Source organism: Salmonella sp. SAL04213 (assembly GCF_046550535.1).
Classification (GTDB): domain Bacteria; phylum Pseudomonadota; class Gammaproteobacteria; order Enterobacterales; family Enterobacteriaceae; genus Salmonella; species Salmonella enterica.
Genome location: NZ_JBGDXS010000010.1, coordinates 1 through 100,520 on the forward strand (window position 1 = coordinate 1; position 100,520 = coordinate 100,520).

General features: G+C 51.7%; 95 protein-coding genes, 1 tRNA gene, 2 pseudogenes and 1 riboswitch. Of the genes and pseudogenes, 44 read left to right on the forward strand and 54 right to left on the reverse strand.

Annotated features, from left to right (window positions below; genetic code table 11):
* Window positions 1-2 precede the first annotated feature (2 nt).
* The 3 genes from ACLJPQ_RS19145 (at window position 3) to ACLJPQ_RS19155 (ending at window position 2,777) form a co-directional block, all read left to right on the forward strand.
* Complete coding sequence (locus ACLJPQ_RS19145) at window positions 3-59, forward strand: IS1 family transposase (RefSeq protein ID WP_003032489.1); 57 nt, start codon at window positions 3-5, stop codon at window positions 57-59.
* A gap of 95 nt (window positions 60-154) precedes the next feature.
* On the forward strand, window positions 155-661 hold the full coding sequence (locus tag ACLJPQ_RS19150) for a hypothetical protein (protein WP_193627517.1): 507 nt from the start codon (window positions 155-157) through the stop codon (window positions 659-661).
* Window positions 662-2,093: 1,432 nt separating this feature from the next.
* On the forward strand, window positions 2,094-2,777 hold the full coding sequence (locus ACLJPQ_RS19155) for a helix-turn-helix transcriptional regulator (protein ID WP_023138738.1): 684 nt from the start codon (window positions 2,094-2,096) through the stop codon (window positions 2,775-2,777).
* 103 nt (window positions 2,778-2,880) lie between these two features.
* Here the strand turns inward: ACLJPQ_RS19155 and ACLJPQ_RS19160 are convergent, their stop codons facing one another.
* The 4 genes from ACLJPQ_RS19160 to ACLJPQ_RS19175 all read right to left on the reverse strand — a co-directional run bounded on the left by ACLJPQ_RS19160 (window position 2,881) and on the right by ACLJPQ_RS19175 (window position 6,814).
* On the reverse strand, window positions 2,881-3,438 hold the full coding sequence (locus ACLJPQ_RS19160) for a DUF3156 family protein (RefSeq protein ID WP_000100099.1): 558 nt from the start codon (window positions 3,436-3,438) through the stop codon (window positions 2,881-2,883).
* Window positions 3,416-4,915: an APC family permease gene (locus ACLJPQ_RS19165; protein WP_000475953.1), complete on the reverse strand. Its 1,500-nt coding sequence runs from the start codon at window positions 4,913-4,915 to the stop codon at window positions 3,416-3,418. Before ACLJPQ_RS19165 ends, ACLJPQ_RS19160 begins: the two co-directional genes overlap by 23 nt.
* 208 nt (window positions 4,916-5,123) lie before the next feature.
* Window positions 5,124-5,498, reverse strand: a complete 375-nt coding sequence (locus tag ACLJPQ_RS19170; protein ID WP_000542980.1) for a cupin domain-containing protein — start codon at window positions 5,496-5,498, stop codon at window positions 5,124-5,126.
* Window positions 5,499-5,512: 14 nt separating this feature from the next.
* Window positions 5,513-6,814, reverse strand: coding sequence for an NAD(P)/FAD-dependent oxidoreductase (locus tag ACLJPQ_RS19175; RefSeq protein ID WP_001093168.1), 1,302 nt, complete (start codon window positions 6,812-6,814; stop codon window positions 5,513-5,515).
* Between the two features lie 161 nt (window positions 6,815-6,975).
* Between ACLJPQ_RS19175 and ACLJPQ_RS19180 the strand changes: the two genes are divergently transcribed.
* Window positions 6,976-8,460, forward strand: coding sequence for an NAD-dependent phenylacetaldehyde dehydrogenase (locus ACLJPQ_RS19180; RefSeq protein ID WP_080184794.1), 1,485 nt, complete (start codon window positions 6,976-6,978; stop codon window positions 8,458-8,460).
* 134 nt (window positions 8,461-8,594) lie between these two features.
* Here the strand turns inward: ACLJPQ_RS19180 and iraD are convergent, their stop codons facing one another.
* The 5 genes from iraD to ACLJPQ_RS19205 form a co-directional block, all read right to left on the reverse strand.
* Window positions 8,595-8,975, reverse strand: coding sequence for an anti-adapter protein IraD (iraD, locus tag ACLJPQ_RS19185; protein WP_058215575.1), 381 nt, complete (start codon window positions 8,973-8,975; stop codon window positions 8,595-8,597).
* Window positions 8,975-9,460, reverse strand: coding sequence for an Hcp family type VI secretion system effector (locus tag ACLJPQ_RS19190; protein ID WP_080184795.1), 486 nt, complete (start codon window positions 9,458-9,460; stop codon window positions 8,975-8,977). Before ACLJPQ_RS19190 ends, iraD begins: the two co-directional genes overlap by 1 nt.
* A gap of 725 nt (window positions 9,461-10,185) precedes the next feature.
* Window positions 10,186-11,109: a polysaccharide deacetylase family protein gene (locus ACLJPQ_RS19195; protein WP_000540892.1), complete on the reverse strand. Its 924-nt coding sequence runs from the start codon at window positions 11,107-11,109 to the stop codon at window positions 10,186-10,188.
* A gap of 38 nt (window positions 11,110-11,147) precedes the next feature.
* On the reverse strand, window positions 11,148-12,026 hold the full coding sequence (locus ACLJPQ_RS19200; RefSeq protein ID WP_000089254.1) for a carbon-nitrogen hydrolase family protein: 879 nt from the start codon (window positions 12,024-12,026) through the stop codon (window positions 11,148-11,150).
* Window positions 12,027-12,421: 395 nt separating this feature from the next.
* Entirely contained in the window at window positions 12,422-13,726 is a 1,305-nt protein-coding gene (locus ACLJPQ_RS19205; protein WP_000784371.1) for an MFS transporter, read from the reverse strand.
* Window positions 13,727-14,129: 403 nt separating this feature from the next.
* Between ACLJPQ_RS19205 and uxuA the strand changes: the two genes are divergently transcribed.
* The 3 genes from uxuA to uxaC all read left to right on the forward strand — a co-directional run bounded on the left by uxuA (window position 14,130) and on the right by uxaC (window position 18,321).
* A complete protein-coding gene (gene uxuA, locus ACLJPQ_RS19210; RefSeq protein WP_000815487.1) occupies window positions 14,130-15,314 on the forward strand; it encodes a mannonate dehydratase in 1,185 nt (394 codons plus the stop codon).
* A gap of 110 nt (window positions 15,315-15,424) precedes the next feature.
* Entirely contained in the window at window positions 15,425-16,897 is a 1,473-nt protein-coding gene (locus tag ACLJPQ_RS19215) for a fructuronate reductase (RefSeq protein ID WP_000437132.1), read from the forward strand.
* Window positions 16,898-16,908: 11 nt separating this feature from the next.
* Window positions 16,909-18,321, forward strand: a complete 1,413-nt coding sequence (gene uxaC / locus ACLJPQ_RS19220; RefSeq protein WP_080184796.1) for a glucuronate isomerase — start codon at window positions 16,909-16,911, stop codon at window positions 18,319-18,321.
* 299 nt (window positions 18,322-18,620) lie between these two features.
* Here uxaC and ACLJPQ_RS19225 read toward each other — a convergent pair whose 3' ends face one another.
* Both ACLJPQ_RS19225 and gss read right to left on the reverse strand, forming a co-directional pair.
* Window positions 18,621-19,679, reverse strand: a complete 1,059-nt coding sequence (locus ACLJPQ_RS19225) for a methyl-accepting chemotaxis protein (RefSeq protein ID WP_000475247.1) — start codon at window positions 19,677-19,679, stop codon at window positions 18,621-18,623.
* Window positions 19,680-20,348: 669 nt separating this feature from the next.
* Window positions 20,349-22,205: a bifunctional glutathionylspermidine amidase/synthase gene (gene gss / locus ACLJPQ_RS19230; RefSeq protein WP_000033690.1), complete on the reverse strand. Its 1,857-nt coding sequence runs from the start codon at window positions 22,203-22,205 to the stop codon at window positions 20,349-20,351.
* Window positions 22,206-22,431: 226 nt separating this feature from the next.
* Between gss and yghU the strand changes: the two genes are divergently transcribed.
* The gene (gene yghU, locus ACLJPQ_RS19235) at window positions 22,432-23,298 is read left to right on the forward strand and encodes a glutathione-dependent disulfide-bond oxidoreductase (RefSeq protein ID WP_080184797.1); all 867 of its coding nucleotides are present in this window, start codon (window positions 22,432-22,434) and stop codon (window positions 23,296-23,298) included.
* A 67-nt stretch (window positions 23,299-23,365) separates the two neighbouring features.
* On the opposite strand, the gene ACLJPQ_RS19240 is transcribed toward yghU, so the two are convergent.
* The 14 genes from ACLJPQ_RS19240 to ACLJPQ_RS19305 all read right to left on the reverse strand — a co-directional run bounded on the left by ACLJPQ_RS19240 (window position 23,366) and on the right by ACLJPQ_RS19305 (window position 35,553).
* On the reverse strand, window positions 23,366-24,076 hold the full coding sequence (locus ACLJPQ_RS19240; protein ID WP_001220941.1) for a molybdate ABC transporter substrate-binding protein: 711 nt from the start codon (window positions 24,074-24,076) through the stop codon (window positions 23,366-23,368).
* Entirely contained in the window at window positions 24,076-25,128 is a 1,053-nt protein-coding gene (locus tag ACLJPQ_RS19245; protein ID WP_080184798.1) for an ABC transporter substrate-binding protein, read from the reverse strand. The genes ACLJPQ_RS19240 and ACLJPQ_RS19245 overlap by 1 nt, the downstream gene beginning before the upstream one ends.
* 75 nt (window positions 25,129-25,203) lie before the next feature.
* Window positions 25,204-25,452 (reverse strand): hydrogenase maturation factor HybG, encoded by a 249-nt coding sequence (gene hybG, locus ACLJPQ_RS19250; protein ID WP_000334887.1) that lies wholly within the window; start codon window positions 25,450-25,452, stop codon window positions 25,204-25,206.
* 27 nt (window positions 25,453-25,479) lie between these two features.
* Window positions 25,480-25,821, reverse strand: a complete 342-nt coding sequence (gene hypA, locus ACLJPQ_RS19255; protein ID WP_000544945.1) for a hydrogenase maturation nickel metallochaperone HypA — start codon at window positions 25,819-25,821, stop codon at window positions 25,480-25,482.
* Entirely contained in the window at window positions 25,814-26,302 is a 489-nt protein-coding gene (gene hybE / locus ACLJPQ_RS19260; RefSeq protein ID WP_000004951.1) for a hydrogenase-2 assembly chaperone, read from the reverse strand. Before hybE ends, hypA begins: the two co-directional genes overlap by 8 nt.
* Window positions 26,295-26,789, reverse strand: a complete 495-nt coding sequence (locus ACLJPQ_RS19265; RefSeq protein ID WP_001221960.1) for a HyaD/HybD family hydrogenase maturation endopeptidase — start codon at window positions 26,787-26,789, stop codon at window positions 26,295-26,297. Before ACLJPQ_RS19265 ends, hybE begins: the two co-directional genes overlap by 8 nt.
* Window positions 26,789-28,492, reverse strand: a complete 1,704-nt coding sequence (gene hybC, locus ACLJPQ_RS19270) for a hydrogenase 2 large subunit (RefSeq protein ID WP_000083043.1) — start codon at window positions 28,490-28,492, stop codon at window positions 26,789-26,791. Before hybC ends, ACLJPQ_RS19265 begins: the two co-directional genes overlap by 1 nt.
* The gene (gene hybB, locus ACLJPQ_RS19275; protein WP_000017678.1) at window positions 28,489-29,667 is read right to left on the reverse strand and encodes a Ni/Fe-hydrogenase cytochrome b subunit; all 1,179 of its coding nucleotides are present in this window, start codon (window positions 29,665-29,667) and stop codon (window positions 28,489-28,491) included. The genes hybC and hybB overlap by 4 nt, the downstream gene beginning before the upstream one ends.
* The gene (hybA, locus tag ACLJPQ_RS19280; RefSeq protein WP_001081721.1) at window positions 29,657-30,643 is read right to left on the reverse strand and encodes a hydrogenase 2 operon protein HybA; all 987 of its coding nucleotides are present in this window, start codon (window positions 30,641-30,643) and stop codon (window positions 29,657-29,659) included. The genes hybB and hybA overlap by 11 nt, the downstream gene beginning before the upstream one ends.
* 2 nt (window positions 30,644-30,645) lie before the next feature.
* Window positions 30,646-31,764, reverse strand: coding sequence for a hydrogenase 2 small subunit (gene hybO / locus ACLJPQ_RS19285; RefSeq protein WP_000145429.1), 1,119 nt, complete (start codon window positions 31,762-31,764; stop codon window positions 30,646-30,648).
* A 189-nt stretch (window positions 31,765-31,953) separates the two neighbouring features.
* Window positions 31,954-32,241, reverse strand: coding sequence for a DUF2623 family protein (locus ACLJPQ_RS19290; RefSeq protein WP_080184799.1), 288 nt, complete (start codon window positions 32,239-32,241; stop codon window positions 31,954-31,956).
* Between the two features lie 84 nt (window positions 32,242-32,325).
* Window positions 32,326-33,969: a methyl-accepting chemotaxis protein gene (locus ACLJPQ_RS19295; protein ID WP_080184800.1), complete on the reverse strand. Its 1,644-nt coding sequence runs from the start codon at window positions 33,967-33,969 to the stop codon at window positions 32,326-32,328.
* A gap of 306 nt (window positions 33,970-34,275) precedes the next feature.
* On the reverse strand, window positions 34,276-34,770 hold the full coding sequence (locus ACLJPQ_RS19300; protein ID WP_000439335.1) for a TIGR00645 family protein: 495 nt from the start codon (window positions 34,768-34,770) through the stop codon (window positions 34,276-34,278).
* 279 nt (window positions 34,771-35,049) lie between these two features.
* Window positions 35,050-35,553 carry an ESA_00282 family adhesion-associated protein gene (locus ACLJPQ_RS19305; RefSeq protein ID WP_001650708.1) on the reverse strand — a complete coding sequence of 168 codons (504 nt, stop codon included), beginning with the start codon at window positions 35,551-35,553 and terminating at the stop codon, window positions 35,050-35,052.
* Window positions 35,554-35,656: 103 nt separating this feature from the next.
* Between ACLJPQ_RS19305 and ACLJPQ_RS19310 the strand changes: the two genes are divergently transcribed.
* From ACLJPQ_RS19310 to ACLJPQ_RS19320, 3 genes are all read left to right on the forward strand, one after another.
* Window positions 35,657-36,067, forward strand: a complete 411-nt coding sequence (locus tag ACLJPQ_RS19310) for a hypothetical protein (protein ID WP_000936441.1) — start codon at window positions 35,657-35,659, stop codon at window positions 36,065-36,067.
* Window positions 36,054-36,458, forward strand: coding sequence for a hypothetical protein (locus ACLJPQ_RS19315; protein ID WP_000665656.1), 405 nt, complete (start codon window positions 36,054-36,056; stop codon window positions 36,456-36,458). The genes ACLJPQ_RS19310 and ACLJPQ_RS19315 overlap by 14 nt, the downstream gene beginning before the upstream one ends.
* Window positions 36,459-36,581: 123 nt before the next feature.
* A complete protein-coding gene (locus ACLJPQ_RS19320; protein ID WP_000019032.1) occupies window positions 36,582-37,466 on the forward strand; it encodes an SDR family oxidoreductase in 885 nt (294 codons plus the stop codon).
* A 111-nt stretch (window positions 37,467-37,577) separates the two neighbouring features.
* Here the strand turns inward: ACLJPQ_RS19320 and exbD are convergent, their stop codons facing one another.
* The gene (exbD, locus tag ACLJPQ_RS19325; protein WP_001251476.1) at window positions 37,578-38,003 is read right to left on the reverse strand and encodes a TonB system transport protein ExbD; all 426 of its coding nucleotides are present in this window, start codon (window positions 38,001-38,003) and stop codon (window positions 37,578-37,580) included.
* Window positions 38,004-38,009: 6 nt separating this feature from the next.
* Window positions 38,010-38,744, reverse strand: a complete 735-nt coding sequence (gene exbB / locus ACLJPQ_RS19330) for a tol-pal system-associated acyl-CoA thioesterase (protein ID WP_000527859.1) — start codon at window positions 38,742-38,744, stop codon at window positions 38,010-38,012.
* A 251-nt stretch (window positions 38,745-38,995) separates the two neighbouring features.
* On the opposite strand from exbB, the gene metC reads away from it, so the two are divergent.
* Together metC and yghB are read left to right on the forward strand one after the other, a co-directional pair.
* A complete protein-coding gene (gene metC, locus ACLJPQ_RS19335; RefSeq protein ID WP_000130270.1) occupies window positions 38,996-40,183 on the forward strand; it encodes a cystathionine beta-lyase in 1,188 nt (395 codons plus the stop codon).
* Between the two features lie 139 nt (window positions 40,184-40,322).
* Window positions 40,323-40,982 carry a DedA family general envelope maintenance protein YghB gene (gene yghB / locus ACLJPQ_RS19340; RefSeq protein WP_000268444.1) on the forward strand — a complete coding sequence of 220 codons (660 nt, stop codon included), beginning with the start codon at window positions 40,323-40,325 and terminating at the stop codon, window positions 40,980-40,982.
* A 63-nt stretch (window positions 40,983-41,045) separates the two neighbouring features.
* Here the strand turns inward: yghB and ACLJPQ_RS19345 are convergent, their stop codons facing one another.
* Window positions 41,046-41,945 carry an AraC family transcriptional regulator gene (locus ACLJPQ_RS19345; protein WP_001078198.1) on the reverse strand — a complete coding sequence of 300 codons (900 nt, stop codon included), beginning with the start codon at window positions 41,943-41,945 and terminating at the stop codon, window positions 41,046-41,048.
* 192 nt (window positions 41,946-42,137) lie between these two features.
* On the opposite strand from ACLJPQ_RS19345, the gene yqhD reads away from it, so the two are divergent.
* From yqhD to ACLJPQ_RS19365, 4 genes and pseudogenes are all read left to right on the forward strand, one after another.
* Window positions 42,138-43,301: an alcohol dehydrogenase gene (gene yqhD / locus ACLJPQ_RS19350; RefSeq protein ID WP_080185012.1), complete on the forward strand. Its 1,164-nt coding sequence runs from the start codon at window positions 42,138-42,140 to the stop codon at window positions 43,299-43,301.
* Window positions 43,302-43,406: 105 nt separating this feature from the next.
* Complete coding sequence (gene dkgA / locus ACLJPQ_RS19355; RefSeq protein ID WP_000013100.1) at window positions 43,407-44,234, forward strand: 2,5-didehydrogluconate reductase DkgA; 828 nt, start codon at window positions 43,407-43,409, stop codon at window positions 44,232-44,234.
* 165 nt (window positions 44,235-44,399) lie between these two features.
* Window positions 44,400-45,885 (forward strand): annotated as a pseudogene (locus tag ACLJPQ_RS19360) (DASS family sodium-coupled anion symporter).
* 44 nt (window positions 45,886-45,929) lie between these two features.
* Window positions 45,930-46,385: an HIT family protein gene (locus ACLJPQ_RS19365; protein ID WP_000128242.1), complete on the forward strand. Its 456-nt coding sequence runs from the start codon at window positions 45,930-45,932 to the stop codon at window positions 46,383-46,385.
* A gap of 157 nt (window positions 46,386-46,542) precedes the next feature.
* Here ACLJPQ_RS19365 and ACLJPQ_RS19370 read toward each other — a convergent pair whose 3' ends face one another.
* A complete protein-coding gene (locus ACLJPQ_RS19370; RefSeq protein ID WP_000525384.1) occupies window positions 46,543-46,737 on the reverse strand; it encodes a hypothetical protein in 195 nt (64 codons plus the stop codon).
* A 202-nt stretch (window positions 46,738-46,939) separates the two neighbouring features.
* Window positions 46,940-49,111, reverse strand: coding sequence for a YgiQ family radical SAM protein (locus ACLJPQ_RS19375; protein ID WP_080185013.1), 2,172 nt, complete (start codon window positions 49,109-49,111; stop codon window positions 46,940-46,942).
* A gap of 487 nt (window positions 49,112-49,598) precedes the next feature.
* Between ACLJPQ_RS19375 and ACLJPQ_RS19380 the strand changes: the two genes are divergently transcribed.
* The 3 genes from ACLJPQ_RS19380 to ACLJPQ_RS19390 are packed head-to-tail and all read left to right on the forward strand — an operon-like array spanning window position 49,599 to window position 52,424.
* Window positions 49,599-50,582, forward strand: coding sequence for a TRAP transporter substrate-binding protein (locus ACLJPQ_RS19380; RefSeq protein ID WP_000799370.1), 984 nt, complete (start codon window positions 49,599-49,601; stop codon window positions 50,580-50,582).
* A 41-nt stretch (window positions 50,583-50,623) separates the two neighbouring features.
* A complete protein-coding gene (locus tag ACLJPQ_RS19385; RefSeq protein WP_001221825.1) occupies window positions 50,624-51,106 on the forward strand; it encodes a TRAP transporter small permease in 483 nt (160 codons plus the stop codon).
* Between the two features lie 10 nt (window positions 51,107-51,116).
* The gene (locus ACLJPQ_RS19390) at window positions 51,117-52,424 is read left to right on the forward strand and encodes a TRAP transporter large permease (RefSeq protein ID WP_000345259.1); all 1,308 of its coding nucleotides are present in this window, start codon (window positions 51,117-51,119) and stop codon (window positions 52,422-52,424) included.
* Between the two features lie 44 nt (window positions 52,425-52,468).
* Here the strand turns inward: ACLJPQ_RS19390 and ftsP are convergent, their stop codons facing one another.
* The 5 genes from ftsP to ACLJPQ_RS19415 all read right to left on the reverse strand — a co-directional run bounded on the left by ftsP (window position 52,469) and on the right by ACLJPQ_RS19415 (window position 58,648).
* Entirely contained in the window at window positions 52,469-53,881 is a 1,413-nt protein-coding gene (gene ftsP, locus ACLJPQ_RS19395; protein WP_080185014.1) for a cell division protein FtsP, read from the reverse strand.
* A 73-nt stretch (window positions 53,882-53,954) separates the two neighbouring features.
* Complete coding sequence (gene plsC, locus ACLJPQ_RS19400) at window positions 53,955-54,692, reverse strand: 1-acylglycerol-3-phosphate O-acyltransferase (protein ID WP_000965730.1); 738 nt, start codon at window positions 54,690-54,692, stop codon at window positions 53,955-53,957.
* A 256-nt stretch (window positions 54,693-54,948) separates the two neighbouring features.
* Window positions 54,949-57,207, reverse strand: a complete 2,259-nt coding sequence (gene parC / locus ACLJPQ_RS19405; protein ID WP_001281856.1) for a DNA topoisomerase IV subunit A — start codon at window positions 57,205-57,207, stop codon at window positions 54,949-54,951.
* A gap of 110 nt (window positions 57,208-57,317) precedes the next feature.
* On the reverse strand, window positions 57,318-58,184 hold the full coding sequence (locus ACLJPQ_RS19410; protein ID WP_076933240.1) for a GyrI-like domain-containing protein: 867 nt from the start codon (window positions 58,182-58,184) through the stop codon (window positions 57,318-57,320).
* A 71-nt stretch (window positions 58,185-58,255) separates the two neighbouring features.
* Entirely contained in the window at window positions 58,256-58,648 is a 393-nt protein-coding gene (locus tag ACLJPQ_RS19415; RefSeq protein ID WP_000731552.1) for a YgiW/YdeI family stress tolerance OB fold protein, read from the reverse strand.
* A 151-nt stretch (window positions 58,649-58,799) separates the two neighbouring features.
* On the opposite strand from ACLJPQ_RS19415, the gene qseB reads away from it, so the two are divergent.
* The 4 genes from qseB to ACLJPQ_RS19435 all read left to right on the forward strand — a co-directional run bounded on the left by qseB (window position 58,800) and on the right by ACLJPQ_RS19435 (window position 61,839).
* Entirely contained in the window at window positions 58,800-59,459 is a 660-nt protein-coding gene (gene qseB / locus ACLJPQ_RS19420) for a quorum sensing response regulator transcription factor QseB (protein ID WP_001221574.1), read from the forward strand.
* The gene (qseC, locus tag ACLJPQ_RS19425) at window positions 59,456-60,805 is read left to right on the forward strand and encodes a quorum sensing histidine kinase QseC (protein WP_000779328.1); all 1,350 of its coding nucleotides are present in this window, start codon (window positions 59,456-59,458) and stop codon (window positions 60,803-60,805) included. The genes qseB and qseC overlap by 4 nt, the downstream gene beginning before the upstream one ends.
* Before the next feature lie 106 nt (window positions 60,806-60,911).
* Window positions 60,912-61,493: an NAD(P)H-dependent oxidoreductase gene (locus ACLJPQ_RS19430; protein WP_000065416.1), complete on the forward strand. Its 582-nt coding sequence runs from the start codon at window positions 60,912-60,914 to the stop codon at window positions 61,491-61,493.
* A gap of 31 nt (window positions 61,494-61,524) precedes the next feature.
* On the forward strand, window positions 61,525-61,839 hold the full coding sequence (locus ACLJPQ_RS19435; RefSeq protein WP_000958587.1) for a putative quinol monooxygenase: 315 nt from the start codon (window positions 61,525-61,527) through the stop codon (window positions 61,837-61,839).
* A gap of 124 nt (window positions 61,840-61,963) precedes the next feature.
* On the opposite strand, the gene parE is transcribed toward ACLJPQ_RS19435, so the two are convergent.
* The 5 genes from parE to nudF are packed head-to-tail and all read right to left on the reverse strand — an operon-like array spanning window position 61,964 to window position 66,368.
* On the reverse strand, window positions 61,964-63,856 hold the full coding sequence (parE, locus tag ACLJPQ_RS19440) for a DNA topoisomerase IV subunit B (protein WP_000195318.1): 1,893 nt from the start codon (window positions 63,854-63,856) through the stop codon (window positions 61,964-61,966).
* Between the two features lie 27 nt (window positions 63,857-63,883).
* A complete protein-coding gene (gene yqiA, locus ACLJPQ_RS19445) occupies window positions 63,884-64,465 on the reverse strand; it encodes an esterase YqiA (protein WP_023206361.1) in 582 nt (193 codons plus the stop codon).
* Entirely contained in the window at window positions 64,465-65,292 is an 828-nt protein-coding gene (gene cpdA / locus ACLJPQ_RS19450) for a 3',5'-cyclic-AMP phosphodiesterase (RefSeq protein WP_023215695.1), read from the reverse strand. The genes yqiA and cpdA overlap by 1 nt, the downstream gene beginning before the upstream one ends.
* Window positions 65,293-65,316: 24 nt before the next feature.
* Window positions 65,317-65,739: a DUF1249 family protein gene (locus ACLJPQ_RS19455; RefSeq protein WP_000833404.1), complete on the reverse strand. Its 423-nt coding sequence runs from the start codon at window positions 65,737-65,739 to the stop codon at window positions 65,317-65,319.
* Window positions 65,736-66,368: an ADP-ribose diphosphatase gene (nudF, locus tag ACLJPQ_RS19460; protein ID WP_001231952.1), complete on the reverse strand. Its 633-nt coding sequence runs from the start codon at window positions 66,366-66,368 to the stop codon at window positions 65,736-65,738. The genes ACLJPQ_RS19455 and nudF overlap by 4 nt, the downstream gene beginning before the upstream one ends.
* Before the next feature lie 200 nt (window positions 66,369-66,568).
* On the opposite strand from nudF, the gene tolC reads away from it, so the two are divergent.
* The 3 genes from tolC to ACLJPQ_RS19475 all read left to right on the forward strand — a co-directional run bounded on the left by tolC (window position 66,569) and on the right by ACLJPQ_RS19475 (window position 70,097).
* Entirely contained in the window at window positions 66,569-68,044 is a 1,476-nt protein-coding gene (gene tolC / locus ACLJPQ_RS19465; protein ID WP_072100461.1) for an outer membrane channel protein TolC, read from the forward strand.
* Window positions 68,045-68,256: 212 nt separating this feature from the next.
* On the forward strand, window positions 68,257-68,928 hold the full coding sequence (locus tag ACLJPQ_RS19470) for a DUF1190 family protein (RefSeq protein WP_000831528.1): 672 nt from the start codon (window positions 68,257-68,259) through the stop codon (window positions 68,926-68,928).
* Window positions 68,929-68,933: 5 nt separating this feature from the next.
* Window positions 68,934-70,097, forward strand: a complete 1,164-nt coding sequence (locus tag ACLJPQ_RS19475) for a glutathionylspermidine synthase family protein (protein ID WP_020839017.1) — start codon at window positions 68,934-68,936, stop codon at window positions 70,095-70,097.
* 61 nt (window positions 70,098-70,158) lie between these two features.
* Here ACLJPQ_RS19475 and ygiD read toward each other — a convergent pair whose 3' ends face one another.
* Window positions 70,159-70,947, reverse strand: a complete 789-nt coding sequence (gene ygiD, locus ACLJPQ_RS19480; protein ID WP_001520560.1) for a 4,5-DOPA dioxygenase extradiol — start codon at window positions 70,945-70,947, stop codon at window positions 70,159-70,161.
* A 140-nt stretch (window positions 70,948-71,087) separates the two neighbouring features.
* On the opposite strand from ygiD, the gene zupT reads away from it, so the two are divergent.
* Complete coding sequence (zupT, locus tag ACLJPQ_RS19485) at window positions 71,088-71,861, forward strand: zinc transporter ZupT (protein ID WP_000115871.1); 774 nt, start codon at window positions 71,088-71,090, stop codon at window positions 71,859-71,861.
* Window positions 71,862-71,927: 66 nt separating this feature from the next.
* Here zupT and ACLJPQ_RS19490 read toward each other — a convergent pair whose 3' ends face one another.
* Entirely contained in the window at window positions 71,928-72,104 is a 177-nt protein-coding gene (locus tag ACLJPQ_RS19490; RefSeq protein WP_000469259.1) for a hypothetical protein, read from the reverse strand.
* Between the two features lie 399 nt (window positions 72,105-72,503).
* On the opposite strand from ACLJPQ_RS19490, the gene ACLJPQ_RS19495 reads away from it, so the two are divergent.
* From ACLJPQ_RS19495 to dsbI, 3 genes are read left to right on the forward strand one after another with little or no spacing between them, the layout of a single operon-like run.
* Window positions 72,504-74,300, forward strand: coding sequence for an aryl-sulfate sulfotransferase (locus ACLJPQ_RS19495; RefSeq protein WP_000460259.1), 1,797 nt, complete (start codon window positions 72,504-72,506; stop codon window positions 74,298-74,300).
* 19 nt (window positions 74,301-74,319) lie between these two features.
* Entirely contained in the window at window positions 74,320-74,991 is a 672-nt protein-coding gene (locus ACLJPQ_RS19500; protein WP_000096230.1) for a thiol:disulfide interchange protein DsbA/DsbL, read from the forward strand.
* A gap of 14 nt (window positions 74,992-75,005) precedes the next feature.
* Window positions 75,006-75,683: a protein-disulfide oxidoreductase DsbI gene (gene dsbI / locus ACLJPQ_RS19505; protein ID WP_000345576.1), complete on the forward strand. Its 678-nt coding sequence runs from the start codon at window positions 75,006-75,008 to the stop codon at window positions 75,681-75,683.
* A gap of 170 nt (window positions 75,684-75,853) precedes the next feature.
* Here dsbI and ribB read toward each other — a convergent pair whose 3' ends face one another.
* Window positions 75,854-76,507, reverse strand: a complete 654-nt coding sequence (ribB, locus tag ACLJPQ_RS19510; RefSeq protein ID WP_001076978.1) for a 3,4-dihydroxy-2-butanone-4-phosphate synthase — start codon at window positions 76,505-76,507, stop codon at window positions 75,854-75,856.
* Between the two features lie 105 nt (window positions 76,508-76,612).
* A riboswitch (FMN riboswitch) is annotated at window positions 76,613-76,811 on the reverse strand.
* A gap of 132 nt (window positions 76,812-76,943) precedes the next feature.
* Between ribB and ubiK the strand changes: the two genes are divergently transcribed.
* The gene (gene ubiK / locus ACLJPQ_RS19515; protein WP_000566824.1) at window positions 76,944-77,240 is read left to right on the forward strand and encodes a ubiquinone biosynthesis accessory factor UbiK; all 297 of its coding nucleotides are present in this window, start codon (window positions 76,944-76,946) and stop codon (window positions 77,238-77,240) included.
* A 73-nt stretch (window positions 77,241-77,313) separates the two neighbouring features.
* Here the strand turns inward: ubiK and glgS are convergent, their stop codons facing one another.
* Window positions 77,314-77,523 (reverse strand): cell surface composition regulator GlgS, encoded by a 210-nt coding sequence (gene glgS, locus ACLJPQ_RS19520; RefSeq protein ID WP_000928927.1) that lies wholly within the window; start codon window positions 77,521-77,523, stop codon window positions 77,314-77,316.
* Between the two features lie 257 nt (window positions 77,524-77,780).
* Between glgS and ACLJPQ_RS19525 the strand changes: the two genes are divergently transcribed.
* From ACLJPQ_RS19525 to ACLJPQ_RS19535, 3 genes are all read left to right on the forward strand, one after another.
* Entirely contained in the window at window positions 77,781-78,401 is a 621-nt protein-coding gene (locus ACLJPQ_RS19525) for an OB-fold-containig protein (RefSeq protein ID WP_000171739.1), read from the forward strand.
* A gap of 18 nt (window positions 78,402-78,419) precedes the next feature.
* A complete protein-coding gene (locus ACLJPQ_RS19530; RefSeq protein ID WP_000342879.1) occupies window positions 78,420-80,099 on the forward strand; it encodes a flotillin family protein in 1,680 nt (559 codons plus the stop codon).
* A gap of 238 nt (window positions 80,100-80,337) precedes the next feature.
* Complete coding sequence (locus ACLJPQ_RS19535) at window positions 80,338-80,397, forward strand: type I toxin-antitoxin system Ibs family toxin (RefSeq protein WP_192936148.1); 60 nt, start codon at window positions 80,338-80,340, stop codon at window positions 80,395-80,397.
* Between the two features lie 159 nt (window positions 80,398-80,556).
* Here the strand turns inward: ACLJPQ_RS19535 and hldE are convergent, their stop codons facing one another.
* The 3 genes from hldE to ACLJPQ_RS19550 all read right to left on the reverse strand — a co-directional run bounded on the left by hldE (window position 80,557) and on the right by ACLJPQ_RS19550 (window position 86,300).
* Window positions 80,557-81,990: a bifunctional D-glycero-beta-D-manno-heptose-7-phosphate kinase/D-glycero-beta-D-manno-heptose 1-phosphate adenylyltransferase HldE gene (gene hldE, locus ACLJPQ_RS19540; RefSeq protein ID WP_000867682.1), complete on the reverse strand. Its 1,434-nt coding sequence runs from the start codon at window positions 81,988-81,990 to the stop codon at window positions 80,557-80,559.
* 47 nt (window positions 81,991-82,037) lie between these two features.
* A complete protein-coding gene (gene glnE / locus ACLJPQ_RS19545) occupies window positions 82,038-84,881 on the reverse strand; it encodes a bifunctional [glutamate--ammonia ligase]-adenylyl-L-tyrosine phosphorylase/[glutamate--ammonia-ligase] adenylyltransferase (RefSeq protein WP_080185015.1) in 2,844 nt (947 codons plus the stop codon).
* Between the two features lie 117 nt (window positions 84,882-84,998).
* The gene (locus ACLJPQ_RS19550; protein WP_079959136.1) at window positions 84,999-86,300 is read right to left on the reverse strand and encodes an inorganic triphosphatase; all 1,302 of its coding nucleotides are present in this window, start codon (window positions 86,298-86,300) and stop codon (window positions 84,999-85,001) included.
* 241 nt (window positions 86,301-86,541) lie between these two features.
* Here ACLJPQ_RS19550 and ACLJPQ_RS19555 point away from each other — a divergent pair, with 241 nt between their 5' ends.
* Window positions 86,542-87,156 carry a TIGR04211 family SH3 domain-containing protein gene (locus tag ACLJPQ_RS19555; RefSeq protein ID WP_001125341.1) on the forward strand — a complete coding sequence of 205 codons (615 nt, stop codon included), beginning with the start codon at window positions 86,542-86,544 and terminating at the stop codon, window positions 87,154-87,156.
* A 62-nt stretch (window positions 87,157-87,218) separates the two neighbouring features.
* Window positions 87,219-88,460, forward strand: a complete 1,242-nt coding sequence (locus ACLJPQ_RS19560; RefSeq protein WP_000708447.1) for a multifunctional CCA addition/repair protein — start codon at window positions 87,219-87,221, stop codon at window positions 88,458-88,460.
* 104 nt (window positions 88,461-88,564) lie between these two features.
* Here the strand turns inward: ACLJPQ_RS19560 and bacA are convergent, their stop codons facing one another.
* On the reverse strand, window positions 88,565-89,386 hold the full coding sequence (bacA, locus tag ACLJPQ_RS19565; RefSeq protein ID WP_001281933.1) for an undecaprenyl-diphosphate phosphatase: 822 nt from the start codon (window positions 89,384-89,386) through the stop codon (window positions 88,565-88,567).
* Between the two features lie 97 nt (window positions 89,387-89,483).
* A complete protein-coding gene (folB, locus tag ACLJPQ_RS19570) occupies window positions 89,484-89,843 on the reverse strand; it encodes a bifunctional dihydroneopterin aldolase/7,8-dihydroneopterin epimerase (protein ID WP_000355776.1) in 360 nt (119 codons plus the stop codon).
* Window positions 89,844-89,949: 106 nt separating this feature from the next.
* Between folB and plsY the strand changes: the two genes are divergently transcribed.
* Window positions 89,950-90,567: a glycerol-3-phosphate 1-O-acyltransferase PlsY gene (plsY, locus tag ACLJPQ_RS19575; protein WP_001272785.1), complete on the forward strand. Its 618-nt coding sequence runs from the start codon at window positions 89,950-89,952 to the stop codon at window positions 90,565-90,567.
* Window positions 90,568-90,605: 38 nt separating this feature from the next.
* Window positions 90,606-90,668 (forward strand): annotated as a pseudogene (locus ACLJPQ_RS19580) (hypothetical protein); the annotation flags it as partial.
* Between the two features lie 122 nt (window positions 90,669-90,790).
* Here the strand turns inward: ACLJPQ_RS19580 and tsaD are convergent.
* Complete coding sequence (gene tsaD / locus ACLJPQ_RS19585) at window positions 90,791-91,804, reverse strand: tRNA (adenosine(37)-N6)-threonylcarbamoyltransferase complex transferase subunit TsaD (RefSeq protein ID WP_001264389.1); 1,014 nt, start codon at window positions 91,802-91,804, stop codon at window positions 90,791-90,793.
* A 227-nt stretch (window positions 91,805-92,031) separates the two neighbouring features.
* On the opposite strand from tsaD, the gene rpsU reads away from it, so the two are divergent.
* From rpsU to rpoD, 3 genes are all read left to right on the forward strand, one after another.
* Window positions 92,032-92,247, forward strand: coding sequence for a 30S ribosomal protein S21 (gene rpsU / locus ACLJPQ_RS19590; protein WP_001144069.1), 216 nt, complete (start codon window positions 92,032-92,034; stop codon window positions 92,245-92,247).
* 235 nt (window positions 92,248-92,482) lie between these two features.
* Window positions 92,483-94,225 carry a DNA primase gene (dnaG, locus tag ACLJPQ_RS19595; RefSeq protein ID WP_000918860.1) on the forward strand — a complete coding sequence of 581 codons (1,743 nt, stop codon included), beginning with the start codon at window positions 92,483-92,485 and terminating at the stop codon, window positions 94,223-94,225.
* A 14-nt stretch (window positions 94,226-94,239) separates the two neighbouring features.
* On the forward strand, window positions 94,240-96,222 hold the full coding sequence (gene rpoD, locus ACLJPQ_RS19600) for an RNA polymerase sigma factor RpoD (RefSeq protein ID WP_001120159.1): 1,983 nt from the start codon (window positions 94,240-94,242) through the stop codon (window positions 96,220-96,222).
* 123 nt (window positions 96,223-96,345) lie between these two features.
* Here rpoD and mug read toward each other — a convergent pair whose 3' ends face one another.
* Window positions 96,346-96,852, reverse strand: a complete 507-nt coding sequence (mug, locus tag ACLJPQ_RS19605; RefSeq protein WP_000237776.1) for a G/U mismatch-specific DNA glycosylase — start codon at window positions 96,850-96,852, stop codon at window positions 96,346-96,348.
* A 125-nt stretch (window positions 96,853-96,977) separates the two neighbouring features.
* Here mug and ACLJPQ_RS19610 point away from each other — a divergent pair.
* Window positions 96,978-97,053: transfer RNA gene (locus tag ACLJPQ_RS19610), tRNA-Ile, on the forward strand.
* 79 nt (window positions 97,054-97,132) lie between these two features.
* Here ACLJPQ_RS19610 and ACLJPQ_RS19615 read toward each other — a convergent pair.
* Window positions 97,133-97,900, reverse strand: coding sequence for a siderophore-interacting protein (locus ACLJPQ_RS19615; protein ID WP_079966953.1), 768 nt, complete (start codon window positions 97,898-97,900; stop codon window positions 97,133-97,135).
* Window positions 97,901-98,131: 231 nt separating this feature from the next.
* Here ACLJPQ_RS19615 and ACLJPQ_RS19620 point away from each other — a divergent pair, with 231 nt between their 5' ends.
* Entirely contained in the window at window positions 98,132-98,779 is a 648-nt protein-coding gene (locus ACLJPQ_RS19620) for a PadR family transcriptional regulator (RefSeq protein WP_129950486.1), read from the forward strand.
* Here ACLJPQ_RS19620 and ACLJPQ_RS19625 read toward each other — a convergent pair.
* On the reverse strand, window positions 98,776-100,344 hold the full coding sequence (locus ACLJPQ_RS19625; protein WP_000478462.1) for a methyl-accepting chemotaxis protein: 1,569 nt from the start codon (window positions 100,342-100,344) through the stop codon (window positions 98,776-98,778). The two genes, ACLJPQ_RS19620 and ACLJPQ_RS19625, sit on opposite strands and share 4 nt — an antisense overlap.
* Window positions 100,345-100,461: 117 nt before the next feature.
* Window positions 100,462-100,518 (reverse strand): IS1 family transposase, encoded by a 57-nt coding sequence (locus ACLJPQ_RS19630; RefSeq protein ID WP_003032489.1) that lies wholly within the window; start codon window positions 100,516-100,518, stop codon window positions 100,462-100,464.
* Window positions 100,519-100,520: the final 2 nt, after the last annotated feature.

The following is a 100,520-nucleotide window of genomic DNA, read 5'->3' on the forward strand; positions in this document are numbered from 1 at the left end:
CGGTGGAGCTGCATGACAAAGTCATCGGGCATTATCTGAACATAAAACACTATCAATAAGTTGGAGTCATTACCCTATATCATTACCAGACAAATTAAGTGAGTCGAAATATTCTGTAAGAATGCTTCGCATTGATGCAAGGATTGACTATCGCGTGGAAACCCCTGAGTGTAAGAACGTAAAATTTAATGATTACTTTTTCTTAAATGAAAATATTAAAGATCTCAATGATAAAAACCATGTTTATGATCCTGAGTTTTATCCAATTACATTATGGAGTTGTTCATATAGCAGAGAGGTGTATGATGTTGGTGAGTATGGCTCACATATACAGCACATCGTTTTTGATAAAAATAAAAACATATGGGTGATAGATGATGATGCAACAAAAACAAATAATAAATTTAAACCATCAGTTTTATATAATATAAGTTCAGTGAATGCACAGGGTTTCTTAATCATTGATGAGAATATTTCGGAGATGGATAAAACAATATACGAAGATGATAACATAAAAAAGAAATTTTATTTTTGTATGATTGATGGCTCATATGCTTTATGCGGCGCAGGCAGTTTAATCAGAAAAATAGATAATCAGTTGATTGATTTTACGCCATACATATTAAAGTCACTGGAAAGTATGGAGATTGGCGTTAATTAAAAAAGAATATCCGATATTAATATACTCTAAATAATTTGAGTTACAGGAATGCAGTAAATTTCCAGGAGTCTGGATGTTGGATACTGAGATGAGCGTATCATTAATGACGAGGTTACTCTGCGTTATTTAAGTGGTTCATGCCGCTTTAGTTCTGTCTTTGACACAGACGAGTAGCTTGAAATTCCAGGTGAGAGCAATTATCATTTTTCTGTTCCACTTGATAATATGTATCATTTTTATCAGGTCAGCATCGTTATAATATACGTACAGTGGATTATTTAATCGTTGATAGAAACTGGCCTTCAAAACAAGAAAATTACTATCATGCGCTACGCCTGTTGACGTTTACGCCTAATAAGATATGCCAGAAAACAGATAATGGCAGGGTTATTCTTCAGCATAAAATTAACTGTCATAAGAATGGTAATGGCGACACAAAAAGAAAAACCATGAAATATAATGAAGGTACTTTTAAATATATGCTCAAAAAAATCATTGGCGCTCTCGCGTCAATTATTGGTGGGCTACTTGTTTTTTTATGTGTCTATTGGTTATTTCGTCTGGATACCTGGACAGAACGAGGGATTTATATAGGCGCCTCTATATTTTTGTCTCTTATTCTCATAAAAATACTATCATTCTTCAATGATGAATAGACGGCAGGAAAAACCTTGAGTGTCTCACACCGATTCTTACTGGGTGTCAAATTTCGAAAGCCTGCTCTGCTGATACCCTATACAGAAGAACTGGTTCAACAATTATCAGACAGTAGCAGGAATCGAACCCACACCAGGCAAATCACGTAGATAATTCTGTAAGGGTTAGTTTTGTGGTGGTCTTGATAAACGGTCAAAAATAGCTTTAACAGTCCATTAGCCCAAAGGACTTCTCCAAGTCCGGGCACCAACCCTTCAGATGTGGATGCCCTAAATAGCCAGATTTTACTTATAAAATCAACAGGTTATTCCAATCTCCATGTTCACTACTGTTCATTAAAATATACTGGCAGCCACCGCTTTTTGTGGGTAAAAACGCCGGTTTTCTGCATAGCGCATGACGCTATTGAAACGTTATTTAGCAAATCCTGTCTGAACCAGAAATTAAGTCTCTGTTAACCTGCGCTATTACAGAAAATCATAGAACAGGCGTCTCAAAAGAATATCGTCCTGAAGGACGAGAACCCAAGGCATTTTCAGGAGATGAGTCAACCGCGAGAGAAAAAAATTATATTAATAATTTTTAATTGTTTTTTAGAAAGCCAGACAAGATTTAAATTAAAAACATTTATTTTCAATCGGTTATAAAAAATATCGCAACATACGTCACATTATTAACATGTGAATGATTGTGTTAACTGAATGTAAATTGTATGTTTCAACATACCACTATTTTACTGCGTCCCGGCGCGCTCATCCGGATGGAAGGAGATAACATGTCAGCCTTATCAACTACTGGCCATAATGACGGGATCACTCTCCATTGCTTACAGAGCATTGCGCAACTCATTCCTCTGTCGTCGGCGGTTTTTTATCGTGTTAATGCTTATTTAAAGCCAGAAGCCTATGTTTTACATAACATTTCTAATAGCACACACCAACAATATCTGGAGCATTTTCAACCATTAGACCCGCTATCGCCTTCCCGGTTCGGCCAACAGGTTGTTACCGTAGCGACGATGACGCCCGGTATTTGTGCCCGTCATCGCCATTATTATCATGAATTTATGCTACCTAATCATGTGTGCGACATGATTGAGATCTTTATTCGTCGGGGCCATCGTATTATCGCGGGCATTTCATTAATGCGCGATATACCTTTTTCCAGCGAAGAGCGTTTACGAGCCCAGGCAGTACAACCATTACTGGGACTGGCAATTCATGATTCTCTTCAGGAAGACAACAATCTGACGTCAATATTGACCGCCAAAGAGCGTGAAATTGTGGGAATGGTCTGCGAAGGGGCCAGCAACAAATTGATTGCCCGTCAGTTGAATATTTCACTCTCAACAGTGAAAACGCATTTACGTAATATTTTTGCTAAAACAGAAGTGATAAATCGCACGGAACTGGTTTCCCGAACCAGAATGTCTTCGGTACAACATTCACAGCATATGTGAAAGCGTGCTTTTTAACCCGCGTCAATTGCGGGTCTTTTCCCCATTGTCATATATGCCTAAATTAATACCACTCTCTGAGCTGATGCCGCAATAAAATGTCATATTATCTGGCGTCGGTATCCTGTTGCAGCCATTGATTCATGGCCTGATTGATCATATTTATCACACTAAGCAGAAGAACACGCTGGTGCCGCTCAAGCCGCAGATAACGGCGCAGCGGCGGCATTTTACAAACCACTTCGCTAGCAGCCCATAGCTCAATGCCGCAATACCATTCCTTATGATGTAAAACCAGCGTAAACCGACGATAATCCAGTTCACTCAGTGCCTGTTGTAAATTGGGGAAACAATTAAGATAGTTAATCAGCCCGGCGGTACTTTTGCTGCCAGTAAAAATGACGGGATAACGTTTCAGCCATCCGGGCTGATGAACGCGAATTTTGCCCTGCAAAGGATAATTGATTGTGCCTTTCACCCTGAATTCACAACTGTGAATACTGGCCATGAATAACCGTTTTTGCTGAACATGGCAGATAACCTGGGTAAATGCATTCAGATGCAGCACGGCGCTATGTTCGGTCAATTTTTCACAACGCCAGCCGCTCAAATCACGTAACACCATATTCATTAATGCGTTCTTAAACCAGGGGACGGAGGACATCTGGCGTCATCTCTTCATTGTTTCGCTTTTCATAATTGCCCATAGCCCGTTCCACGACCTCTTCTACCGGAAGCGGGAGGAAAGGATTAACCCGTTGCACACATAATGTCCAGAATAAGGCATAGGCGGCAGTCAATCCAAGCATAATACCGAATGGTATAAGTACATCCCGACTGTTCATTCCTGGAGGCGCGATATTAATAATGGCGATAATAATACCCACGCTCGAAATAATCTGAGGTAAGGGAAACCAGGGGGCCCGGTAAGCGCGTGGTAAATCGGGGCGCCGAATACGTAAGATAACGACCGATAACGTTACCAGCAGATAAGCTACTCCCCAGGCGCAGACCGCAGCGAGGATCAGCGGAACAATGTGGTCGATATCACCGTTCAGATACCAGGCATGTAAACAGGGAATCGCAACACCGAATGCGATGGCGATGACCGGTGTTTTAAAGCGGGGGTGCAACCAGGTCAGAAACCGCGGCAAAGCGCCGTCCAGCGCCATGCCGTATATAATACGCGGTACTGCCGCCATTAGCGTATTAATCGTCGCACATCCCGCTAACAACAACCCCACGCCCAGCCAGTATTGCCCGACATGTCCCATGACACGATTGGCAAAGGCGGGAATAGCCATCGGCGTATCCAGTAAAAAGATATGGTTTGCCGCATCGACCACCACATTATTTACCTGCCGGTTAATCGCAGCGCCATAGAGGAACATACAACCTGCCACCGCTAAAAGGCCAAGCGCCATCGCTCTGGGAATCGTACGATGCGCTTTTTTAATTTCCGGCGCCATTGGCGTGACCAGTTCACAACCGACGAACATAAACATCGCCATGCCTATATAACCAAACAGACCAGAAAGATTACTGACATCAAGCGGTGCGCCAAACCACCCGGAATGATGAGTGACCGGGGATAACAGGATCCCGCATAAACCGAAGATGGTCAGGGTAGTCCACATACCGAATGTAAGAAACACTTCCACCTTGCCAAATACTTCAACACCAATGGCATTCAGTATCCCGAAAACCACTACCATGCCGACGCCAACCATCCAGGTATTGTGCTGCATGGCCACGTGTTCGCTAACGGACTCAAAGTTCACCAGCGCCATGACGCCAGCGAGAATCGTTTCTGCCGTGCCGGCAAAAATGTGTACGATCAGGTAAGCGCAAAGCGCACCGGTGATAGCGAAAAAACGCCCCATCCCGCAGGAGATATAGTCGTAGACGGAGCCAGTCGTGGGAATGAGCGTTGCCGCTTCGGCAAAGGTGGTAATCTGCGCTTGCATCATAATAAATGCCAGTAATACCGCAAGGGCAAAGGTATCTCCCCCTGAGCCAAAACCACTGGTCACGGTCAGGATCACCGGGCTTGCCATAATCAGCCCGACGGAGCTGGCAAGCGTCGTGGGGAAACCAATAACGCCACGTTCAAGATGGCTGGCAAGTCTGTTTTTAAACATGGTCAACCTCTTCACTATTATTACAACAATAAATTACCGCTCCGGAATAACGTTTATTTATGGCAGGCAGCGCATCTAACAGGTATCGTCCTGAAGAGGGATAACGGTAAATAACGTTGTGACGCCGTCCCCGCATGCGCTAATAGCAAGTGGGGAGCGCGTTATTCTCCCCACTGATGCCAACGCTACTGACGAACAATTAAAGGATTCAACCCTGTTTGTGGCTTTCGACGTTTGCCAGATAATGTTTTACAAAACGGGGCGTTAAAACTTTCCATGCCACTTCGGTTCCCTGTTCAACAAACCAACTATCGCCTGGTGAAAAACGTATCGGTTCCTGACCCGCAACAGTGAGTTCCACTTCCCCTTCCAGCACGGTTGCGTGCTCGGTAAAGGGATAAATCATCGTGAAACCGCCGCGGGTCGATGAAAACAGTCCACAGGTAAATACGTCCTCAGGTTTACCGTAAATCATCGCAACGGCGACCTGGGGATCGCCTTCTGTTGGCAACGCCCCCAACAGGCTGACACTCCCGATTGGCTGTAATTCAGGAACAGGTTGATTGAGTTTAAAAGCGTGCATTAATGTTCTCCTGGTTAATTCCGGCCTTTCCAGAAACCGGCTGTTTGATGTATCAGTTTTCCCGCACTGACCAGCAATAGACGTAGACTGTCGCGACCATAAATTGTCGCGTGGGGAATGCTACTCATCAGACGATACCGCTCGGAACCGCCATTTATTCCTTCGGCCAGGATTTTGCATACAATATGGGAAGGCGTGACGCCAAATCCGGAATAACCCTGAACATAAAAAACATTATTGTGTTCACGAAGCGTGCCAATCTGCGGAAACAGATTCGCGCTACAGGCCATCGGTCCGCCCCAGGCAAAATCGATTTTAACGTCTTTCAAATAAGGGAAGACCTCCGTCAACAGAGTGCGGTTCCAGGCAGCAAAATCGTGCGGGGTATATTCAAGAAACCTTGTGGCGCTGCCAAAAAGCAGACGGTTTTCTTTTGTGAGACGGTAGTAATTTATCACCGGGCGGATATCACTAAAAGCCCCGCGCAAGGGACTGATCCGCTCAACAAGCTCGCTGGAGAGAGGTTCTGTAGAGACCTGATAAGAATAAGTAACCAGCGTTTTCTTATAAATTTCTGGTTCCAGATTATTGAGAAAACTATCACAGGCCCACAGCAATTTGGCCGCTTTTACGCTGCCCATCGCAGTACGTACCCGCACTGTCTTACCGTAACTGACCTCAACCACTGGTGAATATTCGAATATCTTCACCCCCAGCGAATTCGCAGCCTGAGCGGAGCCCAGCAATAAATTCAGCGAGTGGACATGCCCTCCCCCCATATGCTTGAGAACACCGCAGTAAACGTCGGAACCGATAACCTGCTGCACGTCTTTACCGGTATAGAGTTCAATATCATCTTCCGGCGTAGCGGCTTTGAATTCTTTTTCCCATTGTTGCAGCGTTTTTAACTGCCGCTGGTTGTAGGCCAGATAACCATATCCGGGGACAAAATCAGCATCAATATGGTATTTACGAATTCGCTCCCGAATAATACCTGCGCCGAGGTTCGAGATTTTAAACAGCGTCTCCATTCCCGCTGCGCCTACATATTTTTTAACGGCTTCGATGTCGTGACCTATACCGGCCATCACCTGACCGCCGTTTCGTCCAGTGCCGCCATACCCAAGATGGCGGGCTTCCAGAACGACAACATTAGTGATCCCCTGCTCCGCCAGTTCCAGCGCGGTATTGATGCCTGAAAAGCCACCGCCAATGATCACCACATCGGCATCAATATCCTCTTGCAGAGCAGGAAAATGCAACGGGTATTTTTTCGTCGCGCCGTAGTAATTCAACGCATCGAGTTTTGTATTCATCGCGTTACCTTGTCATCACGCTTGACTAAGAGCGCTATCACAGCACGGTAACGTTTTACAAAATATCGTCCGGAAGAATGACGTTCTTTGGAACGATATTCAGCCCCGAAAAAGTATGTTGGGATGGAAAAACGTACATTCCTGACCTACAGGCACTTCTGATGAGCGATGTGACATTACTTGCCGAAGTAACGACTTTTTTACGCCAACGACACGGACAATTTATTGCAGGTGAACGTCAGGCCGGAAACGGCACGAACTTTTCGGTCACTAACCCAGCCACCGGCAAAATCATCGCCGACGTTGTGTCGGCAACCCCTGCGCAGGCAGAACAGGCCATGCAGAGCGCCAGACGGGCGTTTGATGTCTGGCGTAAAATGCCAACGTTACAACGCGGCGCATTACTGCTGAAACTGGCTGATACTCTTGCCGCTCATCGTGAAGAGTTAGCTCAACTGGAAAGCGTCTGTTCAGGTAAAACGATTATGCTGTCGCGCGGTCTTGAACTCGATCAGTCAGTGGCCTTCCTGCGTTACTTTGCCGGTTGGGCAGGAAAAATAACCGGTGAAACGCTGAATGTCTCCCTGCCATCAATGGGAGAAGAGAGATACACAGCGTTTACCCAACGCCAACCCATTGGCGTGGTCGTCGGTATTGTGCCGTGGAATTTCTCAATTATGATTGCTATCTGGAAGCTGGCCGCAGCGCTGGTATGTGGCTGCACCATCGTCATTAAACCAAGTGAATATACCCCGCTGACACTGCTGCGAGTCGCTGAACTGGCTAAAGAGGCTGGTTTCCCTGATGGCGTAATTAACGTGGTAAACGGTGCTGGCGGTGAGATAGCGCAACAGCTGATCGCGCATCCAGATTGCGCCAAAGTGAGTTTCACCGGGTCAGTTGCGACAGGTGAGAAAGTCCGGCGTTCGGCAACATCGTCAGGAAAACGCGTTACCCTCGAACTGGGAGGGAAAAATGCGGCGCTGTTTCTCAATGATCTCACGGCACAAGCCATGGTCAACGGTATTCTTGAAGCCGGTTATCTGAATCAAGGACAGATTTGTGCTGCCGCAGAGCGTTTTTATCTGCCCCAGGAAAAACTGGATACGGTCATGACGCTCCTCAGGCAACGGTTATCGGAGATCGTGCCCGGCTCCCCTTTAGATGAAAAAACGGTGATGGGCCCGCTGGCGAATCAGGTTCAGCTTGAAAAAGTGCTGCATCTGATTCAACGCGCACGGGAAGAAGGGGATACTATTGTTTACGGCGGTGAAACTTTACCCGGCGAAGGGTACTTTTTACAGCCGACGGCGGTAAAAGTGCGTAGTAAAAACAGTACGCTGATGCACGAGGAGACCTTTGGCCCTGTCTGTAGCTTTATCGGTTATCAGAATGAAAAAGAGGCGCTTTCGCATATCAACGCTTCGCCATTCGGCCTTGCTGCAAGTGTGTGGTCGGAAAATATATCTAAGGCATTACGCTACGCTGAAGATATTGATGCTGGCATGGTGTGGGTCAATATGCATACCTTTCTCGATCCCGCGGTACCCTTTGGAGGGATGAAAGGATCGGGTAGTGGTCGTGAATTTGGCAGCGCGTTTATTGATGACTATACCGAACTTAAATCTGTCATGGTCCGTTATTAACCATCCTGAAAATGATGCAGGCAGATCAACCATACCGAAAGGTGGACTGTCTGCCTGATTATCAGGTTCGTTCGCTGCGTTTTATTGCTTGTGGGTAATGTTAAACGCCCGGCCCGGCGTTCCTTCCTGCATTACTAGCGCCATCTACCGTTAGAGTAGGCTATCTCCAGTCTTAACGGTTCAGACTCATCCTGTAACATCGCTTCCAAAGACAACGCCAGCGTCTGATGATAGGCATCTTTTACACTGACTTTCAGCATGTTGATGCTCGGTTCATAACGTAAAATAGCAGCGCGAAGCTCACGGCAAAACCAGTTGAGAACCCGTTTGTCACCCACATTCACCTCGTGCCATTCCGGCATACCCCGAGTGAGCAACGGCGGTAATGTCTCGCCACCTGGCACGGCGCAAGAGTTGAATAAACACATTAATTTGCGGCGTACCAATTCATGTGGGCTTATCCCCTCAACCAAGAGCCTGTCGAATAGCGCGACCGGAATGGCTGGCGTCATCATCATTTCCCTATCTGGCCCATCGCCAGATCCCATACTGACGTTCTGGACTCCTGTTGAGCGCTGTCTGATTTCTCGGCAGTGATTTGCCATTTGATTTTCGTGAAGTTCAGCGACATCGTTTCCACCGGCTTACCGCCGGCGCCGCCGCTAACACTGAGTTGTGATATCAGCACGTTTGTCAGGGTATAAACGATAAGCGACCGCATTTTGCCGCCGTCATTGTGGCACAACGTCAGCACCGCGGTTCTAATTAGCCTCCCGCTACAGCAGTACTCATTGAGCACAGGCGTGGCGAGGTCGACAAATTTAGTGAGCGACATTTCACCAACATGCGCACGCCCGGAAGTCCGCTCAGTGAGGCTAACATCGTTATTTACCTGCATTGCCACATTGTGGCTATAAGACATGATCGCTATCTGATCTTCAAAGCCTTCAACCTGGCTTTCGCCTTTGATATTGTCGAGCTTTAAAAAAATCGCATCCATGATTTATCTCCTTGTTGATCAGGTGGCAGTTCAGCAGCCAGACGAATACCGGCGGCCAACGCTTGTGACTCTTATTAAAAGCGCAACGACCAAAAAACACAGCGTGAAAAGCGCCAGGTTTGCAGGGATTTTGCCAACGTTTACCCACGTCTGATAAACGTTATTCCGCAGATTGCAATGCAATAGAGGGTTTTGGCCCGCTGTGGCCAAATACAATTGAGGTTATACTGAACGCTCTCTGCCATATTCAATCCCTTTTATCGCAAAGTATCCCTGGTGCCGGTATCACAGCGTCGTTATTCAAAAATTGACATTTCAGAATAATAATCAGCTATATATAAAAAACACATCAAAAAGCAAATATCAACTTAATTTTTACTTGTTTAATAAAAAAATCCAAATTGATTTACATCAATTAACACATAAAAAAACATTAAAAATCAAAGCCTTAAATAAAAATTAATCACTATGGAAATTTTATTTTTCTTAATACTCACATTATAAATGCTATTTACTTATTTTCCTGTAAACACTAAAAAATGATTTAAATCAAAAAACAAACTATTCTCGTTGATTAACGTTTTGACCGAAATAAAAAAGATTTTATACGTCCCGGGATAGTCTCCCTTTCTGATGGACAATATGCATTAACAAGCGGGCAAACAGGTAACTTCTGCCCGGGTAATCCGTTACCCGACTGATATTAACATTGTCATGAGGTGATATCATTTGCCCGGCCAGCCATAATCATCCGGAACCGGCGCTACGCCACGAACATCAGGACGGAGCATTTTTTGTCGATCCTCTTCGTCATCCACCCAGACACTGGCTATCTCTTCACAGGTTGCAAACCATACGCCATCATGCCCTTTAATATGTTCAATCAAACGTGACAACATCATCATATGATGCCCATGACCGATTATCTGCGGATGAAGGGCCATCGCATATAAACCGTTTTCCTGATGGTTATAAGCATAGGTAAAAATATCCTTCCAGCGTCGCAGAACACCGTCAGTATCGCTCATCCCCTCCTGGTTGCCGGTATACGCCAGTGCGGGAAAATCATCCAGATACCAGCTAACAGGAATTTCCAGAATCGCGCTGGCCGGGCCTGCGATATTTCCCGTTTCCCAATTCACCTGCCAACGTTGAGGATGGTAAGGCACAAGATCTCTCGCCATCAGGCTACTGTCATAGAGAAAACCGGCTTCCTCCAGAAGATCCAGCGTATTCTCGCTATAATCCCAATAGGGAGAACGGTATCCTACAGGGCGTATGCCAAAATGTCTTTTATAACAGGCGAACGCCAGATCCATAAGTCGGCGTTCTGTATCACGATTCACCAGAGTCGGATTTTCATGATAGTAGCCATGGTGAGCGATTTCATGCCCGGCATCAAAAATTGCTTTACTGATTTCCGGGAAGGTGTCTACAGTGTGTCCGGGAATAAAAAAGGTGGTTTTGATATTATTTTCTTTGAACAATTTCAGAAGCCTTGGTACGCCAACTTGAGCACCAAACTCTCCTCGTGACATAAAGGATGGCGACGGTCGATTAAATCCGCCCAGCCATAAAGACTGAGCATCTACATCAACACCAAGATTGACCGCAATCCTTTTACCCTCAGGTAATTTTAAATATCCCATAACGACCTCCAGCTAATACATAGAAGGGACACATTCTGTTATTTAATGTGTGATGGCCAGATATTATATATGCCTGCTTTTCTGCGTCTGTCCTTGAACGTTGTTGCTGCCCCCCCAAGTCTATTTTCATATAGAACATCGAGGTTAATTTCTCCTGAAATGACATCCTCTTGATTGACGTGCGCCTCTGCGATAATACCTTGTGGATTTTTCCACACGACATCACAGGGGCTTAAAATTGAACTTCGGGCCCAGCAGCCTGGCAGTGGTCCACCCGGGTTTCCGCCCAGGCAACAGTGAACAAGATAAATTTGATTTTCAATACAACGTGCGTGGCAACAATGTCTGACTCGCCAAAATCCCTGTTCAGTAAACGTAGCGGAAGGCGTTAAAATTAACTCCGCACCCTGTTCCGCCAGCGTCGCGGCACACTCCGGTATTTCTGCTTCATAACAAATATTAAAACCCACCTTTGCAAATGGCAGTTGAAAAACAGCCATTTTATCGCCTTCCTGAGTATACCAACCCCGTTCAGCCGGGAAGATATGCGTCTTACTATGAGCATAATGTTCGCCGTCGGGTCCCCATATATGCGCAACATTCTCATAGCGATCTGCTCCGGTCTGCTCCAGATGAGAGCCAGCAATAATGAACTGTCCTCTTTCTTTAGCTTCCTGTTGAAAAAGCTGCTTATAGGCATCCGTAAACTGATCAATTAAAGTTAGGTGTGAAATGGGTCTTTCTTGCCATTTTTTCAATAGTGTAAATAGCTCAATGGTAAATAGCTCCGGGAAGATAACGACATCAGCCCCCTGACTTTTATTAAGAAGTATCCTTACCTTTGTTATGAAATCTTCAAAAGTGTTTATTTCGGTAACAATATACTGACAAGCTGAAACAGTAAAATTACGTGACATCGTGATATCCCCGGCATGAAATTTAAACTTAAATTAACGTATAGCGCATGGAGAATATTAGGGAGTGGACATTACGACATCAGGTTATTTTTTGTGAAGCTGCGCAAAATATATGGAGAAAAGAGTAGAAGCATTGAACCTTTATTTACATAAAGGGGACTTTATCGATGATCGCAGCGAGACAGAGAGTCGATAAAAATCCAGGCGAAAAACAATAACCCTTACCACAATATTATTTTCAGCATCTGAAAATAATCAGGCAAACTAAATGATAACGCGCTGGTATAAAACCAACGCGTATTTTTACCGATAAGGGTAATGAAGACGGCCACCCGAAGGTGGCCGTTAGAACCCGGTAGCGCTTCGCTTATCAGGCCAGTGAAACCGAGACAGCTTTAGCGGTGAGACGCCAGCGGCTGTTCCGTCATTGGCGGGTGGTGCTTTTCCGGATCTTTAATCAGTACCCACAGGATGATGGCGCCGATAATATCGAACAGACTGAGTGCAATGAAGAACGGGCCGTAACCGATAATAGCGACCAATGCCCCCATAAACAGGTTGAAGCTTAACTGTCCCATCCATGCCGCAGATCCTGCCAGACCGGCAACCGTCGCGACCTCATTTTTCTTGAACAGGTCAGCGCTCATGGTAATCACAACGGTAGACAGCGTCTGGTGCGCAAAACCGCCAATACTCATCAATGCAATGGCGACATACGGGTTAGTCGTAATGCTGACAAAACCGATCGAAATCATCAAAACAGCGCCGATGGTAAAGCTACAACGACGCGCATTGATCGTGGTCATGTGCATCTTTTCCATGAAGAACTTCGCCAGGAAACCGCCTGCAACGCAGCCAAAGTCCGCCGCCAGGAACGGCAGCCAGGCAAACATGGCGATCTCTTTTAACGGCAGATGCATCACGTTAATCAGATACAGCGGCATCCAGAAACTCAGCGTTCCCCATGCCGGGTCAGCCAGAAAACGGGTAATCGCCAACGCCCAGAAGTTACGCTTTTTAACGATCTCTTTAACGGCCGGTTTTTTATTATCGTCCTGGAGATAGCTTTCCTGGCCGTCTTCGATATAACGCAGCTCTTTGTGGGTGATCCACGGGTGTTTATTTGGCGAGTTATAAATCAGGAACCAGGTGATGGCGAACAGCACGCCGATCCCACCGGTAATCACAAACGCCATTTCAGTACCGATGCCGCTATCAGCAAAGGTCAGCATCGCCCAGACCACCAGCGGCGGCGCCAGCATCGCACCAATCGAAGTACCGATATTAAACAGGCCCCCCGCAATACCGCGTTCTTTCGTCGGGAACCATTCGGCGCTGGCTTTAATCCCGGCCGGAATCGCTGACGCTTCGGTTAGCCCCATCAGACCACGCAGAAATGCCAGGCTTATCCAGCCGCCGGCCAGCGCGTGCGCCATGTTAATCAGCGACCATAACAAGGCAAAGATAAAGAAGCCGATTTTCAGTCCGATGACATCCATCAAATAGCCGGTGATCGGCTGCGCAATGGTGTAACAAAGCTGGAAGGCGCTCACCACCCAGGAATATTGTTGCTCATCAAAATGGAGTTCTTTCATCATCGCTGGCGCCGCAACGCTAAGCGAGCTACGGGACAGGTAGTTTACGATGGTCCCTACGCAGACCAGGCCGATAATCCACCATCTTAATTTTGTCATCTTCATGATAAAGCCTCGTTAAAAAACATTAGCTCCGCGCCGTCTGACCTGTAGCGGGAAAACTGAAATCACAAAATTGGTTGACCAATCAATATTTTCGCATCCGGACCGGTCAAAATCAGGCGGCAACTCCCGCCCTTAATATTCTTGAAATAAATACATCAACTCATTTCAAGTTGAATGGTGAATGCTTTTCACCCAGCAAAAATTGACACAGATCAAATAAATAAAATTGGCAGACCGTGAATGATGATATTTGTGATTTGGTTAGCCAATTTAGACAATAAGGTTGACATGAGAAAAATTTTGGTTGAATTTAGGGGGCAGAACGGGTTTACAAAGCACGTTTCGATGTTGGCTGGCAATGGGTCAACCACGAAGACGTTATCGCAAGAAGAGGAAACGAGATATGAAACAAACCTGGCGCTGGTACGGACCTAACGACCCGGTAACGCTGTCAGATGTACGCCAGGCTGGCGCAACCGGCGTGGTAACGGCGTTACACCATATCCCGAATGGAGAAATTTGGTCGGTAGACGAGATCCAGAAACGTAAAGCAATCGTTGAAGAGGCGGGTCTGGAGTGGTCTGTGGTAGAGAGCGTACCTATCCACGAAGACATCAAAACCCACACCGGTCAGTACGATTTATGGATCAAAAACTACCAGCAAACGCTGCGTAACCTGGCGCAATGCGGTATCTATACGGTTTGCTATAACTTTATGCCGGTGCTGGACTGGACACGTACGGATCTGGAATACGTATTACCGGATGGTTCCAAAGCGTTGCGTTTTGACCAGATTGAATTCGCCGCGTTCGAACTGCACATCCTGAAGCGTCCGGGAGCAGAAGCCGACTATACGGCAGAAGAGATTGCTCAGGCAGAGCGGCGTTTCGCCACCATGAGCGAGGAAGACAAAGCACGTCTGACCCGCAACATTATTGCCGGTTTACCTGGCGCGGAAGAAGGCTATACGCTGGATCAGTTCCGTCAACACCTGGCGACGTATAAAGATATCGATAAAGCAAAACTGCGTGAACATTTTGCCTATTTCCTGAAAGCCATTATTCCGGTTGCCGACGAGGTTGGCGTGCGTATGGCCGTTCACCCTGACGATCCGCCGCGCCCTATTCTCGGCCTGCCGCGCATTGTCTCTACCATTGAAGACATGCAATGGATGGTGGAAACCGTTAATAGCATGGCGAACGGCTTCACCATGTGTACCGGATCTTACGGCGTGCGCGCCGACAACGATCTGGTTGATATGATCAAACAGTTTGGTCCGCGCATCTACTTTACGCATCTGCGCTCTACGCTGCGCGAAGAGAATCCGAAGACCTTCCACGAGGCCGCCCATTTGCACGGCGATGTGGATATGTATGAAGTCGTTAAAGCGATTGTGGAAGAAGAGCACCGTCGTAAAGCCGAAGGTAGCGACGATCTGATCCCAATGCGCCCGGACCACGGTCATCAGATGCTGGACGATCTGAAGAAGAAAACGAATCCGGGTTATTCCGCCATTGGCCGTCTGAAAGGGCTTGCGGAAGTCCGCGGCGTCGAACTGGCTATCCAGCGCGCTTTCTTTAGCAAATAACCTTCTTTCGCATGGCGCGACGCGTCATGCGATTTCCCCTACTCAATGCAATAGCAACATGCCTCGCCCCGGAGATCGCGGGCGAAGACGTCGAATGACAGGAGTTTGCAATGGAACAGAATATCGCCACCGCCCAGGTTTCCGTCGCCCGCCCAAACTGGGACAAATCACGTCTGGTATCCCGTATTGTGCATCTGGGCTGCGGGGCGTTTCACCGCGCGCACCAGGCGCTCTTTACCCATCATCTACTGGAAAAGAGCGACAGCGACTGGGGCATTTGTGAAGTGAACCTGATGCCGGGTAACGACGCGCGGCTGATCGCGAACCTGAAAGCGCAAAATCTGCTGTACACCGTTGCAGAACGCGGCGCAGAAAGCACCGAACTGAAAATTATCGGTTCAATGAAAGAAGCGCTGCACCCTGAATTCGACGGCCATGCAGGGATTCTGGCGGCAATGGCGCGCCCGGAAACCGCCATCGTCTCCTTAACCGTGACCGAAAAAGGCTACTGCACCGACCCCGCCAGCGGCGAGCTTGATGTCAATAACCCGCTGATCCAAAACGATCTTGCCCATCCACAGCAGCCTAAATCCGCCATTGGCTATATTGTCGAAGCGCTAAACATGCGCCGGGAGCAAGGACTGAAAGCTTTTACCGTGCTGTCGTGCGATAACGTACGCGAGAATGGTCACGTCGCGAAGGCTGCCGTCCTCGGCCTGGCAAAAGCTCGCGATGCCGCCCTCGCCGCATGGATTGCCGACAATGTGACCTTCCCCTGCACCATGGTTGACCGTATTGTTCCGGCAGCGACCGAAGAGACGCTACAACTGGTTGCCGACCAGTTAGGGGTTTATGATCCTTGCGCTATCGCCTGCGAACCCTTCCGCCAGTGGGTCATCGAAGATAACTTTGTGAATGGTCGCCCGGACTGGGACACCGTCGGCGCGCAATTCGTTGCAGATGTCGTACCGTTTGAAATGATGAAGCTGCGTATGCTTAACGGCAGTCACTCTTTCCTCGCCTATCTGGGTTATCTCGGCGGGTATGACACTATCGCCGATACCATGACCAACCCGGCTTACCGTCGCGCGGCGCTGGCGCTGATGCTTGATGAACAAGCGCCGACGTTGTCAATGCCGGAAGGCACCGATCTGGAAGGGTATGCGAATTTGTTGATCGCGCGTTTCACTAACCCCTCGTTGAAACACCGCACCTGGCAGATCGCGATGGATGGCAGTCAGAAACTGCCGCAGCGTTTGTTGGACCCGGTGCGCCTGCACTTGCAACAGGGCGATGACTATCGCCGCCTGACGCTGGGCGTCGCCGGATGGATGCGTTACGTCGGCGGTGTCGATGAGCAAGGTAAAACCATTGATGTCGTCGATCCGCTGCTCGCGCAGTATCAGGCGATTCATCAGCAATATCAGACGCCGGAAGAACGCGTTCGCGGGCTACTGGCCATCGAGTCTATCTTTGGCAACGACCTGCCGAAGAACCACGAATTTGTGCAAGCCGTTACCGACGCTTACCAACAGCTATTGCAGAATGGCGCGAAAGCCACGGTAGAAGCGCTGGCTAAGTAAGGAGATAAATCATGGCTACGTTTATGACTGAAGATTTTCTACTTAAAAACGACATTGCCCGCACGCTGTACCATAAATACGCCGCGCCCATGCCGATTTATGACTTCCACTGCCATTTAAGTCCGCAGGAAATCGCCGACGATCGCCGTTTCGATAACCTCGGTCAGATCTGGCTGGAAGGCGACCACTATAAATGGCGAGCGCTACGAAGCGCAGGCGTGGATGAGTCGCTGATCACCGGCAAAGAGACCAGCGATTATGAAAAATATATGGCCTGGGCCAATACCGTACCAAAAACGCTGGGTAATCCGTTGTATCACTGGACGCACCTTGAACTACGCCGTCCATTTGGCATTACAGGTACGCTGTTCGGACCGGATACCGCGGAAAGTATCTGGACGCTGTGTAATGAGAAACTGGCGACGCCGGCCTTTTCCGCGCGCGGTATTATGCAGCAGATGAATGTGCGGATGGTCGGAACCACCGACGACCCGATAGATTCTCTGGAATATCACCGCCAGATAGCCGCCGACGACAGCATTGATATTGAAGTCGCGCCAAGCTGGCGCCCCGACAAAGTTTTCAAAATCGAACTGGACGGCTTTGTCGATTACCTGGGGAAACTGGAAGCGGCGGCAGATGTCAGCATTACCCGTTTCGACGATTTACGTCAGGCGCTCACTCGCCGTCTCGACCATTTCGCCGCCTGCGGCTGTCGCGCGTCCGATCATGGCATTGAAACGCTGCGATTTGCGCCGGTGCCCGACGACGCGCAGCTTGACGCCATTCTGGGCAAACGTCTGGCTGGCGAAACGCTGAGCGAACTTGAGATCGCCCAGTTTACCACGGCGGTGCTGGTCTGGCTGGGCCGTCAGTACGCCGCGCGCGGCTGGGTGATGCAGCTACATATTGGCGCGATCCGTAACAATAATACCCGGATGTTCCGCCAGCTGGGGCCGGATACCGGCTTTGACTCCATTGGCGATAATAACATTAGCTGGGCGCTCTCCCGTTTGCTCGACAGTATGGATGTGACCAATGAACTGCCCAAGACTATCCTCTATTGCCTGAACCCACGTGATAACGAAGTCCTGGCGACCATGATCGGTAACTTCCAGGGGCCGGGAATTGCCGGAAAAGTGCAGTTTGGTTCCGGCTGGTGGTTTAACGATCAGAAAGACGGGATGCTGCGCCAACTGGAGCAACTGTCGCAAATGGGACTGTTAAGTCAGTTTGTCGGGATGCTGACCGACTCCCGCAGTTTCCTTTCTTATACGCGACATGAATATTTCCGTCGTATTCTCTGTAACCTGCTGGGACAGTGGGCGCAGGACGGAGAGATTCCTGATGATGAAGCGATGCTAAGCCGTATGGTTCAGGATATCTGCTTCAATAATGCCCAGCGTTATTTCACGATTAAATAATCGCTATTAATCTGTGAGCACAGGTTTCAGGTATTTCAAGGGGCAGGAAGGCGGTAAGAGAGTGAGAAATTTAGCAGTAACGCATTTTTCCAGCCAAAGACTGACCACCGATAAAAAGCAAAGAGGTTGCTGATTAATCCCGAATCACTTACTAAGGTAAGTGATTCGGGTAAACAAACACAGCCATCTTTTGCGTCATGCTTTTTTTCTCTGTCCGGAATAACTCCAGTGCAGAAAGTGTGATACATCAGTCCTGTTGATGATGGCTCCTGTTGGTTATACGGTAATAACTCATGACTTCACACTGTGGTTTCCTTTAATAAATCGACAGCCAGCATTTCCAGCTGGTTAACCACCTCATTACTGGATCGCTCCATTCTGTCGAGTTCTTGCGACATCGCATTCATATCGCCTGCGGCAAAATAGTTCAGCGCAGAGTGACCAGCGGTATGCACCTCTTTATGCGGCGCTTCCAGACTACGGAAACTGTAGTAGTTGCTAAACTGCTGCCCTTCAAAACCGTAGTACCATTTCCCCAGCCGACACTGATCGTGCATCGTTATTTTACTGTTTATGTCTTTATTTAAGAGTAATTTGTAGACTTCCATTTTCCAGATAACATGGTCAACTTTGACAATATTCAAAAACTGCACCGTAGAGATGTACTGCATGACCGATTTCATGCTCAGCGATTTATCAATGACGATGCCAATAGACTCCACAATTTGATTTATGTTAGTCGTAATATTATCAATAACCGGCTGTTGGTTATCCAGCACCTCACTCACTCTGGCCGTATTATCTTTGATTACAGAGGTTAACGTACTGACGCTTTTCGAACTGTGTTTAACATCTTCGGACAGGTTTTTCACCTCTTTCGAAATAACGCTAAAACCACGCCCGGCATCCCCTACGCGCGCGGCCTCGATCGCGGAGTTAATCGCTATCAAATTGGTCTGGTTAGCGATCTTCTGTATCTCTTTAATACACGCATTAATTTGCGTTAAGGAGGTATTTAAGTCGCCCATACGACAGCCAATATCCGATGAAGTCGTGCCAATTTCGGTGATAAATTCCACGAGCGATTTTAATGAACTTCTGGCTTTATCATTCTGTTCATTAAGTTCATTAATGCGTTCTTTTTCAATGTTGAGCTGCTCACAGGATTTAATGATGGCATTACGAATGATATCGATCGTCGAGATCCCCATCAGAATTTTTTGACACAGTATCCGCTCATAAGGCTCAGGAGTATCCACCACCACGTCAGACGCATTAGCGCCAGATTCTGCTGCTGGCGGCGGTATTTTTACAACATTATTATTCCAGTGGCGCAAGCCTAATACTTTTTTAAACATATACCATTCTCCTTATTATATGTGGACATCCTGATCTATGCCTGGATAAAGTATTATCAACTCATGCTAACATAAGGAAAAATCGGCTGTCATCTGCCATAACCATACGTTCACCAGAATAAGACAAAACGTCCACCAAACTTAAATAATTACAAAGCAAACTATTCAACAATACCATTAATAGTCATGATGGAAGTCGCTTCGCTTTATACTGAAATATTATTTACAAGGCTGACAATAATAGCTGAATAATAATTAACTGCATTTACTTAGGTGTATCTATATCTCGGCCCGAAGATTGCAGACAGGGTTTAAACGCAAACTTTTGCAATAGAAAAATAACCTAACGTAAACTTTTTATATGACCAATAATATCATTTGGACTCATCAATATATTATGCTGTCCGTTTACCAGCCAAACAGGCATGACCTAAATCCAAAGGAATGGGGGCAGCGTAACCAGCCGCAAAAAGTATCGATTAGTCGAAAATCAGGAAACGGATGCGCCAACGCGGCGAGCGTCACCGCCTGCGTCAGAAAAGTTAAGAATAATTTGTGATATTATTTCTCATATGTTACCAGTAAATGGCAGGCTGATAGCCGTTCGCTGGTAAACACAACAGGCGGGATATCGGCACCCACGCCGATATCCCGACGAGAATGACCCCGTTACGCTTTGATGACGATTAACGGTTCAATATCGCTCTCTTTTTTAATGACTAATGAATCATCGCCGCGCAGGCACGTACCGCCGTAGTTACCGCCCACGGTAAACGTACAGACCTGAATATACTTCCCGGCGACCTTCGGCAGGCACCACAACTGCTGATAGATATTTTTCTGCGTGGCGAACTTGCCGCTGGTTTTATCCAGGAGCTCTTCCTGATGGCTCACCAAATCAATATTACTACCGCAACGTCCGGCAATCGGTTTTACCGCATAGCCGGTCTGCACCAGCTCATCGTTAACGGTAAAATCCGTGTCGAGCAAATAGCGATGATGCGGGAAGAGCGACCACAGGATGGGCAGGATCGCTTTGTTACCCGGGATCACCGTCCACAGCGGTTCAAACACCAACACTTCCGGGCGCAGTAATACATCAATCAGCCGGACTTCATTTTCCGGGTGCCCGGTACGAATAGGCACTGCGGCATACTCCGTCTCGCTGACTTCGCGTATCTGCTCCATCGCCGTTTCCCACGCCCAGGTTTTCCAGACACAATTCACCAGCCGTCCGTCGCCATCGATCAACTGCCCGGCGTCATCCCAGCGCAACTCGCCCAGCCCGCGGAGAATTTTGCTCGCGAAACCGGCCTGATGCAGCGCCTGCTGCATAAACTGCGCGTGATAGTCCTCCTCGATATCATCATCCTGCATGATATGGACGAAAGGACGCGCTTTACTGTGTTTCCAGGCGCCTGCCAGCTCGTTAATTAAGCCCTCCGCCGGGTTATGCCCTTTACCGGTATAGCCCTGCTCAGCCCATTTTTCGAGAATTAATCCCGCTTCGGTATGGCATGATGCGGAATCGGCATTGTATTCATAGACTTTCAGCCCGCGTTCATCCATGCAGAAATCCATACGACCGGTGATCATATGGTGACGACGGCGCTGCCAGGAGAGACGCAGGCGCGGCCAAAGAATTTTGGGGATATCGAATAGCGCCAGCAGATTATCGTCTTTTAAAACTTTGTCCGTGGCGTGCAGGTACATCAAATGCAACTCATTGGTCGCTTTGATAAGCTCCTGTTCAGCGCTCTCGGTGATGGTAAAATACTGGTACGGGTCCTGATTGATAACGTGCCCGTTCGCCTGTACATAGGCTTTTTGTAACGGATCGCGCTCATCCAGCCACTGACCGTCAAACTGACCTTTCTCTGGCAGTCTTGCGCCGCGAATCGCCAGCGACTGATTCGCGATGTCAGGCTGTGACAAACTGTATTGCGTGTCGTCGGTCTGGATCATCCAGCCTAAAATCGTCGTGTCATCAAAGGTGTCGCGCAGGGTGTAACACCCGTTTTCTACGACCATTTCCAGTTCGCGAGTCCACTGCTGCCCTGGCGGCAATGGCGTGTGGATAACGTTTTGCTCAGCAATACGAATTTTGTTATCCAGGAGTTGGGTGATAATCGCGACGTGCCCGGTTTCGTTAAACTCGCCGCCCTTTTGCCAGATGAGCAGCGCCCCAGCCTCCGGCGCGCGCGGCGAACCGTTCGGGAAGGCCTGCAAAGGCAAAATATTGTCATTCACGACCTCGCGCAGAAAACGTAGCGAGAAGATTTCCCAGGCCATGCCGACGTCAGTAAAAACAACGCCATAATTCAGAAAGAGAAAACGGCGGGCAAATTCCACGCACTGCCATTTATGCCCCATGTATTCATCGTCGATGTAGCTACGAAAAGCTGCGTCGTCGTCGTCCCACGGATCGAGGGAATTGTAATCTGAAGAGTAGATCGCTACGCCGCCGGGGGCGTAACCCAATAATGTCCCGAAGGGGGCATCCTGACTGGTGGTTCCTTTGCTCATGCACTTACCTCAAAACAAGACCGCCTGAGCAGCCTGGCGTGATTTCGCTCTGATTGTCTGCTCTGTGACACTAACCGGACAGAGGTCGACATAATCATACACCTCAATAAGGCACACTGAGGCCAGAAGGTTAAAATTTCACTCGCCGGAATGTCCCAATCGGTTAAATGTCCGACTAGCAAGCTGCTACACTGCTTCAACACCACCACTGTGAAGGCAGGTCAATATGGCAGATAATACTTATCAACCCGCAAAAGTCTGGACGTGGGATAAATCCGGCGGCGGCGCGTTCGCTAACATTAATCGCCCGGTTTCCGGCCCGACGCACGACAAAACGCTGCCCGTCGGCAAACATCCGTTACAGCTTTATTCGCTGGGGACGCCTAACGGCCAGAAAGTGACCATTATGCTGGAAGAGCTCCTGGCGCTGGGCGTGACCGGCGCCGAATATGACGCCTGGTTGATTCGCATCGGCGAGGGCGATCAGTTCTCCAGCGGCTTTGTTGACATCAATCCGAACTCAAAAATCCCGGCGCTGCGCGATCACTCACACAACCCGCCGATTCGGGTTTTTGAGTCGGGCGCAATTCTTGTTTATCTGGCGGATAAGTTTGACCATTTCCTGCCGCAGGATCTGGCTAAGCGCACAGAAACCCTTAACTGGTTGTTCTGGCTACAGGGCGCGGCGCCGTTCCTCGGTGGCGGTTTCGGTCATTTCTATCATTATGCGCCGGTAAAAATTGAGTACGCCATTAATCGCTTCACCATGGAAGCCAAGCGTCTGCTGGACGTGCTGGATAAGCAGTTAGCTCACCACCCGTATGTCGCGGGAGAAGAGTACACTATTGCCGATATGGCCATCTGGCCGTGGTTCGGCAACGTGGTGCTGGGGAATGTCTATGATGCAGCGGAGTTTCTGGATGCCGGAAGTTATCAAAACGTACAACGCTGGGCGAAACAGGTAGCCGAACGTCCGGCGGTAAAGCGGGGGCGCATTGTCAACCGGACCAACGGCCCATTGAACGAACAGCTTCACGAACGCCATGACGCCAGCGACTTCGAAAACAATACCGAAGATAAACGTCAAAGTTAAACCATGATGCCGGATGAGGTAGTAATGTCGTCATCCGGCATGGTATTCCCTGCTGACGCTTCGCTTATCAGTTCTGCGAGTGTGTCATATTCGGCGCTTCACTAAACCCATGTTGCATGAGAATCAACCTCGCCCGTGCTGATAGTAAAAAGTCGGCAAGCGTTTTTCCCTGCTCGCTCAGGCAGGCAAAGCCATATTCAGCCACGGGATTATAAGGTTCCGGGATATCAACCACTCGCAGCGAATTAACCAGCCGTAGCCTGGGAGCATAGCTGGCATAGCCGATAAAGATATCGGTGTAATCATGATTGATGAGCCATTCCGCTGCCAGCCGGCCCGCCGGTAACGGCAAAGTCTGCCTGCCGCCAACCAGCGCTACCGCGCGTTTTCGGACCGCTTCGCCCTCCTTGCCCATCCGCGAAAAAAGCTGCTGCGTATAATCGCCGGAAGGATCGCAACCTGCTGTTGAGGTGCCGATCCGCAGATCCCGCCGGGTTAATAGCGACAGCCAGTCCTCGCCTTCACGCATCGCCTGCGCCCGCACGCTCAGACACAAACGGTTCGTCGTAAAAGGCGCGACCCGCAGTGCCCGCCCGCTTTCCAGCAGCGCCTGCGGATGCGCCAGGTTCGCCGAAGCAAAAAAGTCGCATGCTTCGCCCGCTTCGATGCGTTCACGTAACAGCCCCGCCGGACCGAAATCACATACCGCATCCGCCTGAAACGCCGCCATTAGCTGCGGCCAGACGACGCGCAAGCTCCCCGCAGCCAGTATTCGCATTACTGTACACCCTGATAGTCAGTACGGTAAAAACGTTGATACCAGTCGTTAGCGGCCTTTTGCATGTCAATATCGTGGAATTTTTCCGGATAGAGTTTTTTCGCCATCCACAGTTCGCCGATTCCCACCGCCTCCGGCATCGGATATCCCCAGGCTTTGGCATAATCCGGCATCAGGTAAACCCGATGATGCTTCACCGCGTCAATGACCTGCCACTGGGGATTGTGCAGGATCTCATTGACGACCTTTGGATAGCGATTCTGGACAAAGATTACCTGTGGATCCCAGGCGATCACCTGCTCCATTGTCACCTGCTTAAAGCCTTTCACCGAGGATGCCGCTACATTCAGCGCCCCCGCATGGGCCATCATCAGACCGGTGTATTTACCGGAACCGTAGGTGGTCAGCTCCGGATTCGCCATATAGGCGCGAACTCGCTCATTTTCAGGAACCGACTGCAAACGGTCGCTGACCATCTTGCGACCTTTATCCATCGCCTCAATCAGCGCTTTCGCCTCCTGCGGTTTATTGACGATATCGCCAATCAGCGTTATTCCTTCACGCAGCCCACGATTATAAGCCTGCTCGTCATCGGCCAGGGTCGGGTTCATTTTAGCCTGCTCGCCAGCAACATCATGGCGCAGCGAAATCGCCACCACCGGAATGCCAAGACGGCTGATCTTGTCGATCATCTCCTGCGGAGCGTAATTCGTGACAAACACCACCTGCGGGCGCAGCGCCACCAGTTTTTCAGGATCAACGTGCGTTAGATCGCCCAGCGAGGCTTTTTGCGCCAGTTCCGGCGCCAGACGCGCATAGCCGTCGCCTAATTGCTGTTTCCAGTTCGCCATGACCCCAACGATTTTGTCAGTGGCATTCATCTGTACAAGGAGATTGAGCGTTTGATGCTGGAGCACCACCACTCTGTCGACGGTGTCGGGAACCGTGACCTGGCGGCCAAGTTGATCGGTAAAAGTACGCGCCGCCTGTGACATTAACGGCCAGCAAAAAAGCAACGCCAGCAGAGAGAGCTGGCGCAAAAATTTATTCATAGGTTTCGCCCCATAATCGATATATAAATAATTATACAACGATTATAGAGCGATATAATAGAGGTGATTAAGGGATCACGCGCTGGTGATGTCGTACTCCATGCGGCGCAGCGCATCTAACGTGGCTTTCGCTTCGTCTTCGTCAATGATGCTCATCGCAAAACCAACGTGTACCAATACCCATTGCCCTATCAGATCGGCTGGCTTACCTTCACAAATCAGAGCAATATTGACATCACGTTTGATGCCACACACTTCCACCTGCGCAAGCTGGTGAATATCATCTCCGACGGCCAGCACCTGACCGGGGACGCCAATACACATAGTTAACCACCTGAAATAAAATGCGGGTTATTCGACCTCAATACTTTTTACTTTCAACGAATCGCCGGTATCCACCCGCAGGCGATCGCCATGACAATGCGGACATTGCGCGTCATGCCTGAGAATTTCCACCACCTGACTGCAATCCCAGCACCAGGCCTGGGCCGGTCTGTAGTCGATGTGCAATTCGCACCCTTGCGCTAAAGTCCCCTGGCAGGCGATGTCAAAGCTGAAACGAACCGCGCGCTCTTCAACGCACGAAAGCGCGCCTATCTCCAGCCATACGCCGGTGACGCGCGCCACGCCGTGCTGTTCTGCCTGCTGCTGAATAATTTCAACGGCGCTTTGGCAAAGAGACAGCTCATGCATTCTCACAGCTCCGACGGCCAAACAGCAACGCACGCCGGCTTGTCTGCGGCGCATCAGGATTGCTTACCGGCAGGGATAGCAGCATCCGCGCGCAGTCATCCGCCAGCCGGACGCCCTCTTCCGGCGACAGGCTACGGGAAAGCGGCGACATCAACGAGCAGGCAAGATATTGCGAAACGCCTTCCAGCTCGCCAACGGTAAAGGTCATCGTGCCATAAGGCAGTTGCAGACCGAGTTTTTCACCGACGGTACGCCCGGGCCAGATCTGGTCCGGACCAGGGAAGATTAATGCGCTTAACATCCACGGCGTAATTACCGTGCCCGTCCATTGTCCTTCAAACAACGTAAAATCAGAGACATGCACAGGCATAGTCGGATGCAGAAACGAAAGATCGTGCATCGAACGATGGGCTATCTCTTCAAACGCCGCCTGAACCCGGGCGACGGGCGCCGTGTCGAATCCGGAAAACGTTTCAGACATGCGCCGTCTCCTTAGGAATTGCTTCGACGCCGGATTCACGCAGCGCAGCAAGAACCTGCTCAAGCGCAGGTTCAATCATCGCCTCGACGGTTGGCGTTAAGCCGATGTGCGGTTCCAGCGACTGTGGAATAACGCCGACCAGGGTCAACTTCTTCGGAAACTCGCCGGTAAAGCGGAGGGCCGACAATACGTCGGCCAGTCCAAGCTGATGGGGGGAGATTTTGTTGGTGAACAACGCCGGAACTTCATCGTCGCGCAGTACCATAATGGTTCCCGGCGCGTTCTTTTTCGACACGATGGCGTCGGCAATGATCAAATGATCCCGATTCGCCATATCGCCAAGAAGTTCCATTCCCGCCGTACCGCCATCCAGAATCTCAACGAAATCCGGCAGGGTGTATCGTTGCTCTAACGCTTCAACAATACGCACCCCGATGGCTTCATCGGTCAGCAAAATATTGCCGACCCCTAAGACTAATATCCGCATTACAAAACCTTCACCGAGACCACTTCATTGCCATCGGCGTCCACCACGTGCACCGCGCACGCCATGCAAGGGTCGAAGGAGTGGATGGTACGTACCACTTCCAGCGGCTTCGCCGGATCGGCGATCGGCGTACCGACCAGCGACTGTTCGTACGGCCCCACGTCATCGTTGAAGTTACGCGGACCTGAGTTCCATGTCGATGGCACCACTGCCTGATAGTTACTGATAATACCGTCTTTAATCACCATCCAGTGAGACAGCATACCGCGCGGCGCCTCCAGGAAGCCCACGCCTTTGAACTCGCCCGTCGCCGGAATGTTCGGCTTCACAAACGTGGTGTAATCGCCTTTGCCGATATTTACAATCAGCGCGTTGTATTGATCCTGCAATATGTTTTGCAGTTCACAACAGTGAACGGTACGCCCGATGATACGACCCAGCGTAGAGTGAAGTTGCGCCATTTCCAGCGTTTTGCCGGTCAGCTTCTGATAAAGCGCAATGATTTCATTGAGCTTGGCCTGGGTGGATTCACGACCTGCAGCCAGTTTACACAGCATGTTCGCCAGCGGCCCGACTTCGACGGTTTTGCCGTAGAATGTCGGCGACTTGACCCATGAGTATTTACCGTCATCCGACCAACCGTCGTAAGCCGGGATCGTAGTGCCTTCCCACGGCGCCTGCGGCGCTTCATCTTTGTACCAGGCGTGCTTCGCGCTCTCCTGAATACCTTTAATCAGGAATTCGTCGGAGTGAGAGGTGATCGGACGGTATGTCGACAGATCGGCATTGGTAATGTAACCGCCCGGGAACAGGAAACTGCCGTTTTTACCGTCGGTCGGGAATTCCGGCGCGCTCAGGTAGTTCACCGCGCCTTTGCCGCGCTCCAGCCATTCCGGATAGTAGGCCGCGATGACTGCGGTATCCACTTTATACACCTGCTCGACAAAATCGCTCAGCTTATCGATAAACGATTTGATGTACATCAGGCGTTCAAGGTTCAACGTACCGATACTGTCGAGATTGATCGGGTTCGCCACCCCACCGACCGCCAGGTTCTGGATATGCGGCGATTTACCGCCCAGCAACGCCACCACGCGGTTAGCGTCACGCTGACATTCCAGCGCCTGCAGATAGTGAGCGACCGCAATCAGGTTGACCTCCGGCGGTAACTGCATTGCCGGGTGCCCCCAGTAGCCGTTGGCGAAAATACCTAACTGACCGCTGGCGACAAGATCCTTGATCTTGTTCTGAACTTTCGTGAACTCTTGCGCGCTGTTCAGGTGCCAGCTCGACACGCCATCCAGCATCGCGGAGGCTTTTTCCGGATCGGCTTTCAACGCAGAGGTAATGTCCACCCAGTCCAGCGCAGAGAGCTGGTAGAAATGGACAATGTGGTCATGGGTGGTATGCGCCGCCAGAATAATATTACGGATATACTGCGCGTTGACGGGAACATCAATATTCAGTGCGCTTTCTGCCGCACGAACGGAGGAGATCGCGTGAGTTGTCGTACAAACGCCGCAAATACGCTGCACAATCATCCACGCATCGCGCGGATCGCGGTTCTTCACAATCTCTTCCATACCGCGCCACATAGTGCCGGACGCCCATGCTTTGGATACGACGCCGTTCTCAATTTCGCAGTCAATGCGTAAATGACCCTCAATACGGGTTACCGGATCAATAGTAATTCTCTGGCTCATGCTTTGCTCGCCTCATGACGATTATGATCGTTTTGTTTTAAAGGAGGAAGTATCGGCAGTAGACGAATGAGTACGATGTATGCACAAATCTCAATAGCCACAAAACCAATAGAAATCAACAATTCTTCCCAGGTTGGGAAGTAGTGGTAGCCGCCACCCGGGTTGAATGCCACCAGCGAATAGGTCAGACGCCACGTCGCGCAGCCCAACAGCGCGCTTAGCGCCGACAGGTACAGCATACGAGAGTCATTACGCAGTTTCGCCACACGCAGCACCACTAACGGGAAGACCATCAGGACGACTTCAATCCAGAACATAGCGGAGTAAAAATCGCCGGCAAACGCATAGGACAGCTTGTCGCGATAAATCAGTTCGCCAAAGCGCAGGACGACGAAAATCGCCAGCAGCACGCTGATGGTATTCGTCAGCTTAACAAACAAATTTTTCTCATCCGGACCGTTTCCTTTCAGGCCAGCCTGAACCAGCGACCCCTCAAATATGACAATGGAGAAGCCCATGATAAACGCGGTCAGAACCGAGAACAGCGGCAGCATTTCATAGCTTTGCCATAGCGGATGCACTTTATAGCCCGCCGAGATCATCAATGACCCCATTGAGGACTGGTGCATCGTCGGCAGCAGCGCGCCCAGCGCGATAATAAAGAACATCACCTTATTCAGACGCTTGAGCGACACTTTCCAGCCCAGACGTTCAAACAGGGCAGGCGCAAACTCCAGCGCCATCACGCCGATGTAGATGGTCATACAGACCGCCGTCTCAAACAGTACCGAGTTCACGTTGAAGTGACCTGGAATGTAGAAGTACGGCAGGTTCCAGTAACGACCGACGTCGATAGTGATCGACAGGCCGCCCAGCGAGTAACCAAACAAGCTTGCCAGCAACGCCGGGCGCACCAACGGATGGTATTGCCCACGGTTAAAGACATACACCGCCCATGCCAACGCCCAACCGCCACAGGCAAAGCCGGTGCCGATCAACAGGTCAAAGGCAATCCAGACGCCCCACGGGAAACCGCCGTTCAGGTCGGAAACGGAGCCCAACCCGAAGACCAGACGCTTCACGATAAGGAGCATACACAGGACGATTAACGGTCCAAAAATAATGACCGGTTTACTGATGATTTTTCCGCCCAGCGGTTTTGGATCATGACTCATGATCGTCTCCTCCATCGTGATGGTCGTTTTTGCTATTACGACGAACCAGCACGGTTAAGCCCGCCAGCGCAGCCAGGGGTAGTATCATGCCTTTATAAAGCGTGTGTTGAACATGCTCGGAGCGCGCTCCGGTTGAAAGGTCATCCAGCTTCGGCAGATCCAGATCTTCATAAGGAACGCCTGTCAGCACCAGCACCTGAGTACCACCGCCCTCTTTTTCACCGTAGAGGTGTGGGTAGTATTTAGGCACCGTATGCAGATAGGTGTCGTCCGTTTTCAACGTCTGGCGCGGATAGTGATATTCACTGCCTGGTTTGAGGGCCAGACGTTTTTTCGCTTCCGCCATCAGCTCTTCACGAGTACCGAAAATGACGGCCCCTGCCGGACAAACTTCCACACACCCAGGCAAACCGCCTTTATCCAGACGCTCAACGCCTTTCTGGTTACACAGCTCACATTTGTGAAGCGCGCCAAACGGGTTGTTGTAGTCGTACTTAGGTACGTTGTACGGACAGGCGACCATACAGTAACGGCAGCCGGTGCAGACATCTTTGTCATAGTGGACGATGCCGGTTTTCGGATCTTTTTTCAGCGCCGACACCGGACAAACGGAAACGCAGTTAGGATCGACGCAGTGCATACACTGTTTCTTGATGTAGGCATAGCCGTTCTCTTCCTGATCTTTGTTCACGCCCGTACCGCTACGCCATACCTGAATAATGTTATTGGTATACGGCGACAGCTTGTCGTTGTTCGACCAGGTCTGCTCCCCTTCCGGGTTACGCGCCGGGAAGTTGATATCCTGACACTTTGTGACGCAGGCCTGACAGCCCACGCACAGAGTGGAGTCATACAGCATACCCAGCGAACCTGGAATCGGCGGACGGTTTTCTGCAGCCGCATGGCTGACAGACGGCGCGGCGCCCAACAGCAATGCTCCACCGGAGGCTGCTTTAATAAAGTCACGTCTGTTCACGGTTATTCTCCCCGTGAGTCAGCGTTATCTTTCTTTTGCTGACGCCCCAGTTCACGTACCGCCATCACGCTGACGCCGGCAACCAGACCGACTACGCCGCCAAGCAGACCGACAGCGCCCGCAGAGATATTGCCGCCTTCTTTCATATTGACGTCAGGTTTCTCTGAACGCGGAGTTTGGTTTTCGACATGAGCAAGCTGGTGAATGCCCTTATGGAAGCCGATACCTTCTTCGTTACAGCCATAGCAAGGATGGCCGATCGCCACTGGCCAGACGCCGCCAACGTCACAGAACTGTAACGTAGAACAGTTGCCCCAGGTTTCCGGCCCTTTACAGCCAAGATGGTAGAGACACCAGCCCTGACGGTGGCCTTCGTCGCCAAATTCTTTGGCAAAACGGCCTGCGTCGAAGTGTGGACGACGTTCGCAATGCTCATGAATCAGACGGCCATAGGCAAAGGTTGGACGATTTTTCGCATCCAGCTTCGGCGGCGTGCCGTAAGTGATGATATGCGCGACGGTCGCCAGGAAGTTATGCGGGTTTGGCGGACAACCTGGAATATTGATAACCGTTTTGCCCGGTAAGACTTCCTGCAGACTGACAGCGCCGGTTGGGTTTACGCCAGCCGCAGCAACGCCACCCCATGCCGAGCAGGAACCGATAGCGATAATCGCGGCTGCGCCGTCGGCGGCTTTGCGGATGTGATCCACGATCGGCTCGCCGGCAACCATGCAGTAGATACCGTTATCTTTTAGTGGGATAGAACCATCCACCACCAGAACATATTGCCCTTTATACTTCTCCAGAGCGTTATGTTTGTTTTCTTCGACCTGGTGACCGAATGCGGCGGAAAGTACCTCGTGGTATTCCAGAGAGATAGTCTCCAGAACGAGGTTTTCAACGGTTGGGTGTGTAGCACGAAGCAGTGATTCGGTACAACCGGTACACTCCTGAGCGCCAATCCAGATAACGGGCGGACGCTGTGGATTGGATACCGATTCTGCCATTTCTGCGGCGGCTTTGCTACTGAGCCCCATAGTAGCGGCCAGTGCTGCACAAAGCTTCATGAAATCACGACGGTTAATGCCGTGAGAAGTGATGAGAGTATTATCTCCAGTCATTTTATAGTTATTCCGTTACGAAGACCTGGCTTTTATTTTGCACTGTTCGCGAAGAAGTTATTGCGATCGGTACGCCATTTACCACACTTTTTTTATGGTTATGTGCGCCATAATACTTCGACGGAACAGTAAAACGAAGGGAAGAGGCGATAGTGTAATTAATTAAAGCAAGATAATACCCCTGTTGGATCAACCTTCGAGTCGATAACCGGCCATAAAGAAGCGAACCGCCATCCCGGAATGATTCTCTTTAAAGAAATCCATCACCATTTCTTTATCCAGACCATAGCGACGCGTCAGAATTCCGGCCTCCCACGCGCTAAGTTGACGATCGCCGGTCTTTTCGAACATACGGTGTGTAAAACCCAATACAAAGCCACGTTTATACTCAGAACAGAAATTCACCGCATGATGCGCGCTATATGCATATGGCGCGTGCAACCCAGCCATTAACCCTTTCCCAAAATGACTATTCATCTGACCTCCTTAGACGCTATATAATAAATTATATAGCGTCTAGTTAAATGAAGGCCAGCGCATTACGCGCTTTTTTGTTTCACATCAGAAGGAAACCCATTCATCAGTAGGCTGTGCGGGAGCCGACGCCATTCTCTGAACGCCAGGCGCCGCTTTCGCCGTTACGCGTTGTTGCGGCTCACTAGCGGAAAGCCGGAACTGCTGTACGGAGCGTTGCAAATCCTCCGTCTGCCGTTCCAGCGCCGCCGCCGCCGCGGAAACCTGCTCAACCAGCGCGGCGTTTTGTTGCGTAACGCTATCCATTTGCGTGATCGCCACGCCAACCTGAGAAATACCTTTACTCTGTTCTTCGGAGGCGGACGCGATCTGTTTCATAATCGTCGTCACTTCCGTGACGCCGCGCAGGATGGCGTCCATCGTCGCGCCGGTCTCCTGGACCAACTGCGCGCCCTGCGCTACGCGACGTACCGATTCGCCAATTAAGGCTTCAATTTCTTTCGCCGCCCCCGCGCTGCGGCTGGCCAGGTTACGTACCTCACCGGCGACCACCGCGAAGCCGCGTCCCTGCTCGCCCGCTCTGGCCGCTTCTACCGCTGCGTTCAAGGCCAGAATATTGGTCTGGAAAGCAATACTATTAATCACGGTAGTAATTTCGGCAATCTGCTGCGAACTGGCGGAAATACCGTCCATTGTTTCTACCACATCGGAAACCAGTTCACCGCCTTTTCCTGCCGTTAGCGAGGCGGCATCCGCAAGCTGACTCGCCTGGCGAGCGTGTTCGGCGTTCATTTTCACCGTTGCGGTAAGCTGTTCCATGCTGGCGGCAGTTTCTTCCAGCGCGGCGGCCTGTTCTTCCGTTCGGGAAGAGAGATCGTTATTACCGGTAGAAATTTCCGTCGCGCCGCGCCAGATATTGTCGCTTCCGGCGCGGATCGTACTGACGGCTTCGCGTAAACTGTCCTGCATCGCGCGCAGTAGCGGCACCAACCGGCCTACGCAGTTACGCCCCAACGCTTCAATCGGCTGGCTAAGATCGCCTTGCGCGATGCGCTGAAATTGCTGACGGATGCGCTCCAGCGGTTTCACCATCATTGCAACCAGATAGCGATCGGTAAAAATCAGGATAGCAATGCCCAGAATCACCGCCGTGATAAGCAGAATGCGGATGGTATAGGTTTTACCATCGACCATTACGCGGGTGTTATCCAGCATGGCGCCAGCTTCATGACTAAACCGTTCCGCGCTGGCGCCGAACGCGCGACTGAGTGCGGGCGTGACCGTACTGGCATGTTCGCTCCAGGCGGTTAGCGATCCTTGCTGCGCCAGTTGCATTTGAGGAACGACGCCTTTCTCCAGCAAGGCCTGCCAGTTGGACAAGACCTCCCTTGAGATATCAGGGTTCATCGGCCCTGGCGATAGCGCTTTCATCTCCTCCAGCTTCTGACGCATATTCTCGAGCGACTGCCGGGCGGGCGCAAAATCGGGCGTGCCGCCGCCGATTTTTACATCCATCGCGCGGCTAAGGCGGGTAACAAAGCGGAAATATTGATCGTTACCCTGGCTTAGCACCGTCATTTGCCGCACAAGATGCCGGTCAATATCATTTCCTTCCGAAACTTCGGATAAAGCATGGACGCTGTATAACCCCACCCCCGACCAGAGTAGACAAAAAAGTCCCAGTATCGTCAGCATGACCATACGAATAGTAAAGTTTTGCAGCAAACGCATATGAATTTCCTTGCTGAATATAAGAGATTAGTCATCTGATGATGACGCACTCTCGTTATCGGCAAGGCGCGGAGAATATATAATGCATTCTCCATTTTTTTACAGTTATCGCCGTTTACGTACCCGCAGATGTTATATATCTGTGAACACAGAGAAAATCTTTTAGTCTTATTACTGAGTAAATGAATAGATGTAGTAAAAATATTGCGTAAGGCTGCAGGGAGGCGGTTATCCGCCGTTAAAGAAGCGCTGTTTTACAGCCGGGCTCAGCGTCCTTTGCCCGACTGCCCCGCCGTTGACGGCGGCTCAATGGTTATGCCGCGTCAATCTGTCCAGATAGCCCATCACGAACGCCGACAGGACAAAGGTCAGATGGATGATGACATACCACATTAATTTGTTATCCGGGACGTTTTTCGCGTCCATAAACACGCGTAACAGGTGAATGGAAGAGATAGCGACTATCGATGCCGCCACCTTATTTTTTAGCGAAGTCGCATCCATTTTCCCCAGCCAGTTCAGCTTCTCCTTGCCCGCAGAGATATCCAGCTGAGAGACAAAATTCTCATACCCGGAGAACATGACCATTACCAGCAATCCGCCGACCAGCGTCATATCAACCAGCGATAACAGCACCAGAATCAGATCGGCCTCCGCCAGGGCAAAAACGTTCGGCAGAACGTGTAGAATTTCCTGGAAAAATTTTAGCGCTAAAGCGATCAGCGCCAAAGAGAGGCCAAAATACACCGGCGCGAGCAGCCAGCGAGACGCATACATTACATTTTCAAGAAAGCGTTCCATAGGGACCTGTCAGGTAACTAAAACCAGCAACAGTATATCTCAACCATGCAACATCAGATCAACATGCCAGTTAAGAGCCTATCCCACCAGGCGTTATTGGCGCAGCCAGTTTGGACACGGACAGCGCGCAAAAACCGGAGCGTACACGTAGTACGTGAGGTTTGACTCGCTACGCTCGCCCTTCGGGCCGCCGCTAGCGGCGTTCAAAACGCTAACGCGTTTTGGCGAGCACTGCCCAGGTCCAAAATGGCAAGTAAAATAGCCCTAATGGGATAGGCTCTAAATCTCATCCGGGTTAACCTGCGGGCGCTGATATTCCGGCCATACCAGCGCGACCAATGCCGGGTAGGCTTCAAGACTGAACTCGCGAAAACACTGGCGTAAATTAAGGACGTCCAAATCCGAATACGGCACCTTTTCTCCGTTCAGACAACGCTTCTTAATATTGTCGTAATACTTATAAACGGCAGAGTTAAGGTCGCTGCAACGACGCTGTGCGTCAAATAATCCGGGCGTTTCATTCAACTCAGTCATTGTCATTCGTTTTATCGTTGCATGAAGGAAATCGATATATTCATGGTTAACGCGCCAGTACCATACCGGCGTTATCGAATTCATTAATACTGAGAAATGATCTTCGCCCTCTTCCTTTGTCATGGGTTCAGTTTGATTTAAATTTACGACTTTTCCACCAGGACGTTTTTTATTAACCTCCCACATCAGGAAGAGTATCGCGCCGGTCAGTAATAGCAATATAATAACAGAATAAAAAATACTGTTCATAGCAGGCTCCATTTTTTTTGATTTTAAAATTACGCCATGTTATTGTCAACGAAACCTACACTATTAAAAATAGTATACCACTGATCGTAAAGGATATTTAGTCATGCTTCCTGAGCATCTGGTTTCCTCTCATTTTCGCCTGTCATCGCCGCCCCCTGAAGCCACAGAAAACAGTAAAAATTTGCCTAAGGGAAAGACAAAACTCAGCGATTTCGAGCCCGATATTTTAATTAGCGCTAACGCTGCCGGGCAACACAGAAACGTATTATTTGAAGAACGCGACCGTCATATTAAAGAACGTCTGTATTGTGTGGCTAAAATTGAAACGTTTGCCCGCCTGATAAACGCACTACAGGCAGAAGGCGATATTGATGCCCAAACGCTAAGTAAAATACTGGCGGATAAAACCGCAATGATAAATGAAAAAGGCAATGCCATTTGGCTTAATTTAATCACTCGCGAAACCAATATGCCGCTATTTTATTCACTGGAAGATAAAGATGAAAGAAGTTGAAGACAATAACGTTTATTTGGCTTTAGACAACCATAAAAGTGATGAATTTATCTTAAAGCAAAATCTTGCAGCGCTAATCGCCAGTAAAAATGCCACCCTGGAAAAGGTAACGCAGGAGGTGGTATCCATACCGGCGGCGTTAGTGCGCCTGAAGTGGCAAAACCGACGAGAGATGTATGCGTTACAGGTCAAAGAGGAGATTTATGGCGCGACCATCAATGCCATTATCGAGCAGCATCCTGAATTACGAGACAAAATTATGTCTCGTCTTGAAAGTGACTGGCAGCATCTGCTGGCTCGCGAGACGGCAACCTTACGTCTGATGCGTAAGCTTTCCGATGGCGACTACCGGACGCGCAACGTCACCACCGTCGCACGGCAAGAAAAATAACCTTCATGGCTAGTTAACTCTGTTGTGAATACGGGTGAAGCATAAGGATCGTTCTGATTCTCCCTCTTACGGTAGTAAAAGTGTCTACGCTTAAAGGGTGTTCAACCTGAAGGGAGAAGCTCAATGTCTCATCTATACGACCCTACCACGCAGTATTACACCGGCGAGTATCCTAAGCAAAAACAGCCGGCGCCCGGCGTCCAGGCGAAAATGACGCCTGTTCCTGACTGTGGTGAAAAAAGTTATGTCGGCAGTGGTCGCCTTAAAGATCGTAAGGCGCTGGTGACAGGGGGCGACTCCGGGATTGGGCGCGCTGCCGCTATCGCTTATGCGCGTGAAGGCGCAGATGTCGCGATCAACTATCTGCCAGCGGAAGAAGAGGACGCCCAGCAGGTTAAAGCGCTGATTGAGGAGTGCGGCCGTAAAGCGGTGTTATTGCCAGGCGATCTTAGCGACGAATCTTTCGCCCGTTCGCTGGTCCATAAGGCGCGTGAAGCGCTAGGCGGGCTGGACATTCTGGCGCTGGTGGCCGGTAAACAGACGGCAATCCCGGAGATAAAAGATCTGACCAGCGAGCAATTTCAGCAAACCTTCGCCGTTAACGTTTTTGCTCTGTTCTGGATAACCCAGGAAGCGATTCCGCTGCTGCCAAAAGGCGCCAGTATTATCACGACGTCGTCTATCCAGGCGTATCAGCCCAGTCCGCACCTGCTGGATTATGCGGCAACCAAGGCGGCAATCCTCAATTACAGCCGTGGCCTGGCGAAACAGGTGGCGGAAAAAGGAATTCGCGTGAATATTGTCGCGCCTGGCCCTATCTGGACAGCGCTGCAAATTTCCGGCGGTCAAACCCAGGATAAAATTCCGCAGTTTGGTCAGCAGACGCCAATGAAGCGGGCCGGCCAACCGGCAGAGCTGGCGCCGGTGTATGTCTATCTGGCAAGCCAGGAATCCAGTTACGTTACCGCAGAAGTGCACGGCGTGTGCGGCGGGGAACATTTAGGCTAACGATGAAGTCGATTAAGATGGCGCACTTCTGTTAAGCAAGGCGCCACTTTAGGCAATAAAAAAGCCGGGTGGCGACTTCGCCTTACCCGGCTTACAGCATCAGCAGAATACTTATTTCGCTTTCGCGGTCTCTTCGCCAACCAGACCAATCTTGAGATAGCCCGCCTGATGCAGCATATCCATCACTTTCATCAGGGTTTCATACTCTACGGTTTTATCCGCGCGGAAGAAAATCGTAGTATCCTTTTTCCCTTCCGTCAGGGCCGTTAGCTCGGCAATCATCGTATCATCCGTCACCGGATCGTTACCGATAAACATGGTGTTATCCGCTTTCACCGACAGATAAACCGGTTTTTCCGGACGCGGCTGTGGCGTACTGGTAGAAGCGGGCAGATTCACCTTGACGTCCACCGTCGCCAGCGGCGCAGCCACCATAAAGATAATCAGCAGAACCAACATGACATCGATAAACGGCGTCACGTTGATTTCATGCATTTCGCCGTTGTCATCCAGGTTCTCGTTAAGACGCATTGCCATGACGCATTACCCTACCCGTAATTTCTGCGCGGCGCGTACCGGCTGCGCACTGGCGCTCGCATTCAGATCAAGATCGCGGCTTTGCAGCAGCAATACCTGCGCCGCCACGTCGCCCAGCGTCGCTTTGTAACTGCCTATCTGACGTGCGAAGATGTTGTAAATGACAACCGCCGGGATCGCAGCCACCAGCCCAATCGCCGTCGCCAGCAGCGCTTCCGCAATACCAGGAGCAACCACCGCCAGGTTGGTGGTCTGCGTTTGCGCAATACCGATGAAGCTATTCATAATGCCCCATACGGTGCCAAACAACCCGACGAAGGGGGAAATGGCGCCGATCGTCGCCAGATAACCGTTGCCTCGTCCCATGTAGCGGCCCACCGCTGCGACGCGACGTTCCAGACGGAAGCCGGTACGTTCTTTAATCCCTTCGTTATCTTCGCTGCCCTGAGAGAGTTCCAGTTCATTCTGCGCTTCATTGATGAGCTGTGCGCTGAGGCTTTTTGCGCTGAAACCTGCCGCAATGTCGGAAGCCTGATCTAAAGAGCGCGCATCGGCTAATTGCAGTTGTTCGCGCTTTAAGCGGCGCTTTTGCGTGAAAAATTCAACGCTTTTACTGAAGAAGATAGCCCAGGTGACGACTGACGCCAGAATCAAACCAATCATCACGCACTTCACGACAATATCGGCGTGCTGATACATGCCCCAGACGGAAAGATCCGTCTGCATCAAATTATTACCCACTCTGTATCTCCAGGACGCAAATCACAAAATCTGAGCATAATAATATCAAAACAACGTCGAATTGATAGTCGTTCTCATTACTATTTACATACTGCCGCACCTTTACTGCTTTTTCTTTGCGCTTACGCATTAAAAAAGCCACCTGTTTTTATTTTGGCAAAATTTTCATCTGTATCACACGTCGCCAGGGTGCAGATGGTTATATTCATGCTAGTTTAGACATCCAGACGGTTAAAATCAGGAAACGCAACATGACGGATAAACAGTTGGATACCAAACTGGTAAACGCAGGACGCAGCAAAAAATACACGCTTGGCTCAGTGAATAGTGTGATTCAACGCGCTTCTTCACTGGTGTTTGACACCGTCGAGGCCAAAAAACACGCCACCCGCAATCGCGCCAACGGCGAATTATTTTACGGACGCCGGGGAACGCTGACCCACTTTTCGCTCCAGGAAGCCATGTGTGAACTGGAAGGCGGCGCCGGATGCGCGCTCTTCCCGTGCGGCGCGGCGGCGGTCGCCAACACCATTCTGGCATTCGTTGAGCAGGGCGACCACATCCTGATGACCAACACAGCCTATGAACCCAGCCAGGATTTCTGCAGCAAAATTCTCGGCAAACTGGGCGTGACGACAAGCTGGTTCGACCCGCTCATCGGCGCTGATATCACGCAACATATTCAGCCGAACACGAAAGTCGTTTTTCTGGAATCCCCCGGTTCTATTACCATGGAAGTACATGATATTCCGACCATTGTCAGTGCGGTCAGACGCGTCGCGCCAGAAGCCGTCATCATGATTGATAATACCTGGGCGGCTGGCGTTCTGTTCAAAGCGCTGGAGTTCGATATTGATATCTCTATCCAGGCGGGCACTAAGTATCTGATTGGTCATTCTGATGCGATGGTCGGTACTGCCGTTGCAAATGCGCGCTGCTGGGAACAATTGCGGGAAAACGCCTATCTGATGGGGCAAATGCTCGACGCCGACACGGCTTATATGACCAGCCGCGGGCTGCGCACGCTCGGCGTCCGACTACGCCAGCATCAAGAAAGCAGCCTCAAAATCGCCGCGTGGCTGGCGAACCATCCTCAGGTCGCGCGCGTTAATCATCCGGCCCTGCCGGGTAGCAAAGGTCATGCCTTCTGGAAACGAGACTTTACAGGCAGCAGCGGTCTGTTCTCCTTTGTGCTCAATAAAAAGCTGACCGAGGCAGAATTATCAGCCTATCTGGATAACTTTTCGCTGTTCAGTATGGCCTACTCCTGGGGAGGCTACGAATCGCTGATTATTGCTAATCAGCCGGAACAGATCGCCGCGATTCGTCCCGCAGGCGGCGTAGATTTTACCGGTACGCTGGTCCGGGTGCATATTGGTTTAGAGAGTGTTGATGATTTGATCGCTGATTTAGCCGCCGGCTTCGCCAGAATTGTGTAAAGTTGCCGGGGATGGACATATATGCAGACAATTTCCGTGGAAAAGTCTGCGTTTGTTGCGTCCGGGATCAAGGCATCCCGGACGATTCAGGAGTACAATAGGCGAATAAAAGCATAAATGCTGTTCCACAGGAAAGTTCATGGCTGTCATTCAAGATATTATCGCTGCGCTCTGGCAACATGATTTTGCCGCGCTGGCGAATCCACACGTTGTTAGCGTCGTCTACTTTGTCATGTTCGCCACGCTATTTTTAGAAAACGGTCTGCTGCCAGCATCATTCTTACCTGGCGATAGTCTGCTGCTACTGGCAGGCGCGTTGATCGCCCAGGATGTGATGCATTTTTTGCCGACGATTGGCATTCTCACCACCGCGGCCAGTCTCGGCTGCTGGCTAAGCTATATCCAGGGACGCTGGCTCGGTAATACGCGTACCGTCAAAGGCTGGCTGGCGCAGCTTCCGGCAAAATATCATCAGCGCGCCACCTGCATGTTTGACCGCCACGGTTTGTTAGCGTTGCTTGCCGGGCGCTTTCTGGCGTTTGTCCGCACTCTGCTGCCAACAATGGCGGGTATTTCCGGCCTGTCCAACCGCCGGTTTCAGTTTTTTAACTGGTTAAGCGGCCTGCTGTGGGTGACTGTCGTGACCAGCTTCGGCTACGCGCTCAGTATGATCCCGTTTGTTAAGCGCCATGAAGACCAGGTAATGACATTTTTAATGATCCTTCCCGTCGCGCTACTGGTCGCCGGGCTGTTAGGTACGCTGGTCGTGGTGATTAAAAAGAAATACTGTAACGCCTGACGTATCCATAATCGGCCAGGATGGCCCGGTTACGCTTCGTTGACCCGTGGCGGGATGCCCCACTTAGCTCCCTTGCATTGTCCGCATTCTTGCCGCATCTTCGCCCGGCGTAACGCCAAAATAACGTTTAAACTCCCGGCTAAACTGCGATGCGCTCTCATAGCCGACCCGCATCGCCGCGGCGCTGGCCTTCATACCGTCGTGAATCATCATCATTCGCGCTTTATGCAGTCGGTAGCTTTTTAAATACTGCAACGGCGAGGTGCTGGTGACCGCCTTAAAATTATGGTGAAACGCCGACACGCTCATGTTCGCTTCTGCCGCCAGTTGCTCAACATTCAGGTTCTCGGTGTATTTCATTTCGATCTGTTTAAGTACGCGACTGATCAGGCTAAAGTGCGTCTGGCGACTAACCAGTGCAAGCAGCGCCCCGCCGCGCGGTCCCATCAGCACATGATAAAGAATTTCGCGAATAATTTGTTTTCCCAGAATCCGCGCATCCAGCGGGCGCTCCATCACATCCAGCAATCTTTCCACCGCGCATAAAATCTCGTCCGACAGCGTGGCGGAGTTAATCCCACTGGCCGCCATCGGCAACTGGAAACGCTCATCTTCGCCAATGTCCATGAGCAACTCTTGCAGTTGCAGCACATCAATATCGAGCCGAATACCGGCCAGCGGTACCTCCGGCGTCGCCCAGGTCTCGCATTCAAAAGGGAGCGGCACGGTCAGTAAGAGATATTCATTAGCGTCATAACGAAACTTGCGCTTGTTAATATAGCCAATTTTATGGCCGGAAAAGAGAAATATGATGCCAGGCTGATACATGACCGGCGTGCGCGGCCCCGGTTCAACACCATACAACAGACGAATGCCCGCCAGCCGCTCGCTGATTATTTTATCATTATTTTTTAAATGATTAATTTTATCCGCCAACTGTAAGCAAATTGCTTCACGATTCATAACGCGCCATTTTTTCATCAAATCCACTCCGCTGGATTGTGCGCATTTTTAGCGATTTTCTCCAGCATTCTGGAGAAATAGGCAAAACATTGGCAGAAATGTGCATTGAGAGACATCCCTCACAAGACCACAATGATGGCCATCAGGCAGACAGCCGCCTGCCCTCTTTTTACCCACATAAGGGAATGAGCAATGAACAATTTCAAATTACATACCCCTACCCGCATTCTGTTTGGTAAAGGCGCTATCGTCGATCTTCGCGATCAGATCCCGCAGGACGCCCGCGTGCTGATTACCTATGGCGGCGGTAGCGTGAAAAAGACCGGCGTACTGGCGCAAGTTCAGGAAGCGTTAAAAGGACTGGATGTTCGGGAGTTTGGCGGTATTGAACCGAACCCATCCTATGAAACGCTGATGAAGGCCGTGCAGCTTGTGCGCGACGAAAATATTACCTTCCTGCTGGCCGTTGGCGGCGGTTCCGTACTGGACGGCACCAAATTTATCGCCGCAGCGGCGCAATATACGGACGGCGTCGATCCGTGGCACATTCTGGAAACCGGCGGTACTGAGATTCGTGGCGCAATCCCGATGGGATCTGTGCTGACCCTACCGGCAACCGGCTCAGAATCGAACGCCGGCGCAGTCATTTCCCGTAAAACCACTGGCGACAAACAGGCCTTCCACTCCTCGTTCGTGCAACCGGTGTTTGCCGTACTGGATCCGGTCTACACCTATACATTGCCGCCGTGCCAGGTTGCGAACGGCGTCGTGGATGCTTTCGTCCATACCGTTGAGCAGTACGTCACTTACCCGGTTAACGGCAAAATTCAGGATCGTTTCGCCGAAGGCATTTTACTCACACTGATCGAAGAAGGTCCCAAAGCGCTGCAAGAGCCTGAAAACTATGACGTCCGCGCTAACGTGATGTGGGCCGCTACTCAGGCGTTAAATGGCCTGATTGGCGCTGGGGTTCCGCAGGACTGGGCGACGCATATGCTGGGCCATGAGCTTACCGCGATGCACGGTCTCGATCATGCCCAAACGCTGGCTATCATTCTGCCTGCGCTATGGAACGAAAAACGAGACGTTAAACGTGCAAAACTCCTGCAATATGCTGAACGTGTATGGAATATCACCGACGGTTCCGACAACGAGCGTATTGATGCCGCCATTGCCGCCACCCGCCGTTTCTTTGAACAGATGGGCGTGCCTACCCGTCTGTCCGATTACGGTCTGGATGGCAGCACTATTCCGGCGCTACTGGCTAAACTTGAGGCGCATGGATGCACAAATTTAGGTGAAAATCAGGATATTACGCTGGATGTCAGCCGTCGGATTTATGAAGCGGCGCGCTAAGGTTTTTTCGCCTCTGACTTTCGTTTTTGGCCATTTCGTCCAGACTTAAGTCACTTAGTCTCGCCGGACCCGACTCCGGCGAGCCAATTAAAAGAGGAACACATCATGGCTAATCCAACCATTATCAGGTTACAGGATGGCAACGTAATGCCACAACTTGGGCTGGGAGTCTGGAAAGCAAGCAATGAAGAGGTGATCGCGGCGATTCATAAAGCGCTGGAGGTGGGCTATCGATCGATTGATACCGCCACAGCATATCAGAATGAAGAAGGCGTCGGCAAAGCGCTAAAAGCAGCGAGCGTAGCGCGGGAAGAGCTGTTTATCACCACCAAGTTGTGGAATGACGATCAAAAACGTCCCCGCGAAGCCCTGCAGGAGAGCCTGAAAAAACTGCAGCTTGATTATCTCGATCTCTATCTGATGCACTGGCCCGTACCGGCTATCGATCACTATGTCGACGCCTGGAAAGGCATGATCGCGCTGCAAAAAGAGGGGCTGGTAAAGAGTATCGGGGTCTGTAACTTTCAGATCCATCACCTCCAGCGTCTGATCGATGAAACCGGCGTTACCCCTGTGATCAACCAGATCGAGCTTCACCCCTTGATGCAACAGCGCCAGCTACATGCGTGGAATGCGACGCATAAAATCCAGACCGAGTCCTGGAGCCCGCTGGCGCAGGGCGGCGAAGGCGTATTCGATCAGAAAGTAATTCGCGAACTGGCGGATAAATACGGCAAAACGCCCGCCCAGATTGTTATTCGCTGGCATCTGGACTGCGGGCTGGTCGTCATTCCGAAATCCGTCACCCCTTCCCGTATCGCGGAAAACTTTGCTGTCTGGGATTTCCGTCTCGATAAAGATGAATTAGGCGAGATCGCAAAACTGGATCAAGGCAAACGCCTCGGCCCCGATCCGGATCAGTTCGGCGGTTAAGCCAGATTTATCGCACGCCATGCCCGACGATGTCGTCGGGCTTTTTTGCATTCCGAAACATTAAGAAACAATTACGCGCATTTAACAGTATATTTCCCCCACACACAAGCGCAGAATTATTCTGATTTTGTGAATATTTATTCATATTTATTATGAATTTACTTAATACATATAAAATATTTATGGATGTGTGATTGTGGCGGAAAAAAAATCTCAGGGCGTCAAATGGCTCCCATTAATTCTTATTCTGGTTATCGCCGCCGGACTGTGGCAGCTAACGCCCCCTTCCGGGTTAAGCGCGCCGGCCTGGCATTCCGCGATTATTTTTGTCGCGACGATCGCCTCTATCGTGGCGAAAGTGCTGCCTATTGGCGCGGTCGGTATTATCGGCATCACCGTCTTTGCGCTCGCCTATGCTGCCGGCGACAAAACGGCCAGCGGCGCGATTACCACGGCCTTGAGCGAGCTGAACAGTTCGCTGATCTGGCTTATCGTCGTCGCCTTTATGATTGCCCGTGGGTTTATCAAAACCGGGCTGGGTCGGCGTATCGCCCTACAAATGATCCGTCTGTTAGGTAAACGAACGCTGGGCCTGGCTTATGGCCTGGCGTTTGCCGATCTGATCCTCTCCCCCGCGATGCCCAGTAACACCGCGCGCTGCGGCGGCGTGATTTACCCGATCGCCGACTCGCTGGCGCGCAGCTTTGATTCACATCCGGAAGATGAGTCTCGCAGCAAAATCGGCACCTTTCTGATCACCTGTATTGGCAATGTTAACGACGTCACCGCCGCACTGTTTATGACCGGTTATACGGGTAACCTGCTGGCGGTAAAACTGGCGGCGAACGCCGGCGTTACGTTGAGCTGGGGAAGCTGGTTTATCGCCGCGCTCCTGCCTTGCCTGGTCTCTTTTCTTATCGTCCCGCTGCTGGTCTACTGGCTGACGCGTCCGGAAATTAAACATACGCCGGATGCGCCGGATTTGGCGCGCAAAGAGCTGGCGCAAATGGGCAGTATGACGCGCGGCGAGTGGCTCATGCTGGCGACCGTCGGCGTGTTGCTGGTGCTATGGATTTTTGGCAGCTCGCTTGGCGTGGATGCCACGACGGCCTCTTTTGTCGGTCTCTCGATTTTATTACTGAGCGGCGTGCTCACCTGGGAAGACGTTAAAAGCGAAAAAGGCGCCTGGGATACGTTGATTTGGTTTGCCGCGCTGCTGATGATGGCTAACCAGTTGAAGAAACTAGGATTCACCAGCTGGTTTGGCAACCTGATTGGCGACAGCATCGGCAGTACGATGCATGGAACCAGTTGGATAATCATCCTGCTGCTGCTTAACGCAGCCTATTTTTATACCCACTATTTTTTCGCCAGCGGCAACGCGCAAATCGCCGCGCTGTATGCGGTATTTCTGGGTGTCGGTCTGCATCTGAATATACCGGCGGCGCCGATGGCGCTTATGCTGGCGTTTACCAGCAGCCTGTACTGCTCTCTTACGCAGTATACCCACGCACGCGGCCCCATTCTTTTTGGCGCCGGCTATGTACCGACGGGCGTCTGGTGGCGAACGGGATTTATTATCAGCCTCTTTAATCAGGCGGTCTTTTTGACAGTCGGCCTCGCATGGTGGAAAGTGTTAGGGTTGTATTAAACGCTTAACGCATCGATAAGCCCCTCGGTTAACGGAGAAATGGAATGACCTGCATTTTCTGTCAAATAGTTGAAGGTAAAGCACCTTGTCATAAAGTTTGGGAAGATGAGCATCACCTGGCTTTTTTGTCGATTTTTCCGAATACCGATGGGTTTACCGTAGTGATCCCGAAAAAACATTACCCCAGCTACGCGTTCGATCTACCGCCGCAGGCGTTAGCGGACCTGATGCTGGCGACCCAAAAAGTGGCTAAGAAACTGGATAAGGCTTTCCCGGATGTCAGTCGTACGGGAATGTTCTTCGAAGGTTTCGGCGTAGACCATGTGCACAGTAAATTAAGCCCCATGCACGGTACTGGCGATTTAACCCACTGGAAACCGATTGAATCGCGGCAGAATAAATTTTTCGAACAGTATGAAGGATATCTGTCGTCACACGATCATGAACGGGCGGATGATGAAAAACTGGCCGCGCTGGCGGCCAGAATTCGTGAGGCATAAATACGGAGCACTTCTGCCGGATGGCGGTGTAAGCACCTTATCCGGCCTACAAAACTGTGCTATTCATAGACCTGATAAGCGCAGCGCCATCAGGCATTATACCTTAGATTATATACTTCTTATCTATTTTAATATATCAACCCTGGTAGGTTAAATATTACGGCGCGTGGCTAAATATTTCGTACAAAAACCATCCAGGAATAGCGGCAATAACACCCATTAAAATTATCCCTGCAAGAGTCATTTGCCTGTCTTCACGTTTTTCCATACTACATGCTTTAATAGCCATTATGAATATAACAACAGCTATTATAGCAATTACGATAAAACAGGGAATAATAATCATACCCATGATATCCCCTCCTCTGGGGCTGTATAAAAGCATCATGCCTTAATCATTAAGGTAATATATAATTAATTTATACAATCAATAATATTTAAATAAAATATAAAGCTCTCCGTAATTTAGCAATTACTAAAGACCGACACAATATATTTAGATGTCTGTTACTTCCAGAAACATTAGCTTCCAGAAGCAACAGATCCAAAGGTAATTAACGCCCTGCGCCTTTCCCGCGCTTCTTATTCGCAGCAAGCCCCTGCCGCTGATGTTCCACCGGCGTATGCTTGGTCAACGCCGGGCGCGTGTTGCGGTTCTGGCGACGCGCTTCGCGCATCTCTTCAATGGTCGGCGCAGGCACCAGACACTCACGGCGACCGCCAATCAAATGCTTTTTCCCCATCGCTTCCAGCGCCTGGCGAATCAGCGGCCAGTTCGCCGGATCGTGATAACGCAGCAGCGCCTTATGCAGGCGACGTTGCCTGTCTCCCTTCGGCACCACCACATCTTCACTCTTATAACCAATTTTACCCAGCGGGTTTTTGCCGGTGTAATACATGGTGGTCGAATTCGCCAACGGCGACGGGTAGAAGTTCTGCACCTGATCCAGACGGAAGCGGTGGCGCTTGAGCCACAGCGCCAGATTCACCATATCCTCGTCCCGCGTGCCCGGATGCGCGGAGATAAAATATGGGATCAGATACTGCTCTTTTCCGGCCTGTTTAGAGTAAAGGTCAAATAACTCTTTAAAGCGATCGTAGCTGCCCATACCCGGCTTCATCATTTTCGACAACGGACCTTCTTCAGTATGCTCCGGCGCAATCTTCAGATAGCCGCCCACATGATAGCTTGCCAGCTCTTTAATGTAGCGAGGATCTTCTACAGCGATGTCGTAGCGCACGCCGGAGGCAATTAAGATTTTCTTAATGCCTTTCAGCTCACGGGCGCGGCGATAAAGATTGATCGTCGGCGTATGGTCAGTATCCATATGCGGACAGATATCCGGATAGACGCATGACAGGCGACGACAGGTCTGCTCCGCACGCGGCGACTTACAGCGCAGCATATACATGTTCGCGGTAGGACCGCCCAGATCGGAGATCACGCCGGTAAACCCCGGCACCGTGTCGCGGATCGCTTCGATCTCGTTGATAATAGAGTCTTCCGAGCGGCTCTGAATGATGCGCCCTTCATGTTCAGTGATCGAGCAGAAAGAGCAGCCGCCAAAGCAGCCGCGCATGATATTGATCGAAAAGCGGATCATCTCATAGGCCGGAATACGGGCATTGCCGTAAGCCGGGTGCGGCACACGCTGATACGGCAGCGCAAACACGCTATCCATCTCTTCAGTGGAAAGCGGTATGGCGGGCGGGTTGATCCAGACATAGCGGTCGCCGTGTTTTTGCATCAGCGCCCGCGCGCAGCCAGGGTTAGTTTCGTGATGCAGAATACGCGACGCATGGGCGTACAGCACCTTGTCGCCTTTCACCTTTTCAAAGGATGGCAGCAGGATATAGGTTTTTTCCCACGGCTTCGGACGCGGCGGCTGCACGGTAATCGCCTTAGCTTCTTGCTTTTTCGGCGCGACCGGCTTGTTATCCGCGCACGGCAGATCCTCGCCATAGGGATGGGGAATTGGATCGATTTTACCCGGCGTGTCCAGACGAGTGGAGTCGACGCCGCTCCAGCCAGGCAGCGCTTCTTTAACCATAATCGCAGTGTTACGCACGTCGCGAATCTGATCGATGGTTTCGCCCATTGCCAGACGGTGCGCCACTTCCACCAGCGGACGCTCGCCGTTGCCAAACATCAGCATGTCGGCTTTGGAATCGACTAACACTGAACGACGCACAGTATCAGACCAGTAGTCATAATGCGCGGTACGGCGCAGACTGGCCTCAATGCCGCCGAGGATCACCGGGACATCTTTCCACGCTTCTTTGCAACGCTGGGTATAGACCAGCGTGGCGCGGTCCGGGCGTTTGCCCGCGACGTTATCCGGGGTGTAGGCGTCGTCATGGCGCAGCTTACGGTCAGCGGTGTAGCGGTTGATCATCGAGTCCATGTTGCCAGCGGTAACGCCGAAGAACAGGTTCGGTTTTCCCAGACGCATAAAGTCGTCTTTGCTGTTCCAGTCCGGCTGGGCGATGATCCCCACGCGGAAGCCCTGCGCTTCCAGCATACGACCGCAAATCGCCATGCCGAAGCTCGGATGGTCGACGTAGGCGTCGCCGGTTACCAGAATAATGTCGCAGCTATCCCAGCCAAGTTGATCCATCTCGTCACGTGACATCGGCAAAAACGGCGCCGGCCCAAAGCAGGCGGCCCAGTACTGCGGCCAGGAGAAAAGGTCGCGATCCGGTTGGATCAGGGAGATAGCGCTCATATTGCTTCCAAAACGATTGGCAAAAAAATAATCAAAGGTCGGGGATTATAAGCCGTATCTATAGCGAAAATGAAGGAGATTATCGCCTTATATGCAGGGCTGGCGCGAAATAGAAACAACTTTCAACGGCCTGGCCTGAGGTGTTTGAAATTGGTCTTATGAATATCTTCAAATTGGTATGCAATTAATTATACCCACGTCTAAAAACGCAGTATCGTCATAACAACAAAAAGTAAAAAAACATCACATTATCAGCAATATATAAAAAAACTTCGCTGAATTGCTCACGACACTGTTTTTACCATGACTTTCTTCTGTGAACCAGATCTCTTTCTTTGGTCTATTGATTAAATTAAATTGGCTGACAGAATTCAGGGGATAAAGAACACCATCACCACGCCTTTCCCCAACGCAACACCTTACGTATCAGCAGGTTATTAATTAATCAACGATAACCACAGGAATCCCAACCTATAAGGAAGCAGATATGAAAAACACACGTTCATTCACAACATCAGCGGTATTACTGGCCGGCTGTTTGCTACTGGCATTTCCAGCGCTCGCCAAAACCACGCTGAAACTGAGCCACAATCAGGATAAAAGCCACGCCGTTCACAAAGCGATGAGCTATCTGGCCGATAAAGCGAAAGCCTATTCGGACGGCGAATTAAATATTCGTATTTACCCCAACGCCACGCTGGGCAACGAACGTGAATCGCTGGAATTGATGAACTCCGGCGCTCTGCAAATGGTGAAAGTCAATGCGGCATCGCTGGAGTCTTTTGCGCCGGAATATAGCGTGTTTAGCCTGCCGTTTTTATTCCGTGACCGCGATCACTACTACAACGTACTGAAAAGCGACTTAGGGAAACGCATTCTCGCGTCCTCCGAAAGCAAAGGCTTCGTCGGCTTAACCTGGTACGACGGCGGCGCCCGCAGTTTTTACGCCAGTAAGCCCATCACTCAACCCGACGATTTAGCCGGTATGAAAATCAGAGTGCAGCAAAGCCCCAGCGCTATCGCGATGGTGAAAGCGCTCGGCGGCGTGCCGACGCCGATGGCGCAAGGCGAACTCTATACCGCGCTCCAGCAAGGCGTGGTCGATGGCGGCGAAAACAACCCCGTGGTTTATGCCGATATGCGTCATGCGGAGGTGGCGAAATTCTATTCCCGCGACGAGCACACGATGGTGCCGGATGTCCTGGTCATCAGTACCAAAGTACTTAACAAATTGAGCGATAAAGAGCGGAAAGCGTTATATAAAGCCGCAGATGAATCCATGCAGCAAATGAAAGACGTCATCTGGCCCGCCGCGGAAAAAGAGGCTTATGAGAGCATGAAGGCCATGAACGCGACCGTTGTTGATATTGATAAATCCGCGTTCAAACAGCGTGTTAAGCCCTTGTTTGATGAGTTCCGCGCAAAAGACGCTCAGTCAGCGAAGGATCTGGAATACATCGAGAATATGTAAATCTGCCGGGCAGGGTTCTCCTGCCCTTTACAGGATGTAATATGCGAATACTCACCAATGCATTGAACAAAATACTGGCCGGGTGCTGCTGTATTATTCTGGCGATCATGGTTGCCTGCGTATCCTGGCAGGTGGCGGCGCGCTTTATATTCAACGCGCCAAGCAGCACGCTCGACGAATTCACCCAGATTCTTTTTATGTGGATGATTCTGTTAGGCGGCGTCTATACCGCCGGATTAAAAAAACATTTAGCTATCGATTTGTTAGCGCAAAAACTCTCCCGAACGCCCGCCCTCGTGCTCGACAGTATCATTCAGGTGATTATTACCGTGTTCGCGCTGATTTTTATGGTGTACGGCGGTGATATTATTGTTGAAAAAGCGGCGCACGTCAGCCAAATGTCCCCGGTATTAAAATGGCCTATGGATAAAGTCTATTGGGTCATGCCGATTAGCGGCGTCATCCTGGTGTACTACACCATTGTGAACGTTATTGATAATTATCATCAGCGCCATCTTCGCTAACGAGGGATATATGGACTTTGAATATATTTACCCAATAATTGTTTTATTTGGCAGTTTTGCCATTATGCTGGCGGTCGGCGTTCCTATTACATTCGCTATCGGGCTGTCGTCCTTATTCTCAATCCTGATAGCCCTTCCCCCGGATGCGGCAATCTCGGTTATTTCGCAAAAAATGACTGTCGGTCTCGATGGCTTTACGCTGCTGGCGATCCCCTTTTTTGTGTTAGCCGGCAATATCATGAATACCGGGGGAATCGCCCGGCGCCTGGTGAATCTGGCTCAGGCGTTAGTTGGCCGCCTTCCCGGTTCGCTGGCGCACTGCAATATTCTGGCGAACACCCTGTTTGGCGCGATATCAGGCTCGGCTGTCGCTTCTGCGGCCGCGGTGGGCGGCATCATGTCGCCATTACAGGAAAAAGAGGGCTACTCTCCGGCGTTCTCTACGGCGATCAACGTCGCTTCGGCGCCGATTGGCCTGATGATCCCGCCCAGCAACGTGCTAATTGTCTATTCGCTGGCTAGCGGCGGCACCTCTGTCGCCGCCCTGTTTTTGGCGGGCTACCTGCCCGGCATCTTAACCGCGCTGGCTTTAATGACGGTAGCGGCGCTGTATGCCCATCGCCACCATTACCCGGTTGCCGAACGCATCAACCTGCGGCAGTTTCTGTCGGTATTCCGCGATTCATTGCCCAGCCTGTTGCTGATATTTATTATTATCGGCGGCATTATCGGCGGCGTATTTACGCCAACAGAGGCCTCTGCGATCGCGGTAATCTATAGCCTGGCGCTGGCGGCCATTTATCGAGAAATTAATGTGAGTAAGTTGCGCGATATTCTGCTGGATTCGGTAGTAACCAGCTCTATTGTTCTCTTACTGGTCGGCTGCTCAATGGGAATGTCATGGGCGATGACCAATGCCGATGTTCCTGAACTGATTAATGAAATGATTACCAGCGTGTCCGAAAATAAATGGGTCATCTTGCTGATTATCAATCTCATTTTGTTATTCGTCGGGACGTTTATGGATATTACCCCGGCTATTCTGATCTTTACGCCTATTTTCCTTCCCATTGCTCAACATCTGGGAATCGACCCTGTCCATTTTGGCATTATTATGGTTTTCAATTTAACCATCGGACTGTGTACGCCCCCGGTAGGCACTATTTTGTTCGTCGGTTGCAGTATCGGCAAAATCAGTATTGATAAAGTCGTCAAACCGCTATTACCGATGTTTCTGGCACTCTTTGTGGTCATGGCGATGATTTGCTACTTCCCGCAGTTGAGTCTGCTGCTTCCCACGCTGTTTGCCCCTTCCTGAAAACCCTGACGGGTCTGCGCTATTCAGACCCGTACTCGGACGCTTTACGACGCTGGATTCACCAGCATTTGCCCAATCGAGCCGCGGTCAGCCATTTCCAGCGTCTGGCTGTTGAAATAGAACGGGAAGTGCGGCCAGGACGGCTGACCGTAATAGACCAGCATTTCGACTTGCCCATCCACCCAGACGGTATCTTTCCAGCCTCTATCTTCCGGGAACGGCATAGCGCCGTTGACGTTACGAATCAGGAAAGAGACGCCCTCAATATGGAACGACTGCGGCATATCGGCGCGTACCGTCCAGCGCTCCCAGGTGCCTTGTTGGGCGGTAATATCAATGCGATTCACATCCCACAGTTGGCCGTTAATCCCCGGATCGTCGCCAAGACTGATGTCCCGACTGCGGACAGGCGCGCCGCTCATGATCTCCGTCGGCAACAGACGCATCGGCAGATTATCGGTCACCAGCGGCAGCAATCCGGTTGGCCGTAACGTCAGCACCAGGGTCGAAACCAGAATACTGGAAGGCTCAAAGAAACCGCGAATCCGATCGACTATGCTGGCCGCTTCCCCGCAGGTGATCGAGACTTCGTCGCCGTTGGTCATATCAACCAGGATTTCACGTCGCTCGCCGGGCGCCAGTGACAACTGTTTGACGGAAACCGGCGCAGGTAAAAAGCCCTGATCGCCTGAAATCACATGCAGCGCCCGGCCATCGCTCATCTGAAGCTGATAGCGCCGCGAGTTCGAGGCGTTCAACAACCGTAACCGCACCCAGCCGCGGGACACTTCGACATAGGGGCTTTGCGCGCCGTTCACCAGCAGCGTATCGCCGACAAAACCACCGCTTCCCGGTTCGCTGTACTCCGGCGTCCCAAAGTTATCCAGCCGTTTATCCTGGATAATGACGGGAAAATCATCCACGCCGTAATGGTTCGGAATGGGCAGCGTTTTACTGATGTCGTCTTCGACCAGCCACATTCCTGCCAGGCCGTTATACACCTGCTGCGCGGTGCGGTTAGGCGTGTTAGCGTGATACCACAGCGTCGCGGCGCTCTGACGAATCGGCAACACCGGCGCCCAGTCCGCGTTCGGCGACATCATACGCGCCGGGCCACCCATCAGCGGCCCCGGCACCAGTAAACCAGCAACCGTCATGGAGACATTTTCCGCCAGGCGGTTGCTATAGATGAGTTTAACGTCATCGCCTTTCCAGACGCGGATTGTCGGCCCCAGATAACGACCGTTCACTCCCCAGACCGGCGCGCGCGTGCCTTGCGTAAAGGACCAGTGCGCTCGCTGTAGCGTCATAAACAACGGCTGCCCGCGACGGGACTCCAGCAACGGCGGAACAGGCAACGGCTGTTGCTGACCGGCAGCATTCGCCCTGAGGGGAATCGCGCCTGCACATAGTGCGATTCCCGATGCCTGAAGAAACTGACGCCGACTGAATGACATATAAGCTCCATGTAAAACAGGCTAAAGAGTTGTGCCTGAAAAAATGATTTCTACAATAACAGAGTAAGACTGCTTAAACCTTACCGGTCGCTTCACGTTCCGCAACCTCTTTATCAAGTTCCGCGATTTTTTGCTCCATTAACGCACGGCAGTGGGCCGCCAGCTCGCGAACCTGATCTTTACCATATTCGCTGACATCGACTGGCGGCAGCATTTCCACAATAACCAGTCCGTTGTTCAGGCGGTTTAGATTGACTTTGTTAGAGGTGTTGGAAACGCAGACAGGAATGATCGGCACACCAGCCGCGATAGCCGCATGAAACGCGCCGGTTTTAAACGGCAGCAGACCGCGTCCCCGGCTACGCGTACCTTCAGGGAACATCCAGATAGAAATACGGCGCTTTTTAAAATGGTTAACCACTGCCGCAATGGTGCTATGCGCTTTGGCGCGGTTATTACGGTCAATCAACAGATTACCGGTCAGCCAGTACAGTTGCCCAAAAAACGGGATCCAAAGCAGGCTTTTTTTCCCCACCGTCACCGTTGGCGGCTGCACAATATTCGCCGCCGTGACCATATCATAATTATTCTGGTGGTTAGCAATATAGATAGCATTGCCATAGTTTTCCGCGTCGGCGGGTTTGCGGCACTCCACTTTCAGGCCAAACAGCGGGGCCAGACGGCCGAACATATGCCCAAACGTCGCCACGTGTTTTGGGTTACGTGGGCTGAAAAGGCAGTAAATAGAACCGAAAACACAGACCAGAATGGAGTAAATAACGGTAACAATAAGACGAAAAATATATAGCATAACAACCTCTGAAGGCCTAAGAGCCCGGCATTCTACGTCACCTGAAATTCAGGTTAGGATTTTGGTAAGTGTGGCTCTCTGGAAAAACGTATTGTTAATCGCAATGCACGAATAAACAACGGTTTTACGGGAAATTTTAATGTTAATCCGATCTGAAACCGTAGGCCGGATAAGACGCTACTGCGTCGTCATCCGGCAACGGCAGAGCGCCGGATGGCGGCTTAGATGCCTTGTCCGGCTTACGGGTGCCCCTGTCTTACTCTTCGCTGTCGCCATGACTTACGCGATGCGGTGAATCAATCTCAATGCGATCGATACGCTGCAGGCCGCGCATTAATGTGCCACGGCGTCCGCGTTCGCCGACCACCTTCTGTAACTCTTCAGGGCGCAGTTTGATTTTGCGCTTCCCGACATGGATAGTCAGAGTGCTTTGTGGCGGCAGCACGTACAGGTGCGCCAGTCCATCATCGCCTTTCGCCGCTTCTGCAGAGGGGATATTAATGATCTTATTCCCTTTGCCTTTCGACAGCTGCGGCAGAGAGTCTACCGGGAACATCAACATCCGTCCGGCCTGGGTAATCGCCAGCAGCATATCGTGCTCGTCTTCAATCACCAGCGGCGGCATGACGTGCGCATTTTCCGGCAGTGTAATCAACGCCTTACCGGCACGGTTACGGGCAACCAGATCGTTAAACGTACAAACGAAGCCGTAGCCCGCATCCGACGCCATCAGCAGTTTCTGGTCATCGCCTTCCATCAGCATATGCTCTACGGTCGCCCCCGGCGGCAGCGTGAGTTTGCCGGTCAGCGGCTCGCCCTGCCCACGCGCCGACGGAAGCGTAATGGGATCAATAGCATAGCTGCGCCCGGTGGTATCAATAAACACCACCGGTTGATTACTCTTACCTTTCACCGCGGCTTTAAAGCTGTCGCCCGCTTTATAGTTAAGCCCCGGCGCATCAATATCATGACCTTTGGCGCTGCGCACCCAGCCCATCTGCGACAGCACGATAGTCACCGGTTCGGACGGCAGCATGTCGTGTTCGCTCATCGCTTTAGCTTCTTCGCGCTCACGCAGCGGAGAACGGCGATCGTCGCCATAGGCATCGGAATCTGCCTGTAGCTCTTTTTTCAGCAAGGTATTCATTTTGCGTTCGGACGCGAGAATGCCCTGCAACTGGTCACGCTCTTTTTCCAGCTCGTCCTGCTCGCCGCGAATTTTCATCTCTTCCAGTTTGGCGAGATGACGCAGTTTCAGTTCGAGAATCGCTTCCGCCTGGGTTTCGCTGATGCCGAAACGCGACATCAGCGCGGGTTTTGGCTCGTCTTCGCTACGGATAATCTCAATCACTTCGTCGATGTTGAGAAACGCCACCAGCAAACCTTCGAGGATATGCAGGCGCTTGAGAACCTTCTCCAGACGATAGTTGAGGCGACGGCGCACCGTGTCGCGGCGGAACGCCAGCCACTCGGTGAGGATCTCCAGCAGGTTTTTCACCGCCGGACGACCATCCAGACCGATCATGTTCAGGTTAATACGGTAGCTTTTTTCCAGATCGGTGGTGGCGAACAGATGGTTCATCACCTGTTCCATATCCACACGGTTGGAGCGTGGCACAATCACTAAACGCGTCGGGTTTTCGTGATCCGATTCATCGCGCAGATCGTCCACCATCGGCAGTTTTTTATTACGCATCTGCGCAGCAATCTGCTCCAGCACTTTCGCGCCAGAGACCTGATGCGGCAGCGCGGAAATTACCACGGCGCCGTCTTCTTTGGTCCATACCGCGCGCATACGCACGGAGCCACGCCCGTTTTCGTAAATTTTACGAATTTCCGCACGTGGGGTAATGATCTCCGCTTCGGTCGGGTAATCCGGCCCCTGGACGATATCCAGCAACTGATCCAGCGTCGTTTTCGGCTGTTCAATCAGCGTAATCGCCGCTTTCGCCACTTCGCGCAGGTTGTGCGGCGGGATATCTGTTGCCATGCCCACCGCTATACCGGTGGTGCCGTTCAGCAGGATGTTCGGCAGACGCGCCGGTAACATTTTCGGTTCCTGCATCGTGCCGTCGAAGTTTGGCACCCAGTCCGCCGTCCCCTGGCCGAGTTCGCTTAACAGCAGCTCGGCATATTTGGACAGGCGAGATTCGGTATAACGCATTGCCGCGAATGACTTCGGATCATCCGGCGCGCCCCAGTTTCCCTGGCCATCGACCAGCGGGTAACGGTAAGAGAACGGCTGCGCCATCAGCACCATGGCTTCATAGCAGGCGCTGTCGCCGTGCGGATGATACTTACCCAGTACGTCACCGACGGTACGGGCGGATTTTTTAAATTTAGCGCTGGCGTTCAGCCCCAGCTCTGACATCGCATAGACGATGCGGCGCTGTACCGGCTTCAGGCCGTCGCCAATAAACGGCAACGCACGATCCATGATCACGTACATGGAGTAGTTTAAGTAGGCGTTTTCCGTAAATTCATGTAGCGCAAGGCGCTCTGCCATATCGCTCATTAACAGGGGATCCTCAATCTGCATGCTGACCGTTCGGACGGCAATATTGCCGCAGATAATACCCTATCTCACGGTCTGAGTCACAAACCGTGAGACAGGTTGCGAGGAAGTTAACGAAGCGGCAGATAGATATCCGTCAGCAGCTCATGTTCCGCCACCTCATTGACGAAATTCAGGTACTGGAAGAAGACCGGAAAATCGCGCAGCGTCTCGCCGCTGGCCGGTAGCCATTCGCGGAATAAATACCACACGCTCTCCGGGAGGCTGTCGAGCGATCCCTGATGGCGCACCACCGCGCAGCGCCCGCCAGGAATCTCGCTATTCACCACGCCAACGTCATTTTCGGCTATCGGCTGGCGGACGCTGCCGCAGATATCAAAGCGGAATTGATCCGGCGGCGTCGTCTGCGGGTCGTGCCAGGCAATACCAAAGGTTTGACTGCTGGCAATCGGCGACTGCCCCGTTTCGCGCCGCCATGCAATAAATTTCGCCGCGCTGGCGTTGACCTTATCCGGATGCCCCAGATGCGTCAGCATCGCGACGCGGGTAGGTAGAAATTCAACGATTTTTACGTCCATGACATGCTGCTCCTGTAACGCAAGTTTAGGAACGCGTTGGTGCCAGGCCAGCCAGTCCGGCGATTGCCGAAACCGGCGCGGGCTTTGACCAAACGCGGTTTTGAAAGCACGTGTGAACGACTCCGGATTCTGAAATCCGGCATCCAGCGCGATATCGATAACTTTATCCTGCGGATTAAACGCCAGCCGCCATGACGCCCGGCGCAAACGCAGCCACTGGATATAGCGATAGAGCGGAAGCCCGCTCCAGACGGTAAACTGCCGGTGAAAATGAAACGGCGAGCTGTGCGCCATCCGGCTTAACACCTCAAGCGACAGAGGCTCATCCAGATGACGCTCAATGTGGTCGCAAACGCGCCGCAGACGTTCGGAATAAGCCGCGCTGATCAGGTCATTCATCACTGCCTCCTTGTGGCCTATTCTGCCCACCGGGCGGCTGTGAATCCTGACCGATCTTGCGCAATGTGGGATTACGGATTCACTTTACGAATCTGTTTTACGTCGATTTCGACAGAGTTCCAGTCTTTATCCACTTCACCCTGAATTTCAACGGTATCCTGCGGGGTTACGGTCAGGCCGTTCCAACGCTTGTGGTCAATATCCACATTGATAGTACCGGTCGCATCTTTAAACACATACAGGTCGTCGGAAATGCGCTCGACGATATTCCCGCGCAGCGTTACCCACGCATCGTCACGCAGCGATTTAGCGCTCTCTACCGTCGTGCTGCTGCCGTTCGGGCCGACAAATCCGCCGCCTTGCGTTTGCGTCGCCGACGGGCCGGAGAAACCGCCCTGCTGAGCCGCCAGAACCGGGGTAGAACACAGTGCCATAACGGCAACGATTGCAGCTAATTTTTTCATGATTACTTTTCCCTTTCATGTCGTTTCAGATCCATTTAATAAGGTAATCCTTAACAACTTCTTAAGGCAAAAAAAGAATCTTTTTTTCTGTACATCGCCTGCGGCGACAAGGTTAACTGACGGCAACGCGAGTTACCGCAAGGAAGAACAGATGCGAATTTTACTGGTAGAAGATGACACACTTATTGGCGATGGCATAAAAGCGGGCCTGAGTAAAATGGGTTTCAGCGTCGACTGGTTTACTGAGGGACGTCCGGGCAAAGAGGCGCTTTACAGCGCGCCTTATGATGCGGTTATTTTAGATTTGACGCTGCCAGGCATGGACGGACGGGATATTTTGCGCGAATGGCGCGAAAAGGGTAAACAGGAACCGGTACTGATCCTGACGGCGCGCGACGCGTTAGCAGAGCGCGTCGAGGGGCTACGTCTGGGCGCCGATGACTATTTATGTAAACCTTTCGCGCTCATTGAGGTCGCCGCCCGTCTGGAGGCGCTGGTACGCCGCGCCAGCGGTCAGGCCAGTAGCGAATTGCGCCACGGCCAGGTGACGCTCAATCCAGGCAATCTCGTCGCGACGCTTGCCGGCGAACCGCTGGCCTTAAAACCAAAAGAGTTCGCGTTGCTGGAACTCTTACTGCGCAACAAAGGTCGCGTGCTGCCGCGCAAGCTTATTGAAGAGAAGCTGTATAACTGGGATGACGACGTGTCCAGCAATGCAGTGGAAGTCCATGTTCATCATTTACGCCGCAAGCTCGGCAGCGAATTTATTCGCACCGTACACGGCATCGGCTACACCCTGGGTGACGCATGAAATTGACGCAACGTCTCAGCCTGCGCGTCAGGCTGACGCTTATTTTCCTGATTCTGGTCTCCATCACCTGGGCAATCTCCAGTTTTGTGGCCTGGAGAAAGACGACGGATAATGTCGACGAGCTGTTTGACACACAGTTGATGTTGTTCGCCAGACGGCTTAGCACCCTCGATCTTAACGAGATCAACGCCCCGCAGCGCATGGCGCATACGCCAAAGAAATTAAAACATGGGCATATCGATGACGATGCGCTGGCGTTCGCCATCTTTTCCGCTGACGGCAAAATGTTGCTGCATGATGGCGACAACGGCCAGGATATTCCGTATCGCTATCGCCGGGAAGGTTTCGACAATGGCTATCTGAAGGATGACAACGACCTCTGGCGTTTTTTGTGGTTGAACTCGGCGGACGGTAAGTATCGTATCGTCGTCGGTCAGGAGTGGGATTACCGCGAAGATATGGCGCTGGCGATCGTGGCGGCGCAATTAACGCCGTGGCTGATCGCCCTTCCCTTCATGCTACTGATTTTATTACTCCTGCTTCACCGCGAGCTCAGACCGTTGAAAAAACTGGCGCAGGCGCTACGCTTCCGGTCGCCGGAATCGGAAACGCCGCTCGACGCCAAAGGCGTACCGAGCGAGGTTCGCCCACTGGTCGAAGCGCTTAATCAGCTTTTTAGCCGCATCCACTCCATGATGGTGCGCGAACGGCGATTTACCTCCGACGCCGCCCATGAATTGCGCAGCCCGCTGGCCGCGCTGAAAGTACAAACCGAGGTGGCGCAGCTCTCGGGCGACGATCCGCTATCGCGTGATAAAGCGCTGACCCAGCTCCATGCGGGGATCGATCGCGCCACGCGGCTGGTCGATCAGCTACTGACGTTATCGCGTCTCGACTCGCTCAATAATTTGCAGGATGTAGCGGAGATTTCGCTGGAAGAGCTGCTGCAGTCCGCGGTAATGGATATTTATCATCCGGCGCAGCAGGCGAATATCGACGTGCGTTTACAGCTTAACGCCCATGACGTCATACGTACCGGCCAGCCGCTACTCTTAAGCCTGTTAGTGCGTAACCTGCTGGATAATGCGATTCGCTACAGTCCGCAAGGCAGCGTCGTCGACGTTACCTTACATGCCCGCAGCTTCACCGTCAGAGATAATGGCCCTGGTGTAGCGCCAGAGATTCTGACGCATATCGGCGAGCGTTTTTACCGCCCGCCTGGCCAAAGTGTGACCGGCAGCGGTCTGGGATTATCAATCGTCCGTCGCATCGCTACGCTGCACGGCATGACGGTGTCGTTTGGCAACGCCGCGGAAGGTGGATTTGAGGCCGTAGTAAGTTGGTAACACAGACTTTTGCCAAAAATGCAAAAGACTTTGCACATTTTGCTAATTTCACCGCACCGCCCGTCAGCGTAGAATCAGCAGCAAACGCATTTCTTGAGGACACAAAATGAGTAACATCCTGATTATCAACGGGGCGAAAAAATTCGCGCACTCCAACGGCCAGTTAAATGACACCCTGACCGAAGTTGCCGATGGGCTTCTGCGCGATCTGGGTCATCAGGTTAAGATCGTCCGCGCCGACAGCGACTATGACATTAAAGAAGAGGTGCAGAATTTCGTCTGGGCTGACGTGGTGATTTGGCAGATGCCAGGCTGGTGGATGGGCGCGCCATGGACAGTAAAAAAATATATGGATGATGTCTTTACCGAAGGTCACGGTACGCTCTATGCCAGCGATGGCCGCACGCGTTCCGATGCCGCTAAAAAGTACGGTTCCGGCGGTCTGGTGCAGGGGAAAAAATATATGCTGTCACTGACGTGGAACGCGCCGATGGAAGCATTTACCGAAAAAGATCAATTTTTCCACGGCGTAGGCGTAGATGGCGTCTATCTGCCATTCCATAAAGCCAACCAGTTCCTGGGCATGGACGCGCTGCCAACGTTTATTGCCAACGACGTGATTAAAATGCCGGATGTTCCGCGCTATACCGCAGAATATCGCAAGCATCTGAGCGAAATTTTTGCTTAACTGGTCATCCTGGAATTAGAAGGAGTTAACCATGCTTACCGTCATTGCCGAAATTCGCACGCGTCCGGGCCAACATCACCGTCAGGCCGTCCTCGACCAGTTTGCGAAAATTATTCCAACCGTTCTTAAAGAAGAGGGGTGCCACGGTTACGCGCCGATGGTGGATCATGCCGCGGGCGTGAGTTTTCAGACTCTGGCGCCTGACTCGATCGTGATGATTGAACAGTGGGAAAGCGTTGCGCACCTTGAGGCGCATCTGCAAACCCCGCATATGAAAGCCTACAGCGACGCGGTAAAAGACGATGTGCTGGAAATGAATATTCGTATTCTGGAATCCGGCGTTTAAGTTATTACCCTCGTCTGACGTCGCCCTGATGCGATGCGCAAGTGTCGCCATCAGGCTGCGGCGTCATGTCGGATTCGCTTATCCGGCCTGCGCCACGCAGACCGGATAAAGCGTGCAACAACCGTTACACGTCGAGATCCGCGAGATCGCCTTTTTCCTGTAGCCAGTTGCGTCGATCTTCAGAACGTTTCTTCGCCAGCAGCATATCCATCATCGCGTTAGTACGCTGATCGTCTTCATCGCTAATGGTGAGCTGCACCAGGCGGCGAGTATTCGGATCAAGCGTGGTTTCGCGTAACTGCATCGGGTTCATTTCTCCCAGGCCTTTGAAACGCTGTACGTTCGGCTTGCCTTTCTTACGCTTCAGTTGTTCCAGTACGCCCGCCTTCTCTTCTTCCGTAAGCGCGTAATAGACCTCTTTACCCAAATCGATACGGTATAGCGGCGGCAGCGCGACGTAGACATGACCATTCTTCACCAGCGCGCGGAAATGTCTGACAAACAGCGCGCAAAGCAGAGTAGCGATATGCAAACCATCGGAGTCCGCATCCGCCAGGATACAGATCTTGCCGTAGCGCAGCTGACTCAGATCGTCGCTGTCCGGATCGATACCGATCGCCACGGAAATATCATGCACCTCTTGCGAGGCAAGCACTTCATCGGAAGAGACTTCCCAGGTGTTAAGGATCTTACCTTTGAGTGGCATGATCGCCTGATATTCGCGATCGCGCGCCTGCTTGGCGGAACCGCCTGCCGAATCCCCTTCCACAAGGAACAGCTCGGTCCGATTAAGATCCTGCGCGGTACAGTCCGCCAGTTTCCCCGGCAACGCCGGACCGCTGGTGAGCTTTTTGCGTACCACTTTTTTTGCGGCGCGCAGTCGCCGCTGCGCGCTGGCAATCGCCATCTCTGCCAGTTGTTCCGCCGCCTGCACGTTCTGGTTCAGCCACAGGCTGAAGGCATCTTTCACCACGCCGGAAACAAATGCCGCACATTGACGCGACGACAGACGCTCTTTGGTCTGCCCGGCAAATTGCGGGTCCTGCATTTTCACGGAGAGCACATAAGCGCAGCGATCCCAGATATCTTCCGCCGACAGTTTGACGCCGCGCGGCAAAATATTGCGGTATTCGCAAAATTCGCGCATCGCGTCGAGCAGGCCCTGGCGCAGACCGTTAACGTGCGTACCCCCCTGCATGGTCGGGATCAGGTTGACGTAGCTTTCTGTCAGTAATTCGCCGCCTTCCGGCAGCCACAATAGCGCCCAGTCAACCGCTTCCGTTTCACCGTTAAAATTACCGATAAACGGTTTTTCCGGCAGCGTCGGCAGGCCGTTTACCGCTTCGCCCAGATAGTCGTTCAGACCATCCTGGTAGCACCAGCGCTGCTCGCTGTTATTCACTTCATCTTTAAAAGTGATTTCCACGCCGGGACACAGCACCGCTTTTGCTTTCAGAACGTGCATTAAGCGAGAGACAGAAAAACGCGGGCTGTCGAAGAAACTTTCGTCCGGCCAGAAATGCACGCTGGTGCCAGTATTACGTTTACCGCAGGTGCCGACAACCTGCAAATCCTGCACTTTTTCGCCGTTTTCAAACGCGATGTTATAGACCTGACCGTCGCGGCGCACGGTCACTTCCACGCGCTTTGACAGGGCATTTACTACCGAAATCCCCACCCCATGCAGACCACCAGAGAACTGATAGTTCTTATTGGAGAATTTACCGCCAGCATGAAGTCGACAGAGGATCAGTTCTACCGCCGGAACCCCCTCTTCCGGATGGATATCCACCGGCATCCCGCGTCCGTCGTCAATCACTTCCAGCGATTGATCGGCATGTAAAATGACATCCACGCGTTTGGCGTGACCTGCCAGTGCTTCATCCACACTATTATCAATCACTTCCTGACCCAAATGGTTGGGGCGGGTCGTATCGGTGTACATCCCCGGGCGGCGGCGTACCGGCTCAAGCCCAGTGAGTACCTCAATGGCATCAGCGTTATAAGTTTGCGTCATGGTTTAATTAGCAATTCGAATTGATTGTCAGCAACTGTGCAGTCCAAGAAAATCGACAATCTGGTTGAAATAATCTTCGAAGCCCGTGAATGCGTGATTACCCCCCTCGGTCACTGTCTGACGGCAGGAGGCGTAATATGCCACCGCCTGGCGGTAATCCAGCACTTCATCGCCCGTCTGTTGCAGTAGCCAGATCAGGTCCGGCGCTTCCAGCGGGTCAATCTGCATGACTTTAAGATCATAAATATGGCGAGACTCTAGCACATATTGCTGCCCGGTGTAGGGGTTCTCGTTCTGACCGAGATAGTCGGTCAGTAATTCAAAGGGCCGCACGGCGGGATTCACCACCACAGCCGGCAGCATAAAACATTGCGACAGCCAGGTGGCGTAATAACCACCCAGCGACGATCCTACCAGCCCTAATGGCGCACCGCCATGCTCAAGCACGAGACATTCCAGCAACTCCGCCGCATCGGCAGGATACGGCGGTAGTTGAGGGACGATCATCTCGACATGCGGATGACGCTCCGCCAGCCAGTTTTTTAGCTGGCACGCTTTTGCCGAGCGAGGGGAACTGTTGAATCCGTGCAAATAGAGAAGCGTAGACATCAGTATCCTTCCGAAGCGGTATCGGGTCGGAACCGGGTATCCTGCAGGCGATGCACTTCCGTCTCCAGGACGCCGTTCGCCTGGAGCTCCAGCGTACGCCAGCCCGGCGCGATAGTATCCAGCGTAAAGTTCGCGCAGTGCGGTTTGAACTGTACGCAGGTTGACGGCGACGCCAGCAGACGGCGACCGTTCCAGTCAAGATCCAGCTCCTGGTGAATATGTCCGCATAACAGATATTTTACATGCGGGAAATTCGCCAGCACGCTATCCAGCTCACCGGCATTACGCAAGCTGTGCTGATCCAACCAACTGCACCCTGCCGGCAACGGATGGTGGTGCAAAAGGAGCAATGTCTGTCTCTCTGGCGCATCGGCGAGCTTACGCTCAAGCCATTCCAGTTGGAACTCGCTCAGTTCGCCATGCGGGACGCCAAACACCTGGCTATCCAGCAACAAAATCTGCCATTGTTCACCGATTAACACGCGCTTAGCCGGGGAAATCCCCGCCTCTTGCAGCGCGCTGTACATTGCCGGCTGAAAATCATGATTGCCCGGTAGCCAAACGCAAGGCGCGCGAAAGCTTGCGATACCCTCAGCAAAATGCTGATAAGCCGCAGCGGATTGATCCTGCGCCAGATCGCCGGTGGCCACGATCAGATCATATTCATACTGTTGCGCCCGAATAGCCTCCAGCACGGCCTGGTAACTTTCCCAGGTATTGACGCCTAACAGCGTTTCATGCTTTTCGGCAAACAGGTGAGTATCTGTAATTTGTAAAATCCTGACTCGGGCCTCACCAGCCAGAGGTAGGGTTAACAGGCTTTCCAAATGGTGTCCTTAGGTTTCACGACGCTAATAAACCGGAATCGCCATCGCTCCATGTGCTAAACAGAATCGTAGCCAGTCGGCCAGAAACTGATTAATTTGATGCTTTTCGTCGCGTTGATGCAACTTTTTATTTGGATAATCATACCGCGCTTTGAAGCGAAAGATCTGCTGGCTTGAACACACTTCAGCCACCATCGCATCATGGTAGAGGCGCACCGTCAGCGACGGCAGGCTCCAGTAGGTGATGGCTGGCGCCGTTTGCTCGATCGTTACAAGCGTAGTGTATCGGGTCGATTCCACAATCGTTAACCGATATTGTACGTTGCCCACCTGATAGCTCACCGTTTCACCGGGGGCGTCATTGCGCGGCAGCAGGCGGCGCAATTGCGAAAAATTGGTTTCGCACAAACGCATCATTTCTGGGAAGTCAGGTGTATAACGCTTCATTTTTTCCACTCGTTTTTTAACTCTTGATGATGCAACTGAAGCCATTGCAAAGCGATGACTGCGGCTGCGTTGTCGATTTTCCCCTCTTCTACCCACTGGTATGCCTGTTCCCGGCTTACCACATGAACCCGAATATCTTCGTTTTCATCCGCCAGACCATGAATACCTACCGCGGTCGTGGCGTCCACTTCACCCACCAGAATAGATGAGCGCTCGCTGGTTCCTCCTGGACTCGCCAGGTAACTGATGACCGGTCGGGTGCGGCCTACGGTCAGCCCCGCTTCTTCCATCGCCTCCCGCCGGGCGACCGCCTCAATGGTTTCGCCTTCTTCTATCATGCCGGCGACCATCTCCAGCAGCCACGGCGTAACGCTTGTGTCATACGCGGCAATACGAATCTGTTCGACCAGCACCACCTCGTCACGTTCAGGGTCAAAGGGTAGCAAGACGGCGGCGTGCCCGCGCTCAAAAATTTCGCGCTTTACCTCGCCACTCATTTCTCCGTTGAATAAACGATGGCGGAATCGATACACATCCAATGAAAAAAAACCGCGATAGCGCGTTTCCCGTGCAATAATTTCTACATCGCTTTTGGTGAAAGTAACTGGCAAGTTGTCTGATTTACGCATTGTGCTGCCCTGCTAGCAATAATGATTAAATGATGAATTTCAAGGGTGGTTGACTGCTGTTTTATCACCCTTGTGGTAAATTGGTGCCAATTAAGGCTCGTATGGCACGTAACGCCAACTTTTTGCAGTGGCGGATTCTGCTAGAATCAGCAATTATTTTTACAAATTGATCAGCGCTAAATACTGCTTCACAACAAGGAATGCAAATGAAGAAATTGCTCCCCATCCTTATCGGCCTGAGCCTGTCGGGGTTCAGCACACTAAGCCAGGCAGAGAACCTGATGCAAGTTTATCAGCAAGCACGCCTGAGCAACCCGGAATTGCGTAAATCCGCTGCCGATCGCGATGCTGCATTCGAAAAAATTAACGAAGCGCGTAGTCCTTTACTGCCGCAACTGGGTTTAGGTGCCGACTACACCTACAGCAACGGTTATCGCGATGCGAACGGTATCAACTCCAATGAAACCAGCGCTTCTCTGCAATTAACGCAGACGCTATTTGATATGTCGAAATGGCGTGGGCTCACCCTGCAAGAAAAAGCAGCAGGCATTCAGGATGTCACCTATCAGACCGATCAGCAGACGCTGATCCTCAATACCGCGAACGCGTATTTTAAGGTATTGAACGCTATTGATGTGCTTTCCTATACCCAGGCGCAAAAAGAGGCTATCTACCGTCAGTTAGATCAAACGACGCAACGTTTTAACGTGGGTCTGGTCGCCATTACCGACGTGCAAAACGCCCGTGCGCAATATGATACCGTACTGGCGAATGAAGTGACCGCCCGCAACAACCTGGATAACGCGGTAGAAGAGCTGCGCCAGGTAACCGGCAATTATTACCCGGAGCTGGCGTCGCTTAACGTCGAGCATTTTAAAACCGACAAACCCAAAGCTGTTAATGCGCTGCTGAAGGAAGCGGAAAACCGTAACCTGTCGCTGTTGCAGGCGCGTTTAAGTCAGGATCTGGCGCGCGAGCAAATCCGTCAGGCGCAGGATGGCCATCTGCCGACGCTGAATTTAACGGCCTCAACCGGCATTTCTGATACCTCTTATAGCGGTTCTAAAACCAACTCCACCCAGTACGACGATAGCAATATGGGGCAGAATAAAATCGGCCTGAACTTCTCCCTGCCGCTGTATCAAGGCGGGATGGTTAACTCGCAGGTAAAACAGGCGCAGTATAACTTCGTCGGCGCAAGCGAACAGCTGGAAAGCGCGCACCGTAGCGTGGTGCAGACCGTACGTTCTTCCTTTAACAATATTAACGCCTCCATCAGCAGCATCAACGCGTATAAACAGGCAGTCGTTTCCGCGCAAAGTTCTTTGGATGCAATGGAAGCCGGTTACTCGGTCGGTACACGTACCATTGTTGACGTACTGGATGCCACCACCACTCTGTATGATGCCAAGCAGCAACTGGCCAACGCGCGTTATACCTATTTGATTAATCAGTTAAATATCAAATATGCGCTCGGTACGCTGAACGAGCAGGATCTGCTCGCGCTTAACAGTACGTTGGGTAAACCTATCCCGACGTCGCCAGAAAGCGTAGCGCCGGAAACGCCAGAGCAGGATGCTGCCGCAGACGGTTATAATGCCCATAGCGCCGCGCCGGCAGTACAGCCGACCGCCGCTCGCGCCAACAGCAATAACGGCAATCCATTCCGGCATTGATAAGTTATTCGCTGGCGCTGCGCTTATCAGACCTGTGCCCTTGTAGGTCTGGTAAGCGCGGCGCTACCTGTCATAAAGCCGCGCCTGAACGTAAGACAACGTAAAGATCCTGCTATTCCGCCGCATTCTCGCCTTTTCTCGCTTCAATTTCGACCAGTCATCCTCTATTCTGAACGCATGTTGTATTTACCACTGGGTCCTGGAAGACAAATATGAAACGGACAAAATCCATCCATCACGCATCATTTCGCAAAAGCTGGAGCGCGCGGCATTTAACGCCGGTCGCCCTGGCGGTTACGGCTGTTTTTATGCTGGCTGGCTGTGAAAAAAGCGATGAAACCGTATCGCTGTATCAAAACGCTGATGACTGTTCAGCGGCGAATCCGGGCAAAAGCGCGGAGTGTACAACCGCGTATAACAATGCGCTGAAAGAGGCCGAACGTACTGCGCCTAAGTACGCTACACGCGAAGATTGCGTCGCTGAGTTTGGCGAAGGCCAGTGCCAGCAAGCGCCCGCACAGGCTGGCATGGCGCCGGAAAATCAGGCGCAGGCCCAACAATCCAGCGGCAGTTTCTGGATGCCGCTTATGGCAGGTTACATGATGGGGCGTCTGATGGGCGGCGGCGCAGGCTTTGCGCAACAGCCGCTGTTTAGCTCGAAAAACCCGGCCAGCCCTGCATACGGCAAATATACCGATGCGGCAGGTAAAAACTACGGCGCGGCGCAACCGGGCCGGACAATGACCGTACCGAAAACCGCGATGGCGCCGAAACCGGCCACCACAACAACCGTTACCCGCGGCGGTTTTGGCGAATCCGTCGCCAAACAGAGCACCATGCAGCGTAGCGCTGCCGGTACTTCAACACGTTCGATGGGCGGCTGATACGCATGGAAAGAGTCAGTATTACCGAGCGCCCGGACTGGCGCGATAAAGCGACTGAATACGGGTTTAATTTTCACACTATGTATGGTGAACCGTACTGGTGTGAAGACGCTTATTACAAGTTAACGCTCGCCCAGGTGGAAAAACTGGAAGACGTTACCGCCGAGTTGCACCAGATGTGCCTCAAGGTAGTAGAACGCGTCATCGCCAGCGATGAGCTGATGACGAAGTTTCGTATTCCAAAACATACCTGGGGTTTTGTTCGTCAGTCCTGGCAAACGCAACAACCGTCGCTCTATTCCCGCCTCGATCTGGCCTGGGACGGCATCGGCGAGCCTAAGCTGCTCGAAAATAATGCCGACACGCCAACATCGCTGTATGAAGCGGCGTTTTTTCAGTGGATTTGGCTGGAAGATCAGATCAACGCGGGCAATCTGCCGGAAGGCAGCGATCAGTTTAATAGCCTGCAGGAAAAGCTGATTGAACGCTTTGCTGAACTTCGCGAGCAGTACGGTTTTCAGTTGCTGCATCTCACCTGCTGTCGCGATACGGTTGAGGATCGCGGCACCATTCAGTATTTACAGGACTGCGCGGCCGAAGCGGAAATCGCCACCGAATTTCTCTATATCGACGATATTGGTCTGGGGGAAAAAGGCCAATTTACGGATCTGCAGGATCAGGTCATTGCGAACCTGTTCAAGCTCTATCCGTGGGAATTTATGCTGCGCGAGATGTTTTCCACCAAGCTGGAAGATGCCGGCGTGCGCTGGCTGGAACCGGCCTGGAAAAGCATTATCTCCAATAAAGCGTTGTTGCCGCTGTTGTGGGAGATGTTCCCGGACCATCCGAATCTGTTGCCTGCGTATTTCGCCGAAGACGAATATCCGCCAATGGATAAATATGTCGTGAAACCGATCTTCTCCCGCGAAGGGGCGAACGTATCGATTATTGAGAACGGTAAAACGATCGAATCCGTGGAAGGCCCGTATGGTGAAGAGGGTATGATCGTGCAACAGTTCTATCCGCTGCCAAAATTCGGCGACAGTTACACCCTGATTGGTAGCTGGCTGATTAACGATCAGCCCGCCGGAATTGGTATCCGTGAAGATCGGGCGCTGATCACCCAGGATCTCTCCCGCTTCTATCCGCATATTTTTGTTGAAGGATAGATTTTCCTGTAAGCCCGATGCGCGTAGCGCCATCGGGCAATCATTCAGCGCCTTATCCGGCCTACCCCACCTGCACCGACAACATACTTATACTGCCCATCTCAATACCGTCGACCGGGATGGTGATAGGTTCCTTGCCGTCCCAGGCGCCAAGTACATACAGCAAAGGCAAAAAGTGCTCCGGCGTCGGGTTCGATAAGGCGCCCCCTTCATGTTGCAGATAATTCACCAGCGGGTGCTGTTCTACCGGCCCCTGCCACGTCAGGTTGGCTTTCACAAAGTCATTAAATGACGCCGCCCAGGGATACGGTATATTGTCACCGTGCCAACGCACAGTCCGCAGGTTATGAACCACATTCCCGCTGGCCACCAGCATCACGCCTTCGTCACGCAGCGTCGCCAGTTTACGGCCCACCTCAAAATGCCATGCCGCCGGTTTGGTACTATCAACACTAAGCTGCACCATCGGAATATCCGCATTCGGGTACATCTTGATCAATACGCCCCAGGAGCCATGATCAAATCCCCACGCCTCTTTATCGAGCGCGACGGGAACGGGAGCCAACAGTTCAACCAGACGCTGCGCCAGCGCAGGCGATCCAGGGGCCGGATAATGCGTGTCATACAGCGCCTGCGGAAAACCGCCAAAATCATGGAGAGTTTGCGGCCTTTCCATCGCTGTGACGCCCGTCCCGCGGGTATACCAGTGCGCCGACACCACCACTATCGCCTGTGGTCGCGGCAGGGCTTCCCCCAATCGCCGCCAGGCGCGGGTATAATCATTATCGTCCAGCACGTTCATCGGGCTGCCATGCCCCAAAAACAATGCTGGCATACACGTTAAAGACATGATGTTATCCTTACAGGAAAGACATTTTGTTAACATCACCATACGCTTTCTTCACAGAGGAAGAACTCAGATAACTATGATGAAGATCATCAGTTATTTTGAAGGTCAGGTTCGGACGGCAAATTGATAAGGAGTAATGGATGTCAGTACCACTTATTCTGACCTTACTGGCGGGCGCCGCCACCTTTATTGGCGCGTTTCTTGGCGTTCTCGGCCAAAAACCGTCTAACCGCGTGCTGGCTTTTTCGCTGGGCTTCGCCGCAGGGATCATGCTGCTCATCTCGCTGATGGAGATGCTGCCCGCCGCGCTTGATACCGAGGGGATGTCGCCTGTACTGGGCTACGGAATGTTTATTATCGGCCTGTTGGGCTACTTCGGGCTGGACCGCCTGCTTCCTCACGCTCATCCGCAGGATCTGATGCAAAAAAGGCAGCAGCCGCTTCCCGGCTCGATAAAACGCACTGCGATTTTATTGACGCTCGGCATTAGTCTGCACAACTTTCCGGAAGGGATCGCCACCTTTGTCACTGCCAGCAGCAATCTTGAACTGGGTTTCGGCATCGCACTGGCGGTGGCGTTGCACAATATTCCTGAAGGTCTGGCGGTTGCCGGTCCGGTTTATGCCGCGACGGGCTCAAAACGTACCGCGATTTTTTGGGCCGGTATCTCCGGCATGGCGGAAATTCTTGGCGGCGTGCTGGCGTGGCTGATTTTGGGCAGCCTGGTTTCGCCAATCGTTATGGCGGCTATCATGGCGGCAGTCGCCGGTATTATGGTGGCGCTCTCCGTCGATGAACTGATGCCGCTGGCAAAAGAGATCGATCCTAACAATAACCCCAGCTATGGCGTGCTTTGCGGTATGTCCATCATGGGGCTCAGTCTCGTCATTTTGCAGACGATAGGTATCGGTTAAGAGAAACGTCGTGCCGGATGCAGGCCTTTAGCCAGGCAACATCCGGCTGCCCGTCAAGGATATGCGCTATTTCTGCTCATTCATCACGCTGTCGCCTTCGCTCGTCTGGCGAAAACGTTTCGTTCGCGCTTCAAGTAATGCATCTCTGTCTTGCCGAAACGCTCTGCAATAACGCTTCATATGGCAAATATACCCTACTACCACCAGAACGATTAATATTATCCAATACCAGGCAATAAACATCCTTTTTACCCTTAAAATTTAACATCACTAAACATTTAACGTTAAAATTTTACATACCCTTATTTTGACGTATTCATATACTGGCATATTTGTGGAACAAATAAATGATTTTGATCATATAAATCAGTGGTGAAACACAATAATGAAAGAGGTATTAAGCAGAAAACAATGTCGATAAGATCACACTTCGTACTAATTTATATTGTTCTTAAAATATCACACTCCTACTATCGACTTACTCAGGCAATTAAAAAATATTGATACATAATATACTTTAAAATAAGTAATAGCATTATGACTTATATTTAAAGACCAATCATTTACCTCATTTATCATTCATAAAAACATAGTATATTCAGAAGTATTATATTTAGAAGTTGTATATAAGGAGATATATCCATGTTTGACCAATACCGGAAAACAATACTTGCCGGTGCCGTCGCACTGACATGCGGACTCACCGCAGCCAGTACGTTTGCCGCAGGTTTTCAACCGGCGCAGCCCGCAGGGAAATTAGGCGCAGTCGTTGTCGATCCTTACGGTAATGCCCCTCTCACCGCACTGGTGGAATTAGATAGCCATATTATTTCAGACGTTAAAGTTACTGTACATGGCAAAGGGGAAAAGGGCGTTCCCGTTACTTATACCGTTGGGAAAGAGTCTTTAGAAACCTATGACGGTATTCCTATTTTTGGCCTTTATCAGAAATTTGCCAACAACGTCACGGTAGAATATAAAGAAAACGGCAAAGCCATGAAGGATGACTATGTGGTGCAGACGTCCGCCATCGTCAACCATTATATGGATAACCGTTCTATTTCAGATCTCCAGCAAACGAAAGTTATTAAAGTCGCGCCAGGATTTGAAGATCGCCTTTATCTGGTAAATACCCATACCTTTACGCCGCAGGGCGCTGAATTTCACTGGCACGGCGAAAAAGATAAAAATGCGGGCATTCTTGATGCCGGCCCGGCGGGCGGGGCTTTGCCTTTCGATATCGCCCCTTATACGTTTGTGGTCGACACCCAGGGTGAATATCGCTGGTGGCTGGATCAAGATACCTTCTACGACGGCCACGATATGAATATCAACAAACGCGGCTACCTGATGGGTATTCGTGAAACGCCTCGCGGCACCTTTACCGCGGTGCAGGGCCAACACTGGTACGAGTTTGACATGATGGGGCAAATTCTTGCCGATCATAAACTGCCGCGCGGGTTCCTGGATGCGTCTCATGAATCCATCGAAACCGTGAACGGCACCGTACTGCTGCGCGTCGGCAAACGCGATTACCGCAAAGAAGACGGCATACATGTTCATACTATTCGTGACCAAATCATTGAGGTCGATAAGTCTGGCCGCGTAGTAGACGTTTGGGATTTAACCAAAATCCTCGACCCTATGCGTGATGCGCTGCTCGGCGCGCTGGATGCGGGCGCAGTATGCGTGAACGTCGATCTGGCCCATGCCGGACAGCAGGCGAAACTCGAACCGGATACGCCGTATGGCGATGCGCTTGGCGTTGGTGCCGGTCGTAACTGGGCGCACGTCAACTCTATCGCTTATGACGCGAAAGACGACTCCATCATCCTTTCTTCCCGCCATCAGGGTATTGTAAAAATTGGTCGCGATAAGCAGGTGAAATGGATACTGGCACCGTCTAAAGGCTGGAATAAGCAGCTAGCCAGTAAATTGCTGAAACCGGTAGACGATCATGGTAAGCCGTTGACCTGTGACGAAAACGGCAAGTGTAAGGACACCGATTTCGATTTCACCTATACCCAACATACGGCATGGCTTTCCAGCAAAGGCACGTTAACGGTCTTTGATAACGGCGATGGTCGCGGCCTGGAGCAACCGGCTCTACCGACCATGAAATATTCCCGTTTTGTCGAATATAAGATCGATGAGAAGAAAGGCACCGTACAACAAGTTTGGGAATACGGTAAAGAACGTGGATATGATTTCTATAGTCCTATTACCTCGGTTGTTGAATATCAAAAAGACCGCGACACCATGTTCGGCTTTGGCGGTTCTATTAACCTGTTCGACGTTGGTAAACCCACAGTCGGCAAACTGAATGAGATTGACTATAAAACGAAAGAAGTGAAAGTTGAAATTGATGTGCTGTCGGATAAACCCAACCAGACTCACTATCGTGCATTACTGGTTCATCCAACGCAAATGTTTAAATAAATAACGGGAAGGAATTAATATGTCATCTAAATGGATTACCTCTTTATTTAAAAGCGTAGTATTAACCGCGGCATTGGTCACTCCTTTTGCGGCATCGGCTTTTACCGAGGGCACAGATTATATGGTTCTGGAGAAACCGATTCCTAATGCGGATAAAACGCTGATTAAGGTATTTAGCTACGCCTGCCCTTTCTGCTACAAATATGACAAAGCCGTAACAGGTCCGGTTTCTGATAAAGTAGCCGATCTCGTTACGTTCACTCCGTTCCACCTGGAAACAAAAGGCGAATATGGCAAACAGGCCAGCGAAGTATTTGCAGTCCTGATCGCCAAAGATAAAGCTGCCGGGATTTCGTTATTTGATGCTAAATCACAATTCAAAAAAGCGAAGTTCGCCTGGTATGCGGCTTACCATGATAAGAAAGAGCGCTGGTCAGATGGGAAAGATCCGGCGGCATTTATTAAAACCGGGCTGGACGCCGCAGGCATGAGCCAGGCTGATTTTGAAGCGGCGCTGAAAGATCCTGCCGTTCAGGAGACTCTGGAAAAATGGAAAGCCGCCTATGACGTTGCCAAAATTCAGGGTGTTCCGGCTTACGTCGTCAACGGCAAGTACCTTATCTATACCAAAAACATCAAATCCATCGATTCTATGGCTGAACTCGTTCGGGAACTGGCCACTAAAAAATAAGCAGGGAAACGATTATGGATTTTATTAAGGGATTATGGCGAGACCTACGCGCAAGACCAGTGGATACGCTGGTGAGATGGCAGGAACAGCGCTTTCTGTGGCTGTTAATGGCCATCGCGATGGGAGGGTTAATTATCCTGGCGCACTCGTTCTTCCAAATCTACCTCTACATGGCGCCGTGCGAACAGTGTGTTTACATTCGTTACGCGATGTTTGTGATGGTAATTGGCGGGGTGATTGCGGCGATAAATCCCAAAAATATCGTGCTGAAGCTGATTGGCTGCATCGCGGCGTTTTATGGCAGCATTATGGGCATTAAGTTTTCTATTAAGCTTAATGGTATCCATCATGCGGTACATAATGCGGACCCCGATTCACTTTTTGGCGTGCAAGGATGTTCGACTGACCCTACCTTTCCTTTCAACTTACCGTTGGCGGAATGGGCGCCGGAGTGGTTTAAACCTACCGGAGACTGCGGTTATGACGCGCCTATCGTCCCTGATGGCGTAACGCTCAGTAGCGTACAGCAGTGGTTTGTCGATCTCTACCAGCAGTCCGAAGGCTGGTATCTGCTTCCGCCCTGGCACTTTATGAACATGGCGCAGGCATGTATGTTGGCCTTTGGGTTGTGCCTGATTCTGCTGCTGGTGATGAGCGGCGCCTGGGCATTGAAACTGGCCAGAGGAAAATAACCTGAATAGATAAACCAAAGCAGAGGTCTGCATTCAGGCCTCTGCTTTTCTCACAATAATTTTACCATTCAGCTTATTCGTCGTTCTTTGAAACTGAACGATATGGCACCGAAGGAATACAAAAAAGCCGATGACATCTCATCGGCTTTTTTCAACCATGATCCGTTCGATCAGCTGGCTTTGCGCTCATGCGCCTGGCGGTAAGCCACCAGATCTTCAATCGTGACCACCGCCATATTATGCTGGCCTGCAAACGCGATACACTCCGGCGCTCGCGCCATCGTCCCATCGTCGTTAGTCAACTCGCACAGCACACCTGCAGGTTTAAAACCGGCCAGCGTCATCAGATCGATGGTCGCCTCCGTATGACCGCCGCGCGTCAGCACGCCGCCCGCCTGAGCGCGCAGTGGGAAAACGTGCCCCGGACGGTTAAGATCGGACGGTTTTGCGCCATCCTTAATTGCCGCACGCACCGTAGTGACACGGTCAGCGGCGGAAACACCAGTGGTCACGCCTTCTGCGGCTTCAATGGTCACGGTAAAACCGGTGCCGTAGGCGCTGGTGTTGTTTTCCACCATCATTGGTAAGTCGAGCTGCTTACGACGGTCTTCAGTAATACACAGGCAAACAATACCGCTACCGTGACGAATGGTTAACGCCATCTGTTCTACGGTCATCGTCTCTGCGGGGAAAATCATATCGCCTTCGTTTTCACGATCTTCATCATCAAGCACCATCACACCGCGTCCTTCACGCAGCGCATCCAGTGCAAGTTCAACACGTTCAAAAGGCGTACCAAAAGAGGAAAGTAGCGTCTGATTCATGGTAAAAAAACCTCATTAACATTATGGTTACCAGAATCAGGGCAGTCTTAGGAGTGCCGACAAGCGGCAAAAAAATAACGTGAGCGGGTCCATGCCCGACTGGATCGTTACCCTCTCCCATCCGGACTTTAACCGTCGGCCCCGGAATTACACCGGATCTGCTGACCTTTTCGCTATGGCAAAAAGCGCTCGCGGGCTTTCAACCTGCTCTCCGCGTTCCGTCACGGCGCGCCGTGATGAGAAATGCGTTAAACATCGCTGATTTACCGCCGGTGGGGAATTTCGCCCCGCCCTGAGAATAAGCGGGTTAACTATAACGCTATTGATTACCTTCATCAACGCCTTTACTCCGTATGACGTCACACAATTCTGGTTTATGGCGTCCACATATCGCACTACAATAAGAGCTAACACTTACCAGTTCAGGGAAACCACAATGATTGACCCGAAAAAAATTGAGCAAATCGCACGCCAGGTTCATGAGTCAATGCCGAAAGGTATTCGCGAGTTCGGGGAAGATATCGAGAAAAAAATCCGTCAAACGCTGCAATCTCAGCTGACGCGTCTCGATCTGGTGAGCCGCGAAGAGTTTGATGTCCAGACTCAGGTCTTGCTGCGCACCCGGGAAAAACTAGCACTGCTGGAGCAACGCCTCAGCGAACTGGAAGCTCGCGACAAGCCTGAAGAAGTAAAACCTGCGCCCGCCATCCCGCCAGTCGATCCACAAGAGTAAAAACGTGAACGGGCCTGACGGCCCGCTCATATAAGATCTGAATAATGCCCTGCGCCTGTAAAGGGAGCCTGCATTAGTGTTCTAATTCTAACCTTTTCGCCTGAGTCGCCTGCTGGCAGTAAAGCGCGTAACGCTTGCAAAACCAGTCGCGGTGCTCCTCGTCCATATTGCCGGTTACCGCCTGAATATCAACAGGACGCCCCTCCGCCTGCATTCTGGCAAAACTGCGCGCCAGAAAATCGAAATTATTTAATGAATAGACGTTATTGTTGTTCATCAGCATACCCTCCAGTTATTGAATTCTGTTAAGGCTATATGCTTTTTCTGATTTCAGTATTTCCCTATATGTACGGCGGTTTTATACATAACGTGCGCAAATTTAATGCGCAAAATCACAATATTCACCAAAGATAACGACGGATAAATCGCTTTTCGGACTTAAGGAGATATGGGTCACATGATATTGTAACGCAGTGAAATAACAAGCATGAAAATTATCACGCGAACACCCTTCTGAAGGCGGCGACAAGGATAGAAAATATGACCTTATTTGCGGAGTATAACAGCCCCTATCTGTTTGCCATCGCGTTCGTTTTCTTTATCGGCGTGCTGGAGATGATTTCTCTGATTTTTGGCCACTTTCTTTCAGGCGCGCTCGACGCCCATCTCGATCATTATGACGCCCTGTCATCCGGCCCTGCGGGCCAGGCGCTTCATTATCTGAATATTGGACGCGTTCCCGCCCTGGTCGTCCTCTGTCTATTGGCCGGTTATTTCGGCCTCTTCGGCATCCTCATCCAGCATGGCGGGATCATGCTCTGGCAAGCGCCGCTCAGCAATCTGCTGCTGGTCCCGTTAAGCATTGTCCTGTCGGTCTTTGCCGTGCATTACAGCGGAAAAATCCTCGCGCCCTGGCTACCCAGAGATGAAAGCTCCGCCCTCCGGGAAGAGGAATTTATCGGCGGCATGGCGATTATTACCGGCCACGCCGCCGTCGCCGGTACACCTTGCGAAGGAAAATTTACCGATAAGTTCGGCCAGATTCACTATTTACTGCTGGAACCTGAAAAGGGAAAAGAATTTAAAAAAGGAGACAAGGTGCTGATTGTCTGCCGACTTTCCGCAACGCGTTATTTGGCTGAGCGTACCTTCTATGTCTAATTGAGAGGAACTTACATAATGGATGATGTTTTTGGCATATTGCCATCATGGATGTTTACCGCCATCGTGGCGGTTATCGTCTTACTAATTATCGGGATCATTTTTGCTCGTCTCTATCGCCGCGCATCTGCGGAACAGGCGTTTGTCCGTACCGGGCTTGGCGGGCAAAAAGTGGTGATGAGCGGCGGCGCTATTGTGATGCCAATCTTTCACGAAATTATTCCGATCAATATGAATACCCTAAAACTTGAAGTCAGCCGTGCTACCGTCGACAGCCTGATCACCAAAGATCGTATGCGCGTTGACGTGGTCGTTGCTTTCTTCGTGCGTGTAAAACCCTCTGTTGAAGGTATTGCCACCGCCGCACAAACGCTTGGCCAGCGAACGCTGTCACCGGAAGATCTTCGTATGCTGGTTGAGGATAAATTCGTTGACGCCTTACGCGCTACCGCAGCCCAGATGACGATGCATGAGCTACAGGATACGCGTGAAAACTTCGTTCAGGGCGTACAAAACACCGTTGCGGAAGATTTGTCGAAAAACGGTCTGGAGCTGGAAAGCGTCTCCTTAACCAACTTTAACCAAACGTCCAAAGAACATTTCAACCCAAACAACGCCTTTGATGCCGAAGGTCTGACGAAACTGACGCAGGAAACCGAACGCCGCCGTCGTGAACGTAATGAAGTGGAACAGGATGTGGAAGTGGCGGTGCGCGAAAAGAACCGCGACGCGCTTGAACGCAAGCTGGAAATCGAGCAGCAAGAAGCCTTTATGACTCTGGAGCAGGAGCAACAGGTTAAAACCCGCACCGCCGAACAAAACGCTAAAATTGCCGCTTTTGAGGCCGAGCGCCATCGTGAAGCAGAACAGACGCGCATTCTTGCTGAGCGGCAGATCCAGGAGACGGAGATCGAACGTGAGCAAGCAGTACGGTCCAGGAAAGTTGAGGCCGAGCGTGAAGTACGTATTAAAGAGATCGAACAGCAACAGGTGACAGAAATCGCCAACCAGACGAAATCTATCGCCATTGCCGCCAAATCCGAGCAGCAATCGCAAGCGGAAGCGCGCGCCAACGACGCGCTGGCCGATGCGGTTCGCGCCCAGCAAAACGTAGAAACCACCCGCCAGACCGCCGAAGCGGATCGCGCCAAGCAGGTCGCTCTGATCGCCGCGGCGCAGGATGCGGAAACCAAAGCGGTCGAACTGACCGTTCGGGCAAAAGCAGAGAAAGAAGCGGCAGAATTGCAAGCCGCCGCCATCATCGAACTGGCGGAAGCAACGCGTAAAAAAGGTTTGGCGGAAGCCGAAGCGCAACGGGCGCTGAATGACGCTATCAACGTGCTTTCTGACGAACAAACCAGCCTCAAATTTAAACTAGCGCTCTTACAATCGTTGCCTGCTGTTATTGAGAAGTCTGTTGAACCGATGAAATCCATCGACGGCATTAAGATTATTCAGGTCGATGGCCTCAATCGCGGCGCGACGGCGGGCGACGTCGCCGCTGGCGGCGCTAACGGGGGAAACCTGGCGGAACAAGCGTTATCTGCCGCGCTCACCTATCGTACCCAGGCGCCGCTGATCGATTCGCTGTTAAACGAGATTGGCATCGCTGGCGGCTCGCTAAAGGCGCTGACCACACCGTTGGTTTCATCGGCAACGGATGAGATTAATCGCGAAGCAACGGTAAAAGAGCAATAACCCCCGCCATATCTCCTGTCCCTGGTCATAAGACCGGGGATTTTTTTATCTTTTTTCCACCTTGTCTGTACAAAGCGTTATGACCAGCAGGCCATTTTGCGTGGGCGATCCAGTAACGCAAAATCGGCGGGAGAAAGCCCTTGCGCCAGACAGGCCACTCACCAACAATCGCGATGTCAGCAAGGGGCTGAAACGGGAAAGCCCCTCCCGAGGAAGGGGCTTTAATAAGGAAAGGGTTATGATGCACCAGGTCATCATACTGATTGTTCTGTTACTGATAAGTTTCCCAGCTTACTAACAGCCAATCAGAGGGGGGAGAGATCCCCTCTCACCCTTATTCCTTTACTTTAGGTCGAAAAAAAAGCAGCGTCAACCGCGAGATACGCGTCGAAACAAAATGTCCGACGCGCCTTCAAAATCAGCGCCCGCAGCGTCTGTAACGCCTGATGACGCGGTTTTACTTCTCGCTCTCGGTCTGGATCTTTTTGATGATATTGGTCGTGGAACAACCATCTTCGAAGTTCAGCACCATGACTTCGCCGCCGTTGGCCCAGACCTCTTCGCTGCCCGCGATCTCTTCCGGCTTATAGTCGCCGCCTTTTACCAGCAGATCCGGCAGAATACCGGCAATCAGTCGTTGCGGCGTATCCTCTTCAAAAGAGACAACCCAGTCGACTGACTCCAGCGCGCCCAGCACGATCATACGCTGTTCGAGCGGATTAACCGGACGGCTTTCGCCTTTCAGGCGTTTAGTCGAGGCGTCACTATTGACCGCAACAATCAGGCGGTCGCCCAGTTTGCGCGCGTTCGCCAGATAAGAGACATGGCCCGCGTGCAGAATATCGAAAACGCCGTTGGTCATGACCACTTTCTCGCCACGCTTACGCGCGCTGGCGACGGCCTGCCTCAACTCCTCTTCGGTCATAACGCCGAAGCCGGTATCCGCGCGTCCGCGCACTGCGTTTTCCAGCTCAATAGGGGAAACCGTTGACGTCCCGAGTTTACCTACCACTACGCCCGCCGCCGCATTGGCGAAATAACACGCCTCTTCCAGGGTATTTCCCGCCGCCAGCGTCGCCGCCAGCACGCCGATCACCGTATCGCCCGCACCGGTAACATCATAAACTTCCTGCGCCTGCGTCGGCATATGTAGCGGCGCTTTATTCGGTTGCAGCAGCGTCATTCCCTGTTCGGAACGCGTGACCAACAGCGCGGAAAGGTCGTAATCGGCAATGAGCTTCATGCCGCGTTCAACCAGTTCGTCTTCGCTTTTACATTTCCCCGCGACCGCCTCGAATTCAGAAAGGTTTGGCGTCAGCAGCGTGGCGCCGCGGTAACGTTCAAAATCCGTTCCTTTCGGATCGATGAGCACCGGCACGCCCGCCTGGCGCGCCAGGGAAATCATAGTCTGCACGCTGGTCAGAGCGCCTTTGGCATAATCGGACAATACCAGCGCGCCGATCGATCCCAGCGCCTGGTTGATACGCTCATGCAACGGCTGCGGGTCCACCCCCTCAAAGCCTTCTTCAAAATCAAGACGAATGAGCTGCTGATTACGTGATAGCACGCGCAGTTTGGTAATCGTCGGATGCGTCGGCACAGAAACGAAGTCGCACTTCACATTGACCTCTGCCAACGTTTTGCTCAGCGCGCGCGCGGCGTCATCAATACCCGTCAGGCCGACCAGACGGGCGTTCGCTCCCAGAGACGCAATGTTCATCGCCACGTTCGCCGCGCCGCCCGGGCGTTCCTCAACGGTATTTACCTTAACCACGGGCACCGGCGCTTCCGGTGAAATACGGCAAGTGGGGCCATACCAATAGCGATCCAGCATTACATCACCCACAACCATGACGCCTGCACGTTCAAACGCTGGCAGATTTACTTTCATTCCTGTCTCCTGAGAGATTCAAAATTTGCGCGCGATAATAGCATAATTCAAACGGCTACCAGCCACTGCCGCCAGCTTGCCTGCACCAGCGCGCGCTCTTTGCTAAAACACGTCTGCGCCACATGACCGGGAAGCTCCTGCAACGCCAGGTGGTGCAGTTCATCACGCAGTGTGGTGTAGGCTACCGTCAGCGCCTGCGCCTCGTGTTCATCCATAATGCCGTTTTGCGCCAGAAGCTCCAGGATGCGCACGTTATCAGACCAGCGCGTTAATTTAGGTTTTTCATGAGCGTAGCGCAGTACCAGATATTGCGCGATAAACTCAATATCCGTAATACCGCCTTCATCAGCTTTAATATCAAAACGATCGCGATGCTTATTGCCGAGATGCGCCCGCATTTTTTCGCGCATTTCACGCACTTCAGTCTGCAATGTCTTGCCGTCGCGCGCCGTCGTCATGATAGTGCGGCGTACCGCATCAAACTGTGAGGTAAGCTGCGGGTCGCCATATACCACGCGAGCGCGTACCAACGCCTGATGTTCCCAGGTCCAGGCTTCATGCTGCTGATAATCGGCAAACGCGTCCGCTGAAGTCACCAGCATTCCCGCCGCGCCAGAGGGGCGTAGACGCGCATCCACCTCATACAAAATGCCGGAGGAGGTGCGCGTACTGAACAGATGCATAATGCGCTGCGCCAGGCGCAGATAAAACTGCCGCCCGTCGATTTCGCGTTCGCCGTTGGTCATGACGTCCATCGGACAGTCATGCAGGAAGATGAGATCCAGATCGGAACTGTAGCCCAGCTCCCATCCGCCTAACTTGCCATAACCGACAACCGCAAACCCCCGCCCCTGGCGCTCGTCCAGATGCGCTGGCTGACCATAACGCGCAACCATTTGCGTCCACGCCTGCTGCACCACAGCATCAATCATCGCCTCCGCCAGCCATGTGAGGTGATCGCTCACTTTCATCACCGGCAGCGTACCGGCAATATCCGCCGCCGCAATCCGCAAAAGCTGTGCCTGTTTAAACTGGCGTAATGCCTCCAGTTGTTGTTCTTCGTCTTCTTCCGGCACGCGCAGTAAATATTGACGTAATTCGTCGCGGTAAGCGTCGGTAGCCGTCGGCTGATAAAGCGTGCCGGGGTCGAGCAGTTCATCAAGCAACAACGGATAACGCGCCAGTTGGCTCGCTATCATTGGCGAAGCGGCGCAGAGCATAATCAGGTGTTTCAGCGCGCCGGGAAATTCGCTCAGCAGCTCCAGATAGGTGGTGCGAGTGACAATCCCCGCCAGCAACGGCGTTATCCGCGATAGCGTAACAGCGGCGTCTTCGCGAGAACAGACATCAGCAAGCAGGTGCGGCATCAGTTGGTCCAGCACTTGCCGCCCGCGCGGGCCGATAGGGCGTTTATCCAGTTCCTTACGGAAGTCAGCGATGAGGGTCAGAACTTGTCGCCGATCCTCATCGGCTAAATGCGCCAGCACTGGCGTCGAATCATCCTCCTGTAGCGCATCCTGCCATACTTCACGCCACGGCTCTGAACGTTCTTCCTCCTGCGGGGTATCGGCTTCATCATCGCCAATTAATTCGTTGAATACGCGGCGTACATTAGCCATATGATCCGTCAGTTCGCCAACAAGCTGCGGCCAGTTCTCAGCCTTCATTCCCCAGGCCAGCCGCGCCCGATTCAGATCGTCGGCAGGCAACGTTTGCGTCTGTTCGTCATTGATGCTTTGCAGCAGATTCTCCAGACGACGTAGAAAAAGATAGGCCACGCGCAGTTGCGCCACGTCATTCTCAGGCAGCAAATGCAGCGCAGCGATAGCATCCAGCGTCGGCAGTAACGAACGCGACTGTAGCGACGGCTCGCGTCCGCCGCGGATGAGCTGGAATACCTGCACGATAAACTCAATTTCCCGAATACCGCCCGCGCCAAGTTTAATGTTGTCCTTCAAACCGCGGCGTCGCACTTCGCGGGCGATCATCCCTTTCATATTACGTAGCGACTGGATGACGCTGAAATCGATATAGCGGCGGAAAACGAAAGGCCGCAGCATGGCGCGTAATTCACGAGACCAGGCGTCGTCGTTATCGCCCATTAGCCGCGCTTTCACCATGGCGTAGCGTTCCCAGTCGCGTCCTTGCTCCTGATAGTAATCCTCCAGCGCGGCAAAACTCAGTACCAGCGGGCCGCTATCGCCAAACGGTCGCAGGCGCATGTCCACCCGATAGACAAAGCCATCCATTGTGGGCTGATCCAGCGCTTTGATCAGCCGCTGCCCGAGACGCGTAAAAAACTGGGCGTTATCGAGTTCACGACGCCCGCCCCGGGTCTCGCCATGTTCCGGCCAGGCGAAAATCAGATCGATATCAGACGAAAAATTCAGCTCGCCGCCGCCCAGCTTGCCCATGCCTAAAATCAACAGCGGCTGCGGAACGCCCTGCGGGTTACAGGGGGTTCCCCATTCGCGGCAACAGGCGGCATACAGCCAGTCACGCGCCCCCACGATGAGCGTCTCCGCCAGATGGCTCAACTGTTGTAAAATAGTCTCATCGTCCACCAGCGACAGCGTCTGCGCCCAGGCGATGCGTACCATGATGCGACGACGAAAAAACCTCAGTTCACGCATCAGCGAGGCGTCGTCACAGACACCTGCCAACGCCTCCTGTAACCAGCCAGCATAATGTCGCCATTCATCAGCCTGCGGCGATGCGGATTCCAGTTCGGCAAGCCACTCCGGATGCGCTATCACGCTATCCAGCGCAAAATCGCTAAATGTAAGTACTGACTTCGCCTGCACGCTAAGCGATGTCTCAGTAAATCCTTCTGGTAGGCGCTCAACAACGGTCTGCCAGTACTGCGATAAGGGTGAAGAGAGCGGCGTCATTTAGGGGATATCCTTTAAATAATGCCGGATGGCGGCGTTTCGCCTGATCCGGCCTACAAGTCCGCATACCGTAAGCCTGATAAGCGCAGCGTCATCAGGCGCTTTCTACGGTTCTGATTATCGTTTTCCGCTGTGCAACCAGAACGGCTGCTGGTTAATGGCCTCATTACGGAAATGTTCAATTTCAATACGTTGTCCGGTAAGAATGGCGTGACGCAATCCCTGCCAGTTTTCCAGCCATGCCTGCGCGACCATCGCATCATAATACCCGGCCAGCAGTAAAACGCTGTCGATATCGCGAGTCAAACGCGGCAACTGGTCGCGATACTTATCACCCAGCGGTTGTCCAAAAACTTTTTTTAATTCAGCAGCATGACGAGAAAGATGAATGTCGGCGAAACGCTTAAAAGAATCGGCCATTTTGGCCTGCGCCTTCGCGTCCAGAAATGGCTGCCAGGCTTTCGTCACCAGCCATTCCGTCAATGCCAGTTTCGCCATCGCCGTTTGCGTACTATAAACGGCTGTGACGGCGGACACCGCGGATGTCATCGTCGCTTCCGCCTGGGTAAGTAGATCACGTAAGTGAGTGCTCGCTTTACGTGGAACAATGCCACCAAAAAGCATTAAGGCATGGCGCACTAATCCCATAGCATCCAGCACGTGTTCTTTCGCCGACTCGTCGCCGCGCAGCCAGAGCTCTTCATGGTACTGCCACTGTGACAACGCCAGATCCAGCGAGGCCTCCAGCCCTTGCTCTACCGTGGCTTTCGCGGCGGTCCGCAGAATTGTCGTTGGTGTATTCTCTCGCGGCGCATTCCCCTGCGCCAGGTGATAACCTCGCGCCGCCTTACTCAGACTGCCCTGACGCAAACCGGTTTGCGACAGCAGTTGCTTCGCCAGTTTTAACACGGCGCGCGTATCGCCGCGAAGCAACTCAAGCTCCAGCTCACAAATCGGTTCGGCAAACTCGCCCGCTTTTACGTCGCCGAGATCGAACGCAATTTCAATCCTGCTGCCGTCAACGTCCAGACACCATTTTTCCCGGTAAAAATCGGTACTGAACAGCGGCTGTACGCTTGATGCCAGGCCGGCGGGCAGGTTGCCATCCGGCCAGACCTCCGCCGGAAGTTGCGTCAGATCCAGCACGGGTTCGCTTAGCGCGACATTGTATTCGGGTCGCTGGTGCAGCCCCCCCGTTACCCGGCCGGCAATTTTCATGGTCATTTCATAGCGCCCATTTTCACCACGAATACGCAGCCCCATATCATGGCGGCGTAGCCAGTTATCAGGCGTTTCGAAGTAGATATTCAGCAACTGGCTGGGCGCATGATGCTCGCCGCCGAGCGTATGAAGATGATTTCGCAGCGCATCTACGGCGTCGTGATTGACGATAAACTTTAATTCGATTTCCTGAGCCATGGCCTTGTACTTATGGGTTATGTCACATCTGGGAAGATTCTTGGCGAACTTACCCGCATTATTTTTGTCAGTAGATAGTATTTTGCGCCAAATTGCCATGCAACGAGCAATTTGACGGGCGTAAAAGTTTGACGTAGCGGCAAAGGCGACACAGATGATTCCGATTGATGTCGACTACTTTGCGTAGCGACACTGATGCCGTTACTATCGTTCCACTTTCTCTGACAATAACGACAGCCTGATGCCAAAATTACGCCTGATTGGACTAACTTTACTTGCGCTTAGCGCCACCGCCGTCTCTCATGCTGAAGAGACGCGTTACGTTTCTGATGAACTGAATACCTGGGTCCGCAGCGGTCCGGGAGATAATTATCGCCTTGTGGGTACCGTCAACGCTGGCGAGGAAGTCACGCTCTTACAGAGCGATGCCAACTATGGTCAAATTAAAGACAGTTCTGGTCGTACTGCCTGGATACCGTTAAAAGAACTGAATACCACGCCAAGCCTGCGTACCCGCGTGCCGGATCTGGAAAATCAGGTCAAAACGTTGACCGATAAACTCAACAATATTGATACCACGTGGAATCAGCGCACCGCCGATATGCAGCAGAAAGTGGCGCAAAGCGACAGCATCATCAACGGGCTAAAAGAAGAGAACCAGAAGCTGAAAAACGAGCTGATTGTCGCGCAGAAAAAAGTTAGCGCCGCGAATCTGCAACTGGATGACAAACAGCGCACCATTATTATGCAGTGGTTTATGTATGGCGGCGGCGTATTGGGTATTGGCTTGCTGTTAGGGCTAGTGCTGCCGCATATGATCCCAAGCCGTAAACGCAAAGACCGCTGGATGAACTAAATCGCCTTCTCTGCGGCACTGTCTTATCATTAGAGGATGATCGTTTTTAAAAGGAAAGTGGCGTGAAGATTTATCTGGTCGGTGGTGCGGTTCGGGATGCGTTGTTAGGGCTACCGGTTAAAGATAAAGATTGGGTCGTTGTCGGCGCCACGCCGCAGGAGATGCTTGATGCGGGCTACCAGCAGGTAGGCCGTGATTTTCCTGTGTTTCTCCATCCGCAAACTCACGAAGAATACGCGCTGGCGCGTACTGAGCGTAAATCCGGTTCCGGCTACACGGGCTTCACCTGTTATGCCGCGCCGGACGTTACCCTGGAAGCCGATCTCCAGCGTCGCGATCTGACCATTAATGCTCTGGCGCGCGACGATGACGGCCAGATTATCGACCCTTACCACGGGCGCCGGGATCTGGAGGCGCGTCTACTGCGACATGTCTCTCCCGCGTTTGGCGAAGATCCCTTGCGCGTATTGCGCGTGGCGCGTTTTGCCGCCCGTTACGCTCATCTGAGTTTCCGTATCGCCGATGAAACACTGGCGCTAATGCGCGAAATGACCGCGGCAGGCGAGCTGGAACATCTGACGCCGGAACGGGTATGGAAAGAGACGGAAAATGCGCTTACCACCCGCAATCCGCAGGTTTACTTCCAGGTATTGCGCGACTGCGGCGCCCTGCGCGTCCTGTTTCCGGAAATCGACGCCCTGTTTGGCGTACCCGCGCCGGCAAAGTGGCATCCGGAAATTGATACCGGAGTTCATACGTTAATGACGCTGTCGATGGCCGCCATGCTCAGTCCGCAGCTTGATGTCCGTTTCGCCACGCTTTGTCATGATCTGGGCAAAGGCTTAACGCCGAAAAACCTCTGGCCACGCCATCATGGCCACGGCCCGGCGGGCGTGAAACTGGTCGAACAGTTATGCCAGCGTTTGCGCGTCCCCAATGACCTGCGTGATTTAGCTAAACTGGTCGCCGAGTACCACGATCTGATCCACACCTTTCCGATACTCCAGCCGAAAACGATCGTTAAGCTGTTTGACGCCATTGATGCATGGCGTAAACCGCAGCGCGTCGAGCAGATTGCGCTGACCAGCGAGGCCGATGTCCGTGGACGTACCGGATTTGAAGCGTCGGATTACCCGCAGGGGCGCTGGCTGCGCGAAGCCTGGCAGGTGGCGCAGGCGGTACCGACGAAAGAGGTGGTGGAGGCCGGATTTAAGGGCATTGAGATTCGCGAGGAGCTGACGAAGCGACGAATTGCAGCGGTCGCCAACTGGAAAGAGAAGCGCTGCCCGAACCCCGCCAGCTAAACGCCATCCGGCACGATAAATTGCCTGATGGCGCTGCGCTTATCAGACCGACAAAACAGTTAGACCGGACAAGGCGGCACGCCGCCATCCGGCACGGTCAATCATCAGAAGAAAACAACGTAAACGGCAGCCGCCACCACAAAGCGGTAAATCGCAAACGGAATAAACGAGATACGCTTAATCAGTTGCAGGAAGGTCTTGATGGCGATCAGCGCCACCACAAACGCCGTCACAAAGCCCACTGCGAACATCGGAATATCCGCTGCGGTCAGGAATGACCAACTTTTGTAGAGATCCAGAACCGTTGCGCCCATCATCATCGGCACAGCCAGTAAGAACGAGAACTCAGAGGCGGCGTAACGGCTGACGCCCATCAGCATCCCACCGGAAATGGTCGCTCCGGAACGCGAGAAGCCCGGCCACAGCGCCAGACACTGGAAACAGCCAATCATAAAAGCCTGACGATACGTCATATCATCCAGCCCCGGCGCGCGCGGTTCTTTCGGCTTCAGGCACTCGGCGGCAATCAGCAACAGACCGCCTACCACCAGCGCGTACATCACGTTAATTGGGTTAAATAGCGACTTGATCGTGTCATGAAAGACTAACCCCAGCACCACCGCCGGAATCATGCCCAGCAGGATGTGAATCAACGTTAATCGACCTTTACTTTCACCTTCACGCTGTAGCGGGCGGCCGAAGTGAATACCGATGAGACCAAACAACCGCCGCCAGAACATCACCACGACCGCCAGAATAGATCCAAGTTGAATCACCACTTCGAATGTCTTGGCCGTATCGCCTTCAAACCCCAGCAGATGACCCACAATAATCATATGGCCCGTGCTGGATACCGGCAAAAACTCCGTCAATCCTTCGACCACACCCAAAATTGCCGCTATCAGCAGCGAGTGCATATCGCTCATCAATAAACCCCTAAAATGAAAAACACTGCAAAAATGGATCTCGCGTTAAGACCCCATATATAACCGTTTGGTTTAAAAAATATAAAATTATTTATTTTTATTTCAGATTATTGCCACGCTCAATAATTACCCCTACGTTCGCCGCGCGCGCGACGGCGCCAGGCTTGCTCAGTTTGATGCGAACCCACGGAGAATTGAATCGGCTAAGCAGCAGATCCGCCACCTCTTCCGCCACGCGTTCGACCAGAGCAAAACGACCGCCTTCGACATGATTTATCACCGTGTCGGCGATATCCGCATAACTTAGACAATCTGCGACATCATCGCTTTTCGCCGACTTGCGGTTATCCCATGCCATTTCGATATCGAACACCAGTTTTTGCTCGATAGTCTGTTCCCAGTCGTAAACACCGATAGTGGTGATTACCGAAAGTTGCTCTATAAATACAATATCCATCACGACCTGCCTGCTTTTTGGCTAACCCGGATACCACTTCCGGCGAAATGTGCGTATTATCCACAGAAATAGTAAATAAAACGACACTTTCAATACGGAACAGCTTATGAGTGCAATCGCGCCTGGAATGATCCTCTTCGCGTACCTCTGCGGCTCAATTTCCAGTGCCATTCTGGTTTGCCGCATCGCCGGGCTGCCCGATCCGCGTGAAAGCGGCTCCGGCAACCCGGGCGCGACGAACGTATTACGAATCGGTGGCAAGGGAGCGGCTGTCGCGGTACTTATTTTTGACATCCTTAAAGGCATGTTGCCCGTCTGGGGCGCGTATGCGTTAGGCGTTACCCCTTTCTGGCTGGGGCTTATCGCTATCGCCGCCTGTCTGGGGCATATCTGGCCGGTCTTTTTTGGCTTTAAAGGTGGGAAAGGCGTAGCAACCGCATTTGGCGCCATTGCGCCTATCGGCTGGGATTTAACCGGCGTCATGGCTGGCACCTGGCTGCTGACGGTCCTGTTAAGCGGTTATTCATCGTTAGGAGCGATTGTCAGCGCCTTGATTGCGCCGTTTTACGTCTGGTGGTTTAAACCGCAGTTCACCTTCCCGGTATCGATGCTGTCATGTCTCATTTTGCTGCGCCATCATGACAACATCCAGCGTCTGTGGCGTCGTCAGGAGACGAAAATCTGGACGAAGCTGAAAAAGAAACGCCAGAAAGATTCGGAGTAGTTTTTTTACGCTATGTCGTGCCTGCGCATCGCCGGATAAATAGCTCGGTGATAGGCGTACATATCGAATCCGCCGCGCGTCACCCTTCCACCATTGGCGTGGTTAGGCGCGATTTTCGGCCTGATCTTCCTGGTGCTGCTGATCGTCTCCAGGCTGTTGTGGATGCCCGTCGTTTTGCTATAAACCCGTTGGGGCGGCATGATGTCGCCCCCTTTCTCCGCTTTTACGCCGCCGGCAGCTCGGCCAGCGGCCAGCGCGGACGTACCGTTACGCCAAGATCCGCCGTAACGCCCGCCTTAAACCGCACCATTCCGGCATAGGCGATCATCGCCCCGTTGTCAGTACAAAACTCCGGACGCGCATAGAACACTTCGCCGCGGCGTTTTTGCATCATTTCGGCAAGCTTCGCACGCAGCGTGCGGTTAGCGCTGACGCCGCCCGCCATGACCAGACGCTTAAAACCGGTGCTTTCCAGCGCGCGCTTGCACTTGATCATCAGCGTATCCACGACCGCATCTTCAAAAGCGCGCGCGATATCAGCGCGAGTTTGTTCGTCGTCGCCATTACTACGAATGGTGTTAGCGGCAAAGGTTTTCAGACCGGAAAAACTAAAATCCAGTCCCGGGCGATCGGTCATCGGGCGCGGAAAGACAAAACGTCCCGCCGTCCCCTGCGACGCCATTTTCGACAGCATCGGGCCGCCAGGATAATCCAGCCCCAACAATTTGGCAGTTTTATCAAACGCTTCACCGGCAGCATCGTCAATCGACTCTCCCAGCAGTTCGTACTGACCGATTCCGGTCACGCTAATGAGCTGCGTATGTCCGCCGGAGACCAGCAGCGCCACAAACGGGAAATCCGGGGGATTATCTTCCAGCATCGGCGCCAGCAGATGCCCTTCCATATGGTGTACAGGAATGGCCGGCACATTCCAGGCAAATGCCAGCGAACGCCCGACGGTTGCGCCGACCAGCAGCGCGCCGACCAGGCCCGGGCCTGCGGTATAGGCCACCGCGTCGATATCGCTCGCCGTCAGACCGGCTTCTTTTAATGCCGCCTGAATCAGCGGCACGGTTTTACGCACATGATCGCGGGAAGCCAGTTCAGGCACTACGCCGCCGTAGTCAGCATGTAATTTCACCTGACTATACAATTGGTTGGCTAACAGACCCTTTTTGTCGTCGTAAATAGCGATGCCGGTTTCATCGCAAGATGTTTCAATACCCAGTACACGCATGACTTGTTTTACCTCGCTCTAATACCGCGCAGTGTAGGTCGAATGCGGGTGGATGTATACCCTCAGTCCCGACTTCGTGTATACTCCCTCACCTTATAAAAGTCCCGTTCAAAAAAGGCCGCGGTGCTTTACAAAGCAGCAGCAATTGCAGTAAAATTCCGCACCATTTTGAAATAAGCTGGCGTTGATGCCAGCGGCAAACCGAATTAATCAAAGGTGAGAGGCACATGCCGGTAATTAAAGTACGTGAAAACGAGCCGTTCGACGTAGCTCTGCGTCGCTTCAAGCGTTCCTGCGAAAAAGCAGGTGTTCTGGCGGAAGTTCGTCGTCGTGAGTTCTATGAAAAACCGACGACCGAACGTAAGCGCGCTAAAGCTTCTGCAGTGAAACGTCACGCGAAGAAACTGGCTCGCGAAAACGCACGCCGTACTCGTCTGTACTAATCTTTTGAGAGCGGGCTGCTCTCAATTCAGATCGAGTTGTAGTTGTAAGGCCGTGCTTCCGAAAGGAATGCGCGGCTTGTTTTCGTTTATGCATTAGCATATACACAAAATCATTCATGCTGCGTCCAGGCGGCAAGAGAGCAAGTCCCCGGCGCTTACGCAAGTCAGCGACAGGGGTGAGCGAACGTAGCCAACACTACGGCAGCCTGAAGAATGACGTGTATAAAAGGGGCATATGGCTGGACGAATCCCACGCGTATTCATTAATGACCTGCTGGCGAGAACCGATATCGTCGATCTGATCGACGTGCGCGTAAAACTCAAGAAACAGGGCAAGAACTATCACGCGTGTTGTCCATTCCATAATGAGAAAACCCCTTCTTTCACCGTAAACGGTGAAAAACAGTTTTATCACTGCTTTGGATGCGGCGCGCATGGCAATGCGATCGACTTTTTGATGAATTACGACAAGCTCGAATTTGTCGAAACCGTCGAAGAATTAGCGGCCATGCATAACCTGGAAATTCCCTATGAAGCAGGCACCGGGCTTAGCCAGATAGAGCGCCATCAACGGCAAAACCTCTATCAGTTGATGAATGGTCTGAATGACTTTTATCAGCAGTCGCTAACCCATCCTGCGGCAAAACCTGCGCGTGACTATCTGCAAAAGCGCGGTCTGAGCGCTGAAATTATTCAGCGTTTCGCCATTGGCTTCGCGCCGCCTGGTTGGGATAACGCGTTAAAGCGCTTCGGTAATAACAGCGATAACAAGGCATTGTTGCTGGATGCCGGAATGCTGGTCAATAACGAGCAGGGCAGCACTTACGATCGTTTCCGTAATCGGGTCATGTTCCCTATTCGGGACAAACGCGGCAGGGTGATTGGTTTTGGCGGCCGAGTTCTGGGGAACGACACGCCGAAATACCTTAACTCTCCGGAAACGGACATTTTCCATAAAGGCCGCCAGCTATATGGTCTTTATGAGGCTCAGCAATATAGTGCTGAACCGCAACGCTTGCTTGTGGTCGAAGGTTATATGGATGTCGTCGCACTAGCGCAATACGACATTAACTATGCGGTCGCTTCGCTGGGTACCTCAACCACGGCAGACCATATGCATATGTTATTCCGGGCGACGAACAACGTGATTTGCTGTTACGACGGCGACCGGGCTGGCCGTGATGCCGCCTGGAGAGCGCTGGAAACAGCAATGCCTTATATGACCGACGGTCGGCAGGTACGCTTTATGTTTTTACCTGACGGCGAAGACCCGGATACGCTGGTGCGTAAAGAAGGCAAGGCGGCTTTTGAAGCGCGGATGGAGCAGGCGCAGCCGCTCTCTACGTTTCTGTTTAATAGCCTCCTGCCGCAGGTGGATTTAAGCTCGCCGGATGGCAGCACGCAGTTAGCCGCGCTGGCGCTGCCGCTCATTAATCAGGTGCCTGGCGACGCGCACCGTATTCAGCTGCGCCAGACGTTGGGGCTGAAGTTAGGCATTTTCGATGATAGTCAGCTTGATCGTTTAGTGCCAAAACAGGCGGAAAGCGGCGTTTCCCGCCCGGCTCCGCAGATAAAACAGACGCCTATGCGTATACTTATAGGACTGCTGGTGCAGAACCCAAGTCTAGCGCCGCTGGTGCCGCCTTTACAAGGGCTGGCGCAGAGCAAATTACCGGGACTTAGGCTATTCTCCGAGCTGGTGAGTCTTTGTGTCGCGCAGCCGGGTCTGAACACCGGGCAGCTGTTAGAGAATTATCGCGGGACAAGTGAATACTCAACACTTGAAAAACTCTCAGCCTGGAACGATATAAGGGATGAGAATGTTGAAAAAATGTTCACCGACACGCTAAACCGAATTTTTGATGCAATGCTTGAACAGCGACTGGAAGAGCTGATAGCTCGCGATCGCACACACCGTTTAAGCAGTGAAGAACGCAGGGAGTACTGGGAAATCAGACAGGCCCTGGAAAAAAAATGAATTTAACGGCTTAAATGCCGCATATCGATCGGGAAGCCCCCGACAGCCGCAGTGAGAGGCAGCGGCCAAAATATAAGTATGCCCTCGCTTTAAATGTCGACAGCTATACCGTCGACACCAATCAAACGAATAAGTGTGGATACCGTCTTATGGAGCAAAACCCGCAGTCACAGCTGAAACTTCTTGTCACCCGTGGTAAGGAGCAAGGCTATCTGACCTATGCTGAGGTCAATGACCATCTGCCGGAAGATATCGTCGATTCAGATCAAATTGAAGATATCATCCAAATGATCAACGACATGGGTATTCAGGTAATGGAAGAAGCGCCTGATGCCGATGATCTGCTGCTGGCTGAAAATACCACCAGCACCGATGAAGATGCGGAAGAAGCTGCTGCACAAGTTCTGTCCAGTGTTGAGTCTGAAATCGGTCGTACGACTGACCCGGTACGCATGTATATGCGTGAAATGGGCACTGTTGAACTGTTGACCCGGGAAGGCGAAATCGACATCGCTAAACGTATCGAAGACGGGATCAACCAGGTTCAATGCTCCGTTGCCGAATACCCGGAAGCCATTACCTATCTGCTGGAACAGTACGATCGCGTTGAGGCTGAAGAGGCTCGTTTGTCCGATCTTATCACCGGCTTTGTCGATCCGAACGCGGAAGAAGAGATGGCGCCGACCGCAACTCACGTCGGTTCTGAACTCTCCCAGGAAGACCTGGATGATGACGAAGACGAAGATGAAGAAGACGGCGACGATGACGCCGCCGATGACGACAACAGCATTGATCCTGAACTGGCACGCGAAAAATTCGCTGAGTTGCGCGCGCAATACGTCGTTACGCGCGACACCATCAAAGCGAAAGGCCGCAGCCATGCTGCCGCGCAGGAAGAGATTCTGAAGCTGTCTGAAGTGTTCAAACAGTTCCGTCTGGTACCGAAGCAATTCGACTATCTGGTCAACAGTATGCGCGTGATGATGGATCGCGTGCGTACTCAGGAACGTTTGATCATGAAGCTCTGCGTCGAGCAGTGCAAAATGCCGAAGAAGAACTTTATCACGCTGTTTACCGGTAACGAAACCAGCGAAACCTGGTTCAACGCCGCTATCGCGATGAACAAACCGTGGTCGGAAAAACTGCACGATGTCGCGGAAGAAGTGCAACGCTGTCTGCAAAAACTGCGGCAGATTGAAGAAGAGACCGGTCTGACCATCGAACAGGTGAAAGACATCAACCGTCGCATGTCCATCGGGGAAGCGAAAGCCCGCCGTGCGAAGAAAGAGATGGTTGAAGCGAACTTGCGTCTGGTTATTTCTATCGCCAAGAAATACACCAACCGTGGCTTGCAGTTCCTTGACCTGATTCAGGAAGGCAACATCGGTCTGATGAAAGCGGTAGATAAGTTCGAATACCGTCGCGGCTACAAGTTCTCCACCTACGCTACCTGGTGGATTCGTCAGGCGATCACCCGCTCTATCGCGGATCAGGCGCGCACCATCCGTATTCCGGTGCATATGATTGAGACCATCAACAAGCTCAACCGTATTTCTCGCCAGATGCTGCAAGAGATGGGCCGCGAGCCAACGCCGGAAGAGCTGGCCGAGCGCATGCTGATGCCGGAAGATAAGATCCGCAAAGTGCTGAAAATCGCCAAAGAGCCAATCTCCATGGAAACGCCGATCGGCGACGATGAAGATTCGCATCTGGGTGATTTCATCGAGGATACCACCCTCGAGCTGCCGCTGGACTCTGCCACTACCGAGAGCCTGCGTGCCGCCACTCACGACGTTTTGGCTGGCCTGACCGCTCGTGAAGCGAAAGTGCTGCGTATGCGTTTCGGTATCGATATGAACACCGACCACACGCTGGAAGAAGTGGGTAAACAGTTCGATGTTACCCGCGAACGTATCCGTCAGATCGAAGCGAAGGCGCTGCGTAAACTGCGCCACCCGAGCCGTTCTGAAGTGCTGCGCAGCTTCCTCGACGATTAATTCGCCGCATACGTATAAACGCCGCCGCAAGGCGGCGTTTTTTTATCCGGTCATACGCGAGCGCCCTATTTGGCCTGCAGAATTTCTACACAGCGCGAGTATTCGCGCCCTCATTCCCCATTGCTATAGCCCACGCATAATGAGCGCTTGATCCAGTTCGCGATAGGCCTCGACCAGTTTTTCCGTTTTAATTCGGTTTAAGCCGCTGGGATTCGGCAACACCCACACCATCGTCGCGCCAATGGCGATCTTTTGTTTACCCCAGGCGATACCGCGCTGGCTGAATCCCTGTTCAAAAGCCTGTTTACCAAGCACCGCCAGCGCCGCGGGCTGATAGTCCTCTATCTTTTCAATCAGGTTGCGTCCGCCGCTACGTAATTCATGCAACTTCACCTCAGTCGCTTGTACCGTCGGTCGGTCGACGAGTTTCGTTACCCCGCAGCGAAAATCCAGTAATTTTTCCGCCTCTTCCGGTTTCAACTGCCGATCGGTGAAACCGGCCAAATGAATAACTTTCCAAAAACGATTCGCGGGATGTGCAAACGGAAAGCCGGTATTCGCCGAGGAGAGTCCCGGATTGATGCCGCAAAAAACCACCCGTAGCCCTGGCGCCAGTATGTCCTTAACCATTATTACTCCTGAGCAATACAACGTTCTTTAAGTATAACGGGTTGAAAACACATTGTTTATAAAAACAGCACCCGCACGGTTACGGCTGGATTACAGCGTAAAGTTACATTATAATCCACCGCCACGGCCCCTTAGCTCAGTGGTTAGAGCAGGCGACTCATAATCGCTTGGTCGCTGGTTCAAGTCCAGCAGGGGCCACCAAATTTTAGCTTTAAAATCATATAATTAAGCCACTCTAAAGAGTGGCTTTTTTGTTTCTGACAGAGCTCGCCCCATACCGCTATTTACGATGCCAATAGGCTGCCGCACGTACCAGGTGTGGATCAAACCCCTTTTCAAAGCACTGACTTAAACGTTTTACCGTTTTGCCTTCGCCAGTAATCCAGATGAAATAGTCTGATTCTGGTATTGCCAGCTGCGACAGGCGCGTTTGCATTGCCTGTTCATCGCCGCCAACAACATATTCCACAGTAATGTCCGTCAAATGGGCGAGATAATCGCGGTATGCCGCATCCTGAATGCTCACCAGCGCGGTTACCGCAGGGCGCGCAGGCAGACGGCTAAGCGATTCCAGACGACGACGTAGCGCAGGCATACCGGACTCATCGCAGACATAAACCTGACAAGCATAATCTTCCGGCACCACCAGCGAACCGCGCGGCCCGCCGATCGTCAGTGTATCGCCTTCACGGGCTTCCATTGCCCAACGGCTGGCTACGCCGCCATCGTGGATAAAGAAATCCAGCGCCAGCTCGCGACGCGCCTCGTCATACAGCGGCGTGTAATCCCTGGAGACCGGACGAACGCCCTCCCCCCAGATAATGCCTTCCTCAGTGACTGTCGGAGGCGTAAAGCGACAGCCTGACTCAGGGAAAAAAACTTTCGTGTGATCGTCAAAGCCCAGGGAGGTGAAACCGTCCAGCGCCTCGCCGCCAAGTACGATCCGCTGAAATCCTGCGCTAATACGTTCTACCCGCAGAACGGTCAGCTCGCGAAAACGCAGTTCATTACGAACACGCTGTGGATAGCGTGCGGATGATGTCGTCATTTTTTGCCTTCGTGAAGTAATACGATATATCTAAATTAAAGTTTTAAATGATAATGATTGTTAATCAGTAAAAATGCAACTGTTTTTTGATAGTGTTCTGGCAACGCGTCGCTAACTATAACCTTAGAATAAAATGTTATAAATTAATAGATTATCGCAACAATGGCTTTTACCCTTGCTAAAACCCATCATTTAGATATAAATTAGATATATCTAAATAAGCAGGAGGCAATGATGCAAAATCAACATGAAGGGTGTTGCAAAAACCGGGATCATAAGCACGATGGTTGCTGCAAAGATCGAGAACATCAGCATGAAGGCTGCCATAGCGCGCATCAGCATGAGAACGCCAGTTGCGGCGGCGAACACCGTCACGGACACGGCTGTGGTCGTCATGGACAGGGCGGTGGTCGACGCCAGCGATTTTTTGGCCACGGGGAACTTCGGCTGGTCATTCTTGATATCCTGACCCGGGACGCCAGCCACGGCTATGAACTGATTAAAGCGATAGAAAACCTGACGGGGGGCGGCTATACGCCAAGCGCTGGCGTGATCTACCCTACGCTGGATTTTTTACAGGATCAGCAATTTATCACGATTAGCGACGAAGAAGGCGGGCGGAAAAAAATCACGATTACCGCGAACGGCGCGCAATGGCTTGATGAAAATCGCGAACACCTGACGCATATTCAGGCGCGGCTAAAAGCCCGTTGTGTGGGCATGGAGTTACGTAAAAATCCGCAGATGAAGCGGGCGCTGGATAACTTCAAGGCCGTGCTGGATCTGCGGATAAACCACAGCGATATCAACGACGCGCAAATCAAACGCATTATCGGCGTGATTGATCGCGCGGCGCTGGAAATCGCCGAACTGGATTAAGCGGGCTGCGTGTCCTCTTCGCGGACGCGGAACACGTTAACCAGCTCTTTTAAATGTAACGCCTGTTCGTTCAGCGACGCTGCGGCGGCAACAGACTCTTCCACAAGGCAGGAGTTTTGTTGCGTGGCGGCGTCAATCAGGCCAATCGCGCTGTTAATCTGCGAAATACCGTCAGTTTGCTCGCGGCTGGCCTGCCCAATCTCACGTAATATCACATCCATCTCTTCGACGTTATCCACCATGCCATTAATCAGGGCGCTGGCTTTCTCCACCAGGTGCATCCCTTCCTGAGTCTGACTGGTTGAATCTTCAATCAAATTACGGATTTCACTGGCTGACGAGGCGCTCTTTTGCGCCAACTGGCGAACCTCTCCGGCGACAACGGCAAAACCACGTCCATGTTCGCCCGCGCGCGCCGCTTCAACCGCCGCGTTCAGCGCCAGAATATTGGTCTGAAAGGCAATGGAATCAATGATATTGATGATATCCGACATACGATTTGCCGTGTCGTTAATGACGCGCATTTTCTGCGTCACTTGATTCATCATCTCCCCATTGTTTTTCACCACGCTGGCGGCACCGGCAGAGAGTTTGGTCGCTTCACTGGTATGGTCAGCCGTATTTTTAACCGTGGCGGTAATCTGTTCCATCGACGCCGCCGTTTCTTCAACCGAGCTGGCCTGCTCTTCCGTACGCGCCGCCAAATCCTGGTTACCGGCGACAATTTGCGCCGCCGCCGTGGAGATACTCTCCGAACCGTTTTGCACTTCCTGTACGATATCCAGCAGACGCGTTTTCATCGCCATTAATGCTTGCAGTAGTACGCCTGTTTCATCTTTATAGTCGGTGGTGATATGACGAGTCAGATCGCCATCGGCAATCGCCTCGGCAAAGCGTACTGCGTCATCAAGCGGCCGGGTAATAGAACGCACAATATACCATCCCATTACGCCTCCGGCGGCGATGCTTATCAGCGCCAAAGTGATTAACAGCGTCCGATTATTTTTAAAATCCTCTTTGACCTGCACGCTCGCTTCATGCATCTGCGCGTCCTGAACAGCGATAAGTTCCTGGACTTTGTCCTTATAGACTTTTTGCACCTGCACCGTTCTGGTCATCATCTCCTGAATGGCCGCCTGACGATTATTGCTTTGAATATCTTTCAAAATACGGAATCTGGACTCCAGGTATTGCTGGCGCGCTTCACGGATCTCATTAATGATTTTCTGTGAATCCGCATCGTGACTATTTTCCCTGGAAAGCTCATCCAGTAGCGCCGAAATGCGCTGGCTTATCTCACTGAGTTCTTTCTGCGAGCTCTGGCTCCAGCGCCCCTCTTCATCCAGTAACATGAGCTGCTGCGCGATGATGAAATCATTAAAATTATCGATTAACAGATTGGCTTTTACCGTGGTGGGATAATCATTGGTAATAATGTCCTGCATACCCGTATTAGCCCGATCAAGGCTAAACAAAGACAGAGCGGAACTCACCACCATGAGAACAATGAATAAGCCAAAGGCCATAAATAATTTTGAACGTATTTTAATGTTATGCAAAAACATATTTTCTCCCTGGGATTGCATATCCTCATACAGGAAGATTTATCGGCAATAATGTTACTAACTTTATGATATTGATCGCTTTTTATTTCGGAACATTATTAGGGTAATGACTCCAACTTATTGATAGTGTTTTATGTTCAGATAATGCCCGATGACTTTGTCATGCAGCTCCACCG

Bases quoted from the DNA above. Each gene is read 5' to 3' on its own strand.
- ACLJPQ_RS19410 (WP_076933240.1), bottom strand. From the start codon at position 58,184: ATGAATGACCTGATCAGCGCGGCTTATTCCGAACGTCTGCGGCGCGTT.
- tsaD (WP_001264389.1), bottom strand. From the start codon at position 91,804: ATGCGTGTACTGGGTATTGAAACATCTTGCGATGAAACCGGCATCGCT.
- hybE (WP_000004951.1), bottom strand. From the start codon at position 26,302: ATGTCTGAAACGTTTTCCGGATTCGACACGGCGCCCGTCGCCCGGGTT.
- ACLJPQ_RS19430 (WP_000065416.1), top strand. From the start codon at position 60,912: ATGAGTAACATCCTGATTATCAACGGGGCGAAAAAATTCGCGCACTCC.
- ygiD (WP_001520560.1), bottom strand. From the start codon at position 70,947: ATGTCTTTAACGTGTATGCCAGCATTGTTTTTGGGGCATGGCAGCCCG.
- ACLJPQ_RS19530 (WP_000342879.1), top strand. From the start codon at position 78,420: ATGGATGATGTTTTTGGCATATTGCCATCATGGATGTTTACCGCCATC.
- metC (WP_000130270.1), top strand. From the start codon at position 38,996: ATGACGGATAAACAGTTGGATACCAAACTGGTAAACGCAGGACGCAGC.
- ACLJPQ_RS19435 (WP_000958587.1), top strand. From the start codon at position 61,525: ATGCTTACCGTCATTGCCGAAATTCGCACGCGTCCGGGCCAACATCAC.
- ACLJPQ_RS19200 (WP_000089254.1), bottom strand. From the start codon at position 12,026: ATGTCACGTAATTTTACTGTTTCAGCTTGTCAGTATATTGTTACCGAA.
- ACLJPQ_RS19385 (WP_001221825.1), top strand. From the start codon at position 50,624: ATGCGAATACTCACCAATGCATTGAACAAAATACTGGCCGGGTGCTGC.
- ACLJPQ_RS19495 (WP_000460259.1), top strand. From the start codon at position 72,504: ATGTTTGACCAATACCGGAAAACAATACTTGCCGGTGCCGTCGCACTG.
- bacA (WP_001281933.1), bottom strand. From the start codon at position 89,386: ATGAGCGATATGCACTCGCTGCTGATAGCGGCAATTTTGGGTGTGGTC.
- ACLJPQ_RS19375 (WP_080185013.1), bottom strand. From the start codon at position 49,111: ATGAGCGCTATCTCCCTGATCCAACCGGATCGCGACCTTTTCTCCTGG.
- ACLJPQ_RS19500 (WP_000096230.1), top strand. From the start codon at position 74,320: ATGTCATCTAAATGGATTACCTCTTTATTTAAAAGCGTAGTATTAACC.
- ACLJPQ_RS19550 (WP_079959136.1), bottom strand. From the start codon at position 86,300: ATGGCTCAGGAAATCGAATTAAAGTTTATCGTCAATCACGACGCCGTA.
- ACLJPQ_RS19265 (WP_001221960.1), bottom strand. From the start codon at position 26,789: ATGCGGATATTAGTCTTAGGGGTCGGCAATATTTTGCTGACCGATGAA.
- ACLJPQ_RS19175 (WP_001093168.1), bottom strand. From the start codon at position 6,814: ATGAATACAAAACTCGATGCGTTGAATTACTACGGCGCGACGAAAAAA.
- ACLJPQ_RS19615 (WP_079966953.1), bottom strand. From the start codon at position 97,900: ATGACGACATCATCCGCACGCTATCCACAGCGTGTTCGTAATGAACTG.
- ACLJPQ_RS19195 (WP_000540892.1), bottom strand. From the start codon at position 11,109: ATGGGATATTTAAAATTACCTGAGGGTAAAAGGATTGCGGTCAATCTT.
- ftsP (WP_080185014.1), bottom strand. From the start codon at position 53,881: ATGTCATTCAGTCGGCGTCAGTTTCTTCAGGCATCGGGAATCGCACTA.
- ACLJPQ_RS19315 (WP_000665656.1), top strand. From the start codon at position 36,054: ATGAAAGAAGTTGAAGACAATAACGTTTATTTGGCTTTAGACAACCAT.
- ACLJPQ_RS19365 (WP_000128242.1), top strand. From the start codon at position 45,930: ATGACCTGCATTTTCTGTCAAATAGTTGAAGGTAAAGCACCTTGTCAT.
- ACLJPQ_RS19455 (WP_000833404.1), bottom strand. From the start codon at position 65,739: ATGAAGCGTTATACACCTGACTTCCCAGAAATGATGCGTTTGTGCGAA.
- ACLJPQ_RS19180 (WP_080184794.1), top strand. From the start codon at position 6,976: ATGAGCGATGTGACATTACTTGCCGAAGTAACGACTTTTTTACGCCAA.
- uxaC (WP_080184796.1), top strand. From the start codon at position 16,909: ATGGCTACGTTTATGACTGAAGATTTTCTACTTAAAAACGACATTGCC.
- uxuA (WP_000815487.1), top strand. From the start codon at position 14,130: ATGAAACAAACCTGGCGCTGGTACGGACCTAACGACCCGGTAACGCTG.
- ACLJPQ_RS19160 (WP_000100099.1), bottom strand. From the start codon at position 3,438: ATGTCCTCCGTCCCCTGGTTTAAGAACGCATTAATGAATATGGTGTTA.
- exbD (WP_001251476.1), bottom strand. From the start codon at position 38,003: ATGGCAATGCGTCTTAACGAGAACCTGGATGACAACGGCGAAATGCAT.
- ACLJPQ_RS19370 (WP_000525384.1), bottom strand. From the start codon at position 46,737: ATGGGTATGATTATTATTCCCTGTTTTATCGTAATTGCTATAATAGCT.
- hypA (WP_000544945.1), bottom strand. From the start codon at position 25,821: ATGCATGAGCTGTCTCTTTGCCAAAGCGCCGTTGAAATTATTCAGCAG.
- yghB (WP_000268444.1), top strand. From the start codon at position 40,323: ATGGCTGTCATTCAAGATATTATCGCTGCGCTCTGGCAACATGATTTT.
- ACLJPQ_RS19490 (WP_000469259.1), bottom strand. From the start codon at position 72,104: ATGTTTATTGCCTGGTATTGGATAATATTAATCGTTCTGGTGGTAGTA.
- zupT (WP_000115871.1), top strand. From the start codon at position 71,088: ATGTCAGTACCACTTATTCTGACCTTACTGGCGGGCGCCGCCACCTTT.
- ACLJPQ_RS19345 (WP_001078198.1), bottom strand. From the start codon at position 41,945: ATGAATCGTGAAGCAATTTGCTTACAGTTGGCGGATAAAATTAATCAT.
- tolC (WP_072100461.1), top strand. From the start codon at position 66,569: ATGCAAATGAAGAAATTGCTCCCCATCCTTATCGGCCTGAGCCTGTCG.
- qseC (WP_000779328.1), top strand. From the start codon at position 59,456: ATGAAATTGACGCAACGTCTCAGCCTGCGCGTCAGGCTGACGCTTATT.
- glgS (WP_000928927.1), bottom strand. From the start codon at position 77,523: ATGCTGATGAACAACAATAACGTCTATTCATTAAATAATTTCGATTTT.
- iraD (WP_058215575.1), bottom strand. From the start codon at position 8,975: ATGATGACGCCAGCCATTCCGGTCGCGCTATTCGACAGGCTCTTGGTT.
- ACLJPQ_RS19245 (WP_080184798.1), bottom strand. From the start codon at position 25,128: ATGAATAAATTTTTGCGCCAGCTCTCTCTGCTGGCGTTGCTTTTTTGC.
- ACLJPQ_RS19415 (WP_000731552.1), bottom strand. From the start codon at position 58,648: ATGAAAAAATTAGCTGCAATCGTTGCCGTTATGGCACTGTGTTCTACC.
- rpsU (WP_001144069.1), top strand. From the start codon at position 92,032: ATGCCGGTAATTAAAGTACGTGAAAACGAGCCGTTCGACGTAGCTCTG.
- plsY (WP_001272785.1), top strand. From the start codon at position 89,950: ATGAGTGCAATCGCGCCTGGAATGATCCTCTTCGCGTACCTCTGCGGC.
- ACLJPQ_RS19190 (WP_080184795.1), bottom strand. From the start codon at position 9,460: ATGGATGCGATTTTTTTAAAGCTCGACAATATCAAAGGCGAAAGCCAG.
- ACLJPQ_RS19215 (WP_000437132.1), top strand. From the start codon at position 15,425: ATGGAACAGAATATCGCCACCGCCCAGGTTTCCGTCGCCCGCCCAAAC.
- hybO (WP_000145429.1), bottom strand. From the start codon at position 31,764: ATGACTGGAGATAATACTCTCATCACTTCTCACGGCATTAACCGTCGT.
- rpoD (WP_001120159.1), top strand. From the start codon at position 94,240: ATGCCGCATATCGATCGGGAAGCCCCCGACAGCCGCAGTGAGAGGCAG.
- hybC (WP_000083043.1), bottom strand. From the start codon at position 28,492: ATGAGCCAGAGAATTACTATTGATCCGGTAACCCGTATTGAGGGTCAT.
- nudF (WP_001231952.1), bottom strand. From the start codon at position 66,368: ATGCGTAAATCAGACAACTTGCCAGTTACTTTCACCAAAAGCGATGTA.
- gss (WP_000033690.1), bottom strand. From the start codon at position 22,205: ATGAGCAAAGGAACCACCAGTCAGGATGCCCCCTTCGGGACATTATTG.
- ACLJPQ_RS19620 (WP_129950486.1), top strand. From the start codon at position 98,132: ATGATGCAAAATCAACATGAAGGGTGTTGCAAAAACCGGGATCATAAG.
- dkgA (WP_000013100.1), top strand. From the start codon at position 43,407: ATGGCTAATCCAACCATTATCAGGTTACAGGATGGCAACGTAATGCCA.
- ACLJPQ_RS19240 (WP_001220941.1), bottom strand. From the start codon at position 24,076: ATGCGAATACTGGCTGCGGGGAGCTTGCGCGTCGTCTGGCCGCAGCTA.
- parE (WP_000195318.1), bottom strand. From the start codon at position 63,856: ATGACGCAAACTTATAACGCTGATGCCATTGAGGTACTCACTGGGCTT.
- ACLJPQ_RS19290 (WP_080184799.1), bottom strand. From the start codon at position 32,241: ATGAATAGTCATTTTGGGAAAGGGTTAATGGCTGGGTTGCACGCGCCA.
- parC (WP_001281856.1), bottom strand. From the start codon at position 57,207: ATGAGCGATATGGCAGAGCGCCTTGCGCTACATGAATTTACGGAAAAC.
- ACLJPQ_RS19555 (WP_001125341.1), top strand. From the start codon at position 86,542: ATGCCAAAATTACGCCTGATTGGACTAACTTTACTTGCGCTTAGCGCC.
- hybG (WP_000334887.1), bottom strand. From the start codon at position 25,452: ATGTGTATTGGCGTCCCCGGTCAGGTGCTGGCCGTCGGAGATGATATT.
- yqiA (WP_023206361.1), bottom strand. From the start codon at position 64,465: ATGTCTACGCTTCTCTATTTGCACGGATTCAACAGTTCCCCTCGCTCG.
- ACLJPQ_RS19310 (WP_000936441.1), top strand. From the start codon at position 35,657: ATGCTTCCTGAGCATCTGGTTTCCTCTCATTTTCGCCTGTCATCGCCG.
- ACLJPQ_RS19225 (WP_000475247.1), bottom strand. From the start codon at position 19,679: ATGTTTAAAAAAGTATTAGGCTTGCGCCACTGGAATAATAATGTTGTA.
- ACLJPQ_RS19205 (WP_000784371.1), bottom strand. From the start codon at position 13,726: ATGAAGATGACAAAATTAAGATGGTGGATTATCGGCCTGGTCTGCGTA.
- ACLJPQ_RS19305 (WP_001650708.1), bottom strand. From the start codon at position 35,553: ATGAACAGTATTTTTTATTCTGTTATTATATTGCTATTACTGACCGGC.
- qseB (WP_001221574.1), top strand. From the start codon at position 58,800: ATGCGAATTTTACTGGTAGAAGATGACACACTTATTGGCGATGGCATA.
- ACLJPQ_RS19165 (WP_000475953.1), bottom strand. From the start codon at position 4,915: ATGTTTAAAAACAGACTTGCCAGCCATCTTGAACGTGGCGTTATTGGT.
- ACLJPQ_RS19390 (WP_000345259.1), top strand. From the start codon at position 51,117: ATGGACTTTGAATATATTTACCCAATAATTGTTTTATTTGGCAGTTTT.
- ACLJPQ_RS19525 (WP_000171739.1), top strand. From the start codon at position 77,781: ATGACCTTATTTGCGGAGTATAACAGCCCCTATCTGTTTGCCATCGCG.
- ubiK (WP_000566824.1), top strand. From the start codon at position 76,944: ATGATTGACCCGAAAAAAATTGAGCAAATCGCACGCCAGGTTCATGAG.
- hldE (WP_000867682.1), bottom strand. From the start codon at position 81,990: ATGAAAGTAAATCTGCCAGCGTTTGAACGTGCAGGCGTCATGGTTGTG.
- ACLJPQ_RS19300 (WP_000439335.1), bottom strand. From the start codon at position 34,770: ATGGAACGCTTTCTTGAAAATGTAATGTATGCGTCTCGCTGGCTGCTC.
- plsC (WP_000965730.1), bottom strand. From the start codon at position 54,692: ATGCTATATATTTTTCGTCTTATTGTTACCGTTATTTACTCCATTCTG.
- ribB (WP_001076978.1), bottom strand. From the start codon at position 76,507: ATGAATCAGACGCTACTTTCCTCTTTTGGTACGCCTTTTGAACGTGTT.
- ACLJPQ_RS19625 (WP_000478462.1), bottom strand. From the start codon at position 100,344: ATGTTTTTGCATAACATTAAAATACGTTCAAAATTATTTATGGCCTTT.
- ACLJPQ_RS19320 (WP_000019032.1), top strand. From the start codon at position 36,582: ATGTCTCATCTATACGACCCTACCACGCAGTATTACACCGGCGAGTAT.
- mug (WP_000237776.1), bottom strand. From the start codon at position 96,852: ATGGTTAAGGACATACTGGCGCCAGGGCTACGGGTGGTTTTTTGCGGC.
- dnaG (WP_000918860.1), top strand. From the start codon at position 92,483: ATGGCTGGACGAATCCCACGCGTATTCATTAATGACCTGCTGGCGAGA.
- yqhD (WP_080185012.1), top strand. From the start codon at position 42,138: ATGAACAATTTCAAATTACATACCCCTACCCGCATTCTGTTTGGTAAA.
- dsbI (WP_000345576.1), top strand. From the start codon at position 75,006: ATGGATTTTATTAAGGGATTATGGCGAGACCTACGCGCAAGACCAGTG.
- ACLJPQ_RS19170 (WP_000542980.1), bottom strand. From the start codon at position 5,498: ATGCACGCTTTTAAACTCAATCAACCTGTTCCTGAATTACAGCCAATC.
- ACLJPQ_RS19295 (WP_080184800.1), bottom strand. From the start codon at position 33,969: ATGCGTTTGCTGCAAAACTTTACTATTCGTATGGTCATGCTGACGATA.
- ACLJPQ_RS19470 (WP_000831528.1), top strand. From the start codon at position 68,257: ATGAAACGGACAAAATCCATCCATCACGCATCATTTCGCAAAAGCTGG.
- yghU (WP_080184797.1), top strand. From the start codon at position 22,432: ATGGCAGATAATACTTATCAACCCGCAAAAGTCTGGACGTGGGATAAA.
- ACLJPQ_RS19380 (WP_000799370.1), top strand. From the start codon at position 49,599: ATGAAAAACACACGTTCATTCACAACATCAGCGGTATTACTGGCCGGC.
- folB (WP_000355776.1), bottom strand. From the start codon at position 89,843: ATGGATATTGTATTTATAGAGCAACTTTCGGTAATCACCACTATCGGT.
- ACLJPQ_RS19155 (WP_023138738.1), top strand. From the start codon at position 2,094: ATGTCAGCCTTATCAACTACTGGCCATAATGACGGGATCACTCTCCAT.
- hybB (WP_000017678.1), bottom strand. From the start codon at position 29,667: ATGAGTCATGATCCAAAACCGCTGGGCGGAAAAATCATCAGTAAACCG.
- glnE (WP_080185015.1), bottom strand. From the start codon at position 84,881: ATGACGCCGCTCTCTTCACCCTTATCGCAGTACTGGCAGACCGTTGTT.
- ACLJPQ_RS19475 (WP_020839017.1), top strand. From the start codon at position 68,934: ATGGAAAGAGTCAGTATTACCGAGCGCCCGGACTGGCGCGATAAAGCG.